The 83,083-nt window shown below is 59.2% G+C and carries 76 protein-coding genes, 2 tRNA genes, 6 pseudogenes and 1 riboswitch; of the genes and pseudogenes, 38 read left to right on the top strand and 46 right to left on the bottom strand.

What is annotated here, in order from left to right; all coding sequences use genetic code 11:
• Positions 1-258, top strand: a 258-nt coding sequence (locus tag ACM6J5_RS12760) for a hypothetical protein (RefSeq protein ID WP_414928625.1), incomplete at its 5' end; no start/stop codon positions are given.
• A gap of 3,031 nt (positions 259-3,289) precedes the next feature.
• Here ACM6J5_RS12760 and ACM6J5_RS12755 read toward each other — a convergent pair.
• The 6 genes from ACM6J5_RS12755 to ACM6J5_RS12730 form a co-directional block, all read right to left on the bottom strand.
• On the bottom strand, positions 3,290-3,496 hold the full coding sequence (locus ACM6J5_RS12755) for a hypothetical protein (RefSeq protein ID WP_414928624.1): 207 nt from the start codon (positions 3,494-3,496) through the stop codon (positions 3,290-3,292).
• Between the two features lie 67 nt (positions 3,497-3,563).
• Entirely contained in the window at positions 3,564-5,066 is a 1,503-nt protein-coding gene (trbL, locus tag ACM6J5_RS12750) for a P-type conjugative transfer protein TrbL (RefSeq protein ID WP_414928623.1), read from the bottom strand.
• Between the two features lie 101 nt (positions 5,067-5,167).
• The gene (gene trbJ / locus ACM6J5_RS12745; RefSeq protein WP_414928622.1) at positions 5,168-5,926 is read right to left on the bottom strand and encodes a P-type conjugative transfer protein TrbJ; all 759 of its coding nucleotides are present in this window, start codon (positions 5,924-5,926) and stop codon (positions 5,168-5,170) included.
• Between the two features lie 48 nt (positions 5,927-5,974).
• The gene (gene traJ, locus ACM6J5_RS12740; RefSeq protein ID WP_414928621.1) at positions 5,975-6,349 is read right to left on the bottom strand and encodes a conjugal transfer transcriptional regulator TraJ; all 375 of its coding nucleotides are present in this window, start codon (positions 6,347-6,349) and stop codon (positions 5,975-5,977) included.
• 348 nt (positions 6,350-6,697) lie between these two features.
• Positions 6,698-6,934, bottom strand: coding sequence for a TraK family protein (locus ACM6J5_RS12735; RefSeq protein ID WP_414928620.1), 237 nt, complete (start codon positions 6,932-6,934; stop codon positions 6,698-6,700).
• 126 nt (positions 6,935-7,060) lie between these two features.
• A complete protein-coding gene (locus tag ACM6J5_RS12730) occupies positions 7,061-7,303 on the bottom strand; it encodes a hypothetical protein (RefSeq protein WP_414928619.1) in 243 nt (80 codons plus the stop codon).
• A gap of 141 nt (positions 7,304-7,444) precedes the next feature.
• On the opposite strand from ACM6J5_RS12730, the gene ACM6J5_RS12725 reads away from it, so the two are divergent.
• Entirely contained in the window at positions 7,445-8,305 is an 861-nt protein-coding gene (locus ACM6J5_RS12725) for a hypothetical protein (protein ID WP_414928618.1), read from the top strand.
• A gap of 931 nt (positions 8,306-9,236) precedes the next feature.
• Here ACM6J5_RS12725 and trfA read toward each other — a convergent pair.
• The 8 genes and pseudogenes from trfA to ACM6J5_RS12685 form a co-directional block, all read right to left on the bottom strand.
• Positions 9,237-10,097, bottom strand: coding sequence for a plasmid replication initiator TrfA (gene trfA, locus ACM6J5_RS12720; RefSeq protein WP_414928617.1), 861 nt, complete (start codon positions 10,095-10,097; stop codon positions 9,237-9,239).
• 2 nt (positions 10,098-10,099) lie between these two features.
• Positions 10,100-10,426, bottom strand: coding sequence for a DNA-binding protein (locus tag ACM6J5_RS12715; RefSeq protein ID WP_414928616.1), 327 nt, complete (start codon positions 10,424-10,426; stop codon positions 10,100-10,102).
• Positions 10,427-10,849: 423 nt separating this feature from the next.
• Positions 10,850-10,918, bottom strand: a pseudogene (locus ACM6J5_RS12710) (MBL fold metallo-hydrolase); the annotation flags it as partial.
• 86 nt (positions 10,919-11,004) lie between these two features.
• Entirely contained in the window at positions 11,005-13,743 is a 2,739-nt protein-coding gene (locus ACM6J5_RS12705; RefSeq protein ID WP_414928615.1) for a LuxR C-terminal-related transcriptional regulator, read from the bottom strand.
• A gap of 176 nt (positions 13,744-13,919) precedes the next feature.
• A complete protein-coding gene (locus ACM6J5_RS12700; protein ID WP_095943457.1) occupies positions 13,920-15,284 on the bottom strand; it encodes a DUF1329 domain-containing protein in 1,365 nt (454 codons plus the stop codon).
• Between the two features lie 28 nt (positions 15,285-15,312).
• Positions 15,313-17,214 carry a DUF1302 domain-containing protein gene (locus ACM6J5_RS12695; protein WP_150672431.1) on the bottom strand — a complete coding sequence of 634 codons (1,902 nt, stop codon included), beginning with the start codon at positions 17,212-17,214 and terminating at the stop codon, positions 15,313-15,315.
• Positions 17,215-17,552: 338 nt separating this feature from the next.
• Positions 17,553-19,235, bottom strand: coding sequence for a fatty acid--CoA ligase (locus tag ACM6J5_RS12690; RefSeq protein WP_414928614.1), 1,683 nt, complete (start codon positions 19,233-19,235; stop codon positions 17,553-17,555).
• Between the two features lie 161 nt (positions 19,236-19,396).
• Entirely contained in the window at positions 19,397-20,026 is a 630-nt protein-coding gene (locus tag ACM6J5_RS12685; protein WP_056726246.1) for a LysE family translocator, read from the bottom strand.
• 90 nt (positions 20,027-20,116) lie between these two features.
• Here ACM6J5_RS12685 and ACM6J5_RS12680 point away from each other — a divergent pair, with 90 nt between their 5' ends.
• From ACM6J5_RS12680 to ACM6J5_RS12670, 3 genes are all read left to right on the top strand, one after another.
• Positions 20,117-21,082, top strand: a complete 966-nt coding sequence (locus tag ACM6J5_RS12680) for a 2-hydroxyacid dehydrogenase (RefSeq protein WP_150672432.1) — start codon at positions 20,117-20,119, stop codon at positions 21,080-21,082.
• A gap of 33 nt (positions 21,083-21,115) precedes the next feature.
• Entirely contained in the window at positions 21,116-22,114 is a 999-nt protein-coding gene (locus ACM6J5_RS12675) for a class I SAM-dependent methyltransferase (protein ID WP_095943453.1), read from the top strand.
• 52 nt (positions 22,115-22,166) lie between these two features.
• A riboswitch (yybP-ykoY riboswitch) is annotated at positions 22,167-22,289 on the top strand.
• A gap of 89 nt (positions 22,290-22,378) precedes the next feature.
• On the top strand, positions 22,379-22,963 hold the full coding sequence (locus ACM6J5_RS12670; protein ID WP_020799770.1) for a TMEM165/GDT1 family protein: 585 nt from the start codon (positions 22,379-22,381) through the stop codon (positions 22,961-22,963).
• Between the two features lie 123 nt (positions 22,964-23,086).
• Here ACM6J5_RS12670 and ACM6J5_RS12665 read toward each other — a convergent pair whose 3' ends face one another.
• The 4 genes from ACM6J5_RS12665 to ACM6J5_RS12650 form a co-directional block, all read right to left on the bottom strand.
• Positions 23,087-23,905, bottom strand: coding sequence for a M48 family metallopeptidase (locus ACM6J5_RS12665; RefSeq protein WP_095943451.1), 819 nt, complete (start codon positions 23,903-23,905; stop codon positions 23,087-23,089).
• A 121-nt stretch (positions 23,906-24,026) separates the two neighbouring features.
• Entirely contained in the window at positions 24,027-24,650 is a 624-nt protein-coding gene (locus tag ACM6J5_RS12660) for an SOS response-associated peptidase (RefSeq protein WP_218426689.1), read from the bottom strand.
• Between the two features lie 35 nt (positions 24,651-24,685).
• A complete protein-coding gene (locus ACM6J5_RS12655; protein WP_007997086.1) occupies positions 24,686-24,946 on the bottom strand; it encodes a putative signal transducing protein in 261 nt (86 codons plus the stop codon).
• 9 nt (positions 24,947-24,955) lie between these two features.
• Positions 24,956-25,138, bottom strand: coding sequence for a CPXCG motif-containing cysteine-rich protein (locus ACM6J5_RS12650; protein ID WP_095943450.1), 183 nt, complete (start codon positions 25,136-25,138; stop codon positions 24,956-24,958).
• Between the two features lie 140 nt (positions 25,139-25,278).
• Here ACM6J5_RS12650 and ACM6J5_RS12645 point away from each other — a divergent pair, with 140 nt between their 5' ends.
• The gene (locus ACM6J5_RS12645; RefSeq protein ID WP_414928613.1) at positions 25,279-26,445 is read left to right on the top strand and encodes a 1-acyl-sn-glycerol-3-phosphate acyltransferase; all 1,167 of its coding nucleotides are present in this window, start codon (positions 25,279-25,281) and stop codon (positions 26,443-26,445) included.
• Positions 26,446-26,522: 77 nt separating this feature from the next.
• Here the strand turns inward: ACM6J5_RS12645 and ACM6J5_RS12640 are convergent, their stop codons facing one another.
• Positions 26,523-26,801: a hypothetical protein gene (locus ACM6J5_RS12640; RefSeq protein ID WP_095945292.1), complete on the bottom strand. Its 279-nt coding sequence runs from the start codon at positions 26,799-26,801 to the stop codon at positions 26,523-26,525.
• Between the two features lie 190 nt (positions 26,802-26,991).
• Between ACM6J5_RS12640 and ACM6J5_RS12635 the strand changes: the two genes are divergently transcribed.
• Positions 26,992-27,198 carry a hypothetical protein gene (locus tag ACM6J5_RS12635; RefSeq protein WP_033052291.1) on the top strand — a complete coding sequence of 69 codons (207 nt, stop codon included), beginning with the start codon at positions 26,992-26,994 and terminating at the stop codon, positions 27,196-27,198.
• 123 nt (positions 27,199-27,321) lie between these two features.
• On the opposite strand, the gene ACM6J5_RS12630 is transcribed toward ACM6J5_RS12635, so the two are convergent.
• Positions 27,322-27,906, bottom strand: coding sequence for a YajG family lipoprotein (locus tag ACM6J5_RS12630; protein ID WP_057713333.1), 585 nt, complete (start codon positions 27,904-27,906; stop codon positions 27,322-27,324).
• Positions 27,907-28,111: 205 nt separating this feature from the next.
• Between ACM6J5_RS12630 and ACM6J5_RS12625 the strand changes: the two genes are divergently transcribed.
• Positions 28,112-28,351 carry a hypothetical protein gene (locus ACM6J5_RS12625; RefSeq protein WP_095945291.1) on the top strand — a complete coding sequence of 80 codons (240 nt, stop codon included), beginning with the start codon at positions 28,112-28,114 and terminating at the stop codon, positions 28,349-28,351.
• Positions 28,352-29,088: 737 nt separating this feature from the next.
• Entirely contained in the window at positions 29,089-30,597 is a 1,509-nt protein-coding gene (gene mqo, locus ACM6J5_RS12620; protein ID WP_095945290.1) for a malate dehydrogenase (quinone), read from the top strand.
• A gap of 66 nt (positions 30,598-30,663) precedes the next feature.
• On the opposite strand, the gene ACM6J5_RS12615 is transcribed toward mqo, so the two are convergent.
• From ACM6J5_RS12615 to ACM6J5_RS12600, 4 genes are all read right to left on the bottom strand, one after another.
• A complete protein-coding gene (locus ACM6J5_RS12615; RefSeq protein WP_095945289.1) occupies positions 30,664-30,951 on the bottom strand; it encodes a PA4642 family protein in 288 nt (95 codons plus the stop codon).
• A gap of 63 nt (positions 30,952-31,014) precedes the next feature.
• The gene (locus tag ACM6J5_RS12610) at positions 31,015-31,500 is read right to left on the bottom strand and encodes a hypothetical protein (RefSeq protein ID WP_095945288.1); all 486 of its coding nucleotides are present in this window, start codon (positions 31,498-31,500) and stop codon (positions 31,015-31,017) included.
• Between the two features lie 141 nt (positions 31,501-31,641).
• Positions 31,642-32,115 (bottom strand): WbuC family cupin fold metalloprotein, encoded by a 474-nt coding sequence (locus ACM6J5_RS12605; protein ID WP_008045994.1) that lies wholly within the window; start codon positions 32,113-32,115, stop codon positions 31,642-31,644.
• A 4-nt stretch (positions 32,116-32,119) separates the two neighbouring features.
• On the bottom strand, positions 32,120-32,677 hold the full coding sequence (locus tag ACM6J5_RS12600) for a hypoxanthine-guanine phosphoribosyltransferase (protein WP_056853257.1): 558 nt from the start codon (positions 32,675-32,677) through the stop codon (positions 32,120-32,122).
• 163 nt (positions 32,678-32,840) lie between these two features.
• Here ACM6J5_RS12600 and upp point away from each other — a divergent pair, with 163 nt between their 5' ends.
• Both upp and ACM6J5_RS12590 read left to right on the top strand, forming a co-directional pair.
• Positions 32,841-33,479 (top strand): uracil phosphoribosyltransferase, encoded by a 639-nt coding sequence (upp, locus tag ACM6J5_RS12595; RefSeq protein WP_008045998.1) that lies wholly within the window; start codon positions 32,841-32,843, stop codon positions 33,477-33,479.
• 2 nt (positions 33,480-33,481) lie between these two features.
• Entirely contained in the window at positions 33,482-34,756 is a 1,275-nt protein-coding gene (locus tag ACM6J5_RS12590) for a uracil-xanthine permease family protein (RefSeq protein ID WP_095945287.1), read from the top strand.
• A 100-nt stretch (positions 34,757-34,856) separates the two neighbouring features.
• Here ACM6J5_RS12590 and hemH read toward each other — a convergent pair whose 3' ends face one another.
• Positions 34,857-35,879, bottom strand: a complete 1,023-nt coding sequence (gene hemH, locus ACM6J5_RS12585; protein WP_414928612.1) for a ferrochelatase — start codon at positions 35,877-35,879, stop codon at positions 34,857-34,859.
• 13 nt (positions 35,880-35,892) lie between these two features.
• On the bottom strand, positions 35,893-36,795 hold the full coding sequence (locus ACM6J5_RS12580) for a TIGR01777 family oxidoreductase (RefSeq protein WP_095945285.1): 903 nt from the start codon (positions 36,793-36,795) through the stop codon (positions 35,893-35,895).
• A 196-nt stretch (positions 36,796-36,991) separates the two neighbouring features.
• Between ACM6J5_RS12580 and ACM6J5_RS12575 the strand changes: the two genes are divergently transcribed.
• From ACM6J5_RS12575 to ACM6J5_RS12545, 7 genes and pseudogenes are all read left to right on the top strand, one after another.
• Positions 36,992-37,978, top strand: coding sequence for an NAD(P)/FAD-dependent oxidoreductase (locus ACM6J5_RS12575; protein ID WP_095945284.1), 987 nt, complete (start codon positions 36,992-36,994; stop codon positions 37,976-37,978).
• Positions 37,979-38,132: 154 nt separating this feature from the next.
• Positions 38,133-39,092, top strand: a complete 960-nt coding sequence (locus ACM6J5_RS12570) for a YbgA family protein (RefSeq protein WP_414928611.1) — start codon at positions 38,133-38,135, stop codon at positions 39,090-39,092.
• Positions 39,092-40,033, top strand: coding sequence for a MerR family transcriptional regulator (locus ACM6J5_RS12565; protein ID WP_095945282.1), 942 nt, complete (start codon positions 39,092-39,094; stop codon positions 40,031-40,033). The genes ACM6J5_RS12570 and ACM6J5_RS12565 overlap by 1 nt, the downstream gene beginning before the upstream one ends.
• 21 nt (positions 40,034-40,054) lie before the next feature.
• The gene (gene phrB / locus ACM6J5_RS12560; RefSeq protein WP_414928610.1) at positions 40,055-41,497 is read left to right on the top strand and encodes a deoxyribodipyrimidine photo-lyase; all 1,443 of its coding nucleotides are present in this window, start codon (positions 40,055-40,057) and stop codon (positions 41,495-41,497) included.
• A 2-nt stretch (positions 41,498-41,499) separates the two neighbouring features.
• Positions 41,500-41,598 (top strand): annotated as a pseudogene (locus tag ACM6J5_RS12555) (nuclear transport factor 2 family protein); the annotation flags it as partial.
• Entirely contained in the window at positions 41,595-42,377 is a 783-nt protein-coding gene (locus tag ACM6J5_RS12550) for an SDR family NAD(P)-dependent oxidoreductase (RefSeq protein ID WP_414928609.1), read from the top strand. The pseudogene ACM6J5_RS12555 and the gene ACM6J5_RS12550, both read left to right, overlap by 4 nt.
• Positions 42,378-42,476: 99 nt before the next feature.
• Complete coding sequence (locus ACM6J5_RS12545) at positions 42,477-42,782, top strand: YkgJ family cysteine cluster protein (RefSeq protein WP_007981864.1); 306 nt, start codon at positions 42,477-42,479, stop codon at positions 42,780-42,782.
• Between the two features lie 122 nt (positions 42,783-42,904).
• Here the strand turns inward: ACM6J5_RS12545 and ACM6J5_RS12540 are convergent, their stop codons facing one another.
• The 6 genes from ACM6J5_RS12540 to hemA all read right to left on the bottom strand — a co-directional run bounded on the left by ACM6J5_RS12540 (position 42,905) and on the right by hemA (position 48,278).
• A complete protein-coding gene (locus ACM6J5_RS12540; protein WP_095945280.1) occupies positions 42,905-43,423 on the bottom strand; it encodes an acyloxyacyl hydrolase in 519 nt (172 codons plus the stop codon).
• Between the two features lie 122 nt (positions 43,424-43,545).
• On the bottom strand, positions 43,546-44,337 hold the full coding sequence (murI, locus tag ACM6J5_RS12535; RefSeq protein WP_095945279.1) for a glutamate racemase: 792 nt from the start codon (positions 44,335-44,337) through the stop codon (positions 43,546-43,548).
• On the bottom strand, positions 44,330-45,085 hold the full coding sequence (locus tag ACM6J5_RS12530) for a molybdopterin-synthase adenylyltransferase MoeB (RefSeq protein ID WP_414928608.1): 756 nt from the start codon (positions 45,083-45,085) through the stop codon (positions 44,330-44,332). The genes murI and ACM6J5_RS12530 overlap by 8 nt, the downstream gene beginning before the upstream one ends.
• Entirely contained in the window at positions 45,079-45,909 is an 831-nt protein-coding gene (gene prmC / locus ACM6J5_RS12525) for a peptide chain release factor N(5)-glutamine methyltransferase (RefSeq protein ID WP_095945277.1), read from the bottom strand. Before prmC ends, ACM6J5_RS12530 begins: the two co-directional genes overlap by 7 nt.
• Positions 45,910-46,992, bottom strand: a complete 1,083-nt coding sequence (gene prfA, locus ACM6J5_RS12520) for a peptide chain release factor 1 (RefSeq protein WP_223461123.1) — start codon at positions 46,990-46,992, stop codon at positions 45,910-45,912.
• Complete coding sequence (gene hemA, locus ACM6J5_RS12515) at positions 46,989-48,278, bottom strand: glutamyl-tRNA reductase (RefSeq protein WP_414928607.1); 1,290 nt, start codon at positions 48,276-48,278, stop codon at positions 46,989-46,991. The genes prfA and hemA overlap by 4 nt, the downstream gene beginning before the upstream one ends.
• A gap of 235 nt (positions 48,279-48,513) precedes the next feature.
• Between hemA and ACM6J5_RS12510 the strand changes: the two genes are divergently transcribed.
• From ACM6J5_RS12510 to ychF, 8 genes are all read left to right on the top strand, one after another.
• The gene (locus ACM6J5_RS12510) at positions 48,514-50,238 is read left to right on the top strand and encodes a tetratricopeptide repeat protein (RefSeq protein WP_095945274.1); all 1,725 of its coding nucleotides are present in this window, start codon (positions 48,514-48,516) and stop codon (positions 50,236-50,238) included.
• 4 nt (positions 50,239-50,242) lie between these two features.
• A complete protein-coding gene (gene lolB, locus ACM6J5_RS12505) occupies positions 50,243-50,860 on the top strand; it encodes a lipoprotein insertase outer membrane protein LolB (RefSeq protein WP_095945273.1) in 618 nt (205 codons plus the stop codon).
• 1 nt (position 50,861) lies between these two features.
• A complete protein-coding gene (gene ispE, locus ACM6J5_RS12500) occupies positions 50,862-51,713 on the top strand; it encodes a 4-(cytidine 5'-diphospho)-2-C-methyl-D-erythritol kinase (protein ID WP_095945272.1) in 852 nt (283 codons plus the stop codon).
• Between the two features lie 36 nt (positions 51,714-51,749).
• Positions 51,750-51,824: transfer RNA gene (locus ACM6J5_RS12495), tRNA-Gln, on the top strand.
• Between the two features lie 46 nt (positions 51,825-51,870).
• Positions 51,871-52,812, top strand: coding sequence for a ribose-phosphate pyrophosphokinase (locus ACM6J5_RS12490; RefSeq protein WP_003208392.1), 942 nt, complete (start codon positions 51,871-51,873; stop codon positions 52,810-52,812).
• Between the two features lie 142 nt (positions 52,813-52,954).
• A complete protein-coding gene (locus ACM6J5_RS12485) occupies positions 52,955-53,554 on the top strand; it encodes a 50S ribosomal protein L25/general stress protein Ctc (RefSeq protein WP_095945271.1) in 600 nt (199 codons plus the stop codon).
• Between the two features lie 169 nt (positions 53,555-53,723).
• Positions 53,724-54,308 (top strand): aminoacyl-tRNA hydrolase, encoded by a 585-nt coding sequence (gene pth, locus ACM6J5_RS12480; RefSeq protein WP_095945270.1) that lies wholly within the window; start codon positions 53,724-53,726, stop codon positions 54,306-54,308.
• Between the two features lie 22 nt (positions 54,309-54,330).
• Complete coding sequence (gene ychF, locus ACM6J5_RS12475) at positions 54,331-55,431, top strand: redox-regulated ATPase YchF (protein ID WP_218426638.1); 1,101 nt, start codon at positions 54,331-54,333, stop codon at positions 55,429-55,431.
• Between the two features lie 115 nt (positions 55,432-55,546).
• Here the strand turns inward: ychF and ACM6J5_RS12470 are convergent, their stop codons facing one another.
• A complete protein-coding gene (locus ACM6J5_RS12470; RefSeq protein ID WP_150672438.1) occupies positions 55,547-56,764 on the bottom strand; it encodes an MFS transporter in 1,218 nt (405 codons plus the stop codon).
• A 335-nt stretch (positions 56,765-57,099) separates the two neighbouring features.
• Between ACM6J5_RS12470 and ACM6J5_RS12465 the strand changes: the two genes are divergently transcribed.
• Entirely contained in the window at positions 57,100-59,157 is a 2,058-nt protein-coding gene (locus ACM6J5_RS12465) for a methyl-accepting chemotaxis protein (RefSeq protein ID WP_095945267.1), read from the top strand.
• A gap of 15 nt (positions 59,158-59,172) precedes the next feature.
• Here ACM6J5_RS12465 and ACM6J5_RS12460 read toward each other — a convergent pair.
• Positions 59,173-59,391: pseudogene (locus ACM6J5_RS12460) on the bottom strand (LysR substrate-binding domain-containing protein); the annotation flags it as partial.
• On the opposite strand from ACM6J5_RS12460, the pseudogene ACM6J5_RS12455 reads away from it, so the two are divergent.
• Positions 59,392-59,514 (top strand): annotated as a pseudogene (locus ACM6J5_RS12455) (hypothetical protein); the annotation flags it as partial.
• Between the two features lie 69 nt (positions 59,515-59,583).
• Positions 59,584-59,660 (top strand) — tRNA-Met (locus ACM6J5_RS12450).
• Between the two features lie 146 nt (positions 59,661-59,806).
• On the opposite strand, the gene ACM6J5_RS12445 is transcribed toward ACM6J5_RS12450, so the two are convergent.
• Positions 59,807-60,910, bottom strand: a complete 1,104-nt coding sequence (locus ACM6J5_RS12445) for a DUF2817 domain-containing protein (RefSeq protein ID WP_150672439.1) — start codon at positions 60,908-60,910, stop codon at positions 59,807-59,809.
• A 166-nt stretch (positions 60,911-61,076) separates the two neighbouring features.
• Between ACM6J5_RS12445 and ggt the strand changes: the two genes are divergently transcribed.
• Together ggt and ACM6J5_RS12435 are read left to right on the top strand one after the other, a co-directional pair.
• Positions 61,077-62,909: a gamma-glutamyltransferase gene (gene ggt / locus ACM6J5_RS12440; RefSeq protein WP_414928606.1), complete on the top strand. Its 1,833-nt coding sequence runs from the start codon at positions 61,077-61,079 to the stop codon at positions 62,907-62,909.
• Between the two features lie 206 nt (positions 62,910-63,115).
• Entirely contained in the window at positions 63,116-63,487 is a 372-nt protein-coding gene (locus tag ACM6J5_RS12435; protein ID WP_095945264.1) for a helix-turn-helix domain-containing protein, read from the top strand.
• 57 nt (positions 63,488-63,544) lie between these two features.
• Here ACM6J5_RS12435 and ddlA read toward each other — a convergent pair whose 3' ends face one another.
• From ddlA to ACM6J5_RS12410, 5 genes and pseudogenes are all read right to left on the bottom strand, one after another.
• Positions 63,545-64,639: a D-alanine--D-alanine ligase gene (gene ddlA / locus ACM6J5_RS12430; protein WP_414928605.1), complete on the bottom strand. Its 1,095-nt coding sequence runs from the start codon at positions 64,637-64,639 to the stop codon at positions 63,545-63,547.
• A gap of 47 nt (positions 64,640-64,686) precedes the next feature.
• Positions 64,687-65,286: a flavin reductase family protein gene (locus ACM6J5_RS12425; protein WP_414928604.1), complete on the bottom strand. Its 600-nt coding sequence runs from the start codon at positions 65,284-65,286 to the stop codon at positions 64,687-64,689.
• A 103-nt stretch (positions 65,287-65,389) separates the two neighbouring features.
• Positions 65,390-65,827, bottom strand: a pseudogene (locus ACM6J5_RS12420) (methyl-accepting chemotaxis protein); the annotation flags it as partial.
• A gap of 150 nt (positions 65,828-65,977) precedes the next feature.
• Positions 65,978-66,595 (bottom strand): annotated as a pseudogene (locus ACM6J5_RS12415) (PAS domain-containing protein); the annotation flags it as partial.
• 228 nt (positions 66,596-66,823) lie between these two features.
• The gene (locus ACM6J5_RS12410) at positions 66,824-68,137 is read right to left on the bottom strand and encodes an MFS transporter (protein WP_414928603.1); all 1,314 of its coding nucleotides are present in this window, start codon (positions 68,135-68,137) and stop codon (positions 66,824-66,826) included.
• Positions 68,138-68,339: 202 nt separating this feature from the next.
• Between ACM6J5_RS12410 and ACM6J5_RS12405 the strand changes: the two genes are divergently transcribed.
• The 3 genes from ACM6J5_RS12405 (at position 68,340) to ACM6J5_RS12395 (ending at position 71,694) form a co-directional block, all read left to right on the top strand.
• Positions 68,340-69,758, top strand: coding sequence for a short-chain fatty acid transporter (locus tag ACM6J5_RS12405; RefSeq protein WP_414928602.1), 1,419 nt, complete (start codon positions 68,340-68,342; stop codon positions 69,756-69,758).
• Between the two features lie 93 nt (positions 69,759-69,851).
• Positions 69,852-71,024 carry a hypothetical protein gene (locus tag ACM6J5_RS12400; RefSeq protein WP_095945258.1) on the top strand — a complete coding sequence of 391 codons (1,173 nt, stop codon included), beginning with the start codon at positions 69,852-69,854 and terminating at the stop codon, positions 71,022-71,024.
• 145 nt (positions 71,025-71,169) lie between these two features.
• Entirely contained in the window at positions 71,170-71,694 is a 525-nt protein-coding gene (locus ACM6J5_RS12395; protein ID WP_414928601.1) for a lysine methyltransferase, read from the top strand.
• A gap of 6 nt (positions 71,695-71,700) precedes the next feature.
• On the opposite strand, the gene can is transcribed toward ACM6J5_RS12395, so the two are convergent.
• Positions 71,701-72,345 carry a carbonate dehydratase gene (can, locus tag ACM6J5_RS12390; RefSeq protein WP_008046121.1) on the bottom strand — a complete coding sequence of 215 codons (645 nt, stop codon included), beginning with the start codon at positions 72,343-72,345 and terminating at the stop codon, positions 71,701-71,703.
• Positions 72,346-72,513: 168 nt separating this feature from the next.
• Here can and ACM6J5_RS12385 point away from each other — a divergent pair, with 168 nt between their 5' ends.
• Positions 72,514-72,906, top strand: coding sequence for a serine kinase/phosphatase (locus ACM6J5_RS12385; RefSeq protein WP_150672444.1), 393 nt, complete (start codon positions 72,514-72,516; stop codon positions 72,904-72,906).
• 106 nt (positions 72,907-73,012) lie between these two features.
• On the opposite strand, the gene rimI is transcribed toward ACM6J5_RS12385, so the two are convergent.
• A complete protein-coding gene (gene rimI, locus ACM6J5_RS12380; RefSeq protein WP_007978046.1) occupies positions 73,013-73,465 on the bottom strand; it encodes a ribosomal protein S18-alanine N-acetyltransferase in 453 nt (150 codons plus the stop codon).
• Positions 73,458-74,204, bottom strand: coding sequence for an energy transducer TonB (locus ACM6J5_RS12375; protein WP_414928626.1), 747 nt, complete (start codon positions 74,202-74,204; stop codon positions 73,458-73,460). Before ACM6J5_RS12375 ends, rimI begins: the two co-directional genes overlap by 8 nt.
• 219 nt (positions 74,205-74,423) lie before the next feature.
• Here ACM6J5_RS12375 and mksB point away from each other — a divergent pair, with 219 nt between their 5' ends.
• Genes mksB through mksF form a run of 3 tightly spaced genes read left to right on the top strand, consistent with a single transcriptional unit; the run spans position 74,424 to position 79,229 of the window.
• Positions 74,424-75,701, top strand: a complete 1,278-nt coding sequence (gene mksB, locus ACM6J5_RS12370) for an Mks condensin complex protein MksB (protein WP_172435383.1) — start codon at positions 74,424-74,426, stop codon at positions 75,699-75,701.
• Entirely contained in the window at positions 75,691-76,392 is a 702-nt protein-coding gene (mksE, locus tag ACM6J5_RS12365) for an Mks condensin complex protein MksE (RefSeq protein ID WP_095945253.1), read from the top strand. The genes mksB and mksE overlap by 11 nt, the downstream gene beginning before the upstream one ends.
• Complete coding sequence (gene mksF / locus ACM6J5_RS12360) at positions 76,389-79,229, top strand: Mks condensin complex protein MksF (RefSeq protein WP_095945252.1); 2,841 nt, start codon at positions 76,389-76,391, stop codon at positions 79,227-79,229. Before mksE ends, mksF begins: the two co-directional genes overlap by 4 nt.
• Positions 79,230-79,418: 189 nt before the next feature.
• On the opposite strand, the gene ACM6J5_RS12355 is transcribed toward mksF, so the two are convergent.
• Genes ACM6J5_RS12355 through ACM6J5_RS12345 form a run of 3 tightly spaced genes read right to left on the bottom strand, consistent with a single transcriptional unit; the run spans position 79,419 to position 82,984 of the window.
• The gene (locus ACM6J5_RS12355; RefSeq protein ID WP_095945251.1) at positions 79,419-81,722 is read right to left on the bottom strand and encodes an intermembrane transport protein PqiB; all 2,304 of its coding nucleotides are present in this window, start codon (positions 81,720-81,722) and stop codon (positions 79,419-79,421) included.
• Positions 81,715-82,338: a paraquat-inducible protein A gene (locus tag ACM6J5_RS12350; RefSeq protein ID WP_095945250.1), complete on the bottom strand. Its 624-nt coding sequence runs from the start codon at positions 82,336-82,338 to the stop codon at positions 81,715-81,717. The genes ACM6J5_RS12355 and ACM6J5_RS12350 overlap by 8 nt, the downstream gene beginning before the upstream one ends.
• A complete protein-coding gene (locus tag ACM6J5_RS12345; RefSeq protein ID WP_095945249.1) occupies positions 82,325-82,984 on the bottom strand; it encodes a paraquat-inducible protein A in 660 nt (219 codons plus the stop codon). Before ACM6J5_RS12345 ends, ACM6J5_RS12350 begins: the two co-directional genes overlap by 14 nt.
• Between the last annotated feature and the right edge of the window lie 99 nt (positions 82,985-83,083).

Here is an 83,083-nt window from a genome sequence, read left to right as displayed (position 1 = left end):
ATAGTGGAGGGGGCTAAAAACAAAATAGTGACCCTAATCAGTGGCGCCGCAGCTTTTATGCTGATCGTTTATCTCTTACCTGCGCCTGAAAAGGCCGGTCAAAACGTTAGTACCGCCTCTAGCGCAAGCTCCACCTTTGCCCCACGCGAGGCTCCGTCCAAAGTGATTGTCCTTACTAACTACAGAGAGAAAGGCGATAGCGTTCAGCTTGAATGCTCAGGCACCACCGGCAATATCACGTGCAAGCCTAAGAAGTGATATTGCCTCGATGACCAGGACGAACAAGGGCTTTGGCGAAAGAGCGGGATCAAGTGCAATGCAAGGGACAGGACAAGTGCCAGATCTGACGCTTTGGCGTCAGTCTCTATAGTCCCAACCTGAGAGGCCGAATGCTTAGCGTACGATTTTTTCCGAATTCTCTATCGTCCCCAACTACAGTGTGTAACCGCCCGGCACCCCAGCAAGCCCCGCATCGACGGGACTTTTTTGAGGGCAGAAAAAACCCACCGAAGCGGGTTTGTGTTCGGGTTAAAACATGTCGTGGTGATCGCGCAACCAAGCGAAAGCGCGATAGGCCTGGACCATACGCACAAGCGCACAGAAGCCTTGCCACAAACGGCGAACGAATTTGAAAAGACGCATAGGCGGCTTCCTCAAAGAAGCCTGACAACCGCCGCCCTTACCGGGCAGAACGACGGTGACTGAAAGGTGTCGACGCTTTCAGCGAGCCAGGGATTAATCGGCCTTTCCAATTCCGGCACGTTTTCCAGACGTGGATGCGGAGGGGCCCGGGGCAAACATCGCCCTTGGGTTACGTAATACCCCAAATCGCATGCCAAAAAAAAGCACTTTGTCGTTTTTTTGAAATAAACCTTTGGAACCGCTGAAAGCCCTTGACGCGCCATGACCGTGACGTTCTAGACATTTGCACGATCGCGCATAAGCGCCTGTAATTACGGGGGGTTGCGCGCCGTTTCGCCGCCGTTTCAACAAGATTCGCCTTGGCGTTGGTTGATTTCGCGCGCCGAACCGATACCGAGTTAACTCGCTAACTGGCGCGATAACTGCCCGCAGAGTGCGCGCATTTTCATTGCGCAATGCGCGAATGCTCATTTATGATCAATCCGTCGACGCTTTCAGCGAACCGCGCGCCGAACCTCCAATTCGCCGCGCACAAATCAACCGCCCTTCCAAGGCGGTTTTTTTGTGCCCGGCGTTCGCGCGTGACGCGCCCCTGCTCAACCCGAAACGGCGAGGCTTTTTATGGACGAAAAAAAACCGCTCAAGCCGAAGCTCAAGCGGTTCCTCTTGCCGACCTTTTTACAGGTCCTTGAAGCGATCTTGCCACAGTTCGTAAACGTGATGGACACGTACACAAACCAGCAAAACGTCCCACACATGCTTCAGCAATTTCCGCATGTTTTGGCCCTTATGGTTGGGCCAACCTCCAGCACACTCCCCGGATTCGTGTGCCTTCGGGATCACGTGAATGCTCCCTGTGAGGTGGCGAAGCTGATGGACACTTCCTGAGTCATCCGCACGGCTTCCTTAAGGCCGTGTCAGGAGGTAGTCAGCGCGCGTCGGGCCATGCTGGCCGGGACACACGCGGTACTGGCATCATGGTAACGATTTTTTTCCGGCCGTGGTGGGGCGAAACGGCGCACAGGCCGGACATGGTGGCGCATCTACCGGTCGGAGCGAGGATTTATGGGGCTTTGCCGGGAGAAGATTTTTTTTCGTATTTTTGGTCAATTTGGCTTTTTGCACAAAAAACCATCAAAAAAGGACTTTTCTTACTACATCTTGTGTTTTGCGCACGCCACGAAACCGTCAATCGTTAATTATTGCCACCAGTAGTGCCACCTTGTACCCTGTCGGTACGTGAATGCTCCCTGTGAGTACGCAAGCCCGCCCCTTACCGGACTTGCCACGAAAAAGCCGCCCCTCCTTAAGGCGGCTTTTTTTTGCCTGCAATTCAGGCCCGTGACCGGTCACAGCTCCACGATAAAACCGCGCAGCCCGATACCATCGGCAAACCAGCCCACCGCCGTCAAACTCGCCCAGGTGCGCACCTTCTCCCGCCGTGAGCGCACCGGCACCCAGCGCGCGCCGCTGCCGCCTAATCGAGTCGAGATTCCCCAGCCCGGGCCTGGTACCGAGCATTTGAAAAAGATGTTTTTGTGTTTGCGAAAAACGACGGACGAAAAAAAACCGCCCGTAGGAAGGCGGTTTTTCTTTCTAAAAAAGGCTTAGACCCTTTTTAGATACTCGTTGAGAGCGTCAGACAGGCCGATAGTAAAGCGTCGTTAATTATGGTGCCACTAAAATTACCCAACAATGCACACCATCGGTCGAACAGTAGCCGAATTGAGCGTCGAATTGGCCCCGCAAAACCCCCGGTAAAGACCCATTAAAAATGGGTAGTTAAGTAATTCTATTCGTCGGGATATTTGCGAATTTCTACTGCGCTACAGGCCTTATGCCACAAGGGTTTGCGACCTCATCCACAACTTAGTGCATCAAGTTTCATAGGAATTAGAGATGAATTGAGTTTGAACCTGCAGAATTCCATATTACAGTAGCTCCAGATTCAAAAGCAGGCCCTCGGGCAGAACGGGTGTAGGAACCCTGACCGATGTCTAGAGGCCGATTTATCCCCCCTATCCAGCTCGTTGGGAGCGTCAGACACTCCCTTCAGCGTGCGCGTTCCGGTCGGTGCCGCTGTAGAGCAGGACCCTTTTACAGGTACTGGCATATGGACGATTTCGTTCGTATTCTTCGGCACCTGCTTACAGCTGCTGTGTGCGTACATCGTGCTTATCAGCTGTGGCAGGATCGCTGGGGTCAATGATGTAACCACGTATGAAACCGCCATGGTCCAGTCATGGCGGTTTTTTTGTGTCCGCGTTTCGTGTGTTATCAGTCCTGAATTTGACCAACGCTTAGCCGGTCTGCCGGGTACTGACGCATAAACTCCATGCTCGCGGTCGCAGGCGCCGTTAGGCGAAAACGTAGATTGTCGTCAAGTTGGTTCAATTGGGTGTATCTCTGTGAGCCGGCTCGTTTAAATGCTTGCTTTACCAAATGAGCTAGGTGCTATGACGTAGCTCAAATGCGTATACCCAAAGTGGCCAGGAAAAATAAGGATGGCTCGACAATCAAGGACTACTGAAATAACGGCGCCTAAAAGCTAGGACCGTTTTGAGCCTTGCCACCAATGGCAGCTATGCGTGTATTAAGAGCGGGACCGACGGCAGTAAATGGCTACCCGGACTCATGCCGGAGGTAGCTACTCAGTCGCAGGTGTCCCAGGAGGCACCTGCTTAAGATGTGATAAGGAGACAGAGCAAGTTTCAAGCTCCGGCAGCGTTTTTACTCCATTAGCTTGGAGAATAGCTTGCAGAGTCGTGCGCGTGACGAAGGTTGGCAACGAATCAGTGACACCGTTTTGTTCTTCAATGAATTGCGGTTTTGTTGGCGTGAGGTGTTGCTTCATGCTTCTGCTCCTGAGCCGAAATGGAGAGATGACCGCAACAGTTTCATTGTGGCGATACCAGTCGAGCCTAATCTTGGGTTGGATTCTTGTTAACGAAATCCGAAATCTCATCGGAACGCGTGCTCAAGTTATTGCCTTCGAACACAGGGTTGTCGTCAGCATGCGACGTCTTGCTACTTTCATCAATCGCTGCCGCTAACCTGCCCCCCGCCGTGCCTGCTATCGCAGCACTAGCCTGGCTGCTCATATCTTGACCCACATGTTCAGCGATAAGCGAACTTGCATTAGCCGCCAGTCTTCCAGCGTTCGCCACTCGCGAGGCATAACCTGATTCCTGTCCGCTGTTGGGTGACCCCATTGTTTGCCAAAAAGCAGATTGCCCTAGGCCACTCACTGTGTGCTGGCCACTACCTGAATCGCCGACATTGCTACCGGTATCGATAGAGGCGCTTTCCATATTGGCCTGAGCTGCTTTGAAGGCGGCAGTTAGTGCCGAAGTGCCTCCCGCTACCTCGCTGGCTCCAACCAATGCCGCGCTTCCTGCTGAAGCTGCCGCAGATGCTGCCATGGTCGCAGCACCAATCGCTGCGCCGGCACCGAAGCTGCCAATTCCTGCTGACTGCCCGCCAGAGCTGACGAGGCCAGCTAGCATCGGAGGCAATTTGTTAACCATAGTGAGCAGCACTACGGACGCCACAAGGAGCACGCACAGGCTGTTCAAATCCGGCGTCCCTTCTTGGAAGGCCTTGTAATAATGGTCGATGAAGGACTTTCCGATACCGATTAGCAGGATCATGGTGAAGAGCTGGATCCCTATACCGAGTACTGCTTTGTAGAAGCTGATCGCAATGTCTGACGTCCAGCGGCTACCGCCGAATCCCAACAAGAAAACGCCGGCATATGCGAGAAGCCATGCTGAGACGAGTAGTAGCAGCATGTTGACGGCAATGAGGGCTAGGACCACCAACACCACGATTGCGGCAACGAGCATAACGGCAGAGAGGACTGGGGACAGTAACGAGGCAGACTCGCCTACTTTTGTGAGTATGTTGAAGCCGATATCAACGATACCGGATGGGGATAGACCATTGCCCAGGCCTGACGCGTCAGCGCTGATCTTGCGCATGGTGTCGATGATCGATAGGGAAATAGCCGGGCCGTTTATCAGGAGCCACCAGAAAAATCCCAGTGTCCCAAAAAATCTGATCGTTTCTGCAAAGAAGTCTTGAAGACCTGCGTTACGCAAAAGCATCAGCCCGTAAGTCCAAACCATGCTTACGAGTGCCAGACTCCAGAACAGCCAGTTGGCTGCACTCAGTATCTTGGATTGCCAGGTGATGGCTATTGTGGAAAAGCTCTCGAGTATTTTGTTGAGCATGTTGCCGCTGTCCAGGCCTGCGGCTTGAACGCTTTGCGCGATGCAAAGCGTGGCGATTAGCAGATGAATTGAAATGAGCTTTCTCATGGCATCACCATTTTTTATCGTTGCTAGGGGTGTTGTGGTGGTCCAGCGCGCATGCGTCCCGTATTTGCTCCTGGTCGTGTTTCGGGCGACCTGTGGGATCGTCATTGCAAGTCAGCACCTTCGAGTTGTTTGACGTATCACAACCGCCCGTGAGGGCGAGTGACAGTGCTACGCAGACAGAAAAACGTCGGAGCATGCATTCCTCCTTACCAAGACTTTTCGGCGCTTGGGCTGTTTTGTCCGGCCAGTGCGTGGTGATCCGCAGAGAGCTGTTGGGAGTCTCTGTCACCGTTGATCTGGGCGTCGGTCGCCACCGAATTTTGCTGTGCGACGAGCAGGCTTCGGATTTGAAGGAGCTGGTTGGCTTGCGCGCTGGCTAATTGATTAGCCGATTGGATCGCCTGCATCTGACCGTTGGCCGTAACGGCCTGATGCTGCATTGCCGCTAAGTTATCGGCGTCTGCTTGCAGGGTGTCTTGTTGGCTATCGACGTTTTTTAGCAGAGCGTCGCTAGCCTGTTTGCGAGCGGTGCTGGCATCGGCTCGGGCCTTTGCAATGGCTTGCTGATCCTTGCTTGTGCAGCCTTGGACGCCAAAGCATGGAGAAGCTGAGTAATGCGAAACATCCTGGTATTTGGAGAGGTAGCTTTCGAGGCTGCCTGCCTGATTCTTGTAGTAGGTGAGCGTGTCTTGAGCTGCCAGCAATTTAGAGATAGTCCGATCAGCCTCATCCCAGATGTAGGCTGCCGGAGCGGCGGTGTTCTGCAGCATGTTTTCGTACTGTTCCAATTGGGTCTTGTACTGCTCGATTTGCTTAGTGACGGCAGCCACGTTTTGGATAGCACTGATGGTTGACTGGCTAACGTTTAATCCGTCGACTACCGGGATGCCGGCGAGCGCCTGCTGTAAATGCGTCATCGAGATGGTCAGCAAGCAACCTGCGATAAAACCTTCGGTTTTGTTCATGGAAACTCCAAAGGGAAGCACGTGTCTGAAAGATTGGTTTTTTAGCGGCTAAAATTTGAGTGACTGCACCAGTCGCAGCATTTCGTCTTGGTTGGCTTCTATGCGCTTCAGAAGTGCCCTCACAACGGCTGGCGTCCAAGCGATGTTGGCTAACGCCAGCTTGGGGTCGTCAGTCAGCCAAAGCTTGAGAAGCCCTCCCAGGCGTCCTTGGTCAGCATTGATTTTTACGAGCTTCAGCACGTTTTCAGAGTCGATAGTTCCCTTAATCACATGCCCCAGACTTAGGCGCCTCAGATATTCCGCGACAGTCAGGCTTGCGCGGGCTGCATTTTCTTTAATCAGAGCTTCCTCGCCAGGTAGGACGGGCACTCGCAAGTGCTTGCCATGTTTTCTGGTGTCGATACCAGGCTTCTTCGTTTGCATAGCGGGTTCCTCCTATGTTCATGGTGAACTTCACTTCACTTCGCGGATGCGAATGGCCTCGCAGAGCAAGTCCACGTTGAGTGCCGGCAGGCGCGAATAAGTGATAGTGAAATTGGCTGACCGGCTTGCCGGTTAGCTAACTTCACCTGTCTTGCCCTGCACTTCGATGTTCCTTTAGCGTTCAATCGCGTGTTCTTCTGGCGATCAATGCGGTGTTTTATCGCGGACAATTAATATTGTTCGCGATAAAAACGCACCTGAACAGGGTTTGACCGCGCTAAGAACGGTTGTTCGACTTAAGAAAGGTAGGAGATCGGTTTAGCAACGCTTGATTAGCCATTGCGACACTCACTCATCTGTTTCGGAGCAAAGCTGGTGGGCGTAACGCCGAAATGCCTGATAGCCAAAATTGATTGAATTATCATCTCGTAGTACCTCCCATATTTTTAAAATCGACCATCCGTGATCAATAGCACTTTGGATCTCGGTTCTCAGCATGATGAATGCGGCGCGATTCTTGTCCCCTATAGGCGCGTCTGTCGAAGCTGTTACGCGCTCGGCTATTCTCAGTGACAATGATTTCATGATCGCTCCTAGGGAAACTAGATTCTTAATCTGCTTTTCGCCCCATTTTTTATGGTCACTGGTCGGCGCTGACGTTCTATTACAGCCAATTTCCTTTAACTGGTCTTTCCAGGCATATCGAATTAATCATGAACCAGCTTCTTGGTGACCGAATTCGCCGTTAAGCAATGCGGCTACAGCATCCGTAGGGAAGTAAATACGCCGCCCGATACGCCGCTTGACCCGATTCAATTCAAACATCCAGGGCTCCGTTGGTTTCTGCAGTACGCCACGAAGCCCAGATGGTTTGCGGCTTAGAGCTTGCGCCAACTGCTCAACGGTCATAAGTGAGCCGTATTTATCCTGCAGATAATCAATTATGGACTTCATATGATTCCGGTATATCGAACGGATAAATTTCGATATACCGGCAGCAAGCTCCAGACAATATCGAAAGCGATTTGGACAGATGCAGATTGCGTCAGTTTGGTATAGATTTGCAGGTAGAAATTTTCCTGGGAGTTAACCTTGATGACCGTAAAAACCTCATCTTCCGATAAAGAAACTCGACTTTTCAGAAATCGCCTTAGAACAAAGGCCCTCTTAAATGAGCTATCGTTGCGCGTTGGCATGCCATTTGCGGACACTTTCGCAAAGTGGTTCGACCAAGAGATGATTACAAAAGGACTATACAACCGAGCCAATACAGCCGAAAGCAATAGATGGGCAGGCAGCTTTAAAGGACGTACAGCATTACAGAATGAGCAGCTGGACCTACTACACGAACTATTCAGTGACGCACAAGACCTCTATCACAACGGCCCTTCAAATCTTTGGGAAGCTCTATGGGGAGAACCAGATCAGCTTTGGAAACTCTGCAAAACAAGGGTAGATGCCAATGCTCACTTCATGGATGACAAGTCATGGAATGAAGCACTTTCCAAACACGACAACCAATACGATATTTGCGAAGCCTTGAGGGTATTTGAAGGCGAAATAATGCTCGCAACGGAAACAGACTTTCACGACCTGCCATTCGGATGTTTTATAGAAGCCGTCGCCCTATACAGGTTACACACTCATGCAATCAGCTTATTCAAAATAAATTCCGATGGAATAGGGGCTTATAGAAGCTTGTTTCAATGCATATCCAATGGCGATATTAAAATCAGGCTTCTCCTACTTGGAGTATACCTTGACATAAAAAAAGAACTAATTCGCATGGAAACCATAAAACTACAATCATATCCCGATTACTGTGAGAAGGCCGGATTGAGGTATCCACCATCGGACGACGCTGCCAGAAAATATGCTAGCGACCCTTTAGCGATCCATCCCAATTCCAAACGATGGGATGACCTGAAGTTCGACTGGGTCAGTAGCGATGCGTGATGGTGACGTCGCAGAATCACTCAAGTGTCAGCGTCCCGGCCATTCTGCTGACAAAACAGCACGGTCCACTTAGCTTCAGAGTTGTTAACACAAGAGGGACAGTGAGGTCTCTTTGATTAAATAAGGATTAAAAAAGGATTAGGGCATTTTCTCCACGCTGCGCTATCCCTTGCTGCGCAAGGCCTACAGCCGATTACACCCTGTGGATAGTGTGCATCGTATCCCATACTTTCGTGCATCGTATCCCACAATTCTGTGCACCGTATCCCATTTCGAGTGCATCGCATCCCATGTCCTGGTGCATCGTATCCCACGTCCAAAAATGCACTTATCCACAGGCTCACCTACCCAGTTTTTTGTAAGCGTCTGCCCAACACACCTTGCATGGATAAATGGGCGGCCACTTAGATGACTTGGCCGGACGGATGTAAGCGTTGGTCATCGATGGAAAGATGTTTTGAAACCTCATGCCCACCGACGCCAAATCGCTCAACAAGCATCGTCATGGCGAGCTGCTCTACAAGCGCTACACGCTTTTTTGAGGGCAAAGAAAAAGGGCTACTGGTCACAGTAGCCCTCGAATTTGAAGCTTGATATTCATATACACACCCTCAAGCAGGGGTGTGGAGGTCTCACCCTACGCCGATGTTCAGCCATCGCCGGGGTTCCTACGCCAGTCATTGCCGCTGAAGACCACTGGTTTCGCGCTCGATTGCATCGTATACAAGGTGAGACTTGTGTCAACCAAATTGATCGCACCGTTAGTCCTGGCGCGGCGGTTGGCGAACAGATAAGCACAATGCGGCTTCGCCGCTCCGAACACCGCGACTACCTTGCCAGCGCCGTCTCAGTGCCTGCACGCATGTCCATCGGCTCCGCATAGATTTACGCGGACACAATCGTCCTTATTGGCTGGGGTCGGTAGGTGTGTTTACCGCCCCCCCTTACGTTTTTTCTTAATCAAATGACGTTGCTGGCTTGGTGTTGGTGTGCGGATCACACATACCCGGTGACCACTCAACCTCCATGAGACGAGAGCCCCAATCAAAACAAGTTCATCAAGCGCTTTACTCAGCTGACGTTTAAAACTGGCCGGATGCGCGTTCACGCTCCCACTCAGCCGTTGAATTGTTTCTATGCCAAGAGGGAAAGGTTCGGCATGGCTACAAAACCAACCATGGAGCCACAGAGCAAGTGGTTTGCGTCTGAGGAGTACACGCTCATCCCATTCGATTTGAGTCCAGCCTGCCATGTATAGCGCCTCAAGCCGTGACTCAAGCTCTATAACGTACAAGCCGGTCATCTCGTCCCCAGCCCCTTTGAGCAATGCTCCAAAGAACATGAGGTTGCCATATTTCATTTCAATTGTTGCCCCCGCGAGACGGACCAGTGCTGATCTCAACCACAATCGATCGCTGGTTCCTGTAGAGCGCTTCAATGTCTTTAGCACTTGAACTTCGCTGAACTGAACTCGGTTGCCGATCCTATGATGGCGTGCCAAATGAATGACCGTCTCCCAGACGTCTAAATCTGATTGGTCAAGCTGCCACCCAGAAAAGCGAATCTCGACTCCATCGACAGTAGCAAGCAGTTCGCGCCTCAAGGCCTTTCGCCCCTTGCCTTGAATACCTGCAAACAATGCGCACCGGAGCCAAACATTCGGTACTCCTCGCGTGGAATCCGGCCAAAGCGGGAGCTGCTCCGAGGATCTTTCCCTTGATGGCCGTCTGGCCTGAGCCTTTTGCAAACGCGCTTCGTTAGCGTTTTGAGGCTCCGGGAAGCTATAACTCATGATCAGACACCAACAGATGCTGTGCTGCTCTGGCTTCCTGACGAAGACGAACGAATCTTCTGCTTTTTGATTTGTTGCGCCTTTGTAGGTCGACCCGGCTTGGCTTTAACAGCCTCATCGGTGGCTGTCCCTGTCGTCAGAGCAAAACCTGATACGTGATCTGCCAACCAGCGCTCTACGTCTTCTGCGCGCCATAGAAGCCTCTTGGTGCCAGGTAGCCGACAGATCGGCGGCAAGGACAGCGGGTTGCGTGTTACGTCGCTGCGAATGCTGGTGACCGATTTATGAATGCAATCAGACAGATCATCAACGGTAAGTAGCGCTTTCATCCTCAAGACTCCTTGCTAGGCCGTACAGGCCTCGACACGCATTGGTTGGTTCGAATGCGCACAGGTTCTCGGGTTACCGACTTCGCTCGTAGGTGAATACTTGGAAAGACTTTTACCTTGATTACCGCATCGCACAGACACACACCGCAGGGCATTGCTACAGAGTGCTAGAAGGTGCCCGAGTCGGGTCACCCTGCCAGTGACTGGTTTTGAGGGTTCACATCAGAAGGGTTTTTGAAGAGGATTCAGAAAGGCCTAGGGCTCTGACACAACATTTATGAGGGCACAATTTTGGCACACTGCGAGAGCAAAACACTGCAAAAGTACGCTTAGAAACGCACATCACTGCAAGAACACAAGTATTTGAAATAAAAGATATTTTTATACAAGCACCTTATAAATCAACGTGATCGCCAGTCACGTGACATTGCAGTTGCACTGCAAAGGGCCGACGGGGAAGGTTTCGCGGATGAGGGTGGGTTGCTGGGACATCGGGGTCTGCTCGAGAAACGGGGACGAGTGATTTTCGCACAATTGGGCAGCGAGCCAATGACCGCGATGGGTAACATGAAAAATCCTTAACCCAACACCCCCAATTCCTTGGCCCGCGCCACCGCCTGCGTACGCCGCTCGACCCCGAGCTTGCTGTTGATGTGGCTGGCGTGGGTCTTGACCGTGTGCAGGGAAATAAACAGCTGATCGCTGATTTCCTGGTTCGAACAGCCCTGGGCGATCAATCGCAGGACCGCCATTTCCCGCGTGCTGAGCTGTTCCGCCGCCGCGCAGGACTCCAGTCCGGGACGGGCAGCCAATGCCGGCAGTTTTTCACTGAGGCTCAGGGAAACGGGGGTCGGCGGACAGTTTTGAAGCTGCCCTCGCAGCCAGTCCGGGTGCTCGGCCAACAAACCTTCGAAGGGTTGCAGCACCCCTCCGCCAGCGGCGTCCAGCGCCTGGGCCAGCGCCTTGCGTGCTTCCGGTTCCCGTCCGCTGCCCAACAACAACGCCACTTTCTGGGTCAGCGCCATGACACTGAGCATCTGACGACCGCTTTGCTGGCCATGTTCGAGCAGCGCATTCAAACGCCCTTCGGCCAGCATCGGCTGGCCCTGGATGATGTCGAGCAAGGCTTGTTGCAATTCTATATGCAGCGGCAATTGCGGGTGGAACTCTGGTGGTGCGGCCCCGTTTTCGCCGTTATAGGTCTGCCCCAAGCGCGCCAGCCAGGCTTCGGCCAGATCGGTGCGCCCCTGGGCCAGCCAGAGCTCACATTTGACCAGGGTGATCATGGCCAGGTAGTAGATCGGCGGCACGTCCCAGATGTGCATCAGCCGTTCGGCTTCGGCCAGTTCGGCAAAGGCTTTGGCAAACTCGCCGCTGCTGCCTTCCAGCCTGGCAATCACGCAGTGGCCGATCAGCACGCTGATGTCACGACAGGCGCGCGCCTCGCTCAAACCGGTCTGCAATCGCACCCGCGCCAATTGCGGCTGCATGCGCAGGGCCAGCAAAAAGCCTTCGTACAAGGTCAGTCGGGCGCGAACCGCATACAGCCGTTGCGCAGACAAGCTCTGCAAACGCTGCATTCCCTGACGGACCTCTTCCAGCGCCCGACAGATTTCTCCGCGCGCTTGCAGCACCCGGGCGCGATCGTAGTGCGCCAGTGCTTCGAACAAGGGGTTGCCGACCCGTTGTGCCAGCTCCAGCGATTCGCGGTTAAGCCCTCGTGCCCGCCACAAATCACCGTCGGCAATGGCCAGGTTGGACAGGGTCGAGAGGCACATCAGGCGCTGGCCGTAACGCTTGGGCGGAAGACTTTCCAATGCTTCGCCGCAGTACTGCAGCGTCAGTTCGCGGTTGCCGCGCCCACGGGCAATGATGCCGCTCAACGCCAGCCATTGGGCCAGCATGGACTTCTGGGCGGTGGCCGACGGAGCAGGCAGGAAGCGGCTCAAATGGCTGGCCAGCTCCTCGGCGGCATCCAGTTGGCAAGCCATCCCCAGCGCCCAGCTATACAACACAATCAGTCGCGGCGTGCTGATCAGCAAGCTGTCAGGCAAGTCCATTTTCCAGCGCAGCAACATGCCGACGTTCTGCTCGGCCAGCAGTTGTTCTTCGGAAAGGTTCTGCACCAGGTTCGCCGCGACATCCAGGTGACCGGCACGCAAGGCCTGTTCCACGGCCTCATCGAGCAGGCCCTGGGCATTGAACCAGCGGCAGGCGCGCAGGTGCAGGCTGGCGGCCGGCACCATCGACTGGGAGGTCGGGCGCGTGCGCAACAGATCGGAAAACAGGTGGTGGTAACGATACCAGTGGCCATGTTCGTCCAGCGGCACCAGGAACACTTGGTGGGCGAGCAGGAAGCGCAGGATCTCCCCGCTGTCATGGGCATCGCGAACGGCGTCGCACAGTTCACTGCAAAAGCGTTCCTGGGGCGCCGTGTCATAGAGGAACGACTGGACCTCGGCGGGCAGGCAATCGATGACCTCTTCGAGCAGGTAATCGCGGATCAGCCCTTCCCCGCCGTGCAACGATTGCGGCAGCGCGCCGTCGGTACCCGCCTCCGAGGCGGCCAGCAGCCAGAAGCGCAACCCCGCGACCCAACCTTCGCTGCGCTGGATCAGGTTTTCCAGCGCCTCGCCGCGCAAGGAACTGCTGTGCCGGTCGAGCAGGCTCAAGGCCTCGTCGTGAGTCAAGCGCAGATCCTGTTCATGCAACTCAAGCAGTTGTCGCGACAGCCGCAGCCGTGCCAGATGCCAGTCGGGGCGCTGGCGACTGGTGACCATCACCAGCAAGCCATCGGGAAGATGATTGAGGAAAAATTGCAGGCAACGGTCCAGCACCGGCCCTTGGGCCAGATGGTAATCATCCAGCACCAGCAGCAATGGCGTCGCGGTGGACAGGTGCTCGGCCAACTCGTCAAGCAGTCCGTCGAGCCATTCTTCGAACGCGAACGGCTGATGGCGCTGGCGCATTTTCAACAGTCCGAGGGATTGTCTGCCCAAGTGCGGAAAATAGTCCTGGAGGCCTTCCAGCAGGCGTTCGAGAAAACGCCCCGGGTCACTGTCTCTCGGGCTCAAGCCCAGCCAGAGACTTTGCCAGTGCGCCGGCAACCCCTGACAGAATTCCACCGCCAACGAACTCTTGCCAAACCCTGCCGGTGCGCTGACCAGCAGCAACCTGCCACCGAGCCCGGCACTCAGGCGCTCGCACAAACGTGGACGCAGCACATGGCCGTCGGGCAACGGCGGGCGGAAGAAGCGCCCGTCGAGTGTCGCGACGGCAATGTTTGCAGAACCTGGGGATGTAGACAAATCAGTCATAGCCGGCTCTTGTTTGAAATGCGGGTGGCGGCGTTGCAGATGTCCGCAGACTAGCCGTAAACGGATAGGGAATGAAGGCAATTGCTACAAATGGCTACAAAAAGTCTACAAACAAAAAAAAACGCCCCGAACCAGTCGGGGCGTTTTCAGAGGGTGCGGCCTCTACTCAGCTCACCTTAGCGAACACCATCCTGACGCAGGGCGGCCGGGGTGAAGTCGCTGGTGGTGGCAGTGAAGCCGAAGTCATAAGCCGACTTCTCTTCGTTCTTCATGCCCAGCGCCAGGTAACGACCCGATTGCAGGTCATACAGGGCTTCCAGGGCATACCACGGCACTTGTTTGTCGTAATAGTTCTCGGCATGTGCCTCACCTACGCGCCACAGTTGGCCACGACCGTCGTAATGGTCGATGACCGCTGCCTGCCAGGTATCTTCGTCGATGTAGAAGTCACGCTTGGCGTAGATGTGACGCTGACCCTCCTTCAAGGTGGCAACCACATGCCACACCCGGCGCAGCTCGTAACGAGCCAGGTCCTGGTTGATGTGACCGGCCTTGATGATGTCAGTGTACTTGAGGCTCGGGTCGTCGAGCTTGTAGGCGTCGGAGGCGATGTACATCTCTTTCTTGCCTTCGAGCTTCCAGTCGTAGCGATCCGGTGCACCGTTGAACATGTCCAGGTTATCGGAGGTACGCAGGCCATCGGCCGCGGTACCCGGGCCGTCATAGGACACTTGTGGCGCACGACGCACACGACGCTGGCCGGCGTTGTAGACCCACGCCGAACGCGGCTCTTTCACCTGGTCGAGGGTTTCGTGCACCAGCAGCACACCACCGGCCAGACGTGCCGGGGCAGTCACTTTCTGCTTGAAGTAGAACAGGATGTTGCCCGGGTTCGCCGGATCGTAATCCTTCATCTTGTCGCGGAACACGAACTGGTCCTGGAAGTACACCAGGCTGAACGAGCCGTTCGGCTGTGGCGTGGCCTGGGTTACCAGGCGAGTCACGCTACCACCGCGATAACGGGTGATGTGGTTCCAGATGACTTCAACGCCGCTTTTCGGAATCGGGAACGGAATGGCGGTTTCAAAGTTCTCCAGGCCGTTGCCACCGGACACCAGCTTGGTGTTGGTTGCGTTCTTCTTGATAGCGGCGAACACGTCATCCGGCACGGTGGCACCGCGATGGGACGGATAGACCGGCATCTTGTAGGTTTCCGGATAGCGCTTGAACATCGCGTACTGGCCCGGGGCGAGCTTGTCCTTGTACTGGTCGACGTTCTGCGCCGTGATGGTGAACAGCGGTTTTTCGCTGGCGAACGGATTGGACAGGAAACCTTTGCTGTCGACCGTACCGGCGTTTTTCGCCATCGGCTTCCAGGCCGGGATCGAACCGTCGGCGTTACCCGCCATTTCGGCGCCCATCGGGGTCAGGCTCTTGCCCAGCTTGTCGGCCTCGGCCTGGGGTACCGCTGCGATGACGCTGGTCGCCAGCAGCGAAAGACCCAGAACACCGGCGTGGAACAGACTCTTTGTTATTTTCATATGTGTGTTCGTCCTGAAAATACTGTGCTTAGAAGTTCACGCCGAGGCTGAGCGCAACGAAGTCACGGTCATCCACGGTGGTGTACTTGCCGTCGAAGAAATTGGTGTAGGCCAGGCTTGCGGTGTAGGTGTTCTGGTATTCGGCGTCGACACCCAGGCTCACCGCCTTGCGGCCTTCCTCGAAGTTGCCGCCAGGACCAGGGGAGTAACCACTCACGTCATGGGACCAGGCAACGTTCGGCTTGAGGTTCACACCGGCAAACACGTCGTTGTATTCCCAGATGGCACGACCGCGGTAGCCCCACGAAGTCGCGGTGGTGAAGCCTTCGTCGGTGCAGTTGCGGCTGCGGTTGTTGGTCGGCGTACCCGGGCCGGCACCGTTGATGGTGCTGGTGTTGAGCGCCACGCAGGTATCGAGCGCGCCAGAGGCTGGCAACTCACCCGGGCCGTAGACCGGATCGCGGCCATAACGAACGTCGGACGTGCTTTCCAGGCCGCCAACGTGGGTCACGCCCACTTCGCCCACCAGGGTCAGACGGCTGGCGCCCATGACCTGGTCGAAGAAGTGCGTCAGGGTGGTCTGGAACTGGGTGACTTCCTTGCGACGATACCCGTGCAGGTCCTGACCCGGCACGCCGGTAAGCAGCGATGCATTGGTCAACGGATTGTTCGGGTTGTTATTGCCCAATGGACGTATACCGGAGAACAGGATGTCGGTGGAGTTGAGCTGCACCGGCGCGTTCGGACGGTAGCTGATCTCACCGCTCCACGCCGTACCGGTAGGCAGGGTGGTGGAGAAGCTCAAGCCATAGAGGCGAATGTCCTCGGGGTATTCGATGAAGTATTGCGAATTACCTGCCACCAGCAGTGGACCGAGTGCCGCGAACGGGCCGGGCAACCCTCTGGCCGTGTTGTAGACCGACTGCGGCGCACCGGTGGCGCTGAAGATCGGCGCACGGCTGTGGTAGTTCATGAAGTAGGCGCCGAACTCGGTGTCCAGCGGATCGAACATGTACTTGAAGGACGCGCCCCACTGACCGCTGTCGCGGGCATCACGATCGGGGCCACGACGCACCAGAACACCCTCTTCGTTGACGTCGACGCCGTTGGCAGCCAATGGCCCCAGGGCAATGGCCGGAATTTGCGAGCGCTTGTTCAGCACACGCAGGTTGTCGTCGCAGCCGTCGGCGACGATGTCCGGCTGGGAGAAGAACGTACCGCAGTTGTCGACGACGGTCTGGTCCCATTCAATTTGGTAGAACGCTTCGGCCGAGAGGTTTTCGGTCAGGCTCTGGGACACATAGAACATGTTGACCGGGATCAGGCCTTCCTTGATCTCGGCACCTGGACGGCGGAACGCGGAGACGTCGATCGGGTTGATCGAGTTGATGCCACCACCGATGAAGGTACTTTCACCCCAGCTCACGACCTGCTTGCCCAGACGCACGGAGCCTGGCTGATCGGCAATGGCGTAGTTGTGGTAGACGAAGGCGTCGAGGATCTGGCCGCCGGCGGACTTGGCGCCTTCCTTGCGGCCCTCGTCGCTGATGTCCTTGAACGGACGGCTTTCGTCCTTCAGTTCGAAGTCGTACCAGTATTTGCCACGGACGAAAACACCGGTATCGCCGTATTTCAGTTCAAGGTCATGGATGCCCTTGAAGATCTTCGAGAAGGTTTCCCCGCTCTTGAAGTTCAGGTGACCGTCATCAGAAGTCTGGGACAGGCCCTTGCCGCCGTTGTTGACACCGATGAGGTTCTTGTTGGCACTTTCGGTAGACCAACTGGCACCGATCGACAGGGATGAGTCGAATTGACCTTCGATTTCACCGACGTTGAAACTGACGCCGAATGCTGGCCCGGCGAGCGTAGAGGCAAGACTGACAGCCAGGGGCAGTTTCGCCCGGCGCCAGAACTGATTAACTGATGTCATCGACGCTACTCCATGTGCATTTTATTTTTATGGCAAGAGCACTTCTAAAAACGTTGTGGATAACCGGGAGCCATGGCATCCCAAAGTCATTCCAAAGTTGCATCGCCCCTGTTCGTGCGGTTGCCCCGTTCTTAAAAATCCTTGAGCAGACTATAGCCAGCAGGTAGTAGCGCTTGATCCCTCTAAAGTGTGATTTGCAGTTGCCAGCCACTCTGGAACAGTCCTTTCGCCAGTCCGACACCCGTCGGCACGGCAAGGATGGCTGAAAAATTCGATTTGACAAGCCAAGCGCTTGCTTGGTGGGGCCGGCGTGCCCTTTCGGGCACGCCAGGAGACGCTTAAAGCGTCGAGAGGAAGGTACTGTTGGTGGCTTGCCATTCGCTGATGTCGACACGAATGCGCTTCTTGTCGAGTTTGCCGACGCTGGTCTTGGGAATTTCAGTAACAAGGGCGATCTGGCTCGGAATCGCCCACTTGCTCAGGTGTCCCAGCTCCACAAACGGCTTGAGGTGTTCCTTGAGTTCCCGCGCCCCGATTGCGTGTCCCTCACGGATCACCAGCAGGGCAAACGGCCGCTCGCCCCACTGCGGATCGGGGATCCCGACCACTGCTACTTCGCGTACCGCCGCATGACGGCTGATCAGGTCCTCCAGGTCCAGGGAGGAGATCCACTCGCCACCGGTCTTGATCACGTCCTTGATCCGGTCACGAATGTCGATCACGCCCATGCTGTCCAGGGTCGCCACGTCACCGGTGTGCAGCCAGCCTCCGGCCCAGAGCTCGGCGCCCTTCTGCGGTTCATTGAAATACCCCTCGGTCAGCCATGGCGCGCGTAACACCAGCTCGCCTTGGGTCTCACCGTCGGCGGGCAGGAAGTTGCCCTCGGTGTCGACGATCGCCGCCTCCACCAGTGGCCCCGGCACACCGGCCTTGATCCGGTAAGTGGTGCGTTCGTCTTCGGTACCCGCCATCAATTCGTCGTTCAAATGCGCGCACGACACCAGTGGCCCGGTTTCCGACATGCCGTAGGCGGCGGTCAACTGAATGCCTTTGGCCTTGGCCGCCTCGTACAGCGTGCGGTTCAGGGCGCTGCCGCCGATGACGATTTTCCAGCCGCCGAAGTCGACGTTCTGCGCGGCCTTGGCATTGAGGACCATCTGCAAAATGGTCGGTACGCAATGGGAGAACGTGACCTTCTCCTTGCGCCACAACTCCACCAGGTACTCCGGGTCATAGCGGCCGGGATACACCTGCTTGAGCCCGAGCATGGTCGCCACATACGGCAAGCCCCAGGCGTGGACGTGGAACATCGGGGTGATCGGCATGTACACGTCGTTGGTGCCCAGCAGGCGCACGCTGTCGATCGCGCCCATGATGGTCGACACGCCCATGGTGTGCAGCACCAGTTGCCGATGGGTGAAGTACACGCCCTTGGGATTGCCGGTGGTGCCGGTGGTATAGAACGTGGTCGCGACCGAGTTTTCATCGAAATCCTCGAAGTCGTACTGCGGGCTCGCCGCGGCCAGCAGCTGTTCGTATTCGCCGACGAGGTTCGGCAGGTCCGCGGTTTTTTCCGGCAGGTCAGTCAGCAGCAGGGTTTTGTCGACCGTGGTCAGTTGCCCCTCGATGCCCTTGTAAAGGCCGACGAACTCGCTGTTGACCAGCACAAAGCGGTCCTCGGCGTGGTTCATGGTGTAGAGGATCTGTTCCGGCGACAGGCGCACGTTGATGGTGTGGATCACCGCGCCGATCATCGGGATGGCGAACATGCATTCCAGGTAACGATGGCTGTCCCAGTCCATCACACCCACGGCATCCCCGGGCTTGACCCCGGCCGCAGTCAGCACGTTGGCCAGGCGGGCCACCCGTTCGATCAGGGTCGGGTAGCTATAGCGCAACTTGTCGCGGTAAATGATCTCGCGGGTTTTCTCATAACGGGCACCGGACATCAGCAGCCGTTTGATCAACAGCGGGTACTGGTAAGCGCCTTCGGCCGGGGGGATAACGCGAGTCTGCAACATAATAATCCCTTTAATCTGACTGCACGGTCGTGACTGAAAGTACGCACTGTAGTGCCCTTGAAGGTCAGCCAAATCAGCCAAAGGAATGATTTGCAGAACCCTACGAATGCTAGCGTTGCGCCATCACCCACAGGGATTCTCGGCCTGCAGTCACTACGCAATCAATGCATCTCGGTAAAAGCCAGCTTCACGCCAATTGCAATCAGCACCGCGCCCATGGTCCGGTCGAACCAGTGACCCATGCGGGCGAAACCGGCGCGTACGCGCTGCTGGCTGAACAGCATCGCCACCAGGCAGAACCAGATCGCTGTCGCCACCGCCAGGTAAACCCCGTAACCGGCCTGCACGGCCAGTGGCGTTTGCGGATTGATGACCACAGTGAACAACGACAGGAAGAACAGGGTGGCTTTCGGGTTGAGACCATTGGTGACGAACCCCGAAGTGAAGGCACCACGGGCGGTGCGCTCCCCGGCTTCCTTGTGCAGATCGTCTGCCACAGGCTTGGCCGGTTGCGCGCGCAACGCCTTGTAACCGATGTACAGCAGGTAAGCGGCGGCCGCCCACTTCAAGGCATTGAACAGCACGATCGACTGGGACACGATCAGGCCGATACCCAACAGCGAGTAACCCACGTGCAGGAAAATCGCCGTACCCACACCCAACGCGGTCCAGGTGCCAGCGCGACGACCGTGGGTAACACTTTCGCGCACCACCACGGCAAAGTCCGGGCCGGGGCTGGCCACGGCCAGCAGGTGAATCAGGGCAACGGTCAAGAACTCGGTCCAGTACATGGGGGCTCCTTCAGGCCAAGCGTAACTATTTATTTCATCTGGTAGGCTGGCAGATTACGCCTTCAGTTCATTGCACAAAAGGTACAGTTGATGACGAACACTCGCCGCGCCGTATTCCTCGACCACCCGTCCCTGGACCTCGGCGACCTTGACCTTGCCCCGCTGCGCAACTGTTTCAGCGATTTGCAGCTGTTCGCCCAGACCTCGCCCGATCAAGTCATCGACCATCTCAAGGGCGCCACCGTCGCCATCAGTAACAAGATCCTGATCGATGCCGCCACCATGGCCGCCAGCCCTGATCTCAAACTGATCCTGATCACCGCCACCGGCACCAACAATGTCGACCTCGCCGCCGCCCGCGCCCACGGGATTACCGTGTGCAACTGCCAGGGTTACGGCACGCCATCGGTGGCGCAGCACACGATCATGCTGCTGCTCAATCTGGCCACGCGCCTGGCCGATTATCAAAAAGCCGTCGGCGAAGGCCGCTGGCAGCAGGCCAGACAGTTCTGCTTGCTGGATTACCCGATCGTCGAACTCGAAGGCAAAACCCTTGGCCTGCTCGGTCATGGCGAATTGGGCGGCGCGGTCGCACGGCTGGCTGAAGCCTTCGGCATGCGTGTTCTGCTGGGGCAAATTCCCGGACGCCCTGCCCGGCCGGACCGCTTGCCGCTGGATGAACTGTTACCGCAAATCGACGCACTGACTCTGCACTGCCCGCTCAACGAACATACCCGCCACTTCATCGGTGCCCGCGAACTGGCCTCAATGAAATCCGGCGCGTTCGTGGTCAACACCGCACGCGGTGGATTGATTGATGAACAGGCACTGGCCGACGCCTTGCGCAATGGACATCTGGGGGGCGCCGCCACTGACGTGCTGAGCGTCGAGCCTCCCGTCAATGGCAATCCGCTGCTGGCCCACGACATCCCGCGCCTGATCGTCACCCCGCACAACGCCTGGGGCAGCCGCGAAGCGCGCCAGCGAATCGTTGGCCAAGTGACCGAAAACGCACTGGGATACTTCAGCGGTAAGGCGCTGCGGGTCGTCAGTTGATAAACTGCGGCACTTTTTTCCACGGGAGCAGTTATGGATCCGCGCAGTGAAGTACTGCTTCGTCAGGCCGAGTTATTCCAGGGTTCGGTGTTGTTGGCCGGTTTGCCCGCCGACGACTTGCTGGGCCGCCTGCCCGACGCTCATGGCTGGTGCTGGCACGCCGGCGATCAGGCCGCGCTGGACGCCCGCTTCGCCGAGCGCAGCCATTTTGGTGTGAACGCGCCCGAGCGCGAGTTCGATACAGCGGTGGTCTTCCTGCCCAAGGCCAAGGACCTGACCGACTACATCCTCAACGCCCTCGCCTCGCGGCTGGCGGGTCGCGAGCTGTACCTGGTCGGAGAGAAAAAAAGCGGCATCGAAGGTGCCGCCAAACAACTCAATCCGTTCGGCAAGCCACGCAAACTCGACAGCGCGCGTCACTGCCAGCTCTGGCTGGTCACCGTGGCCAACGCGCCGCAAGCCAAACCGCTGGAAAGCCTGGCGCAGACCTACGAACTGCCGCTGGCCGAAGGCCCGTTGAAGGTCATCAGCCTGCCGGGGGTGTTCAGCCATGGCCGCCTCGATCGCGGCAGTGCGCTGTTGCTGGAGCATCTGGATAAACTGCCCAGCGGTCACCTGCTCGATTTCGGCTGCGGCGCAGGGGTTTTGGGTGCGGCGGTGAAGCGTCGTTACCCGCACAATCAGGTCACTTTGCTGGACGTGGATGCCTTTGCCGCTGCCAGCAGTCGTCTGACCCTGGCCGCCAATGGTCTGGAAGCCGAGGTGATTACCGGTGACGGAATCGATGCCGCGCCGATGGGTTTGAGTGCGATCCTGAGCAACCCGCCGTTCCATGTCGGCGTGCACACCGACTATTTCGCAACGGAAAACTTGCTGCGAAAAGCGGCAAAACATCTGAAAAACGGTGGCGAACTGCGCTTGGTCGCCAACAGTTTCCTTAAGTATCAACCGCTGATCGAAGAGCACCTTGGCGTGTGTGCGATCAAGGCCGAAGGACAGGGCTTTCGGATCTACCGGGCCAAGCGCGGATAGAACTTCTTTTGAAAAAGAAGGCTTGCCGAATGGATTCTGCCTAGGCAGAATCCGCTCCGTCCTAGGGGAGTAGTCTCCCACGAGCGCCACGCTCGTCCGGCATGCGTCAACATACTTGGTCAAAAGACCATGGCGCATGCGACCCAAGCATCCACATCAGATGGATCGCAGGGTTTGACAAGACCTATGACACGAACACCTTACCCGGGGCGGGAAGGCTGTACGTGTCATAGCCGTGTCGACCCGCCCCTTAGGAAAACCCTGATGCTGGATTCACTACTCGTACCTACCGCAATCGTTGCCTTGGCCGAAATCGGCGACAAGACGCAACTGCTCGCGCTCATTCTCGCTGCCCGTTTCCGCAAGCCCTGGCCGATCATCGCCGGTATCGTCGCCGCGACCCTGGCCAACCACGCGGCCGCCGGTGCGGTCGGTGCCTGGGTCGGGAGTTTCTTCTCGGACACGATGCTGCACTGGATCCTCGCCGCGAGCTTCGCCGCCACGGCCCTGTGGACCCTGGTTCCGGACAAGATGGATGACGACGAGGCCAGCACCGCCCGCAAGTTCGGCCCGTTCCTGACCACGCTGATCGCGTTCTTCCTGGCGGAAATCGGCGACAAGACGCAGATCGCGACCGTGATGCTGGCTGCGCAGTATCCGGAGTTGTGGCTGGTGATCATCGGCACCACCCTCGGCATGCTGATTGCCAACGTGCCCGTGGTATTGGCCGGTAACTTTGCCGCGGACAAATTGCCACTGACCCTGATCCGTCGACTGGCGGCGTCGGCGTTCTTCGTCCTGGCGATTGTCGCGGTGTACAAGGCGATGCAGAGCAGCGGGTGGGTTTGACCCGATAGGTCGTTAGACCGCGTTATCGTTCATCTCGAGCAGGCTTGCTCCCACAGTTGGAATGCATTTCCCTGTGGGAGCGAACCTGCTCGCGAAGAGGCCAGCAGCCTCAGCACATGACTATCAGGACTTCTTGGCCTGCTCATACAAAGGCATGACCTTCGGAATCGCCGCCTGCAACGCCGCAATACGGCTCGACGACGCCGGGTGAGTGCTCATGAACTCCGGTGGCGAACCTTCCGAAGCCTTGGTCATCTTGTTCCACAAGGTAATCGCGGCATTCGGGTTGTAACCGGCGCGGGCGGCCAGTTCCAGACCGATCAGGTCCGCTTCGTTTTCATTGGCGCGGCTGTTGGGCAAGGTCATGCCATAGTTGGCCACTGTATCGGCCAGAGCCAGTGTGTCCTGCCCCAACCCGAACAACGCACCCGCGCCCTGCTTCGCCATTTCCATGCCGTACGCCTTGGACATCGCTTCACGACCGTGCTCGCGCAGGGCGTGGGCGATTTCATGGCCCATGATCGCGGCGATTTCATCGTCGGTCAGATGCAGGCTGTCGATCAGCCCGGTGTAAAAGATGATCTTGCCGCCAGGACCGCAGTTCGCGTTGAGTTCATCGCTCTTGATCAGGTTGACTTCCCACTTCCACTGGGCCGCGTCCGGACGGAAGTTCGGCGCCTGGGCAATCAGCCGGTCGGCAATCAGCTGAACCCGCCGGGCTTCATTGCTGGTCTTGTCCAGCACACCTTTGCTCGACGCCTCGCCCACTGTCTTCTGATAGGACTGGGCGTACATCTGGTCGACCTCTTGCGCGGACAACATGCTGAACATGTACTGCTTGCGCTCCACACCCACGGCGCCGCCACTGGTGGTATTGACCGACTGGCAACCGGTGAGCAATAGCGCCGCGCTCAGTACACTGACAACCAAAATCTTGTTCATCAAAAAACTCCCTGAAAACATGCCGCGTATCCTAGGCGTGGAAATGTATCGACGCCAGATACGATGGACGTAAGACGCACAATTCAGACAAAGCTCACATCGCCGTTCAGCCACCAATAACTCAACCCGGAGTGAGACACTCCGGCCCATTGAGCTTCGGATCATTCACCATGTTGGCCAAAACCCGTTCGCGCAATGCGGCAGGCTCACTGGCCAGCAAGGCTTGCAAAGCATGCAACGGCGTCTCGGGGTCCAGCCACGCGGCCTGCCCCGCCTCATCAAGAATCAACGGCCGCCGCTGGCTCGCCGCCGGTTGGGTGATCACCGCGGTACTCAGCCACACCTGCTCCTGTACCGGGTAGGCCTCCCAGATCGCCGCAAAAAATAATGACGAGCCCTCCCCCGGCGTCAGCCAGTACGGGCGCTTGCGCGTCGTGCCGCGCCATTCGTAGAAACCATTGGCCGGCAACAGGCAACGGCGCTCGCGCAAGGCCTGGCGAAACATTGGCTGTTCGGCAACGGTTTCGGCGCGGGCGTGGGCCGGCGTGCGGGACAAATCGGTCAGCCAGGGTGGCGTCAGGCCCCAGCGCGCGCGTGCCAGCGTGCGCTGGCCGTCAGGCCCGGCCCGCAGCATCAACACCGAATCATTGGGGGAAATGTTCCACTGCGCCTGCTGGTCGGCGGGAAAACCGGGCAGCGCCGCGAAGGCGGGGTTCCAGCGAAACAGGGCATAACGTCCACACATGGGGCAACACGGCTCTTGATCAAACGAACGCCAGCCTAACAGACCAGCGTGCCGGGAAAGCTGTCCGGTTCATCGCCGGACAGCGGCAGCGCGGCATTGTACGCAGTGATCAGCTCGCGGGCGTATTCGGCCTGGTCGTTATCGACCGACAGCCCGAGCAGGCCATAGATCGGCAACTCGCCGCTGCCCCCGAGCAAATCACGGCCCACCAGATGCGCCTCGATGCCTTCGCTGGCGAGCATGCCCTGCAGCAACTCGCCTTCCATCAGGTTTTCCGGATCGTAGATGCGCTGCATACACGCTCCTCACTCGTTTTCGCTGAACACGTCGAGATGCCATTCCTCTTCATGAACCTGCAACACGAAGGTTATCGGCCGGCAGCACACCTGACAGTCTTCAATATAGGTCTGATCGCCACCGGACAAATCCAGCGTCGTCTCGACTTCCTCACCACAATACGGACATTCATATTGCGCAGTTTCCAGCATCGCGGTCTCCCAGGTGACTTGTGCGTATAATCGCCGGTCTATTTGCAGGGCTATTTTTGTCTGGCTACTTTTTCAGACCGTGCCCCGCCGGTTTTTCGATCAAAACCTTTACTTACCCTAGCCGTTTCTAACAAGAGAGCATGATGGGCGAATTCGATGCCATCCGACCTTACGACGACAGCGAAGTCCCGGCAGTGCTGGCACGGCTGCTTGGCGACAAGGCGTTTCTAGATATCCTCACCCACTTCCGCTTCCCGCGTTTCGCCGGCGCTTTAGGCTGGGCACTCAAACCTCTTATAGCCCATCGGCTGCGCCGTGAGTTTGCCGGCATTAACTCCGTGGCCACGTTACAGGACAAAGTCGAGGTTTACGTCGACCATACCATCGAGCGCGCCACCGACGGTGTCACCTATACCGGTGTGGAGCAATTCAAGTCCGGCAGCGCCTACCTGTTCATCGCCAATCACCGCGACATCGTGATGGACCCGGCCTTCGTCAACTATGCCGTGTACCACGCCGGCCTGCCGACGCCACGCATCGCCATTGGCGACAACCTGCTGCAAAAGCCTTTCGTCAGCGACCTGATGCGCCTGAACAAGAGCTTTATCGTGCACCGCTCGATCAGCGGACGCCGGGAGAAAATGGCGGCCTATCAATTGCTGTCGGCGTACATCAACCATTCGATCCGCAACGATTGCGCCTCGATCTGGATCGCCCAGGCCGAAGGCCGCGCCAAGGACGGTGACGATCGTACCGAATCGGCAATCCTCAAGATGTTCCACATGAGCCGCAAGGACGAGCCGTTCGGCGAAGTCATCCGGTCGCTGAACCTGACCCCGGTGTCGATCAGCTACGAATACGACCCATGCGATCAGGCCAAGGCCCGCGAGCTTTACATTCGCGCCACCACCGGCAGTTACACCAAGGTGCCGGGCGAGGATGACGTGAGCATCGCCAAGGGCATCACCGGCTACAAGGGCCGAGTGCACGTGAACTTTGCCGCGCCGATCAGCGAACTGTTCGAAGACACCAAGCAATTGGCGATCGAGATGGACAGGCAAATCCTCAGTGGATACCGCTTGTTCCCCGTGCATTACCTGGCTTATGCACAGTGGAAAGACGCCGATCCGCAGTTGCAGGTGCCGAAAGCCGCCGAAATGTTCCCGGCGGAGGAACTGGCCAAGGCCCAGGAAGAATGGCAACGCCGCCTGGACGCCTGCCCTGAAGAGCATCGTCCATACCTGGTGCTTCAATATGCGACGCCGGTGCGCAATCAGTACCGGGTGAAGGCAGGATTGCCGCTGTAAGCGGTTTCGGCCGAATGTGAAAACGGCGCCCTCGAGGCGCCGCTTTTGTATCTGTTCACCACAGGTTTTGCGATTACTCAGACCTGAGTGCTGATCCACGACACCAGCAGCGCCATCCCCATGCACGCAAAGCCGCAGATGTAAAAAAACCGGTTCATGCGCAAGGTCGCCCAGTCCAGCGTGGGCTCTACCTTGGGGCTGCTCTGGCGCTGCGCCTGCAAACTGGCCATCGCACGCAGTTCGCGGCGACGGGTGGCGTGCAGCAACCAGCCGCCCGGGAAGGCAAAGAGCAAGGCCAGCAGATTGATCAATTTGGCGGGATGGGCGGTAAACAGCGTCATCAAGTGCAGCGACATCACAAACCTCAAGTAAAACAGGTGGCAGGTGCCGGGCCGGCGACCGCGGCGCGGATTCTACCGAAAGCGTCGGCACCTGCCCTCTGTTTCCGACAAATAACGAAGCATTTGATCAACGGCTGCCCTGAGTCACGGCTTCGTCATCTGTATCGGCGAACATGCGCGCCTCGAAACCGACACGGATCACGTCATGCTCCACGCCGAAAACCAGGATCGTCTTTACCTCATCACCCCCAGCGAAGAACAACAAGCCCTCGTCGGCAGCCTCGCCTTCAACGTTCAGGATCGTCATTGGCTGGTGTATTGCGCACTCGGTGGCCACCAGCATGCGGATTTGCCAGAGGCGGATTTGCTGACGGGCGTGAGCGTGCTGGACTTTTACTCGCAAGCCGCCTGACACCCCAGATCTCCTGTGGGAGCGAGCCTGCTCGCGATGGACTTGAAGACGCCGCGGGGTATCAGATTCCCGCGTAATCGTTAACGACCATCGCGAGCAGGCTCGCTCCTACAGGGGCTCGCATTACTCGCCGAGCACCTGACCCACGGTCGGGTCCTTGAACAGGCGGGTCAATGCATCACTGAGCACATCGCTGACCAGCTTGGTGTTGGTTTCCTGGTTCGGCGCCATACCGAAGCGCTGGTCCAGGGACGCACCATAACGGCCGCTGTAGCGACGGTTGGCGTTCTGCACATCGGAGCGGAAGGTCGCGCCGATGGTCGCTTCGGTCACGTACATGCCTTCTTTAGGCGACTGATACTTCAGCTCGGCCAGGGTCACGGTGATTTGCGGTGCGTTCGCCGCATTGGCGGTCGGGGTGAAGCCCAACAGGCGCACGGCAGCTTCGGCCTGAGCCTGCAGTTTCGGCAGGATCTGCGCACCTTGTACGGTAATCGCGCTGGTCTCCGGGTACAGGCCACCACGGGTGCCGAGCGTTGGCGATGGACGTCCGTCCACCACACGCACCACTACAGGCTGACCGTGGCCGACGGGCGCCAGTTGAGCCGTCAGCTTGGGTTCCGGGCTCAGTTGTTGCGGGCTGTGGGCGCAGCCAACCAGGGTCAAACTGGTCACAGTGATCAAACCGAACAACAGGCGTTGCAACATGCTCTTCTCTCCAGAATCAGGCACAAACAGGCCGGCAGTATAGCGGTGCGCCACTGCGGGGAACCAGCACCGCACAGTGTTTGATGAAATCTCTGACAAACCCTTTGACCATGCGGTTCCTGTCACACAGATGTCACCCCCCATACACTTGCACGTAATGGCCTACAGGCAACCTTCTGGGCAGTCACCCAAACGGTACTTCGCCATGCGCCATCTGATCTCTCTGTTCGCGCCACGCCCACTGCATCGCTGCTTCGCCCTGCTCGACCGCAACGGCCACTGCCAGGCCTTCAAGCAATGCAGTCTCCAGCCCATGGGCGACGGCTGGGTTGAAATCGAAGAGATCCGCCTGAACTGGCTGAATCAGCCGCTGCCCGCCGGTGTCCGTGTCGTTTCGCAGCAGCACCGACCACGGTCTCGCGCACAGCAACTGCTGACGACCTGACCAAACACCTAATAAAAGTCATTAAACACGACCATTTCCCTGCGTTTCTTAGATACAATCTCCCCCCGATTATAAGGACGTCTCCTGATCGGGCCTCGCAGCATCGTCAATGCGCTTGTATTGACACCCCGCACCGCCCACAGAGAGCCGCCCACACAGATCGAGTGAAGCTGGCGCGCTTGCTGTTTTGTTGAGCAAAACCTCCACTTTTCGCGAATCTGCAGAGCTGTCATTACGCTCGGTCACTGAGCTGTTTGCCCGTTTTGCCTGCCCTGTATCCCACGGCGGCAATCCACCCGGGCACGGTGCCAGGCTGGGACAGCCCTTTTTGAGGTTCACGTCTTCAAAAGAGCGTGAAAAAAACGGGTTTTCACAACTTCACAAGAGTGTGGCGAGCAAATGAATAGTTTTGCGTCTGAACATGCACCATTAGCGTCTACAACAGCCCAACGACACAGGACCGAGTATTCCTCGAACACCGGAGCCTGAAGCCTGTCCGCTACGGATTTGGTTGCACAAACGGATGTATCGACCATAAGTCGAATTGCCTCCCGCGCGCTGAAATGAGTTCATATGGCTCATAGGCCCGGCAGGTAGCGTCCGTCGAAGTTGCGATAAATTGCGAAGATTCGGACATGGCGATCCTGCCATGAGATCCAGGGGCATCACTGACTCGCCCCGGAACGCCTGGCAGCCATGCCGACAATTTGGTGCTGCAGATTTTGGAGACGCGTTAAATGGCGCATAACGAAGCAGTCGACGTAGTACTGGTTGGGGCCGGCATCATGAGTGCCACCCTTGCAGTACTGCTCAAAGAGCTCGACCCCGCGATCAAGCTGGAAGTCGTCGAGCTGATGGATTCCGGTGCCGCGGAGAGTTCCAACCCGTGGAACAACGCCGGTACCGGTCACGCCGGGCTGTGTGAGCTCAACTACACGCCACAGGCCGCCGATGGCACCGTCGACATCAAGAAAGCCGTGCACATCAACACCCAGTTCGAGGTGTCGAAGCAGTTCTGGTCGTATTTGACCAGGAAAGGCACGTTCGGCTCGTGCAAATCGTTTATCAGCCCGGTGCCACACCTGAGTTTCGTGCAGGGCGACAGCGGCGTGTCCTTCCTCAAGGAGCGCTTCAAGGTGCTGAGCAAGCACCACGCCTTCGCCGACATGGAATACACCGAAGACAAGGCCAAAATGGCCGAGTGGATGCCGCTGATGATGCCTGGCCGCGATCCTGGTGAAACCCTCGCCGCGACCCGCGTGATCAATGGCACCGACGTCAACTTCGGCGCCCTGACCAACCAGTTGCTCAAGCACCTGACCAGCGCACCCGATGCTCAGGTCAAGTACTGCAAGCGCGTGACCGGCCTCAAGCGCAACAACGGCGGCTGGACCGTCAGCATCAAGGACGTCAACAGCGGCAACACCCGTGAAGTCGACGCCAAATTCGTCTTCCTCGGCGCTGGCGGTGCGGCACTGCCGCTGCTGCAGGCTTCGGGCATCGAAGAAAGCAAAGGCTTCGGCGGCTTCCCGATCAGCGGCCAGTGGCTGCGTTGCGACAACCCGGAAGTGGTCAAGCACCACCAGGCCAAGGTCTACAGCCAGGCTGCCGTAGGTTCGCCGCCCATGTCCGTGCCGCACCTGGACACCCGCGTGGTCGAAGGCAAGAAGTCCCTGCTGTTCGGACCTTATGCCGGCTTCACCACCAAGTTCCTCAAGCACGGTTCCTTCATGGACCTGCCGATGTCGGTTCGCGCCGGCAACATCGGCCCGATGCTGTCCGTGGCGAAAAACAACATGGACCTGACCAAGTACCTGGTCAGCGAAGTGATGCAATCGATGGAGCAGCGCCTGGAATCCCTGCGCCGCTTCTACCCTGAGGCGAAAGCCGAAGACTGGCGCCTGGAAGTGGCCGGCCAACGGGTGCAGATCATCAAGAAAGACCCGAAGAAAGGCGGCATCCTGCAATTCGGTACCGAACTGGTCGCGGCCAAGGACGGTTCCCTGGCGGCACTGCTCGGCGCTTCGCCAGGTGCCTCGGTGACCGTTTCGATCATGCTTGAGCTGATCGAAAAATGCTTCCCGGGCAAAACCAAGGGCGAATGGGCCAGCAAACTGGCAGAAATCTTCCCTGCCAGGGAAAAGGTCCTGGAAACCGACGCTGCGCTGTATCGCAAGATCAACACGCAGAACAACGTTGCCCTGGAACTGGTTGAAGCCAGCAGCGAGACCGAAAGCTACGCTTGATTCGGCCTTATGAAAAACGCCCCGCTCTCACTGAGAGCGGGGCGTTTTTTTATGGCTGAAATTTACTCAGCCGCGAGCTTTTTCGATCAGCTCGATGTAATCCGGCGCGTTGCGCTGATCCTGGATCAGTTCAACGAAGGTTTTGCCGTGTTCATCCTTGCCATCAACGTCGTAACCCGCTTCGACGAAGAACGTCAGGAAACGCGCGAAATCGTCAATGCGCAGGCCACGGTAGGCTTTGACCAGTTTGTGCAGGGACGGAGAAGTCGCGTCGACCGGTTCGAAATCGAGGAACAACTTGATCTGCTCATCACCGATCTCGTCACCAATCACTTGTTTTTTATCTTTACGCATTGCCGACTCCAGCTTGCAGACATATCACGGGGCGGGCAGTTTACCCCTGCGCGGGCTCAAGGCTCAACGCGGACGAGTGCTGCCGGTGTGCAGATCGGCCCAGACATGGCCATTGGCGTAGCTGAGAAACTGGCAATACACCGTGTCGTTGCGCAACAAATCGATCACCACCCGGTATTGCGCCAGCGGGTAATAAAGGGTCAGGGTCTTGCTCTTATCGTCGAAGACCGGCTTCTTCAGGCTTTTGCTTTCACCATCGAAGTTGACCAGCACCTGACTGATGGTGGCACCCTTGTTCAGGGATTTGCCCTTGAGCCGAATCATCAGCGGTGAAGTGACCGGAATCGGCTGTTGACTGGATTGACGCTGGCTGCCTACCACCACCGAGTAATCGGTGACCTGCATCAGTTGCTGCTGCTCAGGCTCGCTGTCACGCAGGGTCAGGTCATCGGGCGGCAGGAACTGCGCATGCATGGGCGCCGGCGCGGCGGCCAGGGGCAGGCTGAGGGTCAGCAACAGAGCGGCGCAGCAGCGGATCAAATGGCTCATGACAGGCTCCGGAATCGAGGCCGAGCACTCTAGCATGGGCTAACAGGACTGTAGGAGCGAGCCTGCTCGCGATGGTGTGTCAGACGGCATCTATGTAGCTGACACTCCATCGCGAGCAGGCTCGCTCCTACAGGTCAAGGATCAATCGAACTGCGCGCGCATCCACGCCTGATACTCGGCAACACCGGGCTCGCCCTCGCGCGGCGCCCAATGCGCCAGCTCACCCTCACCGACCGGGCGGTAAGGACCGGCCTTGCATTCGAACATCAGGCTGTCGGCCTCCAGCACCACCAAACCGTGGAACACACCGGTTGGCAGGTCCACGCCAACACAGTCGCCACCGGCCTGCAGCACGGTCTTGCTCAGCACCGCACCGGTCTCGTCAAAGATCAACACGCCCAGCCGCCCCTTGAGGACCAACAGGGTTTCGGCCTTGTTGTCGCCCAGATGCCGGTGAGGCGGGACATAGGTGGACGGCTGCAACCCCACTGCCATGCGATGGCAAGCGTCTTCCATCTGATGGAAATTGTGATGCTGGCGCCCACGAGGATTGGCCGCGGCTTTCCCGGCCAGCTCGGCAAACAAGGTCTGATCCAGAAAGCTCGGCACGCTCATGTTCTTACATTCCTTTAACCGCAAAGATCCCGTTAGCATTACGCCAGTAACCTTTGTAGTCCATGCCGTAACCGAAGATGTAGCGGTCGATGCACGGCAGACCGACGAAATCGGCCTTGAGGTCTGGACGGGCCTTGCGGTCGTGGTCTTTGTCGATCAGCACGGCAGTGTGCACTTTGCGGGCACCGGCGTGTTTGCAGAAGTCGATGATCGCGCCCAGTGTGTGACCTTCATCAAGGATGTCGTCGATGATCAGCACGTCACGGTCGATGAAGGAAACTTCCGGCTTGGCTTTCCAGAACAGCTCGCCGCCGCTGGTTTCGTTGCGATAACGGGTGGCGTGCAGGTAGGACGCCTCCAGCGGGAACTGCAAATGGGTCAGCAGTTTGCCGGCGAAAATCAGCCCGCCGTTCATCACGCAGAACACCACCGGGTTGCTGTCCGCCAGTTCTTCATTGATGTGTGCACCGACGCGGGCGATGGCCGCCTCGACTTCAGCTTCGGTGTACAGGCAGTCAGCCTCTCGCATGATTTGACGGATATGCTCGAGATCAGCGGACATGGCGCTCTCCAAGGGGGGACGGATTCGGAAAAGCGGGCAAAGGTACGCATCAAGCGAGGCCAGATCAAGCGTTTGTGGACTAACGTACTGTATGTCTATAGGACAACACCCTCGGATAGATTAATCTAGGCCGGTTTTTTTGCCCGCCGCCGGAGCCTTTCCCATGCCCATCCTCGAGATCCGCCACCCGCTGATCCGTCATAAACTTGGCCTGATGCGCCGCGCAGACATCAGCACCAAGAATTTCCGTGAGCTCGCTCAGGAAGTCGGCGCCCTGCTGACCTATGAAGCCACCAAAGACCTGCCGCTGGAATCCTACGATATCGAAGGCTGGTGCGGCACTGTGTCGGTGGAGAAAATCGCCGGCAAGAAGATTACTGTCGTGCCTATCCTGCGTGCCGGCATCGGCATGCTTGAGGGCGTGCTCAGCCTGATCCCGGGCGCCAAAGTCAGCGCCGTGGGCGTGGCCCGCAACGAGGAAACCCTCGAAGCCCACACCTACCTGGAAAAACTGGTCCCGGAGATCGACGAACGCCTGGCCATGATCATCGACCCGATGCTCGCCACCGGCGGCTCGATGGTCGCCACTATCGACCTGCTGAAAAAGGCCGGTTGCAAGGACATCCGCGCCATGGTGCTGGTTGCCGCGCCGGAAGGCATTGCCGTGGTCGAGAAAGCTCACCCGGACGTGACCATCTACACCGCGTCCATTGATCAAAAACTGAACGAACACGGTTACATCATCCCGGGCCTGGGCGATGCTGGCGACAAGATCTTCGGCACCAAGCAGAAGGACGCGTGAGCATGCAGCAAGAGTTCAACGATCCGCTCTGGCGCACGGTGCTGTCCGGCGCACAGATGCTGTTCGTGGCTTTCGGCGCCCTGGTGTTGATGCCGCTGATTACCGGCCTCGACCCGAACGTGGCACTGTTTACCGCAGGCCTGGGGACGATCCTGTTCCAGATCGTCACCGGACGTCAGGTGCCGGTGTTCCTGGCATCGAGCTTTGCCTTTATCACCCCGATCATTCTCGCCAAAGGTCAGTTCGGCCTGGCCGCGACCATGGGCGGCGTGATGGCGGCAGGTTTCGTCTACACCTTCCTCGGCCTCGCGGTGAAGATCAAAGGCACCGGCTTCATCGATCGCCTGCTGCCTCCGGTGGTGATTGGTCCGGTGATCATCTCCATTGGCCTGGCCATGGCGCCGATTGCCGCCAACATGGCCATGGGCAAGGCCGGCGACGGCAGTGAATTGATTCATTACCAGACGGCGATGATGATCTCGATGCCCGCGCTGCTGACCACACTGATCGTCGCGGTATTCGGCAAGGGCATCTTCCGCCTGGTGCCGATCATCTCCGGCGTGCTGGTGGGCTTTGGCATGGCGTTCTACTTCGGCGTGGTCGATACCGCGAAGATTGCGGCGGCGCCGTGGTTCGCCATCCCGCACTTCACCGCGCCGGAATTCAACTGGCAGGCGATTCTGTTCATCGTTCCGGTAGCCCTGGCCCCGGCCATCGAGCACATCGGCGGCGTGATTGCCGTGGGTAGCGTGACCGGTCGCGATTACCTGAAGAAGCCCGGCCTGCACCGTACCCTGCTCGGCGATGGCATTGCCACCACGGCGGCCGGTCTGTTCGGCGGCCCGCCCAACACCACCTACGCCGAAGTGACCGGTGCGGTCATGCTGACCAAGAACTACAACCCGAAGATCATGACCTGGGCAGCGATCTTCGCCATCAGCCTGGCGTTCATCGGCAAGTTCGGCGCACTGCTGCAAAGCATTCCGGTGCCAGTGATGGGCGGGATTCTGTGCCTGTTGTTCGGTTCGATTGCGGCGGTGGGGATGAACACGCTGATCCGCCACAAGATCGATCTGGGCGAGGCGCGCAATCTGGTGATTGTGTCGGTGACTCTGGTATTCGGGATCGGCGGCGTGCTGATCGGCACCGGCACCGGGCCGGACGATTTCGGCCTCAAGGGCATCGCGCTGTGCGCGGTGGTGGCGATTGGCTTGAACCTGATCCTGCCGGGCAATGACAGCTGGAAGCACAAGAAGGCGCAGGAGCCGCTGATCTAACTGCTTGAGATACTTATAGCGCCAGATAGCTATCGCGAGCAGGCTCGCTCCCACAGGGGAATGCATTCCAACCGTGGGAGCGAGCCTGCTCGCGAAGCTTTTAAAGCACCACCGGTGCTCGCTCGCACAACGCACTCAACGCCCGCGCCCAATGCGGGTCATCGTTGAGGCACGGCACCAGCACCAGGTCTTCTCCCCCCGCTGCGCGGAATTGCTCCTTACCGCGATCACCGATTTCTTCCAGTGTTTCGATGCAATCGGCAACGAACGCCGGGCACATCACCAAAACCTTTTTCACGCCGCTCTTGGCCAACTCATCGAGGCGCGCTTCGGTGTAGGGTTCGATCCATTTGGCGCGCCCCAGACGCGACTGGAACGACACCGACCACTTGCCCTCCGGCAGCCCCATGCGCTTGGCAAACTCTGCCGCCGTACGCAGGCACTGGCCGCGATAACAGGTAGCGACCACCTCCGGCGGTGCCCCGGCGCAGCAATCACCGCCGCCCTCGAAGCTGTGACCGGGATTGAGCTTCTTCAGATGCCGTTCCGGCAACCCGTGAAAACTCATCAGCAAGTGATCGAAATCCTGCTGCAAATGCGGCCGGGTCGTGGCCACCAGCGCATCGAGGTATTCCGGTTGGTCGTAGAACGGCTGGAGTACCGCCAACTGCACGTCGAGATTTTTCTCGCGCACCACGCGCCTGGCCTCTTCGATGACCGTAGTCGTGGTGCTGTCGGCGAACTGTGGATATAGCGGCGCCAGGGTGATTCGCTTGTGCCCCGCCGCGACCAGGCGCACCAGCATCGACTCAATCGACGGCTCGCCATAACGCATCGCCAGTTCGACCGGGCCGTGCTGCCATTGACGGGTCATCGCTTGTTGCAAGCGACGACTGAGCACCACCAGCGGCGAGCCCTCGTCCCACCAGATCGAGGCATAGGCATGGGCCGACTGCTCGGGACGCTTGATCAGGATCAGCGACACCAGCAGCCGTCGAACCGGCCATGGCAGGTCGATCACGTACGGGTCCATCAGAAATTGATTGAGGTAACTGCGCACATCCGCCACCGAGGTGGAGGCAGGTGAACCCAGGTTGACCAGAAGCAACGCGTGATCGGTCATGCAACGTCCTATTTCAAAGGCGACCGGACAGATCGTCCAGAGCCGCGCGCAAATCCGTGAACTTAAAAGTGAAACCAGCCTGTAACAAGCGCACCGGAGTGGCGCGCTGACCGCCCAGCAACAACAGCGACAACTCGCCCAGCCCCACCTTCAATGCGAAGGCCGGCATCGGCATGAACGTCGGGCGATTCAGTACGCTGCCCAGCGCCTCGGCAAACTCGCGGTTGCGCACCGGCTTCGGCGCGCACGCATTATAGGGACCGCCGGCCTCGTTGCGATGCAGAAGAAAATCAATCAGGGCGATTTGATCGTCGATATGAATCCATGGCATCCACTGCCGGCCGTTGCCGATCGGGCCTCCCAGGCCCAGCTTGAACGGCAGTAACAGCCGCGACAAAAAGCCGCCCTCGGCCGATAGAACCAGCCCGGTACGAACAAGGATGACGCGAATACCCAACGCTTCAGCCCGCTGGGCGGTCTCTTCCCAAGCGATGCATAACTGACTGGCGAAATCATCGATGACCGGTGGCGACTCTTCGGTCAACTCACGTTCGCCACCGTCGCCATACCAACCGACAGCGGAACCGGAGATCAGCACCCGGGGTTTCTGATCGCGGCTTTCCAGCCACGCCAGCAGGGTTTCAGTCAGCGAGATGCGACTGCTCCACAACAGGGCTTTACGTTTGTGCGTCCAGGGCCGGGCGGCAATCGGCGCACCGGCAAGATTGATAATTGCATCGACAGGCTCCTGCCCGAGATCCTCCAGCCGGGCAATTCCACGCACTTGGGCACCACATATTTTCGCGACATTTTCAGGTTGGCGGCTCCAGACTGTCAGACGATGACCCTGGCCCAACCAGTGCCGGCAGAGCTGACGTCCTATCAAACCAGTACCGCCGGTCAGCAATATGTGCATGACTTCTTCCTCGCGTGGCGTTTTACCTTGTCCATTAGTCTATTTTTATAAGCAGGGATCTTTGGTATCGAGCAGGCTCTATGTTTAACAATAGGCCAAGCTATCAAATCAAGAACGCTAAAAGTTATACCATCAAACAATATTGTACAGGTTTTAACCCCGGCGTAGTCTGTACAGAAAGGTAAACGAGGCCCCTATGACTGTACCTATCGCAATCATCGGCACCGGCATTGCCGGACTCTCCGCCGCCCAGGCCCTGACGGCCCTTGGGTATGTGGTTCAACTTTTCGATAAAAGTCGCGGCAGCGGCGGGCGCATGTCGAGCAAGCGCAGCGATGCGGGTGCCCTGGACATGGGCGCGCAATACTTCACCGCCCGCGACCGCCGCTTTGTCACGGAAGTTCAGCGTTGGCAGGCCGAAGGCTGGGTCGCCGAATGGGCGCCGCAGCTGTACACCTACCATGGCGGCCAGCTCAACCTGTCGCCGGACGAGCAGACTCGCTGGGTCGGCACGCCCCGCATGAGCGCCATCACCCGCGCCCTGCTCGGTGACCTCGAAGTGCATTTCGCCTGTCGGATCACCGAGGTCTATCGCGGTGAAGAACACTGGCACCTGCAGGACGCCGAAGGCTTCACCCACGGTCCGTTCAGCCACGTGGTCATCGCCACGCCGGCCCCACAGGCCACGGCTCTGCTGGCATCGGCGCCGAAACTCGCCGGGGCCGCCGCCGGGGTGAAAATGGACCCGACCTGGGCCATCGCTCTGGCGTTCGAAACGCCGCTGGATACGCCCATGGAAGGCTGCTTCGTCCAGGACAGCCCACTCGACTGGCTGGCCCGCAACCGCAGCAAACCCGGGCGCGACAACACCCTCGACACTTGGGTGCTGCACGCCACCAGCGCCTGGAGTCGCCAGCACATCGATTTGTCCAAGGAAGCGGTGATCGAACAGTTACACGGCGCGTTTGCCGAACTGCTGCACGATTCCATGCCCGCGCCGAGCTTCAGCCTCGCCCACCGCTGGCTCTACGCCCGCCCCGCCAGCAGTCACGAATGGGGCACCCTGGCCGATGCCGACCTGGGGCTGTACGCCTGTGGCGACTGGTGCCTGTCCGGACGCGTCGAAGGAGCCTGGCTCAGCGGTCAGGAAGCCGCCCGCCGTTTGCATGCGCACCTGCAGTAAAGAGCATCGATCCGAGTAAATCGCTGCTGTCGTCCTGGCAGCAGCCCGCCAGAAAAGCTATACAAAAATATTGACTTGTATAACTTCGAATCTATGATGAAGTTATCTTGTACAGATCCTAATTTTTGTACAAGTTTAGATTCGAGGTGCTCTGATGCTCCACTCTTCCGCCAAACCGAAAATCGCCATCAGTGCCTGCCTGATGGGGCTCGACGTGCGCTACAACGGTGGGCACAAGGAGTCGCGGCTGTGCAGCCGCACCCTCACTGATTACTTCGATTTCATCCCGGTCTGCCCGGAAGTGGCCATCGGCCTGGGCGTACCCCGTCAACCGATTCGGCTGGTGGGCAGTGCGGATCAACCCGAAGCCGTGGGCAGCCTCGACCACGGGCTAAACGTGACGCAACCGCTGGCCGCCTACGGCCGGGACATGGCAGCGCAACTGGGGGATATTTGCGGCTACATCTTCATGCAAAACTCCCCGTCCTGCGGGCTGGAGCGGGTCAAGGTCTACCACGTCAGCGGCGCACGGGCCGACAGAGACGGGCGCGGGATCTACGCCAGGGCCTTCTGCCTGCGGCACCCGGACCTGCCGGTGGAGGAAGACGGTCGGCTCAACGATCCGGTGCTGCGGGAAAACTTCCTCACCCGTGTGTTCGCCTACAGCGCCTGGCAGCAGCTGCGCCAGGAGGGCATGACCCGGCGCGGTCTCACGGACTTTCACTCGCGCTACAAATACCTGCTGATGGCCCATAACCCGGTGCAATACAAAACGCTGGGTCACCTGTTGGGCAACATGGGTAAAAACGATCCGCGGGAGGTGGGCCCCCGCTATTTCAGCGAACTGATGGTGGCACTGAAAAAATGCGCCACCCGCCGTACTCACGCCAACGTCCTGCAACACCTCAGTGGCTACTTGAAACAGGCCATCAACAGCGAAGACAAGCAGGAAGTGCAGCACGTGATCAGCCAGTACCGCCTGGGCATCGTGCCGCTGGTGGTGCCGCTGACACTGCTCAAGCATCACTTTCGCCAACACCCCGACCCGTACATCGCACAGCAGATTTACCTGCAACCGCACCCGGAAAACCTCAGCCTGCGAAACGCCATCTGATGAAAAAAGCACTCGACACCAGCGCCCGCGAAGACCTCGGCGATGACTTTAAAAAGGCGTTGGACGAAGGCTGGCTGCCGATCCGTGAAGTGGCGCGGCAAACCGGGGTCAATGCCGTGACCTTGCGCGCCTGGGAGCGGCGCTACGGCCTGATCGTGCCGCTACGCACACCCAAGGGCCACCGGTTGTTCTCGGCCGACCACGTACAACGCATCCAGACCATCCTCACCTGGCTCAACCGTGGCGTTGCCGTCAGCCAGGTCAAGCCATTGCTCGACACGCCGCAAGCCTTCAGCGAGTCCGTCGACAACGATTGGCACGCCTTGCTGCAAACGTTGCAGCAGGCGGTCAGCCGATTGCAGGAGCGCGCCCTGGATGACGGCGTCAATCAGGCCATGGCGCTATATCCGCCGCGAACCCTGTGCGAGCACTTGCTGATGCCCTTGCTGGCCGCTCTGGAGCAACGCTGGCAAGGCCAGTTCGGAGCGCAGATGGAGCGAGGCTTTTTTTGTGCCTGGTTGCGCAGCAAGTTCGGTGCGCGCATCTACCACAACAATCGTCAGTTGCGCACCGCGCCGATGCTGCTGGTCAACCACTCGGACCGGCCCATGGAGCCGCATCTGTGGCTCACGGCCTGGCTGATCAGCAGCGCGGATTGCCCGGTGGAGGTCTTCGACGGACCGCTGCCTGTCGGAGAATTGGCATTGGCGGTCGAACTTCTGCAACCCCGTGGGGTTCTGCTGTACTCAAGCAAAGCCTTGAACCTGATGCAACTGCCGAAACTATTGAAAGGAATCAGTTGCCCAAAAATGATTGCCGGACCAACGGTATGCATCCACCACGCCGAGTTGTCCGTCAATGTTGCCGAGATCGCTGACTTGTACCTGGCCGAAGATCCGTTGTCGGCACATCAGGCACTCGTTCAGCACCGGCTGATTTAAATGAATAGCGTGGACACCAAAATGCAATTGATCTGGCTGCGCAGTGACTTGCGCCTACATGACAACACCGCCCTCTCGGCTGCCGCGGCTCGCGGCCCGTGCGTGGCGGTGTATCTGCTGAGTCCGGAACATTGGCTGGAACACGACGATGCGCCCTGCAAAGTGGACTTCTGGCTGCGTAACCTGCGCGAGTTGAGCCGCGAACTGGGTGAACTGAACATTCCCCTGCTGATCCGCCAGGCATCGCGTTGGGATGACGCACCCAGCGTATTGCTGAACCTGTGCCGAGAGTGGCAGGTCGACGCGTTGCACCTTAACGAGGAATACGGCATCCATGAGTCCCGTCGTGATGCAGCAGTTGCCCGGACGCTACAGGCCGAAGGCATCGAAGTTCGCCGCTACCTCGATCAATTGCTGTTCAAGCCCGGGAGCGTGCTGACCCGGACCGGCACTTACTTTCAGGTCTTCAGCCAGTTCCGAAAAGTCTGCTACGAACGACTGCATCACTCGCTGCCCAACCTGGTCCGCGCACCGCACAAACAAGCGCCGCTGAACATTGCCGGCGATACGATCCCCGCAAGTATCGAGGGTTTCGCAACGCCCGATGACAACCTGCGCAGCCTGTGGCCGGCTGGCGAGACCGAAGCCCGGCATCGCCTCGACCATTTTGCCGATGCGCAGATCGATCACTATCAAAGCGAACGCGATTTCCCGGCAAAAACCGGCACCAGTCAGCTTTCGGCCTATCTGGCCGCCGGAGTGATTTCTCCCCGCCAATGCCTGCACGCCGCCTTGAACAACAATCAGGGTGAATTCGAAAGCGGCAAGACCGGCGCCGTCACCTGGATCAACGAACTGCTGTGGCGCGAGTTCTACAAACATATCCTGGTGGGCTACCCACGGGTTTCCCGGCACCGCGCGTTTCGTCCGGAAACCGAAGCGCTGGCCTGGCGCAACGCCCCCGAAGAACTGGCCGCCTGGCAACAGGCGCGTACAGGCTTGCCGATCATCGACGCCGCCATGCGCCAACTGCTGGTAACCGGCTGGATGCACAACCGCCTGCGCATGGTGGTGGCGATGTTCCTGACCAAGAACCTGCTGATCGACTGGCGCGAAGGCGAACGCTTTTTCATGCGTCACCTGATCGATGGCGACCTGGCGGCGAACAATGGTGGCTGGCAGTGGAGTTCCTCCACCGGCACCGACTCGGCGCCTTACTTCCGGATTTTCAACCCGCTGAGCCAGTCGGAAAAATTCGACCCCGAAGGCGTGTTCATCAAGCAATGGCTGCCGGAACTGGCCGGCTTGAATAAAAAAGACGTGCACAACCCCGCCATTCTCGGCGGCCTTTTCGGTGTTGTGGATTACCCTTCACCGATCGTCGACTTGAGTACTTCCCGTACGCGTGCGTTGATGGCATTCAAAAACCTGCCCTCGCGGCAATACGCCGCCGTTGGGTCATAAATTACCGCCACCGGGATGACTTCGATGCCGGGGCTTTGCATTATGAACATTTACCCGAATTGGGCCGGGCAATTACCCGGTTGAAAAGGAGATTGGGATGAGTCGTACACTCGCACGACGATACTGGCTGACCGGTGCAAGCAGCGGCATCGGTGCTGCCCTGGCCGAAGAAATCCTGAAAACCGGTGCGCACCTGGCCGTCAGTTCGCGCAACGTGGCCCCCCTGAAAGACTTGTCGCTCCGTTACCCGGGGCAAGTGCTTGTGGTTGCCGGAGACCTGACCAACAGCCAGACCGTACGCGAGATCGGCGAGCGGATTGCCGAAGACTGGGGCTCGCTGGACACCGTGATACTCAACGCCGGCACCTGCGAGTACGTGGATGCCAAACAGTTCGATGCGTCGATTGTGGAGCATGTGGTGCGTACCAACCTGCTGGCCAGCAGCTATTGTATCGACGCCGCTGTGCCTTTGCTGCGGGCCGGCACCGCACCGCATATGATCGCCATGGCCAGTACGGTGACTTACCTGCCGCTGCCCAAGACAGAAGCCTATGGCACCTCAAAGGCCGGACTGCGTTACCTGTTGGAATCCCTGCGCATCGACCTGGCCCCTGAAGGCATAGAGCTCACAGTGATCAACCCCGGGTTTGTCGAAACGACGCTGACGGCGAAGAACGAGTTTTCCATGCCCTTGAGCTGGCCGGTGGAGAAAGCTGCTCGGCACATCTTCGAAAAACTCAAGGAGCGCCCGCTGGAAATCGCTTTCCCGGCAGCGTTCATGGCCACCCTCTGGCCACTCGCCAAATGGCCGGAGCAAGTGAAACTGGAGATCGGCAAACCCATGGTGCGCGGCCAGCCACCGATCAAGGATCAACCCTGAAAATCTCCATTATCGGTAGCGGCATCCGGGACGTTCCGATACTTGAGCGTCCGTCAGACCTTTCACACAGCACCCGGTGACTGCCTTACACTGCGCGCCATGAAAACCATCCCCCATACGCAAATCGCGGAACCCGCGGTCACCTGCTCGACCTGCGCAGCCTGCTGCTGCCAGCTCGAAGTCATGCTGATCACCGATACGGGTGTGCCTGAACGGTTCATCGATACCGATGACTGGGGCGGGGAAGTGATGCTGCGCCTGGATGACGGCTGGTGTGCCGCGCTGGATCGCAACACGATGATGTGCACCATCTACGAAAAACGCCCACTGATCTGCCGGGAGTTCGAAATGGGCGCACCGGAGTGCATCGACGAACGCCAGGGGATTTCGACGGCGTATCGCTGAACGGGAAAACAACACAGCTCCTGTAGGAGCGAGCCTGCTCGCGATTGCGGACTGTCAGCCAACTAAGCTGGCAACTGACACACCGTCATCGCGAGCAGGCTCGCTCCTACAGGGGGATGCAATTACAACGGCAACGTGTAATGCAGCGAATAGCTTTCTACACCGTCGTTGGAACTGGCGAGCCCTGCGTTGGAATAGTGCGTCGCGCGGACCCCGACTTCGTGGCCGCCATTGAAGCGCAGACCAAAACCGAACCGGTCTTCAAACTGGAAAGAACTGCCCAGGTTGTTGTCTTCGATTCGCGTATTGGAGAACGCCGCCACACCAATGCCTGCTTCAACGTAGGGCTTGACGTTCTGGCCGGCAAACTCGTAAACGAATACCGGGGAGAAAGACAGGCTGTTATTGCTGGAGGTCTTGTCGCCTTCCCAGTAGGTGTAGGCGCCGCTCCAGTAACCGGTCAGACGACCAACGTCACTCTGCCACCAGCTCTGGTCCCAATCGAATTGCATGCCCAGTCGATACGTCATGGTCGAATCGCTGGTCTGACCAACCGCGAACTCCACACCTGCCGCCTGCGCGGTAAAAGTGTGCCCCATCAGTGCGGCCGCAATCGCGGCCAAGCAGAATAGTCGCTTCACTTGAAACTTCCTTTTGTGAACGATTTCGTATGGTTTTTTTGTTGCCAAACCCTGCAAAACTATAGAAGTCAGCGATTTATCAGAAGTTCACCCGACTCTTCGTATTCCCCCCGGACAGCCTTCTACCTGTTGAAGCTTCGCACAACACCAGAGGTATTCCACAGTATCGGCAAGATATTTCTGAAATGTAGCGGATCAGCGCTGGTCCAGAACTGCGCTTCACGGACCGGGCCCTCGGCGAGCAGCTCGCCTTCGGCCAGCAGACGTTGAAGTTGCCGTGCGACGGCGGCACCGGTGTCGATCAGGCTGATGTCATCGGGGATCATCTGCCGCAGCAACGGCTTGAGAAAGGGGTAATGGGTACAGCCGAGAATCAGGGTGTCCGCGCCGGCGGCCAGCAGTGGCCGAACATACCCGGCCAACAGCTGGCGCAACTCGGAGCTGCCCAGGTCGCCGCTTTCAATCAGCTCCACCAGCCCGGGACAGGGCTGGGTGATCACTTTTACGTCCGTGGCGAAGCGGTCGAGCAATGCGGCGAACTTGGCGCTCTGCAAGGTACCGGTGGTGGCCAGCACCCCTACCACGCCAGAGCGGGTTGCGGCGGCGGCCGGCTTGACTGCCGGCTCCATGCCGACGATAGGCCATTCTGGATAGTCGCGACGCAAGTCGGCGACACCGGCCACCGTCGCCGTGTTACACGCCAGCACCAGGGCTTTGGCGCCCTGTTGCCGAAAGAAGTCGGCCATCACGCTGCAACGGTGCTGGATAAATTCCGGAGTTTTTTCGCCGTAGGGAATATTCCCGCAGTCGGCGACATACAACAGAGACTCATTGGGTAGCAATCGCTGGATCTCGGCCAGTACCGAGAGCCCGCCGACACCGGAGTCGAACACGCCAATCGGCGCTTCACGCATGTTTCGACCCACAGACGTTGCAACCCGGATCGCGCTTGACCCGCAACTCACGGAAGCGCGTGCCCAAGGCATCGATCAACAACAGGCGCCCCACCAGCGGCTCGCCGAATCCGGCCAGCAACTTCAGTGCTTCGAGCGCTTGCAGACTGCCGACCAGCCCCACCAGCGGACCGACCACACCGGCCTCGCTACAGGTCAATTCGGCTTCACTGCCGTGCCCGTATAAACAGTGGTAGCAAGGACTCTCCGGCCGACGCGGGTCGAACACCGACAGTTGCCCTTCGAGGCGAATCGCCGCGCCGCTGACCAGCGGTTTGCCGGCCAACACGCACGCGGCATTGACTGCTTCACGGGTGGAAAAGTTGTCAGAACAGTCGAGGACCAGATCCACCCCGGCCACCACGGCGGCCAGGGAGTCTTCGTCCAGCGCCGCACGATGGGCGATCAGCTGGATCTCGGGATTGATCGCGCTCAGACGCTTGATTGCCGAATCGACCTTGGTCATGCCGACGCTGTCGGTGTCGTGAATGATCTGGCGTTGCAGGTTCGTCAGGTCGACCGTGTCGAAGTCCGCCAGGTGCAGCTCGCCAACGCCGGCTGCCGCCAGATACAGCGCCACTGGCGCGCCAAGGCCGCCAAGACCGACGATCAATACGCGGCTTTCCTTGAGCCGCAACTGGCCGTCGATATCAATGTGTTGCAGCAGAATCTGCCGGCTGTAACGCAGCAACTCCTGATCATTCAGCACGGCAGGCGCCCCAGACTGATGCGTTGGTGACCGCCCAGATCGGTGCGGCTGTGGACTTCTTCAAACCCCCGGGTCAGCAGCAAATCGCGGACCGCCTCGGCCTGATCATAGCCGTGTTCGAGCATCAGCCACCCACCCGCCTCCAGATGATCCGGCGCCTGGGCGACGATCAAGCGCAGATCGTCGAGCCCGTCGACACCCGCCACCAGGGCGCTGGCCGGTTCGAAGCGCACATCGCCCTCGACCAGATGCGGATCGGCCGCTGCGATGTAGGGCGGATTGCTGATGATCAATTGAAAACGCTGGCCTTCCAGGGCGCTGAACCAATGGCTGCTCAGCACGGTGGCGTTGTTCAGGTGCAGACGCTGGCGATTGCGCTCGGCCAGAGCCACGGCTTCCAGCACGCGATCCACGGCAGTGACGTTCCAGGCCGGACGCTCGCTGGCCAGGGCCAGAGCGATGGCGCCGCTGCCGGTGCCAAGGTCGAGCACTTTGGCGGGAGTGGCCGGCAACAGTTCCAGCGCGGCTTCCACCAGCAGCTCGGTGTCCGGGCGCGGGATCAACGTATGCGGCGCCACTTCCAGGTCCAGCTTCCAGAAGCCCTGCTGGCCGAGGATATAGGCCACCGGCTCACCGCCGCGGCGGCGCTGCAAATATTCGGCGAACGTCAGTGCCGCTTCACTCGGCACGATGCGCTCCGGCCAGGTGTGCAGGAAACTGCGGGACTTGCCCAAGGCCGCCGCCAGCAGCAGTTCAGCATCCAGACGCGCCGTCGGCGAGTCAGGTAAATCGGCGGCGCGCAACAAACTGGCAATGATCGTCATTTACTCACCTATCGCTGCCAGTTGATCGGCCTGGTACTCGGCCAGCAACGGCTCGATCACCGCCTCGACGCCGCCGGCGAGAATCTCGTCGAGGGAATACAAGGTCAGGTTGACCCGGTGGTCGGTGACCCGGCCCTGGGCAAAATTATAGGTGCGGATGCGCTCGGAACGGTCGCCGGAGCCGACCAGCAACTTGCGCTCGCTGGCGATGGCGTTGGCTGCGGCGCTGGTCTGCTGATCGTTCAGCTTGGCCGACAACCAGGACATCGCCCGGGCGCGGTTCTTGTGCTGCGAACGCTCTTCCTGGCACTCGACCACGATGCCGGACGGCAAGTGCGTGATACGGATCGCCGAGTCGGTCTTGTTGACGTGCTGGCCACCGGCGCCGGAGGAGCGATAGGTGTCGACGCGCAGGTCAGCCGGGTTGATCTCGATGGCTTCCTGTTCGTCCGGCTCGGGCAGTACCGCCACGGTGCAGGCCGAGGTGTGGATGCGGCCCTGGGACTCGGTCGCCGGAACCCGCTGCACACGGTGCGCGCCGGATTCGAACTTCAGTTTGCCGTAGACGTTGTCACCCTCGACCCGGGCAATCACCTCTTTATAGCCGCCGTGTTCACCCTCGTTTTCCGAGAGGATCTCCACCCGCCAGCCACGACGCTCGGCGTAACGCGAATACATGCGGAACAGGTCGCCGGAGAAGATCGCCGCTTCGTCACCGCCGGTACCGGCACGGATCTCGAGGAACACGTTGCGTCCGTCGTTCGGGTCCTTGGGCAGCAGCATGCGTTGCAGATCGGCTTCGAGCGTGACCAGGCGTTCCTTGGCCTCGCGGACTTCTTCCACGGCCATTTCACGCATGTCCGGGTCGCTGTCCTTGAGCAGTGCCTGGGCGCCTTCGAGGTCGTCCTGCACTTTCAGCAGTTCTTTATAGACGCCCACGATCGGTTCAACTTCCGCGTACTCCTTGGAATAGGTGCGGAACTTGTTCTGATCGGAAATGACCTCGCCGTCGCCCAGCAGGGCAGTCAATTCCTCGAAACGGTCCTGGAGGATATCCAGCTTATTGAGCAGTGACGCTTTCATTGCGGTTTTTTATCCGAAAAGCTATCCGATGAGCCCTCACCGAGGGCAAAGAGTTCCTGGGCCATCGCCAGCGCATCCAGGCGACCTTCGGCAGAGAGCTTTTTCAACTGCACGCTCGGTGCGTGCAACAGTTTGTTGGTCAGCCCGCGGGCCAGTTGCACCAGCACCTCTTCGGCACTGGTGCCGTTGGCCAGCATGCGCTGGGCCTTTTGCAATTCCTCGTCACGCAGGCGTTCGCTCTGTTGACGATAGGCCTTGAGCACGTCCACCGCCGCCAACTCGCGCAGGCGGACCATGAAATCTTCGGCGCCGACCGAGACCATCTCTTCGGCGGCCTGGGCTGCGCCCTGACGGCTCTTGAGGTTCTCGGCGACCACTTCGTGGAGGTCGTCGACGCTATAGAGGTAAACGTCGTCCAGCTCGCCGACTTCTGGCTCGATGTCGCGGGGAACAGCGATATCCACCATGAAGATCGGTTTGTGCTTGCGCAGTTTCAAGGCGCTTTCCACTGCACCCTTGCCCAGGATCGGCAACTGGCTGGCGGTGGAACTGATGACGATATCGCTGCGCACCAGTTCTGCCGGAATATCCGACAACAACACCGCATGGGCACCGAACTGTTCGGCCAGGATGCTCGCGCGCTCCAGGGTACGGTTGGCGACGACGATGCGCTTTACACCCAGGTCATGCAGATGGCGGGCGACCAGGGTGATGGTCTCGCCGGCGCCGATCAACAAGGCCTGGCTGCGTTGCAGGTCGCTGAAAATCTGTTTGGCCAGGCTCACCGCGGCAAACGCCACCGACACCGGGTTCTCGCCGATGGCCGTGTCGGTGCGCACCTGCTTGGCCGCATTGAACGTGGCCTGGAACAAGCGCCCGAGCAATGGCCCGATAGTCCCGGCCTCGCGGGCCACGGCATAGGCGGATTTCATCTGGCCGAGAATCTGCGGTTCGCCCAACACCAGCGAGTCGAGCCCGGAAGCCACCCGCATCATGTGACGAACTGCCGCATCATCTTCATGCACATAGGCGCTTTCGCGCAGCTCGTCGTAGCTCAAATGATGATATTCGGCCAGCCAGCGCAGCACGATCTCCGCCGACAGGTGATCCTGTTCTATATAGAGTTCACTGCGATTGCAGGTGGAGAGGATCGCAGCTTCGCGGCTGTCGGTGAGTCGGCAGAGCTGCTGCAAGGCCTCAACCAGCTGCTCAGGGGTAAAAGCCACGCGCTCGCGGACGTCTACTGAAGCAGTCTTGTGGTTAATACCGAGTGCAAGGAAGGCCATTCAAAGTCGCTGATTGTGACGTGAAGCCGGTAATTGTCCTACTTCGACGGAATCAGAACAACTACTCGATATCTATTGCGCCATCAGGCGCTGCCGCGGGTTGCGAGCAGTTCTCGTTTACACGACCATCAGGGTGATCCGGATCGGGTTGGCAGGTAAATTGCCGGGCCGGTTATGTTTGGCCGAAAGCTTGTGTCATGATGATCCGACCGCAGGTTAGTCGTCCTCTTCCTATATGAATAGATCCTCCGCGTTGCTCCTCGCTCTTGTCTTCCTCAGCGGCTGCCAGGCCTTGGCACCCGTTTCGTCGGACGGTGCGCCGCCGGTTGAAGACAGCACCCCGGCCCCTGAAAAGCCCAAGGTCTACAGCTCATTCAGCGAGGAAACCATCTATAGCCTGTTGAGTGCCGAACTGGCTGGCCAACGCAATCGTTTCGACATTGCTCTGGACAACTATGTGACCCAGGCCATCAATACCCAGGATCCGGGCATCTCCGAGCGGGCATTTCGTATCGCCGAATATCTGGGCGCCGATCAGGCAGCCCTGGATACCGCGCTGATCTGGGCCAGGAACGCCCCCGACGACCTCGAAGCGCAACGCGCCGCCGCCGTGCAACTGGCTCGCGCCGGGCGTTATGACGACTCCATGGTCTATATGGAGAAAGTCCTGCAAGGCAAGGGCGACACCCATTTCGACTTCCTTGCGCTGTCCGCGGCCGACACCGACCAGGACACCCGCAATGGCTTGATGCAAAGCTTCGATCGTTTGTTGCAGCGTCATCCGGACAACAGCCAGCTGATTTTCGGCAAGGCCTTGCTGATGCAACAGGACGGCGACGCCAAAGGCGCGTTGAAGCTACTGGAAGACAATCCGCCGGAGGACGGCGAAATCGCGCCGATCCTGCTGCGCGCGCGGCTGTTGCAAACCCTGAATCGCGGTGACGAGGCCTTGCCGCTGCTGCAAAAAAGCATCAAGAAATACCCGGACGACAAGCGCCTGCGCCTGACTTACGCGCGGATGCTGGTTGAACAGGACCGCATGGACGACGCCAAGGCCGAGTTCTCGAGCCTGGTCCAGCAATACCCGGAAGACGACGAACTGCGTTACTCCCTGGCACTGGTCTGCCTGGAAGCCAAGGCCTGGAACGAGGCCAAGGGTTATCTTGAAGACCTGATCGCCCGCGAAAGCCACGTCGACTCGGCGCACCTGAACCTCGGCCGCATCGCCGAAGAACAGAACGACCCGCAAGGCGCGCTGATCGAGTACGCCAAGGTTGGCCCGGGCAGCGACTACCTGCCGGCGCAATTGCGTCAGGCCGACATCCTGATCGACAACGGCAGGACCGCCGAAGCCCAACGCAAACTGGCGGCAGAGCGCGACGAGCAACCGGATTACGCGATCCAGTTGTACCTCATCGAAGCCGAAACCCTGTCCGCCAACAATCAGGGCGACAAGGCATGGAACGTTCTGCAACAAGCCTTGCAGCAATATCCGGACGATTTGAACCTGCTCTACACCCGCGCCATGCAGGCGGAAAAACGCAATGACCTGGCGCAGATGGAAAAAGACCTGCGCACGATCATCAAGCGCGACCCGGACAACGCCATGGCATTGAACGCCCTCGGCTACACCCTGTCCGACCGCACCACGCGCTACGCCGAAGCCAAGGCCCTCATAGAACAGGCGCACCAGATCAGTCCGGAAGACCCAGCGGTACTCGACAGCCTTGGCTGGGTGAATTACCGCCTGGGCAATCTCGACGAAGCCGAGCGCCTGCTGCGCCAGGCCCTGGAACGCTTCCCCGACCAGGAAGTCGCCGCTCACCTGGGCGAAGTCCTGTGGGCCAATGGCAAACAGCGCGAAGCGAAACAAGTCTGGGGCAAGTTCCTCAAGGAACAGCCTGACAGCCCGACCTTGCGCGGCACCATCAAACGCCTGACCGGATCAGAGACTCTTTAAGATTATGTTTTTGCGCCATTTCATCGTTTTCAGTTTTATCGCCCTGCTCGCCGGTTGCGCAGGCCTGGGTCCCCGCGAATCGGTCGTGGGTCATGGCAACGCCACCCAATGGCGTGAGCACAAACAACAGCTTGCGGGCCTTGATGGCTGGCAGATCGACGGCAAAATCGGCATTCGCGCACCGAAAGATTCGGGCAGCGGCACGCTGTTCTGGTTGCAGCGCCAGGATTACTACGACATTCGCCTGTCCGGACCACTGGGCCGCGGCGCGGCTCGCCTTACCGGACGTCCGGGCAAGGTGTCGCTGGAAGTCGCCAACCAGGGGCGCTACGACGCGCCGAACCCGGAAGTGCTGCTCGAAGAACAGCTGGGCTGGAAATTGCCGGTGTCCAACCTGGCCTGGTGGGTGCGCGGGCTCCCGGCTCCGGACAGCAAAAGCCGCCTGACCCTGGACGGCGACAGTCGTTTGGCCAGTCTCGAACAGGACGGTTGGCAGGTCGAATACACCGAATATACCCAACTGAACGGTTACTGGCTGCCCGAACGGATCAAACTGCATGGCACCGACCTGGATGTCACGCTGGTGATCAAGACTTGGCAACCGCGCAAATTGGGGCAGTGAAATGCCAGACAATCGCCTGACGCTGCCCTCGCCGGCCAAACTCAATTTGATGCTGCACATTCTGGGTCGCCGTGAAGACGGCTACCACGAACTGCAAACGATGTTTCAGTTTCTCGATTACGGCGACGAAATCACCTATGCCCTGCGCGACGACGGTGTCATTCAATTGCACACCGAATTCCCGGGCGTCCCCCACGACAGTAACCTGATCGTCAAGGCCGCCAGAAAACTTCAGGAGCAATCCGCTTGCTCGCTGGGCGTCGATATCTGGATCGAAAAGATCCTGCCCATGGGTGGTGGCATCGGTGGCGGCAGCTCGAATGCGGCAACGACATTGCTGGGTTTGAACCATCTGTGGCAATTGGGCTGGGATGAGGATCGCCTGGCCGGGCTGGGGTTGACGCTGGGCGCAGACGTCCCGGTTTTCGTACGTGGCCACGCGGCTTTCGCCGAGGGCGTGGGGGAGAAACTGACCCCTGTCGACCCGGAAGAACCGTGGTATCTGGTGCTGGTGCCGCAAGTCTCTGTAAGTACGGCAGAAATTTTTTCAGATCCGTTGTTGACACGTAACACTCCTCCCATTAAAGTGCGCCCCGTTCCCAAGGGAAACAGTCGAAATGACTGCTTGCCGGTGGTAACAAGGCGTTATCCAGAGGTACGTAACGCTTTGAATTTGTTAGGTAAATTTACCGAAGCAAAACTCACCGGAACTGGAAGTTGTGTGTTTGGGGGCTTCCCAAGCAAAGCTGAAGCTGATAAAGTCTCGGCCCTTCTTACAGAGACCCTTACAGGGTTTGTAGCAAAAGGAAGCAACGTTTCGATGTTGCATCGCAAGCTGCAAAGTCTGCTCTAAAGGAACCGATTACTGGGTAATCGTTGCAACAGATACAGGGGCGTCGCCAAGCGGTAAGGCAGCAGGTTTTGATCCTGCCATGCGTTGGTTCGAATCCAGCCGCCCCTGCCATTTTCCTATACTCATCCAGGTTACCCTCAGCCTTCAGGTACTGCGCGTGTCCAAGATGATGGTCTTTACGGGGAACGCTAACCCCGATCTGGCTCGGCGTGTCGTACGTCAGCTGCATATCCCTCTCGGTGACATCTCTGTCGGTAAATTTTCCGACGGCGAAATTACCGCCGAGATCAATGAAAACGTTCGCGGTAAAGACGTTTTCATTATTCAGCCGACTTGCGCTCCGACCAACGATAACCTGATGGAACTGGTAGTGATGGCTGATGCCTTCCGCCGCTCCTCGGCTACTCGTATCACTGCTGTTATTCCTTACTTTGGTTATGCCCGTCAGGATCGCCGTCCGCGTTCCGCACGTGTGGCTATCAGCGCGAAAGTCGTCGCTGACATGCTTACCGTAGTCGGCATCGACCGTGTTCTCACGGTTGATCTGCATGCTGACCAAATCCAGGGTTTCTTCGATATTCCGGTAGATAACATCTACGGCTCCCCGGTTCTGGTGGATGACATCGAAGATCAGCGCTTCGAAAACCTGATGATCGTGTCCCCGGACATTGGCGGCGTCGTGCGTGCACGTGCAGTTGCCAAATCCCTGGGCGTGGATCTCGGGATCATCGACAAACGCCGTGAGAAAGCCAATCACTCTGAAGTGATGCATATCATCGGTGATGTCGAAGGGCGTACCTGTATTCTGGTCGATGACATGGTCGATACCGCCGGCACCCTGTGCCACGCGGCCAAGGCCCTGAAAGAGCATGGCGCTGCCAAGGTTTTCGCCTACTGCACACACCCTGTGCTGTCGGGTCGGGCGATCGAAAACATCGAAAATTCCATGCTGGACGAACTGGTGGTGACTAACACCATCCCGTTGTCCGCTGCTGCACAAGCCTGCTCGCGTATCCGTCAACTGGATATCGCGCCGGTAGTTGCCGAGGCGGTTCGCCGCATCAGCAATGAAGAATCGATCAGTGCGATGTTCCGCTAAGGGCCCTGCCCTTCTCGAAATGTCTCGTTGACGAAAAGCGCCCCGCCCCGGCATTCCTGTCGGGGCGGGGCTTTTTTGCCCATATCGCCTTTAGCGCTGGTCGCAAACGCTGGGGCGAATGTGGTTATTTTGGAGATACAACATGAACGATTTTACCCTGAATGCTGAAGTGCGTTCCGACCTGGGGAAAGGTGCGAGCCGCCGCCTGCGTCGTCTCGCCGCCCTGGTTCCAGCTGTAGTTTACGGTGGCGAAAAAGCCCCTGAATCCATCAGCATGCTGGCCAAAGAAGTTGCCAAACTGCTCGAAAACGAAGCGGCTTACAGCCACATCATCGAGCTGAACATTGGTGGCACCAAGCAGAACGTCGTGATCAAAGCCCTGCAACGTCACCCGGCCAAAGGCCACGTGATGCACGCTGACTTCGTACGCGTAGTCGCTGGCCAGAAACTGACCGCTATCGTTCCAGTGCACTTCATCAACGAAGAAGCACCGACCAAGAAAGGCGGCGAAATCTCGCACGTTGTTGCCGAGATCGAAGTTTCCTGCCTGCCGAAAGATCTGCCTGAGTTCATCGAAGTCGACCTGGCTAACGCTGAAATCGGTTCGATCATTCACCTGTCGGACCTCAAGGCTCCTAAAGGCGTTGAGTTCGTGGCCCTGGCACACGGCGATGACAAGGCTGTTGCCAACGTCCACGCTCCACGTGTTGCTCCAGAAGCTGCAGAAGGCGCTGCAGAGTAATATTACTCTGTACGCCGGAGTGACCGGAAACATCGCGGACTAGAGCATAGCGAGAAAGCGGGCGAGAACGCGGAGTTTACATCATGGTAAATGAGCTATTTTCGTCCACTTTCGCCGCTCTCCCTGATTGCGGCGATGTTATCCACCACTCCAAGGAAGGGCCCCTATCGTGACTGCCATCAAACTGATCGTTGGCCTGGGAAATCCAGGCGCTGAATACGAACAGACCCGGCATAACGCAGGGGCCCTTTTTGTTGAGCGCATCGCGAACGCACAAGGCGTGAACCTTGTGGCGGACCGCAAATATTTCGGCCTGACCGGGCGCTATTCGCATCAGGGTCAGGATGTTCGCCTGCTGATTCCCACCACGTACATGAACCGCAGCGGCCAGGCCGTAGCGGCACTCGCCGGGTTCTTCCGCATCAAGCCTGAAGAAATCCTCGTGGCGCACGACGAACTCGACCTGCCACCGGGCGTTGCCAAACTCAAACAGGGCGGCGGCCATGGCGGTCACAACGGGTTGCGCGACATCATCGCGCAACTGGGCAATCAGAATACCTTCTACCGCTTGCGGCTTGGCATTGGCCACCCGGGCGTTGCCAGTATGGTTTCAAATTTCGTCCTGAGTCGTGCGCCACGCGCCGAACAGGAAAAACTCGATGCCAGCATCGACTTTGCCCTCGGCGTGCTGCCGGATATCCTCGCCGGGGAATGGAACCGCGCGATGAAAAACCTGCACAGCCAGAAGGCCTGACTTTTACCCGAGGGGAAACACCATGGGATTCAATTGCGGCATCGTCGGCCTGCCTAACGTCGGCAAGTCCACCCTGTTCAACGCCCTGACCAAATCCGGTATCGCGGCCGAAAACTTCCCCTTCTGCACCATCGAGCCGAACAGCGGTATCGTGCCGATGCCGGATCCGCGTCTGGATGCCCTGGCAGCCATCGTCAATCCAAAGCGCATCCTGCCGACCACCATGGAATTCGTCGACATCGCGGGCCTGGTCGCCGGCGCATCGAAAGGTGAAGGCCTGGGCAACAAGTTTTTGGCCAACATCCGTGAAACCGATGCCATCGCCCACGTGGTCCGCTGCTTCGAAGACGAGAACGTGATTCACGTCTCCAACAGCGTCGACCCGAAACGCGACATCGAAATCATCGACCTGGAACTGATCTTCGCCGACCTCGACAGCTGCGAGAAGCAACTGCAGAAAGTCGCGCGCAACGCCAAGGGCGGTGACAAGGACGCAGTGGTCCAGAAAGGCCTGCTGGAGCAACTGATCGCTCACTTCACCGAAGGCAAGCCGGCGCGCACTCTGATGAAGAACATGGGCGCCGACGAAAAAGCGGTGATCAAGGGCTTCCACCTGCTGACCACCAAGCCGGTCATGTACATCGCCAACGTCGCAGAAGACGGTTTCGAGAACAACCCGCTGCTGGACATCGTCAAAGCCATCGCCGAAGAAGAAGGCGCTGTGGTTGTACCGGTGTGCAACAAGATCGAAGCGGAAATCGCCGAGCTCGATGACGGCGAAGAGAAAGACATGTTCCTCGAAGCTCTGGGCCTCGAAGAGCCTGGCCTGAACCGCGTGATCCGCGCCGGCTATGAAATGCTGCACCTGCAGACCTACTTCACCGCCGGTGTCGAAGAAGTCCGCGCCTGGACCGTGCGCGTCGGTGCCACCGCACCACAAGCCGCTGGCGTGATCCACACCGACTTCGAAAAAGGCTTCATCCGCGCCGAAGTGATCGCCTACAACGACTTCATCCAGTACAAGGGCGAAGCCGGTACCAAGGAAGCCGGTAAATGGCGCCTGGAAGGCAAGGACTACATCGTCAAAGACGGCGACGTGATGCACTTCCGCTTCAACGTGTAAACCACACCGCCCAAAAAAAAGCCGCGTTTGATACGCGGCTTTTTTGTGCCTGAGATTTTCACCGTTCAACTGTAGGAGCGAGCAGGCTCACTCCTACACTGGGAAATGTGTTGGATCAGGACTTCTTCGTACGCGGCAGGAAGATCGCCAACACCCCGAACAACGGCAGGAACGAGCACAGGTAGTACACATATTCGATGCCGTGTGTGTCGGCCAGATGCCCGAGCAACGCCGCGCCAATCCCGCCGAAGCCGAACATCAGACCGAAGAACACCCCGGCGATCATCCCGACATTGCCTGGCACCAGTTCCTGGGCATACACAACGATGGCCGAGAATGCCGAGGCGAGGATGAAGCCGATGACTACGCTGAGGATGCTGGTCCAGAACAGGTCGACATGGGGTAGCAGCAATGTGAAGGGTGCAACGCCGAGGATCGAGAACCAGATCACCGCCTTGCGCCCGATCCTGTCGCCGATCGGTCCGCCAAAGAATGTCCCCGCCGCGACCGCGCCCAGAAACAGGAACAGGTGCAACTGCGAACTGGCCACCGACAGGTCGAACTTCTCGATCAGGTAGAAGGTGAAGTAGCTGGTGAGGCTCGACATGTAGAAATACTTGGAGAACACCAGCAACCCGAGCACCACCAGCGCACTGGTGACTCGGCCCTTGGACAGGCCGTGAGTCGCCGCCTGGCCTTGCTTGAGCTTGAACAGGTTCAAGTGGTTGGCGTACCAGCGGCTGATCCGATAAAGCACGAACAGCGCAAACACCGCGAACAGGCCGAACCAGGCCACGTGCCCTTGACCGTAGGGAATGATGATCGCCGCCGCCAGCAACGGGCCGAATGCCGAGCCTGCGTTACCGCCGACCTGGAAGGTTGATTGCGCCAGCCCGAAGCGCCCGCCCGAAGCCAGGCGCGCCACGCGGGACGCTTCCGGGTGGAAGGTCGATGAACCGATGCCGATCAGCCCCGCCGCCAACAGGATTAGCGGGAAACTGGCGACCACCGACATCATCAGAATGCCGACGAGGGTGCAGACCGTCCCCGCCGGCAACAACCACGGCTTGGGATGGCGGTCGGTGTAGTAACCGACCCACGGCTGCAGCAGCGAGGCCGTCAATTGGAACGTCAGAGTGATCAGGCCGACCTGGGTGAAGGTCAGGCCATAGTTGGCCTTGAGCATCGGATAGATCGACGGCAGCACCGACTGGATCAGGTCGTTGATCAAATGCGCCAGCGCTACCGCGCCAATGATGCGCATCACCAGGGGACTGCTTTGGGGCGTAGCGGACGCCGGCACTGAGCCGATCTGGGTGTTGCTGATAGCCATGGGAGTTTCCAAACCACAGGACGTACAAACGTGCAGGTGCGTCAATGTGCCATTTTTCAGTGCGACAACGCCATCCCCTTAGCCTGCTAACGACTTCGATTTTCATCGCCACAACCTTGATGGCGCAAAGCCATGGTCTGAATCTTGCCTTCCTTGTCGGCTTGAACGCGGATTCCTTACAAAGGAGACCGACAATGGGAAGTTTCGCTACAGAGTCGGCCTACAGAGCGGACAAGGGTGAACTTTCGAGGCCTTTTTAGAGGGCACGAGTCGGGGGGGGGCGACAACCTCCGACGCACGCCAAGAGTGCGTGGTGTCCAGAGGAGTCTTGGGGCATGCAGGCTTTTTTATCACCGGGGATCGGGCTGCTGGGGCGTTTTGGCTTCGCACGTAAATTCCAGCTGTTGTTTCTGCTGTTTATCCTGCCGCTGGCCGGCAGCCTGTGGATGATCGGCCAGGACTATCGCGACAAACTCAACCTGATCGCCGGCGAACGCGCCGGGGTGCGGCAACTGCTTGCGCTCGATGCGCTGGATGACCTGCTCGCCGCCCAGCGCGATCGCGCCGCCCGATGGCGCGCCACGGAAACCAATCGCCAGCCAACGCCGGCCACACTCGCCGCGATGGCCGCCTTCGATGCGGTTCAACCCGCCGTCAGCCAGGCCACTGCCGAACTGGGCAATGCCCTGCAAAAAGAAAACGTCGAGGGCGAAACCCTGACGCGCTACCAGGCCCTGCAAACCGCCCTCGGTGGCCTCGACTCAAAAAGCCTGAGCAATGTCGGCTGGTGGCCGGACGGCTATGATCGCTTCACCAACGCCTTGAGCGCCCTGCAAGCCTTGCGCGAGCAGATCGCCATGGACAATCGCCTGACGCTGGCGCCGTGGCTGGAAACCTACTTGCTGACGCAGATCTCCACCCAGCATGCGCCAGACCTGATCGAACGGGTCGGTCGGCTCGCGGCGGTGGGTCAGGCGTCGGTAGTGTCCGGGCAGTTCACCCTGCAAAGCCGTCTGCAACTGCGCGACTTGCGCAGCCGCATCGGCGATGCGCGCGAGCAGCTGGTGAAAACCGCAGGCCTGCTCGAAGCGCGTCTGCCCAGCGCCCTGCAAACCTGGGCCGGGCAATACCATGCCAGCCTCAAGCGCCTCGATGCAGGCCTGAAGGTGCTGGATGACGGCGTGTTCGGCGGCAGCATCAACCTCAAGCCGGAGGACTTCGAACGCAGTCTCGATGCCCTGCTCTCCGACCTCGCCTCGTTGCGCCAGCAGTCGCTGGTGTCGCTGGATCAACGCCTGGATTACTACCACGACTCAGCGATCCGCCAGTTCATTGTGGTGGCCGCCGTGTTGGGCTGCCTGCTGTTGGCCGCGCTGTATCTGTTCATCTGTTTGCAGGCTTCGATCCGCCGCAGCGCCAGCGGCATCACGGTGCTGGCCGAGGCCTTGCGCGATGGCAATCTGAGCCTGCAAGTGCCGGTTCAAGGCCGGGACGAGCTGGCAGTCATCAGTACCGCGCTGAACGTCGCCGTGGTGCAACTGCGCACCAGCCTGCAAGGGGTGGATCACGAAACCCTGCAACTGAGCAACGCGGTAAAAGCCCTCAACCATCACTCCAGCGACGCCCTGGGCGAAGTCGAAGCCCAGCAGTTGCAGATCAGCCAGATTGCCGCGGCGGCGACGCAACTGGCCGCCACCTCACAAGGGGTGGCCCACAGTTGCGAACAGGCGTCCGGCAGCGCCCAGCACACCCGGCGCATTGCCGCCGACAGCAGCCGTGACAGCCAGCGCACCACCGCGAGCATCCAGCAACTCAATCAACGCCTGAACGAGACCGCTGCGGCGCTGGGCCGGGTCAGTGAACAAGGGCAGCAGATTCAACTGGTGGTCGACACCATTCGCGGCGTCGCCGAGCAGACCAACCTGTTGGCACTCAACGCCGCCATTGAGGCAGCTCGAGCGGGCGAGCAAGGGCGTGGCTTTGCGGTGGTCGCCGATGAGGTGCGCAGCCTGTCGCAACGCACGCAATCGTCGACCGCACAGATTGCCGGCACGGTCGACAGCCTGCGCAACACCGTGAATGAGGCCGTCAGCCTGATGCAAGTCGCGTGCAGTCAGGCAGAGTCCGATGCACAAGCGGTCACCGGTCTCGGTGAACGGCTTGGGGAAATCGCCAGCGCGGTGCAGAGCGTCACCGATACCCTGGCGCAAATCGCCACGGCGGTGGAGGAACAGGCCAGTACCGCCGATGAAGTCAGCGGCAATATCCAGCAGGTCGATCAAGCGGCGGTGCGCTTGCTCGAAGGAGCCCGCGCAGTGAACCAGGCCGCGGACACCCTGAGCCACGGCAGCAAGGCCCTCAGCGACAACACCGGGCGTTTCCGTTTGAGTTGAGTCCGTCAGGACTTCTCAGGCGCGGATCACCGCCTCCGGGAAGTCCTGCTCCAGTTCGCTCTTGAGCCAGTCGATAAACCACGTCACGTCCGCCGAGAGCTCGGCGGACGGCGTCAGCACCCGATGGCTTTCCAGCTTCACTTGCGCGCCCACCACCCGCACCAGCTTGCCGCTATGGAGTTCTTCGCGCACCAGCACTTCGTTAGCCAGCGCAATGCCCTGCCCGCTTTCGACCAGGCCGACTTCGCTATCCTGCAATTGGCCCACGCATACGAACAGGCCAGCCGCTGGTTCCAGCGCTGCCCTTCACCGCTGCTCGGAAGGCTCGAATTTGCTAAAGAATTGATAAACGGTTGAAAGCGCAGAGAAATATTTTAGATTTGTGCTTGACGCATCCTCGTTACCGGTGAATAATGCGCGCCACTTGGCTACATAGCTCAGTTGGTTAGAGCATAGCATTCATAATGCTGGGGTCCGGGGTTCAAGTCCCTGTGTAGCCACCAAGTACTAAAAACGGCTTACCGCAAGGTAGGCCGTTTTTTTATGCCTGTAGGAACGAGCTTGCTCGCGATGGTCGTTAACGATAACGCGTGTTTACAGGTTAAACGCGGCGCTCTTGAGTCCATCGCGAGCAAGCTCGCTCCTACACCTACACCGTCGGCAATGCAGACAACGCCCGCTCCCAGATCTGCCACGTCCGTAACCAGACCATCGCCTGCCAATCGCTGTCGGCGGGATAGAACTGCTCAAGCAGATTCAGCTTGATCCCGCGCCCTGTTGCGTCATTCGGGTTGCCGTGCAGATGCAGCCAGTGATCATCGCGCAGATGACGGTGAACCTCCGGCCCCGGATAAGTCCCGCACTCAATGACAAACGGCATCAGCCGCACCTGCGGCAGCGCATCGATCAATGCCTGCGAGGTGTAGCCGGTGGCCGTTGCCGCCACGCCGGTTTCGCTCAGGGTGTCGGCACCGGTTTGCAGGCTGTAGAGCCACGGGCCATAAATCGCCTGCGCGTCCGCGAGCGCCGGGTAGGCAGACTCGGTGATGGTCAACAACATCGGATGACCGTACTCGCCAGCGCCCGTGTGCAAGTCGAAACACATGGCGACCTCGGCATGGGCCACGTGCGTTTGCACGATCCTGTGCAGCGTGAGGTTCGACCAGCTCGGCGCCAGCCCGCCGAAAAACAGGCCGTCGGGATGAGCATGCTGACCGCCCTCGACAATCGACATGACTGCCGGCCAGCCGTGCAGGCGAATCTGCTCGTCGAGCAAGGCATCGGCACGATCACGCTGCGGACCGTGCAACTGCGGGCAGGCATAGATTTCATGCAAGGCGTTGTAGGCCTGGTTGTCCGGCAGCGGGCGCTGGAAATCCAGGTGATTGCGGTTCAGGTCGATGTTGTCTTCATTGACCCGGCGCAACCACGCCATGCCCCAGGGGTTGATGGCATGGATCATGACCACGGCGACCTCCGCCGGCAGGGAGCGCTTGCCCAACTCCTGCAGCCATTTGATCTGGCAGCCCGAGCCATAGAAGCCTTCGACCCCGTGAGTGCCGCTCAACGCGATCAGCAGCCGCTTGGCGCCCGGATCACCCAGCACCGCCACATCGGTACTCAGAGGCTCGCCGAGCGGCCCTTTGAGCGGGTGTGGATACTCCGTCAGCGTTGCGCCTGCCGTGGTGGCTGCGGCCCGGAACTGTTCACGCTGGGAGCGATAGCTGGACTGGGTGGGGAACTCGGTTTGCATATCTGCCTCTTGTTGATTTTCCGGCCTGCCTGTTGGCCACGACCCTACAGAAAATCCCGCCATTGATGAAGGACAAAAACATCGGTGCCGCAGGCCCCGGTTTGCTTCCCTCCCGGTCGGCCGATAAAGTCGGCTGATCGTAGATCCAACGGACGGAGTACCCCACGTGTTCTCAACCTTTTCATTGCGCCGCTATCGCCTGCCCGCCCTGGCTCTGCTCGCCAGCGCCTTGACCCTTACCGCGTGCAACAACGCTTCGGTGCCGACGCTGCCACTCGCACCGGAAAGCGCTTCCGGTTTCCGCACCCACCTGCAAACTCAACACGCCGAGAAATACATGGCCGCGGCGGCCAACCCGCTGGCGGCCGAAGCCGGGCGGGCGATGTTGCGCCGGGGTGGCTCGGCCATCGATGCCGCGATTGCGATGCAAGCGGTGTTGACGCTGGTCGAGCCACAGTCTTCGGGCATCGGTGGCGGCGCATTGATCGTACTCTGGGATGGCAAGGCCGTGCGCACCTACGACGGGCGTGAAACCGCCCCGGCCGGCGCCACCGAGAAGCTTTTCCTGCAAGCCAACGGACAGCCGATGGCGTTCACCCAGGCGCAGATTGGCGGCCGCTCGGTGGGCACGCCCGGCGTATTGCGCGCCCTGGAGCTGGCCCATCAAAAACACGGACGCCTGCCCTGGGCGCAGCTGTTTGAACCGGCCATCCAGCTCGCCGAGCAAGGCTTCGCCATTTCGCCACGCCTGCACCAGTTGATCGCCGCGGATTCGTCCATGCCACGCTCAGCGGAAATGATGGCTTACTTTCGCAATGCCGATGGCAGCCCGAAAGCCATCGGTACAAACCTGAAGAACCCGGCATTGGCCGCCGTGTTCAAACGCATCGCCCATGAAGGCCCGGATGCCCTGTACAAAGGCCCGGTCGCCGAGGAAATCGCGGCCAAAGTGCAAGGCCACGCCAACCCCGGCAGCCTGTCCCTGACCGATCTCGCCAACTACCAGGCCAAGGAGCGCGCGCCGCTGTGCACCGACTACAAGCACTGGCAAGTCTGCGGCATGCCGCCGCCATCGTCGGGGGGAATCGCCGTGGCGCAGATCCTCGGCACGTTGCAAGCCCTTGAGACTCGCGACAAGCGTCTGGCGCTGGCACCGCTGAAACCTGTCAAGACCACGACCCCGGCCGGCATCGAACCCGCCCCGCAAGCCGTACACCTGATCTCTGAAGCCGAACGCCTGGCCTACGCCGACCGCGCTCAGTACGTCGCCGATACCGACTTCGTGCCCGTGCCGGTCAAGGGCCTGGTCGACCCGACCTACCTCGCCAGCCGCGCAGCCCTGATTGGCGAACGCAGCATGGGCACGGCCAAACCCGGCACCCCACCGGGCATCCGGGTGGCCTATGCGCCGGACCGTTCGCCGCTGCGGATTTCCACCTCGCAAGTGGTGGCCGTCGATGACGCAGGCGGTGCCGTGTCGATGACCACCACCATCGAGTCAGCGTTCGGCTCGCACATCATGGTTCAGGGTTTCATGCTCAACAACGAGATGACCGACTTCTCGTTCATCCCCGAGGAAAACGGGCAAAAAGTCGCCAATCGCGTCGAACCCGGCAAACGCCCGCGCTCCTCCATGGCCCCGACCCTGATCTTCGACCGCCAGAGCGGCGAATTCCTCGCCACCGTCGGCTCCCCCGGCGGCTCGCAAATCATCGAATACGTGGCCAAATCCACCATCGGCCTGCTCGACTGGAACCTCGATGCCCAAGCCGCCATCAACCTGCCCAACTTCGGCAGCCGCAACGGGCCGACCGAACTGGAACAGGGACAGTTCAGCCCGACGCTGATTCAGGCGCTGAAAGACAAAGGGCACAGCGTGAGCGAGATCGACATGACCAGCGGGACCCAGGCGATTGTTCGGGTCAAGGACGCCCAAGGCAAAGCGTCGCTGACAGGCGGGGCCGATCCGCGGCGTGAAGGGCAAGCGCTGGGGGATTGAGTCGTACGCGGGAATGAGAAAGGGCTTACCGGTGGGTAGGCCCTTTTTATTGGTAAAGCATCCAGGTCGCCTCGATCCCGCTGCTTTTTCCTACCCACAAACAATTGAGTCCTGGTTAGAATTTCCGCGCCGCGTACCTAAAATTTGTCGGCACTCACAAGCAGTACGACACGGTCGACGCTGATAACGTCGAAATGGAGTAACCCATGAACATTCATCCGATTCACACCGAAGAGGATTACCGCGCCGCTCTCAAGAGTGTCTCTGCACTGTTTGAGAATGAACCAGAAATTGGCACTCCCGAGGGAGATTACTTTGACATCATGATTACGCTGATCGAGTCGTATGAGTCGAAGCACTTCCCGGTCGACTTACCCAATCCTATCGATGCGATCAAGTTCAGAATGGAGCAGTCCGGGTTGTCCGCCGCCGATCTTGCGCCCGCCATCGGCCGCACAAATCGTGTTTATGAAGTACTCAATGGCAAGCGAGCGTTGACGCTTCCGATGATATGGAAACTGCACGAGCTGTTCGGGATACCCGCCCAGAGCCTGATCAAACCGGTCAAACACGCTTGATCAGGGTCGGCTCTTGTAATCATACCCACCGATAATACGGACGATGCAGAACTCCGCTTATCGACTGATCTTCAACCCCTGCCGAACATGGTGCTTTTCCAGCGCCAGCTCGATCAGTCGCGTCACCAGTTCGCTGTAGGTCATGCCGGTGGCCTGCCACAGTTTCGGGTACATGCTGATGCGGGTGAAGCCGGGCAGCGAGTTGATTTCGTTGATCAGCACTTCGCCGCTGTCGGTCAGGAACACATCGACACGGGCCAGGCCGGAGCAGCCCAGTACCTGGAACGCTTCGACGGCCAGGGCGCGAATCCGCTCGCTGGCCTCGACGCTGATTTTGGCCGGCACCACCACTTCAGCAGCCGTGTCATCGATGTATTTGCTGTCGTAGGAATAGAACCCGCTGCGCACCACGATCTCGCCGCAACCACTGGCGATGGCGTCTTCATTGCCGAGCACCGCGCATTCAATCTCACGGCCGCTGACGGCGGATTCGACCAACACCTTGGTATCGAAACTCAAGGCCAGTTCCACCGCTGCGGTGTATTCGGCCTCGTCGGCGACCTTGCTAACGCCCACGGAGGAGCCCTGGTTTGCCGGTTTGACGAACAGCGGCAAACCGAGCCGGGACTGAACCTCGGCAAACCCGGTGCGGGTCGCCGTGGCGCGGGTCAACGTCACGAACGGCGTGACGGCCAGGCCGGCATCGCGCAACAGGCGCTTGCTGATGTCCTTATCCATGCACACGGCCGAGCCGAGCACATCGGAGCCGACAAACGGCAGATCGGCCATGCGCAGCAGACCTTGCAGGCAACCGTCTTCTCCGAGGGTGCCGTGGACAATCGGGAAGATCACATCAACGTGACCGAGCATTTCCTGGCTGGAGGTTTCCACCAGTTGCTGACTGGCCTTGCCCGGCACCACGGCCAGTTCGCGGTTGGACTGGTTGAGGGCGATCAGCGCCGGGTTTTCCTGGTTCAGCAAAAAGTTGGAAGGGTCGTTGAGGTGCCAGTGGCCTTGTTTGTCGATGCCGATCAGCACCGGTTCGAAGCGTGAACGATCCAGCGCATCGACGATGTTTTTCGCCGACTGCAACGACACCTCATGCTCGGCCGAACGGCCGCCAAAGATTATCCCTACACGCAGTTTTTTCATCGCCCGGCCTCTTGGTGAATGTGCTTACAACTTGAATAGTCGAAACCTTACGGCTGCAAGGTCTTGCCGTCCACCGGCTCGCCAATGGTCAGGAAGTGCCCGCCCGCCACGTGGTGCAAGGTGCGCAAGGCATCTTGCCCTTCGAAGTGCCAGCGCCCTTCGCTGAACACGCGTTCGTCAGCCTGGGCGGCAATCACTTCGGCCAGGAACAGATCGTACTGCTGGTGATTGTTCGGCTCCGGCAACAGGCGACATTCCAGCCAGGCCACGCAGCCTTCGAGCATCGGCGCATCGACCGATTCGCCAATGAAGGTCTGCAAGTCGTAGGTTTCGAACTTGTCGCGCCCCTGGTCCCGGGTCAACTCCAGGCCGGAGGTCGAACCGACGGTTTGCACAATGTCGGCCTGGGCTGCGCAAGGAACGCTCAGCACAAAAGTGCCCGAGGCTTCCAGCAACTGGCGAGTCCAGGTGGACTTGTCCAGCACCACGGCAATTTTCGGTGGTTCGAAATCCAGCGGCATGGCCCAGGCTGCCGCCATGATATTGCGCTGGCCACCGTGGGCTGCGCTGACCAGCACGGTCGGGCCATGATTGAGCAGACGATAGGCCTTGGACAAGGGAACCGGACGGCGGTGGGAAACGCTCATGAATGTCTGCTCCTGGGGAAAGAGCAGATTGTAACGGGATAAAAACGCTGAAATGAAAGATCGCCAGTGGCGACCTTTTCATTCTGCGGGCACAACGCAGGACTCAACTCACCAACTGATTGGCAAACTGCCCCACCGCATTGACCACTTTCTGCGCGCCGTCCTGGATCTCGACAATCACCGTCCCCGCTTCCGCCGCCAGCGCCAGGCCCTGCTCGGCCTGTAGCTTGCCGTCGGTCATCAGGGCCACGGCGTTGCGCGCCATGTCCTGGTTCTGCCGCACCACGAGGACAATTTCGTCGGTAGCCTGGCTGGTGCGCGACGCCAGTTGCCGGACTTCATCCGCCACCACGGCGAAACCCCGACCCTGCTCGCCGGCACGCGCCGCTTCGATGGCCGCGTTGAGCGCCAGCAGGTTGGTCTGCTCGGCAATGCCGCTAATGGTTTTGACGATGGTACCGATCACCAGCGATTGCTCGTTCAGAGCTTCGATGCCATCACCGGCGGTTTGCATATGCCTGGCCAGGTCACGCATTACGTCCACGGCCTGGGTCACAACGGCGTTTCCGCGCTGGGCGCTTTGGTCGGTTTGCTGCGAGGTGCTGTAGGCAATGTTGGCGGCCTCGGCGACGGCTTGTTCCTGATTGACTTGATCGGTAATCACCGTGGCGAACTTCACCACCTTGTACAGCTTGTTGTTGGCATCGGCCACCGGGTTGTAGGACGCCTCCAGCCAGACCGTACGACCTTGGCTGTCGACACGTTTGAAACGGTCGGCCACGTACTCGCCCGCGTTCAGACGACGCCAGAAGTTCTGATACTCGGCGCTGTTGTACTCCTCCGGCAGGCAGAAGGTGCGGTGATGCTTGCCCTTGATCTGCGCCAGGCTGTAACCCATGCCACTGAGAAAGCGGTCGTTGGCGGTCAGCACGTTGCCATTGAGGTCGAATTCGATCACCGCCGTGGAGCGCACCAGCGCACCGATCAGGTTCTCGTGTTCGCGGGAGGCCTCGATGGTGCGAGTCAGATCACTGGAGATAATCGAGAAATGCCTGATCTTGCCGTCTGTCGAGCGCACGGGTTGGACGATCGAGCGCAACCAGGCTTCCTGGCCCGTGCCGCGCAACAGGCGCACAGCGCCGGCGAAGTGCTCACCACGAATCAGCGCGTTTTTGAAACGTTGCTGGAATTCGTCGTGTTTGACGTGATCCGGGACGATCTCTTCGATATGCCGGCCAATCAGCTCGTTGCTCTTGTAGTGCATTTCGCCAAGGAAGTTCTGGTTGACCGATTGCACCCGCCCGTCCATATCGAGGGTGAGCACCAGCATCTCGCTTTCCAGGCTTTCCTTCACTTGCTGGAGGCTGGAGAGTTCTTCACGAAGAGCTGACAGCTCCTGCTTCAAGCGTTTATTGAACATGGGAAAGCACCGACGGACAGGGGTAGAAAGCGATATGCAGCCTAACCATCGGCCTTGGAAACATTTACTTAAGCGTGTTTCAGGTTTGTCCTACAAAAATAGTTGTGATGCGCACAATCAATGCGCGCCAGCAGTGGAACAGCCTGCGATTCTCGGCATCCGTGCACCGAAATAAGCCGCGCTGCCCACGCCCACCGCCCCCATCACCGCACTGAACATCACGCAGATCCATGGACTCCACGGCATCAGACCGATCAACAGCAGCGGTGTGACACTCGCCCATACGGCGTAGGCAATGTTGTAGGTGAACGAGATGCCCGAGACGCGAATCCGCGCCGGGAACAGGCCGACCATGACCGATGGCACCGCGCCGACCACCCCACAGGACAGCCCTGCCACGGCGTAGGCCAGACCGATCCAGACGCCGCCCATGATCAGGCAGCCATACAGCACGCCGATGCCCAGCGGCAGCAGCAGGCTATAGAGCATCACCGTGCGCCAGGCGCCGATGCGGTCGACCAGCAGCCCGGCGAGCACGCAGCCGATGTTCAGGAACACGATGCCCAGTGCACTCAAGGCGAAGGTATGGCTGGCGGTCATGCCAAAGGTTTTCTGCATCATGGTCGGGGTGATGACCACGAACACCACCACGGCCGAAGTCAGCACGCAGGTGAGAATCATCGCCGGCAAAATGGCCAGGCGATGCTCGCGCAAGACCGTGCGCAGCGGCAGTTCGCCGGCCGCCTCGCGTTGCGCCTGCATGGCCATGAACACCGGGGTTTCGCTGAGCCAACGACGCAGCCAGACGCCAATCACCCCAAACACACCGCCCAGCAGGAAGGGGTAACGCCAGGCGTAATCGAGGATTTCCGTTGGACTGAACGCCTGCGCCAGAAAGGTCGCGGTCAATGCGCCGATCAAATAACCGAAGGTCAGCCCCGCCTGCAAGAAACCCAGGGCATAGCCGCGATGGGCGATGGGTGCGTGCTCGGCGACGAATACCCAGGCACTGGGCACCTCACCGCCCACCGCCGCGCCCTGGAGGATGCGCAGTGCCAACAGCAACAAGGGTGCGAAATAGCCGATTTGCGCGTAGATCGGCATGATCCCTATAAGCAGACAGGGCAAAGCCATCATCAGGATGCTCAGGCTGAAGACTTTCTTGCGCCCCAGACGATCAGCGAAGTGCGCCATCAGGATGCCGCCCAACGGTCGCGCCAGGTAGCCGGTGACGAAGATCCCGAAACTTTGCAGCAGGCGTAGCCACTCGGGCATTTCCGGCGGAAAGAACAACTGGCTGAGGGTCAGGGCGAAAAACACGAAGATGATGAAGTCGTAGATTTCCAGCGCCCCGCCGAGCGCGGCGAGCCCAAGGGTCTTGTAGTCCGAGCGGCTGAACGGCGCCGGGCGCGAATCGGTGTTGGCAGTCATGAAAAGAACTCTGGCACAGGCAAAAACCAAGGCGCCCATGGTCTACGCAAACGCATCGGCGGACAACCCGTTAGACCAAAGTCCCATGGCCACGAAACAGCCCCGCAAAAAACCTCGGTTTGAATTAATGTTGGCGTCTGTCCAGACGGGCGGTTACTGCCCCGAAGACCAAAACAAACATAAAAATCCGAGGTACCCCCCCGTGGCCGTTGATATCGAAGATAGCCGCTCCGCCCGCTTTGCCCTGCGCTGCTCAAGTTTTGCCGAACGCTGGTTCCCCGACTCCTGGGTGTTTGCTGCCCTGGCGGTGATTATCGTGGCCCTGGCTACCATGGCGATGGGTGCCAAGCCCACCGATGCCGCGATGGCGTTCGGCGATGGTTTCTGGAGCCTGATCCCCTTCACCATGCAGATGGCCTTCGTGGTGATCGGCGGTTATGTGGTCGCCAGTTCGCCGCCAGCGGTGAAACTGATCGACCGACTGGCAAAGCTCCCGAAAAACGGCCGCTCCGCCGTGGCCTGGGTCGCACTGATCTCGATGGTCGCCTCGTTGCTGAACTGGGGCCTGTCCCTGGTGTTCGGTGGTTTGCTGGTGCGCGCCCTCGCCCGCCGCACCGATCTGAAAATGGACTATCGCGCCGCCGGTGCCGCCGCCTATCTGGGGCTTGGCGCGGTGTGGGCCTTGGGCCTGTCGTCGTCGGCAGCACAATTGCAGGCCAATCCGGCGAGCCTGCCGCCGTCGATTCTGTCGATCACCGGGGTGATTCCATTCACTCAGACGATCTTTCTCTGGCAGTCCGGCGTGATGTTGCTGGCCTTGATCGTCATCTCGCTGATCATTGCCTACGCCACGGCCCCTGGTCCGAACTCGGCGCGTGATGCCAAGGCCTGCGGCGTCGATCCGAGTTTCAACCTGCCGCCGCTGCAACCGCGCACCCGTCCCGGCGAATGGCTGGAATACAGCCCGCTGCTGATGATCCTGCTGGTGCTGCTGGCTGGTGGCTGGCTGTTCCACGAGTTCTCGACCAAGCCGGCCATCAGCGCGATTTCCGGGCTGAACACCTACAACTTCCTGTTCATCATGCTCGGCGCGCTGCTGCACTGGCGTCCGCGCAGCTTTCTGGACGCCGTGTCCCGCGCGGTGCCGACCACCACCGGCGTGTTGATCCAGTTCCCGCTGTACGGCTCGATCGCCGCTCTGATGACCACGGTCAAGGGCGCCGATGCGCAGACCCTGGCGCACCACATCTCGACCTTTTTCGTCAGCATTGCCTCCCACGACACCTATGCCCTGCTGATGGGCGTGTACTCGGCGATCCTCGGCTTCTTCATTCCGTCCGGCGGCGGCAAGTGGATCATCGAAGCGCCGTACGTGATGCAGGTGGCCAATGACCTGAACTATCACCTGGGCTGGGCGGTACAGATCTACAACGCCGCCGAAGCCTTGCCGAACCTGATCAACCCGTTCTACATGCTGCCGTTGCTGGGCGTACTGGGCTTGAAGGCGCGGGACCTGATCGGCTTCTCGTTCGTGCAGTTGCTGGTGCACACGCCACTGGTGCTAGTGTTGTTGTGGGCACTGGGGACGACGCTGGCGTATTTACCGCCGGTAATGCCGTAACCAAAAAAAGGGCCGGTATTGATATCGGCCCTTTTTGTTTCGCCCTGTCTGTTTCAATATCCGCTGGTCTTATACGCTGAAAAGGATCTGAGCATGTTCAAACTCGCGGCACTCACCCTCGCAGCCCTCACCCTGAGCACTACCGTCCACGCCGATGTCAATTTGAAGCTGGGCACTACCGAACGTGTTACCCGCCTCTTCGCCTACCCCAACAACTGCAACGTGATCTGCTTTCGCAACTGGACGCTCGAGCAAACCGTCGAGCATTACCTGACCCAAAGCGTGCAGCGTGATGGCTACACCGAGGCGAAGGTTCTGATCAAGACCGATAACAATCAGCTTTATGCCGAAATCAGCGGCGTACCCGCCGGTTATGAAAAGCCCCTGGCCGCGCTGCTCGACGCCGGTGACCTGGCCTATAACGGCGCCAGCAAACTGAATGCCGATGGCAAGTGGGCGTACAGTTGGTATCTGTTCCTGCCGTTGGGTATGGCCCTGGAAAACCGCAAAAGCGTCGAACTGCTGCACTTCCCGCCAGACTATTCGCTGACCCAGGCCCAGGATTACCTGAGGTCCGCCACCACGGATCGCTGGGCCACGCTGCTGACTGTCAACGGCATCCCGGCCGGGCAGACGCCGGGCTACCAGACGATCATCGACATCGCCCCGATTGCCGCGCCGTCCAACGCGGGCAAGGACCTCGAAGGCGTCTACGACTACTTCAAGGATTACCAGACCACCATGGTCAAGGAAGTCAGCCTGAGCGCCAGCGGCGCAGCGCTGCCGATGGTCGCCTTCGGCGCGCCGGTACGTAACTGGATCAAAGAGCAATACGGGCAGACGGTGAACGTGTTGAGTCTGGCCCTGATCACCCCGGACAACGGCGTGAAAGTCCCCGTGTTGGGCTCCAACCACCCGAGCTACATTTGGTATGCCGCCGATCCGGCAAGCTATACCGGCAGTGACGCCCAGGCCAAGGCCGATGCCGCAGGCCTGAAAGTCATGGGCCAGGACTTGAGTGCTGCGTGCTGGCAGGCCGCCATGGGCCGCCAACCGGACAGCAATCCGGACGTTGAGCTCAATACCTGCAGACAAACCTGGCAAGTGGCCCAGAAAGAAAAAACCTGCGAACTGTTCTACACCTCGATCCGTAACCTGTCGCCCCAACAGGCTGTGGGTAAATGCGCGACAGCTTCGATCGTGTCCCAGCTCAAACAACTCAAGGCCCCGGCGCCAACCACGGCAAAACCTGCTCCGCCGTTGTAATCCGATGAACGGCGGTCAAATCTGTCACTTATGACAGTAGACCGCCCGTAGTATCTGCGAGAGGCTTGAGCTGAACTCATGTGCCGCTGTGCTGACAGGAACGTCGGCACAAGGAAGTCGCAGCACTCAGCAGACAGGGATCGTTATGAAAGCTCACGCCCCTCAACGAAAACGCCCGCAACCGCCGCAAGGTATTTACCCCTTTTCGGAGCTGCCCGTTCACCTGGGATTTCCGTCCCTGGCCGACTTCGAAATCATTGAAAACGCCAAGGGCGAAGCCACGGCTGTTGCCGCACGGCGCGAGTTCCCGCGAATCACCCGTCTTTGCCGGGCGTCGGGGCACTTACTGCCCTATCGCTGCCGGCATACCCGTCAACTCGCCCCGGGCGTGCACGTCTACGACCCGCGCTTCTGCGGACTGTTGCGACACTCCTGCGACCCCAATGTCTTTCTCGACTTGAGCGAGTTGTGGTTATGGACGCTGAAGGACATCGGCCAGGGTGACTGGCTGACCATGGACTTCGCCGCCAGCGAAGACAAACTGCAGCGCCAGTTCGCCTGCCAGTGCGGCTCATACGAGTGCCGAGGCTGGATCACCGGCTACGATGAGGAGCCGAACGCCGACGGCCAGCTGTTTTTGCAACAGTGGCGTCGGCGAAGTCGGTATTGAAGGGTTTCACAGAGGTTCGAACGGACGCAGGCGGTACTGCGGCGGCAGTTGCTCGAAACCGCTGATGGTCGCGTTCAGGCTCTTCCAGCGACCATCCTTGATACCGTAGATGCAGCCGTGGATCGACAGGCTCTGCCCACGGTGCCAGGCGTTTTGCACAATGCTGGTGTGCCCGACGTTGGCTACCTGCTGGATCACGTTGAGTTCGCAGAGGCGGTCGACGCGCTCTTCTTCGGTGGCGTATTTGGCCAGTTCTTCGCGTTTTTCATAATAGAGATCGCGAATCGAACGCAGCCATCCGTCGATCAGGCCGAACTGGCGATCCTGCATCGAAGCCCGCACACCGCCACAGCCATAGTGGCCGGTGACCAGAATGTGTTTGACCTTGAGTACATCGACGGCGTACTGAATCACCGACAGGCAGTTGAGGTCGGTGTGCAGCACGACATTGGCCACATTACGGTGTACGAACAGATCGCCCGGCAGCATGCCGACGATCTCGTTGGCCGGTACACGGGCGTCGGAACAACCGATCCACAGGAACTCAGGGGTCTGTTGGCGAGCCAGCTTGGCGAAGAAGTCAGGATCTTCCTCCTTGATCGCAGCGGCCCAACGCTCGTTGTTATCAATCAGATCTTGTAATTCGTTCATGCTTTGAAGCCTCAAGAATGATGCGCATCTTTGACTGACAACCGTCTGTCGGGGTCACGCGCGAAATGCAGATGCTCTCCTGATCCGGAACACGGGGCTCCATGCCGGTGGAATTCTCGGTAGCCAAGTAGGTCAACCGTAGTAAGGCCTACAGTATGAGGAATTACCATGAATGATTCACGACGTCCGTACGATGCGGCGCAACCGGAACCCGTCGATGACAACGAAGACCGCATGGGCTCGGTGCGCGAGCTGGACTTCGATGAAGAAGCGCCCGGCGCCAGAATCGGTGACGAACTGCCGGAAAGGGAGCGCGAGCAACTGATGCCTCGTCGGCGCGGACGTGAAGCGGGCCTGACCGGTGACCATCAACCGACCGACGACGACCTGAGCCCGGAAACCCTGATCCGTGAAGACGGCGCCCGGGATGCCCATGAGACCGGCGATGATAGCCGAGCGGATTGGGACCTGAGCATTGTCGATGAGGACGATATTGGCGGCGGCGATGGCCTGGATGAGGCTGAACTGGCGCGGCGCGATCCGATGGACGGCAAGCGCTGATCTTTGGTGTCTGTCAGGCCCTCATCGCGAGCAGGCTCGCTCCCACAGGTTTTATGCACGACACAAATCGCTGTGGGAGCGAGCCTGCTCGCGAAGCTTTTGAGGCTCAATCCACCAAAGTACAGGCCATGACCACCGCATCTTCGCGCCCGCCCACCGCCGGGTAGTAATCCCGACGCCGTCCGATCTCGTTGAAACCATAACGCTCATACAGCTTGAACGCCGCGGTATTGCTGTCGCGCACTTCCAGGAAGCACTCCCGGGCGTCGGCCTTGTAAGCGATCGACATCAAATGCTCAAGCAAGGTCAGCCCCAGGCCGCGGCCCTGGTTTTCCGGCTTGACCGTGATGTTCAGCAGGTGCGCCTCGTCGAGGATGATCTGCACCACACCGTGGCCGACCTGCTGCTGACCTTCGAACATCAGCCAGATCTGATACTTGCCCAGGCCATCGAGGAAAATCCCGCGGGTCCAGGGGTGGCTGTAGGCCGCGTATTCGATTTTCAGTACGGTTTCCAGGTCCGCCTCGGTCATCGGGCGAAACGATACAGCGTCACTCATTCGATTCTTTCCAGCGCGCCATCAGCCGACGCATGGCTTGCCAGACATCAGCTTTACGCTGTGGCTCTTCCATTAATAATTCCAGGCCCGGCACTGCCCAGGCCGAGCCCAGGCCTTCGATCTGCAACTCGCGATTGAACGCCTCGGCATCCGCCTCGCCGGCAAATCGCACCGCAGGCAGGCCGATCAGCCACAAGCAGGCGCAGGGCGTTTCTTCCATGCGCACCGAGAGAAAACCTTGCACGAAGTCGCGGGCCGCTTCCGGGCCCTGATCCATCGTGCCACGCACCAACAGCGGCCAACGCACCGGCTCACCGACGATCTGCGGGCTGTCCGGCAGACCGGCGGCGCGCAGCATGTCCTTGAGCAGCAGGTAGGCCGGATCGCGAGTCTGGAAGGATTCGCCTGTGGGTAACTCCACCAGCAGCAGGCAACGCCCGGCCCGCAGCAATTGCAGGGCGAAACGCGGCGGCGGCACGACCGGCGCCTTGACCACGACCGGAGCCTCTTCGGCCTCTTCCACCGGTTTGGCCCCGGTGCGCGTGCTCGCCAACGATGGTCGCGGTACTTCGATCTTCGCCCGCTCGGCCGGCTTGACCACAGGCGCCACGGGCGCCTGAGCCACAACAGCGGGCACGACAGGCGCGACTACCACCGGCTCGGGGATCTCCAGCAGCTCGGGCCGCGACGGCGCGGCAAAGGGCAATTCGGTGCGCGGCAGCCAGTTGACCACCTGCATGGCGGCCAGATAAGCGCGACGACGGGACTCGATAAGCAAAGGTCGGCCACTTGTGGATAACTAAAGTGCGCTGATTCTACCGCCGTTCGCTCAAGATCGCCCGCAGTTGATCGATGCACTTTACCGAAAAGAAGGCGACAGTCCGTCCCGGGATTGAATCGCATTGCCCCCGATGCAGTACAATCGCGGCTTTTAATCGCCAACCAGCCGGCCATTCCGATGATCGAACCCAAGCGCGTCTTGCGCGCCCTCGCTGAACACTGGGCACTTCTGGAGCCACTGTGCGAGCACTTCGACCAAGGCACACTGAGCCTGAACGAACTGCGCACGCAACTGGCCGCCCAGCAACTCGACAGTACGCCGCAGGACATCACCAGCCTGCTGGATGTGTGGATTCGCCTCGATATCCTGGTTCCCGTGGCCAAAAGCCCGAACCGTTTCGAGCTCAACGCGCAGATTCACGACTTCCTCGCCTACCTGCGTCGTGAACACCGCCTGGGCCTGTGCCTGGAAATCGAAGCCTACCTGCGTCACCTCGAGCGCCTGGCCGGTTATATCCAGGACGCGTTCGATATTCGCGACGGCAATGACCTGGCCCGCCAGTTGCGCCTGCTCGACATGCGCGTGCGTGACGTGCTGAAAAAACTCGATAACGACGAACAGGCCCTGGTGGCCGTCGCCGAACGGGCGAAAACCAGCGACCGGCAGATTCCGTTGCGCCAGCGTTACGCTGAAGTGCTGGCGACCTGGGACGAATACGTCGAGCCGATGATTGATCTGGTGAACGCCGACGGCGCCTTCGAACAAGGCGTGCGCAAGGTCGAAACCGTACTGCTGAAGATGCTCAGCGAACAGCAGCGTCTCGGCCACCTGGTCGACGACGACATGCTGCTGCGCACCCACGCGCGCATCCTCGAAATGCAGACCAGCGCCCAACTGACCCTGCGTCACGCCCGCGAGCTGCTGCTGCCGCTGCGTGAAGAAGCTCGCCGGCACAACGCCGTGACCCGTGGCGCCGCATTGGCCTTGTCGATGATCCGCCGCAAGGGCATCGACGCCGTGCCACAGGCGGCGATGCCGATGTTCACCCGTCCGCAGAGTACCTTCCTCGGCAGCGCCAGCCAGGTCGAAGCCTACGTCTACGCCTTGGCCCGCTTCGAGCCCAAACCTGCACGCTTCCCCAAGGCGCACAAGACCCAGAAAGGCGAAGCGCCACGAGCGCCACGCACCGTTCGGGAAATGCTCGAACGCTGCGAAGACGCCCTGCCGATGCCGGACCTGATGACCTGGCTGCTGGAGCAGGAGCCGGACGGCGCCACCGACGAATTGCTGTACTGGTTCTCGCGCCTGTCGCGGGAGAAACGCTTCAAGCGCGAGCGTCTGGAACGTCGCCAATACCATACTCACGAGCACCAGGTCAGCCTGCGCTCCTTCGCCCTGCTCTCGGTCAGTAACACCGCCGCCGAGGATTCTGCGAGCACTCCTTATGCATCTTGATCTATCCGAACTGTCCCATCTGGCACCGATCTTTCGCGAGCTGTTCAAGGGTTATCACGTCAGCCGCCGCGATCCGGAGCTGTACGCACAGTTGTCGAACTTTCAGGACCAATACCGCACGCTGTTCAAGGCCCTGGGCTTTGAACTGGTCTGCGATACCCGCGGTTTCTACTACTTCGTACCAGACCTCGCGGCGGCGGCGGTGAACAAGACCGCCCAGCGTCTGGCGCTGTTCACCTTCATCCTCGTCGAGCACCTGGCCGACCAGGGCCGCGACCCGATCTCCGTGCTCGATGGCGGCAGCCTCGGCCGCGATGAGCTGCCGTCGTTGCTGGAAAAGTACCGCGACCTGTTCATCCAGGCCGAAGTGCAGACCCAGGACGAGTTGGAAGAAAAGATCATGCGCCGCATGACGCAACTCGGTTTCGCCAGCGAAGAAAACGGTGTCTACCGCTTCCTGCCGCCAATGCACCGCTTCCTTGATGTGTGCCTGTCGGTGCAACAGGACCGCGACCTGGCCGCCAGCCTGCACAGCGTCCTGCCGTTGCCGGTGCCGGTACTGATCGACGAAGACAGCGACGAAAAACTGCTGCAGACCGACGATCCGCTCGACCTCGCAGAATTTGAAGACGAAAGCGAAGAAGACGCCCTGGCCCGCGCCATCGCCGAAGAACAGGAGCTCGACGCATGAGCAAGGAACGTTACGGCATCCGCCGCTTTGCCCTTTTGAACACCGCCGGCTACAGCCTCGGCCTGTTTCCGCTGGAAGAGCCGCTGTCGGTATACGGCGCGAACAACCTCGGTAAATCCGCCTCGATCAACGCCTTGCAGTTCCCGATCCTGGCGCGCATGTCGGACATGAGTTTCGGCAAGTACAGCCTGGAACAATCCCGGCGCTTCTACTTCGCCTCGGACACCAGTTACATCCTGGTGGAAGTGAACCTGCCCCACGGCCCCCACGTGATCGGTGTGGTCGGCCGCGGCCCGGGTGGCGGCTTCGGTCATCAGTTCTTTGCCTATGCCGGCAAACTGGACCTGGCCCACTACCAGAAAAACGACACCTGCCTGCGCCAGAAAGAACTGTTCACCAACCTTGAGCGCGAAGGCCTGAAAGCCTACGAACTCAAGCCGGACGAATTGCGCCGTTTGCTGGTCGGTGGTCACACCTCGATCCCGCTGGACCTGACGCTGATTCCATTGCGTTCCACCAGCGAGCAGAGCCTGAAGACCTTCCGCGCCCTGTTCATCAACCTGCTGCACATGCGCGAAATCACCGCGGCCAAGCTCAAGCAGCTGTTCCTCGATGCCTTCGAGCACAGCCTGCGGTCCGGCAGCGTCGATTACATTGCCGCGTGCGAAGAGGCGTTCCGCGATGTACGACGCATGGAGCAAGACTACAACTCGCTGGTCGCCGCCGGCCCGCTGGTCGAAGCTCTGGCCAACGGTGTGAAACAACGCGACATCCTGCGCGGCAAGCTGCACCGGATCTCGCCCCTGCTCGATTCGCTGCTGGGCACCTGGTCGGACTACGCCAGTGCGCGCAAGGAAGAGCTGACCATTCAGGCCGAGCACTACCGCAACGAACAGGACGCCCTGCAAAACGATCAGCGTGGTGGCACGCAGGAACTGATGCGCCTGGAGCGGGAAATCACCGGCATCCAGCGTTGGCTCGGCGAATTGTCGGTGCTCAAGCATCGCTTTGCCCTGGTCGATGACGTCAAGGTGCTGGAGCAACAGCTGCTCGCCGCCAAGGACGCCCATGACGAACTGGCCGGTGCATTGGCCCAGTCCCGTCAGTTCAGCGCCGAAGATCTGGAAGAGCGTCTGCGCGATCTGGAAAAACGCCTGAAGTCGGTCAGGCAGCAACTCGATCACGCCGACAACAACAGCTACGCCCGTCTGCGCGAAGAATTCTCGCAGCAGGACGTCGAGCGCCTGATGCGCCTGTTCAACAGCGCCCTGTTCAGTCTGCCGCTTGGCGAACACGGTATCACCCTCGACGAGAACGGCGACTGGGTGAAGTCCGTGGAACTGATCCTCGACGGCTTCAAAGGCGAACGCTTCGAAGTGCCGGGCCTGTCCATCGACATCTCCCACATCGAGCCGCCAGCGTTGCAGGCCCTGGCTGACCGCGCGGCGTTGCGCGACCAGAAGGAACGCCTGGACAAAGAACTCAAGCAACTGAAGACCCAGCAGGCCGTGGCCGCCGACCGCGCCGCGAGCAAGACCCAGACCGAAGCGCTGTACCAGCAAGTGCTGGATGCGCAGAAAGCCCTGGAAGACTTCCGCCGCGCGCAAACCCTGAGCGCCGAGGAAGGCGACAAACTGGAACAGTTGGCGCAGATGGAAGCCGCTCAGGACGAATTGAAGCGTTCCAGCGATGCCTTCACCGAGCGCGTCCAGCAACTGTCGGCCAAGCTGCAACTGGTCGGCCGCCAGATCGGCGACATGGAAGCCAAGCAACGCACTCTCGACGACGCCCTGCGCCGCCGTCAGTTGTTGCCGACAGACCTGCCATTCGGCACGCCGTTCATGGACCCGATCGACGATTCCATGGACAACCTGCTGCCGCTGCTCAATGACTATCAGGACAGCTGGCAAGGCCTGCTGCGCGCCGATGGTCAGATCGAAGCGCTGTACGCTCAGGTGCGCCTCAAGGGCGTGGCCAAGTTCGACAGCGAAGACGATATGGAGCGCCGCCTGTCACTGCTGATCAATGCGTACGCGCACCGCACCGATGAAGCCCTGACGCTGGGCAAGGCCCGTCGTGCAGCCGTGACCGACATCGCCCGGACCTTGCGCAACATCCGCAGCGACTACGACAGCCTCGAACACCAGCTGGCACTGTTCAACCGAGAGATCAACAAACGTCAGGTCTCCAACCTGCAAAGCTTCCGCATCGTGCTCGCGCCGAACAAGGAAGCGCTCAAGCACATCGACCAGATCATCCACAGCGCCGGTCAGTACGAAGAAGGCGAAACCCTGTCGGTCTTCGACCTCAGCCAAAGCGCCGAGCAGGACAACAAAAACGAAGAGGCCAAGGAATACCTGGCACGGCTGGTGGCGGCCAACCACAACCAGCTCGGCCTCAAGGACCTGTTCGAACTGGCGTTCGAGATCACCAAGGTCAACGGCCAACCGGTGATCCACACCGACATCGACGGCGCCGCTTCCAACGGCACCACCATGACCATCAAAGCGCTGACCAACATGTACTTGTTGCTGCACTTGATGGACCGTGACCAGGCCGGTCGTGTGCGCCTGCCGTACTACCTCGACGAAGCGGCGGACATCGATGAGAAGAACCAGGCCGCCTTGCTGGAAACCAGCCTGCAACTGGGCTTCGTGCCGATCCTGGCCAGCGTGAAGCCGCAGGTCTGCGCCAGTGTCGCCATCGACCTGGAAGGCGGCAGCGGCCCGGCCGGCATCTACATCGATGAGGCGGACTGGAAGTACATCCGTCGTCACGATCAGGTGAAGGCGACGGTCAACGAACAAGCGGATGAACCGGAGCTGGATGCGGTCTGAGGCTTGAATCGAAGGTAATGAAAAAGGCCGCGGTCCATTGGATCGCGGCCTTTTTTATCAACTTGTTTTTAGCCTTTCAGTGCGTTTGAAGGCCCCTTCGCGAGCAGGCTCCCACTTTAGATCGGCGTAAACGCAATCCATTGTGGGAGCGAGCCTGCTCGCGAAGACGGCAGCACAAGCACCATCAAACTATTTGCCGAGCGAAATCTTCGGCGCCCAGCCCAGCCATTCCTCTTCGAACTTGTCGAACAGCGCGAACGTCTGCTCGGGTCGCGCCGGGCTGCCCATGCGATCGCCGTCCGGCGTGGCAAAGGCGACACCGCCCTGAATCATCGTTTCCAGGGATTCAGTGCGCACCGTTGCACCTTTGAACAGACCGACATCGAAGTCGAAACCGCTGGTGTTCCAGAACCTTGTACCGCTGCGTACCAGTGGCGCGTACTTCGGCTCGATCAGGATATGGATCAGGACGCGATCAGCGGTCTGGCCCAGCTCATAACCGGTCACCTTGCCCACGGTGATTTCACGATACGTCACTGGCACGCCGGCCTTGAGCGAACCACGACGGGCCGCGCTCAACACCAGACTCAATCCCGCTTCCTGCTTTGCAGTTTCGGGAGCTGCGGCCAAAGCGACAAAGTTCTTCTGCGGTCCCAGGTTCTTCGGCGCCGGTTGCACCTCGATGTATTGCCCGGTCACCAGGGTTTCGAGGTTGGACGTCTTGATCAGGCCCAGCTCAGGCTTGACCACCCAGAACTGACTGCCGACCCGGGCGATGCGCTCCGGCACTTCGGTAATCCGCGCGGTCAGCAGCACCGATTGCAGATCGTCACTCAGGTCAACGTCCTCGATCTTGCCGACATCCAGGCCCTTGAAGCGAATCGGCGTACCCGTGCGCAAACCATCGGCGCGGTCGACCTTGATGGTGATCACCTCGCCCTTTTGCGTGGCGTCGTCACGGCTGGCGAACAAGCGGAAACGCGGAATACGTTTCTGTAGCGGCGCCTTGGCTTCCGGTGTTTCAAACGCAATACCACCGGCCATCAAGCTTTGCAGCGATTCACTTTTGACTTGAACCCCACCGGTCAGTCCGCCCGTGAGCGTGATCCCGCTGGCATTCCAGAAGCGCGTCGAGGCGTTGACCAGATCCTCGTATTCCTTCTCAATGTGCACACCGATGATCAACTGCTTTTTGGTGCGCGAGAACTGATAGCTCTGTACCGAACCGACCTTGACCTGCTTGTAGAGAACCGGGCTGCCGACTTCCAGCGAACCGAGATTTTCCGTGAACAACACCAGGTGCAGGCCGGGTGCACGCAGATCCAGCGGCGGCGCCTTGGCCCGTGCCGCAAACTCCCGTTGTGGTGCCGAACCCTTGTCGCCAGGCCGCACAGCGATGTAGTTGCCTTTGACCAACGCTTCGAGGCCGGTAATACCCGCCAGGGAAATAGACGGTTTGACCACCCAGAACTGTGTGCCCTCGACCAGATAATCCTCGGCCAGCGGATCCATCGTCAATTCGGCGGTGGCGCCGGACAGATCTGGATCGACCTTCAGCGCCTTGAGATTGCCGACCTGAATGCCTTTGTACATCACCGGCGTACGTCCAGCCTGCAAGCCTTCGAAGTCGCTGAGTTTGACCTTGACCCGGATACCGGCCGCCGCTGCATCGAAGTCTTCATACAGCCTGAATGGCAGGCTCGGGTCGGTAGGCGGGCTGTCCTTGCGGTTTTCCGGGGTGGCAAACGCAATACCACCGGCGACAATGCTGGCCAGGGATTCACTGCGAACCTTCACACCCGACAGATTAGCGTCGATGCTGATGCCACTGGCGTTCCAGAAACGCGTGTGTTTGCGCACCAGCTTGGCGTAGGTCGGCTCAATGAAGACCTTGAGCTCGACGGTGCTCTGGTCCTCGGACAACACATAGCTTTTGATCTGGCCCACTTTGATCTGTTTGTAGAACACCGGACTGCCACGGTTCAGCGAGCCCAGGCGGTCGGCCTTGATGGTCAAGTGCAGACCGGGCTGGGCATCGGAGAGCGGCGGTTCCTCGGCCAGGGCCTTGAACTTGCGCACGGGCTCGCCTTCCCCCGGGCTGATGGCGACATAGTTGCCTGAAACCAGCGTCTCAAGACCGGTAATCCCTGCCAGCGTCACGCTCGGCTTGACCAGCCAGAAACGTGTGCTGGTTCGCAAGTATTGCTCAACGTCCTTGTTCATTTCGATGCTGGCGATCACGCCTTTGGAGCTGCCTTCGTCATCGAGCTTGAGGCTTTTGACCTTGCCGACCGACATGCCTTTATAGACAACTTCGGTCTTGTTGGCCTGAATGCCCTCGCCGCTCTCAAATCGTACCTGAATCTGGATACCGGTCTCGCTATAGGCACGCCAGCCGAGCCAGCCGCCGATGATCAAGGCGATCAGGGGCAACACCCAAATGGCAGACCAGTTCGAAGCCGGTCGGGTTTTCGCTACAGGCAAATCAGTCATGGTCGTCGTCCGACTCCGTGTTATCCCAAATCAGTCGGGGATCAAAAGTTACCGCGGCAAGCATCGTCAGAATCACCACCGTGGCGAAAGCGATGGCGCCAAGATTGGCTTCGATGCTGGCAAGCCGTCCAAAATTCACGACCGCCACGAGGATGGCGATCACAAAGATATCGAGCATCGACCAGCGGCCGATGAATTCAATGAAACGGTACATCCAGATGCGCTGGCGAGCCGAAAGGGGCTGACGGCGCTGCACGGAAAACAGCAGCAGGGCGATGCCCACCAGCTTGAAGGTGGGCACCAGGATACTGGCGATAAACACCACGGCCGCTATGGGGAACATGCCGTAGTGCACCAACTCGATCACTCCCGCCATGATCGTGCTGGGCGCACCTTTGCCCAGGGAGTTCACGGTCATGATCGGCAACAAGTTGGCCGGTATGTAAAGAATGGCGGCGGTAATCAGCAATGCCCAGGTGCGCACCAGGCTATTCGGGCTGCGGGCATGCACCAGCGCACCGCAGCGCGTACAGACTTGCTCATCGGTATCAGCTTCCTGTCTGTTCAATTCATGACATTCCTTGCAAATCAGAATGCCTGCATCAATCGCCCGCATGCGCATCTTCTCCTGATAACGCTTGCCAGATCTGGTGAGGCGACATTACGACCTCCAGCCAGACTTGAATCAGCAACAAACCAATGAAGCACGCCAGGCCGAGGCCTACGGTGATGGCTGCCATATCTGCCAGTTTTACGATCGCCACCAGTACGCCCATGAAGTAAACCTCGAGCATCCCCCATTCGCGTATATGGTGATAAATGCGATAGAGCAACAAGCCGTAGCTGCGTCCGACATCGAAACGGATACTCAACAATACGGCCAGTTGGCACAGCAGTTTGAGCAGCGGGATCCCCATGCTGCACAGGAACACAATCACTGAAACGCTTTGCATGCCCGTGTCAAAAAGGGCGACAACGCCGCTCCAGACCGTGTCTTGCGAGGATTGGCCGAGTAGATGGAGCTGCATGATGGGTAAAAAGTTCGCCGGAATAAACAACAACAAGGCGGCGATGACCAGGGCAAGACTGCGCTGTACGACGTTGTACCGATTGGCATAAAGCTCGTAGCCACAGCGCGGGCACAGGGCTTTTTCGCCATGGGCGAGTTCTGGTTTACGCATGAGCAAGTCGCACTCATGACAGGCAACCAGATTTTCTAGTGGTAATTCTGACAGCCCTTGGGCGTCAACCGGCTCCGGCATAAGCGCTCTGACTCTGAAAAAGTTGGACCTATTCTAGTGTCCCGGGACAAAAATAACTGCGCCAATTTGTGCTTGATTGATCGTGCTTTTTTCTACGCC

This window comes from Pseudomonas sp. IT-P74 (assembly GCF_949768175.1).
Classification (GTDB): Bacteria; Pseudomonadota; Gammaproteobacteria; order Pseudomonadales; family Pseudomonadaceae; genus Aquipseudomonas.
Note: the sequence above shows the minus strand (reverse complement) of the source record. Positions and strands in the feature narration are given on the sequence as shown.

Bases quoted from the DNA above. Each gene is read 5' to 3' on its own strand.
- ACM6J5_RS12755 (WP_414928624.1), bottom strand. From the start codon at position 3,496: ATGAAGCAACACCTCACGCCAACAAAACCGCAATTCATTGAAGAACAA.
- trbL (WP_414928623.1), bottom strand. From the start codon at position 5,066: ATGACGATCCCACAGGTCGCCCGAAACACGACCAGGAGCAAATACGGG.
- trbJ (WP_414928622.1), bottom strand. From the start codon at position 5,926: ATGAACAAAACCGAAGGTTTTATCGCAGGTTGCTTGCTGACCATCTCG.
- traJ (WP_414928621.1), bottom strand. From the start codon at position 6,349: ATGCAAACGAAGAAGCCTGGTATCGACACCAGAAAACATGGCAAGCAC.
- ACM6J5_RS12735 (WP_414928620.1), bottom strand. From the start codon at position 6,934: ATGAAATCATTGTCACTGAGAATAGCCGAGCGCGTAACAGCTTCGACA.
- ACM6J5_RS12730 (WP_414928619.1), bottom strand. From the start codon at position 7,303: ATGAAGTCCATAATTGATTATCTGCAGGATAAATACGGCTCACTTATG.
- ACM6J5_RS12725 (WP_414928618.1), top strand. From the start codon at position 7,445: ATGACCGTAAAAACCTCATCTTCCGATAAAGAAACTCGACTTTTCAGA.
- trfA (WP_414928617.1), bottom strand. From the start codon at position 10,097: ATGAGTTATAGCTTCCCGGAGCCTCAAAACGCTAACGAAGCGCGTTTG.
- ACM6J5_RS12715 (WP_414928616.1), bottom strand. From the start codon at position 10,426: ATGAAAGCGCTACTTACCGTTGATGATCTGTCTGATTGCATTCATAAA.
- ACM6J5_RS12705 (WP_414928615.1), bottom strand. From the start codon at position 13,743: ATGACTGATTTGTCTACATCCCCAGGTTCTGCAAACATTGCCGTCGCG.
- ACM6J5_RS12700 (WP_095943457.1), bottom strand. From the start codon at position 15,284: ATGAAAATAACAAAGAGTCTGTTCCACGCCGGTGTTCTGGGTCTTTCG.
- ACM6J5_RS12695 (WP_150672431.1), bottom strand. From the start codon at position 17,214: ATGACATCAGTTAATCAGTTCTGGCGCCGGGCGAAACTGCCCCTGGCT.
- ACM6J5_RS12690 (WP_414928614.1), bottom strand. From the start codon at position 19,235: ATGTTGCAGACTCGCGTTATCCCCCCGGCCGAAGGCGCTTACCAGTAC.
- ACM6J5_RS12685 (WP_056726246.1), bottom strand. From the start codon at position 20,026: ATGTACTGGACCGAGTTCTTGACCGTTGCCCTGATTCACCTGCTGGCC.
- ACM6J5_RS12680 (WP_150672432.1), top strand. From the start codon at position 20,117: ATGACGAACACTCGCCGCGCCGTATTCCTCGACCACCCGTCCCTGGAC.
- ACM6J5_RS12675 (WP_095943453.1), top strand. From the start codon at position 21,116: ATGGATCCGCGCAGTGAAGTACTGCTTCGTCAGGCCGAGTTATTCCAG.
- ACM6J5_RS12670 (WP_020799770.1), top strand. From the start codon at position 22,379: ATGCTGGATTCACTACTCGTACCTACCGCAATCGTTGCCTTGGCCGAA.
- ACM6J5_RS12665 (WP_095943451.1), bottom strand. From the start codon at position 23,905: ATGAACAAGATTTTGGTTGTCAGTGTACTGAGCGCGGCGCTATTGCTC.
- ACM6J5_RS12660 (WP_218426689.1), bottom strand. From the start codon at position 24,650: ATGTGTGGACGTTATGCCCTGTTTCGCTGGAACCCCGCCTTCGCGGCG.
- ACM6J5_RS12655 (WP_007997086.1), bottom strand. From the start codon at position 24,946: ATGCAGCGCATCTACGATCCGGAAAACCTGATGGAAGGCGAGTTGCTG.
- ACM6J5_RS12650 (WP_095943450.1), bottom strand. From the start codon at position 25,138: ATGCTGGAAACTGCGCAATATGAATGTCCGTATTGTGGTGAGGAAGTC.
- ACM6J5_RS12645 (WP_414928613.1), top strand. From the start codon at position 25,279: ATGATGGGCGAATTCGATGCCATCCGACCTTACGACGACAGCGAAGTC.
- ACM6J5_RS12640 (WP_095945292.1), bottom strand. From the start codon at position 26,801: ATGTCGCTGCACTTGATGACGCTGTTTACCGCCCATCCCGCCAAATTG.
- ACM6J5_RS12635 (WP_033052291.1), top strand. From the start codon at position 26,992: ATGCTCCACGCCGAAAACCAGGATCGTCTTTACCTCATCACCCCCAGC.
- ACM6J5_RS12630 (WP_057713333.1), bottom strand. From the start codon at position 27,906: ATGTTGCAACGCCTGTTGTTCGGTTTGATCACTGTGACCAGTTTGACC.
- ACM6J5_RS12625 (WP_095945291.1), top strand. From the start codon at position 28,112: ATGCGCCATCTGATCTCTCTGTTCGCGCCACGCCCACTGCATCGCTGC.
- mqo (WP_095945290.1), top strand. From the start codon at position 29,089: ATGGCGCATAACGAAGCAGTCGACGTAGTACTGGTTGGGGCCGGCATC.
- ACM6J5_RS12615 (WP_095945289.1), bottom strand. From the start codon at position 30,951: ATGCGTAAAGATAAAAAACAAGTGATTGGTGACGAGATCGGTGATGAG.
- ACM6J5_RS12610 (WP_095945288.1), bottom strand. From the start codon at position 31,500: ATGAGCCATTTGATCCGCTGCTGCGCCGCTCTGTTGCTGACCCTCAGC.
- ACM6J5_RS12605 (WP_008045994.1), bottom strand. From the start codon at position 32,115: ATGAGCGTGCCGAGCTTTCTGGATCAGACCTTGTTTGCCGAGCTGGCC.
- ACM6J5_RS12600 (WP_056853257.1), bottom strand. From the start codon at position 32,677: ATGTCCGCTGATCTCGAGCATATCCGTCAAATCATGCGAGAGGCTGAC.
- upp (WP_008045998.1), top strand. From the start codon at position 32,841: ATGCCCATCCTCGAGATCCGCCACCCGCTGATCCGTCATAAACTTGGC.
- ACM6J5_RS12590 (WP_095945287.1), top strand. From the start codon at position 33,482: ATGCAGCAAGAGTTCAACGATCCGCTCTGGCGCACGGTGCTGTCCGGC.
- hemH (WP_414928612.1), bottom strand. From the start codon at position 35,879: ATGACCGATCACGCGTTGCTTCTGGTCAACCTGGGTTCACCTGCCTCC.
- ACM6J5_RS12580 (WP_095945285.1), bottom strand. From the start codon at position 36,795: ATGCACATATTGCTGACCGGCGGTACTGGTTTGATAGGACGTCAGCTC.
- ACM6J5_RS12575 (WP_095945284.1), top strand. From the start codon at position 36,992: ATGACTGTACCTATCGCAATCATCGGCACCGGCATTGCCGGACTCTCC.
- ACM6J5_RS12570 (WP_414928611.1), top strand. From the start codon at position 38,133: ATGCTCCACTCTTCCGCCAAACCGAAAATCGCCATCAGTGCCTGCCTG.
- ACM6J5_RS12565 (WP_095945282.1), top strand. From the start codon at position 39,092: ATGAAAAAAGCACTCGACACCAGCGCCCGCGAAGACCTCGGCGATGAC.
- phrB (WP_414928610.1), top strand. From the start codon at position 40,055: ATGCAATTGATCTGGCTGCGCAGTGACTTGCGCCTACATGACAACACC.
- ACM6J5_RS12550 (WP_414928609.1), top strand. From the start codon at position 41,595: ATGAGTCGTACACTCGCACGACGATACTGGCTGACCGGTGCAAGCAGC.
- ACM6J5_RS12545 (WP_007981864.1), top strand. From the start codon at position 42,477: ATGAAAACCATCCCCCATACGCAAATCGCGGAACCCGCGGTCACCTGC.
- murI (WP_095945279.1), bottom strand. From the start codon at position 44,337: ATGCGTGAAGCGCCGATTGGCGTGTTCGACTCCGGTGTCGGCGGGCTC.
- prmC (WP_095945277.1), bottom strand. From the start codon at position 45,909: ATGACGATCATTGCCAGTTTGTTGCGCGCCGCCGATTTACCTGACTCG.
- prfA (WP_223461123.1), bottom strand. From the start codon at position 46,992: ATGAAAGCGTCACTGCTCAATAAGCTGGATATCCTCCAGGACCGTTTC.
- hemA (WP_414928607.1), bottom strand. From the start codon at position 48,278: ATGGCCTTCCTTGCACTCGGTATTAACCACAAGACTGCTTCAGTAGAC.
- ACM6J5_RS12510 (WP_095945274.1), top strand. From the start codon at position 48,514: ATGAATAGATCCTCCGCGTTGCTCCTCGCTCTTGTCTTCCTCAGCGGC.
- lolB (WP_095945273.1), top strand. From the start codon at position 50,243: ATGTTTTTGCGCCATTTCATCGTTTTCAGTTTTATCGCCCTGCTCGCC.
- ispE (WP_095945272.1), top strand. From the start codon at position 50,862: ATGCCAGACAATCGCCTGACGCTGCCCTCGCCGGCCAAACTCAATTTG.
- ACM6J5_RS12485 (WP_095945271.1), top strand. From the start codon at position 52,955: ATGAACGATTTTACCCTGAATGCTGAAGTGCGTTCCGACCTGGGGAAA.
- ychF (WP_218426638.1), top strand. From the start codon at position 54,331: ATGGGATTCAATTGCGGCATCGTCGGCCTGCCTAACGTCGGCAAGTCC.
- ACM6J5_RS12470 (WP_150672438.1), bottom strand. From the start codon at position 56,764: ATGGCTATCAGCAACACCCAGATCGGCTCAGTGCCGGCGTCCGCTACG.
- ACM6J5_RS12465 (WP_095945267.1), top strand. From the start codon at position 57,100: ATGCAGGCTTTTTTATCACCGGGGATCGGGCTGCTGGGGCGTTTTGGC.
- ACM6J5_RS12445 (WP_150672439.1), bottom strand. From the start codon at position 60,910: ATGCAAACCGAGTTCCCCACCCAGTCCAGCTATCGCTCCCAGCGTGAA.
- ACM6J5_RS12435 (WP_095945264.1), top strand. From the start codon at position 63,116: ATGAACATTCATCCGATTCACACCGAAGAGGATTACCGCGCCGCTCTC.
- ddlA (WP_414928605.1), bottom strand. From the start codon at position 64,639: ATGAAAAAACTGCGTGTAGGGATAATCTTTGGCGGCCGTTCGGCCGAG.
- ACM6J5_RS12425 (WP_414928604.1), bottom strand. From the start codon at position 65,286: ATGAGCGTTTCCCACCGCCGTCCGGTTCCCTTGTCCAAGGCCTATCGT.
- ACM6J5_RS12410 (WP_414928603.1), bottom strand. From the start codon at position 68,137: ATGACTGCCAACACCGATTCGCGCCCGGCGCCGTTCAGCCGCTCGGAC.
- ACM6J5_RS12400 (WP_095945258.1), top strand. From the start codon at position 69,852: ATGTTCAAACTCGCGGCACTCACCCTCGCAGCCCTCACCCTGAGCACT.
- ACM6J5_RS12395 (WP_414928601.1), top strand. From the start codon at position 71,170: ATGAAAGCTCACGCCCCTCAACGAAAACGCCCGCAACCGCCGCAAGGT.
- can (WP_008046121.1), bottom strand. From the start codon at position 72,345: ATGAACGAATTACAAGATCTGATTGATAACAACGAGCGTTGGGCCGCT.
- ACM6J5_RS12385 (WP_150672444.1), top strand. From the start codon at position 72,514: ATGAATGATTCACGACGTCCGTACGATGCGGCGCAACCGGAACCCGTC.
- rimI (WP_007978046.1), bottom strand. From the start codon at position 73,465: ATGAGTGACGCTGTATCGTTTCGCCCGATGACCGAGGCGGACCTGGAA.
- ACM6J5_RS12375 (WP_414928626.1), bottom strand. From the start codon at position 74,204: ATGCAGGTGGTCAACTGGCTGCCGCGCACCGAATTGCCCTTTGCCGCG.
- mksB (WP_172435383.1), top strand. From the start codon at position 74,424: ATGATCGAACCCAAGCGCGTCTTGCGCGCCCTCGCTGAACACTGGGCA.
- mksE (WP_095945253.1), top strand. From the start codon at position 75,691: ATGCATCTTGATCTATCCGAACTGTCCCATCTGGCACCGATCTTTCGC.
- mksF (WP_095945252.1), top strand. From the start codon at position 76,389: ATGAGCAAGGAACGTTACGGCATCCGCCGCTTTGCCCTTTTGAACACC.
- ACM6J5_RS12355 (WP_095945251.1), bottom strand. From the start codon at position 81,722: ATGACTGATTTGCCTGTAGCGAAAACCCGACCGGCTTCGAACTGGTCT.
- ACM6J5_RS12350 (WP_095945250.1), bottom strand. From the start codon at position 82,338: ATGCGGGCGATTGATGCAGGCATTCTGATTTGCAAGGAATGTCATGAA.
- ACM6J5_RS12345 (WP_095945249.1), bottom strand. From the start codon at position 82,984: ATGCCGGAGCCGGTTGACGCCCAAGGGCTGTCAGAATTACCACTAGAA.